This window comes from Ruegeria sp. G2, from assembly GCF_056533505.1.
This window is the reverse complement of record NZ_JBQFON010000007.1, coordinates 53,595-162,457: the sequence shown is the minus strand read 5'-3', so window position 1 is coordinate 162,457 and position 108,863 is coordinate 53,595. Positions and strand designations below refer to the sequence as shown.

Annotated in this window: 120 protein-coding genes, 1 tRNA gene and 1 riboswitch (1 of these 122 only partly in view); of the genes, 49 read left to right on the top strand and 72 right to left on the bottom strand. The window is 57.5% G+C overall.

Annotated features, from left to right (window positions below; genetic code table 11):
- Positions 1-437: 437 nt before the first annotated feature.
- The 9 genes from ureG to ACR0DU_RS14360 form a co-directional block, all read right to left on the bottom strand.
- Positions 438-1,067, bottom strand: coding sequence for an urease accessory protein UreG (gene ureG, locus ACR0DU_RS14400; RefSeq protein WP_480875478.1), 630 nt, complete (start codon positions 1,065-1,067; stop codon positions 438-440).
- Positions 1,064-1,717, bottom strand: coding sequence for an urease accessory protein UreF (locus ACR0DU_RS14395; protein ID WP_480875477.1), 654 nt, complete (start codon positions 1,715-1,717; stop codon positions 1,064-1,066). The genes ureG and ACR0DU_RS14395 overlap by 4 nt, the downstream gene beginning before the upstream one ends.
- Positions 1,701-2,153: an urease accessory protein UreE gene (gene ureE / locus ACR0DU_RS14390; protein WP_480875475.1), complete on the bottom strand. Its 453-nt coding sequence runs from the start codon at positions 2,151-2,153 to the stop codon at positions 1,701-1,703. The genes ACR0DU_RS14395 and ureE overlap by 17 nt, the downstream gene beginning before the upstream one ends.
- Positions 2,154-2,181: 28 nt before the next feature.
- The gene (locus tag ACR0DU_RS14385) at positions 2,182-2,406 is read right to left on the bottom strand and encodes a hypothetical protein (RefSeq protein ID WP_170475573.1); all 225 of its coding nucleotides are present in this window, start codon (positions 2,404-2,406) and stop codon (positions 2,182-2,184) included.
- Positions 2,407-2,527: 121 nt separating this feature from the next.
- On the bottom strand, positions 2,528-4,288 hold the full coding sequence (gene ureC, locus ACR0DU_RS14380) for an urease subunit alpha (protein WP_480875473.1): 1,761 nt from the start codon (positions 4,286-4,288) through the stop codon (positions 2,528-2,530).
- Positions 4,263-4,595 carry an urease subunit beta gene (locus ACR0DU_RS14375; protein WP_480875471.1) on the bottom strand — a complete coding sequence of 111 codons (333 nt, stop codon included), beginning with the start codon at positions 4,593-4,595 and terminating at the stop codon, positions 4,263-4,265. The genes ureC and ACR0DU_RS14375 overlap by 26 nt, the downstream gene beginning before the upstream one ends.
- Positions 4,592-4,753 (bottom strand): hypothetical protein, encoded by a 162-nt coding sequence (locus tag ACR0DU_RS14370; RefSeq protein ID WP_480717570.1) that lies wholly within the window; start codon positions 4,751-4,753, stop codon positions 4,592-4,594. The genes ACR0DU_RS14375 and ACR0DU_RS14370 overlap by 4 nt, the downstream gene beginning before the upstream one ends.
- 18 nt (positions 4,754-4,771) lie before the next feature.
- Positions 4,772-5,074 (bottom strand): urease subunit gamma, encoded by a 303-nt coding sequence (locus ACR0DU_RS14365; RefSeq protein ID WP_010437457.1) that lies wholly within the window; start codon positions 5,072-5,074, stop codon positions 4,772-4,774.
- A 1-nt stretch (position 5,075) separates the two neighbouring features.
- Complete coding sequence (locus ACR0DU_RS14360) at positions 5,076-5,873, bottom strand: urease accessory protein UreD (RefSeq protein WP_480875470.1); 798 nt, start codon at positions 5,871-5,873, stop codon at positions 5,076-5,078.
- Positions 5,874-6,287: 414 nt separating this feature from the next.
- On the opposite strand from ACR0DU_RS14360, the gene urtA reads away from it, so the two are divergent.
- The 5 genes from urtA (at position 6,288) to urtE (ending at position 12,251) form a co-directional block, all read left to right on the top strand.
- Positions 6,288-7,568, top strand: a complete 1,281-nt coding sequence (urtA, locus tag ACR0DU_RS14355) for an urea ABC transporter substrate-binding protein (RefSeq protein ID WP_480717568.1) — start codon at positions 6,288-6,290, stop codon at positions 7,566-7,568.
- 61 nt (positions 7,569-7,629) lie between these two features.
- Positions 7,630-9,582: an urea ABC transporter permease subunit UrtB gene (urtB, locus tag ACR0DU_RS14350; RefSeq protein ID WP_480875468.1), complete on the top strand. Its 1,953-nt coding sequence runs from the start codon at positions 7,630-7,632 to the stop codon at positions 9,580-9,582.
- A gap of 3 nt (positions 9,583-9,585) precedes the next feature.
- Positions 9,586-10,815, top strand: a complete 1,230-nt coding sequence (gene urtC / locus ACR0DU_RS14345) for an urea ABC transporter permease subunit UrtC (protein WP_480875466.1) — start codon at positions 9,586-9,588, stop codon at positions 10,813-10,815.
- The gene (urtD, locus tag ACR0DU_RS14340; protein ID WP_480875465.1) at positions 10,812-11,552 is read left to right on the top strand and encodes an urea ABC transporter ATP-binding protein UrtD; all 741 of its coding nucleotides are present in this window, start codon (positions 10,812-10,814) and stop codon (positions 11,550-11,552) included. Before urtC ends, urtD begins: the two co-directional genes overlap by 4 nt.
- Positions 11,553-11,555: 3 nt before the next feature.
- On the top strand, positions 11,556-12,251 hold the full coding sequence (gene urtE, locus ACR0DU_RS14335; RefSeq protein WP_480875464.1) for an urea ABC transporter ATP-binding subunit UrtE: 696 nt from the start codon (positions 11,556-11,558) through the stop codon (positions 12,249-12,251).
- A gap of 514 nt (positions 12,252-12,765) precedes the next feature.
- On the opposite strand, the gene ACR0DU_RS14330 is transcribed toward urtE, so the two are convergent.
- Entirely contained in the window at positions 12,766-13,179 is a 414-nt protein-coding gene (locus tag ACR0DU_RS14330) for a MerR family transcriptional regulator (protein ID WP_170394715.1), read from the bottom strand.
- A 76-nt stretch (positions 13,180-13,255) separates the two neighbouring features.
- Here ACR0DU_RS14330 and ACR0DU_RS14325 point away from each other — a divergent pair, with 76 nt between their 5' ends.
- From ACR0DU_RS14325 to ACR0DU_RS14295, 7 genes are read left to right on the top strand one after another with little or no spacing between them, the layout of a single operon-like run.
- Entirely contained in the window at positions 13,256-13,663 is a 408-nt protein-coding gene (locus ACR0DU_RS14325; protein WP_174821699.1) for a mercuric transporter MerT family protein, read from the top strand.
- A gap of 15 nt (positions 13,664-13,678) precedes the next feature.
- Complete coding sequence (locus tag ACR0DU_RS14320; protein WP_170394718.1) at positions 13,679-13,981, top strand: heavy-metal-associated domain-containing protein; 303 nt, start codon at positions 13,679-13,681, stop codon at positions 13,979-13,981.
- Positions 13,982-13,991: 10 nt separating this feature from the next.
- On the top strand, positions 13,992-14,243 hold the full coding sequence (locus ACR0DU_RS14315) for a hypothetical protein (protein ID WP_072629817.1): 252 nt from the start codon (positions 13,992-13,994) through the stop codon (positions 14,241-14,243).
- Positions 14,240-14,626 carry a mercury resistance system transport protein MerF gene (gene merF / locus ACR0DU_RS14310; protein ID WP_057821980.1) on the top strand — a complete coding sequence of 129 codons (387 nt, stop codon included), beginning with the start codon at positions 14,240-14,242 and terminating at the stop codon, positions 14,624-14,626. Before ACR0DU_RS14315 ends, merF begins: the two co-directional genes overlap by 4 nt.
- Positions 14,623-14,760, top strand: a complete 138-nt coding sequence (locus ACR0DU_RS14305) for a hypothetical protein (RefSeq protein ID WP_160325920.1) — start codon at positions 14,623-14,625, stop codon at positions 14,758-14,760. The genes merF and ACR0DU_RS14305 overlap by 4 nt, the downstream gene beginning before the upstream one ends.
- Position 14,761: 1 nt before the next feature.
- Complete coding sequence (merA, locus tag ACR0DU_RS14300; protein WP_217354368.1) at positions 14,762-16,192, top strand: mercury(II) reductase; 1,431 nt, start codon at positions 14,762-14,764, stop codon at positions 16,190-16,192.
- Between the two features lie 21 nt (positions 16,193-16,213).
- Complete coding sequence (locus tag ACR0DU_RS14295) at positions 16,214-17,566, top strand: dihydrolipoyl dehydrogenase family protein (protein WP_170394724.1); 1,353 nt, start codon at positions 16,214-16,216, stop codon at positions 17,564-17,566.
- 12 nt (positions 17,567-17,578) lie between these two features.
- Here the strand turns inward: ACR0DU_RS14295 and ACR0DU_RS14290 are convergent, their stop codons facing one another.
- Positions 17,579-18,427, bottom strand: a complete 849-nt coding sequence (locus tag ACR0DU_RS14290; RefSeq protein WP_480875460.1) for a cation diffusion facilitator family transporter — start codon at positions 18,425-18,427, stop codon at positions 17,579-17,581.
- Positions 18,428-18,489: 62 nt separating this feature from the next.
- Here ACR0DU_RS14290 and ACR0DU_RS14285 point away from each other — a divergent pair, with 62 nt between their 5' ends.
- Positions 18,490-18,840 carry an ArsR/SmtB family transcription factor gene (locus ACR0DU_RS14285; protein WP_170394730.1) on the top strand — a complete coding sequence of 117 codons (351 nt, stop codon included), beginning with the start codon at positions 18,490-18,492 and terminating at the stop codon, positions 18,838-18,840.
- On the opposite strand, the gene ACR0DU_RS14280 is transcribed toward ACR0DU_RS14285, so the two are convergent.
- On the bottom strand, positions 18,828-19,421 hold the full coding sequence (locus tag ACR0DU_RS14280; RefSeq protein ID WP_217354369.1) for a methyltransferase family protein: 594 nt from the start codon (positions 19,419-19,421) through the stop codon (positions 18,828-18,830). The two genes, ACR0DU_RS14285 and ACR0DU_RS14280, sit on opposite strands and share 13 nt — an antisense overlap.
- Positions 19,418-20,353 (bottom strand): cation diffusion facilitator family transporter, encoded by a 936-nt coding sequence (locus tag ACR0DU_RS14275; RefSeq protein WP_170394733.1) that lies wholly within the window; start codon positions 20,351-20,353, stop codon positions 19,418-19,420. The genes ACR0DU_RS14280 and ACR0DU_RS14275 overlap by 4 nt, the downstream gene beginning before the upstream one ends.
- 71 nt (positions 20,354-20,424) lie before the next feature.
- Between ACR0DU_RS14275 and ACR0DU_RS14270 the strand changes: the two genes are divergently transcribed.
- Positions 20,425-20,880 (top strand): MerR family transcriptional regulator, encoded by a 456-nt coding sequence (locus ACR0DU_RS14270; protein ID WP_170394736.1) that lies wholly within the window; start codon positions 20,425-20,427, stop codon positions 20,878-20,880.
- Between the two features lie 330 nt (positions 20,881-21,210).
- Here ACR0DU_RS14270 and ACR0DU_RS14265 read toward each other — a convergent pair whose 3' ends face one another.
- Positions 21,211-21,852, bottom strand: coding sequence for a TetR family transcriptional regulator C-terminal domain-containing protein (locus ACR0DU_RS14265; RefSeq protein ID WP_170542780.1), 642 nt, complete (start codon positions 21,850-21,852; stop codon positions 21,211-21,213).
- 189 nt (positions 21,853-22,041) lie between these two features.
- Here ACR0DU_RS14265 and ACR0DU_RS14260 point away from each other — a divergent pair, with 189 nt between their 5' ends.
- The 7 genes from ACR0DU_RS14260 (at position 22,042) to ACR0DU_RS14230 (ending at position 30,846) form a co-directional block, all read left to right on the top strand.
- Positions 22,042-22,905 carry an ABC transporter permease gene (locus tag ACR0DU_RS14260; RefSeq protein WP_170542782.1) on the top strand — a complete coding sequence of 288 codons (864 nt, stop codon included), beginning with the start codon at positions 22,042-22,044 and terminating at the stop codon, positions 22,903-22,905.
- Positions 22,902-23,696, top strand: a complete 795-nt coding sequence (locus tag ACR0DU_RS14255; RefSeq protein WP_010437472.1) for an ABC transporter permease — start codon at positions 22,902-22,904, stop codon at positions 23,694-23,696. Before ACR0DU_RS14260 ends, ACR0DU_RS14255 begins: the two co-directional genes overlap by 4 nt.
- A 20-nt stretch (positions 23,697-23,716) precedes the next feature.
- Positions 23,717-24,832, top strand: a complete 1,116-nt coding sequence (locus tag ACR0DU_RS14250) for an ABC transporter ATP-binding protein (RefSeq protein WP_480875457.1) — start codon at positions 23,717-23,719, stop codon at positions 24,830-24,832.
- Positions 24,829-25,884: an ABC transporter substrate-binding protein gene (locus ACR0DU_RS14245; RefSeq protein WP_480875456.1), complete on the top strand. Its 1,056-nt coding sequence runs from the start codon at positions 24,829-24,831 to the stop codon at positions 25,882-25,884. Before ACR0DU_RS14250 ends, ACR0DU_RS14245 begins: the two co-directional genes overlap by 4 nt.
- Before the next feature lie 93 nt (positions 25,885-25,977).
- Positions 25,978-28,044, top strand: coding sequence for an oxidoreductase (locus ACR0DU_RS14240; RefSeq protein WP_480875455.1), 2,067 nt, complete (start codon positions 25,978-25,980; stop codon positions 28,042-28,044).
- 8 nt (positions 28,045-28,052) lie between these two features.
- A complete protein-coding gene (locus ACR0DU_RS14235; RefSeq protein ID WP_480875454.1) occupies positions 28,053-29,252 on the top strand; it encodes an aromatic ring-hydroxylating oxygenase subunit alpha in 1,200 nt (399 codons plus the stop codon).
- Positions 29,253-29,277: 25 nt separating this feature from the next.
- Positions 29,278-30,846, top strand: a complete 1,569-nt coding sequence (locus tag ACR0DU_RS14230) for a trimethylamine methyltransferase family protein (RefSeq protein WP_480875451.1) — start codon at positions 29,278-29,280, stop codon at positions 30,844-30,846.
- Positions 30,847-30,882: 36 nt separating this feature from the next.
- On the opposite strand, the gene ACR0DU_RS14225 is transcribed toward ACR0DU_RS14230, so the two are convergent.
- Positions 30,883-32,277 (bottom strand): aminotransferase, encoded by a 1,395-nt coding sequence (locus tag ACR0DU_RS14225; protein ID WP_480875449.1) that lies wholly within the window; start codon positions 32,275-32,277, stop codon positions 30,883-30,885.
- Between the two features lie 172 nt (positions 32,278-32,449).
- Between ACR0DU_RS14225 and ACR0DU_RS14220 the strand changes: the two genes are divergently transcribed.
- A complete protein-coding gene (locus ACR0DU_RS14220; protein WP_480875447.1) occupies positions 32,450-33,037 on the top strand; it encodes a TetR/AcrR family transcriptional regulator in 588 nt (195 codons plus the stop codon).
- Positions 33,038-33,088: 51 nt separating this feature from the next.
- Here ACR0DU_RS14220 and ACR0DU_RS14215 read toward each other — a convergent pair whose 3' ends face one another.
- Both ACR0DU_RS14215 and ACR0DU_RS14210 read right to left on the bottom strand, forming a co-directional pair.
- On the bottom strand, positions 33,089-34,900 hold the full coding sequence (locus ACR0DU_RS14215; protein WP_480875444.1) for a BCCT family transporter: 1,812 nt from the start codon (positions 34,898-34,900) through the stop codon (positions 33,089-33,091).
- Positions 34,901-35,200: 300 nt separating this feature from the next.
- A complete protein-coding gene (locus tag ACR0DU_RS14210) occupies positions 35,201-36,796 on the bottom strand; it encodes a GMC family oxidoreductase (protein WP_480875442.1) in 1,596 nt (531 codons plus the stop codon).
- Positions 36,797-36,905: 109 nt separating this feature from the next.
- On the opposite strand from ACR0DU_RS14210, the gene ACR0DU_RS14205 reads away from it, so the two are divergent.
- From ACR0DU_RS14205 to ACR0DU_RS14190, 4 genes are all read left to right on the top strand, one after another.
- Positions 36,906-38,144: a TRAP transporter substrate-binding protein gene (locus ACR0DU_RS14205; protein ID WP_480875440.1), complete on the top strand. Its 1,239-nt coding sequence runs from the start codon at positions 36,906-36,908 to the stop codon at positions 38,142-38,144.
- Between the two features lie 65 nt (positions 38,145-38,209).
- Entirely contained in the window at positions 38,210-38,875 is a 666-nt protein-coding gene (locus ACR0DU_RS14200; protein ID WP_319546399.1) for a TRAP transporter small permease, read from the top strand.
- Positions 38,875-40,233: a TRAP transporter large permease gene (locus ACR0DU_RS14195; protein ID WP_480875438.1), complete on the top strand. Its 1,359-nt coding sequence runs from the start codon at positions 38,875-38,877 to the stop codon at positions 40,231-40,233. The genes ACR0DU_RS14200 and ACR0DU_RS14195 overlap by 1 nt, the downstream gene beginning before the upstream one ends.
- An 11-nt stretch (positions 40,234-40,244) precedes the next feature.
- The gene (locus ACR0DU_RS14190; RefSeq protein WP_010437487.1) at positions 40,245-41,024 is read left to right on the top strand and encodes an IclR family transcriptional regulator; all 780 of its coding nucleotides are present in this window, start codon (positions 40,245-40,247) and stop codon (positions 41,022-41,024) included.
- A gap of 421 nt (positions 41,025-41,445) precedes the next feature.
- Here ACR0DU_RS14190 and ACR0DU_RS14185 read toward each other — a convergent pair.
- From ACR0DU_RS14185 to ACR0DU_RS14145, 9 genes are all read right to left on the bottom strand, one after another.
- A tRNA-Phe gene (locus ACR0DU_RS14185) sits at positions 41,446-41,520 on the bottom strand.
- A 79-nt stretch (positions 41,521-41,599) separates the two neighbouring features.
- On the bottom strand, positions 41,600-41,782 hold the full coding sequence (locus tag ACR0DU_RS14180) for a DNA gyrase inhibitor YacG (RefSeq protein ID WP_170475659.1): 183 nt from the start codon (positions 41,780-41,782) through the stop codon (positions 41,600-41,602).
- Positions 41,779-42,801, bottom strand: coding sequence for a ribonuclease E/G (locus ACR0DU_RS14175; protein ID WP_480875437.1), 1,023 nt, complete (start codon positions 42,799-42,801; stop codon positions 41,779-41,781). The genes ACR0DU_RS14180 and ACR0DU_RS14175 overlap by 4 nt, the downstream gene beginning before the upstream one ends.
- Entirely contained in the window at positions 42,798-43,376 is a 579-nt protein-coding gene (locus ACR0DU_RS14170; RefSeq protein ID WP_260024565.1) for a Maf family protein, read from the bottom strand. The genes ACR0DU_RS14175 and ACR0DU_RS14170 overlap by 4 nt, the downstream gene beginning before the upstream one ends.
- A 10-nt stretch (positions 43,377-43,386) precedes the next feature.
- Positions 43,387-43,605 carry a translation initiation factor IF-1 gene (gene infA, locus ACR0DU_RS14165; RefSeq protein ID WP_005978431.1) on the bottom strand — a complete coding sequence of 73 codons (219 nt, stop codon included), beginning with the start codon at positions 43,603-43,605 and terminating at the stop codon, positions 43,387-43,389.
- Between the two features lie 90 nt (positions 43,606-43,695).
- Positions 43,696-44,571 (bottom strand): carbon-nitrogen hydrolase family protein, encoded by an 876-nt coding sequence (locus tag ACR0DU_RS14160; protein ID WP_260024567.1) that lies wholly within the window; start codon positions 44,569-44,571, stop codon positions 43,696-43,698.
- 292 nt (positions 44,572-44,863) lie between these two features.
- A complete protein-coding gene (locus ACR0DU_RS14155) occupies positions 44,864-45,208 on the bottom strand; it encodes a DUF427 domain-containing protein (protein ID WP_010437523.1) in 345 nt (114 codons plus the stop codon).
- Positions 45,209-45,271: 63 nt separating this feature from the next.
- A complete protein-coding gene (locus ACR0DU_RS14150; RefSeq protein WP_480875434.1) occupies positions 45,272-47,062 on the bottom strand; it encodes an aminopeptidase P family protein in 1,791 nt (596 codons plus the stop codon).
- A 71-nt stretch (positions 47,063-47,133) separates the two neighbouring features.
- The gene (locus ACR0DU_RS14145) at positions 47,134-48,306 is read right to left on the bottom strand and encodes an alpha/beta hydrolase (RefSeq protein WP_170724658.1); all 1,173 of its coding nucleotides are present in this window, start codon (positions 48,304-48,306) and stop codon (positions 47,134-47,136) included.
- A 139-nt stretch (positions 48,307-48,445) separates the two neighbouring features.
- Here ACR0DU_RS14145 and ACR0DU_RS14140 point away from each other — a divergent pair, with 139 nt between their 5' ends.
- Complete coding sequence (locus ACR0DU_RS14140; RefSeq protein WP_480875433.1) at positions 48,446-48,607, top strand: hypothetical protein; 162 nt, start codon at positions 48,446-48,448, stop codon at positions 48,605-48,607.
- Here ACR0DU_RS14140 and cobT read toward each other — a convergent pair.
- The 16 genes from cobT to ACR0DU_RS14060 form a co-directional block, all read right to left on the bottom strand.
- Positions 48,604-50,481, bottom strand: coding sequence for a cobaltochelatase subunit CobT (cobT, locus tag ACR0DU_RS14135; protein WP_480875431.1), 1,878 nt, complete (start codon positions 50,479-50,481; stop codon positions 48,604-48,606). The two genes, ACR0DU_RS14140 and cobT, sit on opposite strands and share 4 nt — an antisense overlap.
- Positions 50,478-51,179, bottom strand: coding sequence for an aspartate/glutamate racemase family protein (locus tag ACR0DU_RS14130; protein WP_480875429.1), 702 nt, complete (start codon positions 51,177-51,179; stop codon positions 50,478-50,480). The genes cobT and ACR0DU_RS14130 overlap by 4 nt, the downstream gene beginning before the upstream one ends.
- A 13-nt stretch (positions 51,180-51,192) precedes the next feature.
- Entirely contained in the window at positions 51,193-52,179 is a 987-nt protein-coding gene (gene cobS / locus ACR0DU_RS14125; protein ID WP_010437533.1) for a cobaltochelatase subunit CobS, read from the bottom strand.
- 145 nt (positions 52,180-52,324) lie between these two features.
- On the bottom strand, positions 52,325-55,672 hold the full coding sequence (locus ACR0DU_RS14120; protein ID WP_480875428.1) for an error-prone DNA polymerase: 3,348 nt from the start codon (positions 55,670-55,672) through the stop codon (positions 52,325-52,327).
- A complete protein-coding gene (locus ACR0DU_RS14115; RefSeq protein ID WP_010437536.1) occupies positions 55,669-57,144 on the bottom strand; it encodes a Y-family DNA polymerase in 1,476 nt (491 codons plus the stop codon). Before ACR0DU_RS14115 ends, ACR0DU_RS14120 begins: the two co-directional genes overlap by 4 nt.
- 101 nt (positions 57,145-57,245) lie before the next feature.
- Positions 57,246-57,977, bottom strand: a complete 732-nt coding sequence (locus ACR0DU_RS14110) for an amino acid ABC transporter ATP-binding protein (RefSeq protein WP_010437537.1) — start codon at positions 57,975-57,977, stop codon at positions 57,246-57,248.
- A complete protein-coding gene (locus ACR0DU_RS14105) occupies positions 57,977-58,810 on the bottom strand; it encodes an amino acid ABC transporter permease (protein WP_010437538.1) in 834 nt (277 codons plus the stop codon). Before ACR0DU_RS14105 ends, ACR0DU_RS14110 begins: the two co-directional genes overlap by 1 nt.
- Before the next feature lies 1 nt (position 58,811).
- Positions 58,812-59,627, bottom strand: coding sequence for an ABC transporter substrate-binding protein (locus ACR0DU_RS14100; RefSeq protein ID WP_480875424.1), 816 nt, complete (start codon positions 59,625-59,627; stop codon positions 58,812-58,814).
- A gap of 229 nt (positions 59,628-59,856) precedes the next feature.
- Complete coding sequence (thiD, locus tag ACR0DU_RS14095) at positions 59,857-60,588, bottom strand: bifunctional hydroxymethylpyrimidine kinase/phosphomethylpyrimidine kinase (protein WP_480875421.1); 732 nt, start codon at positions 60,586-60,588, stop codon at positions 59,857-59,859.
- On the bottom strand, positions 60,585-61,550 hold the full coding sequence (locus tag ACR0DU_RS14090; RefSeq protein ID WP_480875419.1) for a ThiF family adenylyltransferase: 966 nt from the start codon (positions 61,548-61,550) through the stop codon (positions 60,585-60,587). The genes thiD and ACR0DU_RS14090 overlap by 4 nt, the downstream gene beginning before the upstream one ends.
- Positions 61,547-62,140, bottom strand: a complete 594-nt coding sequence (locus ACR0DU_RS14085) for a thiamine phosphate synthase (protein WP_480875418.1) — start codon at positions 62,138-62,140, stop codon at positions 61,547-61,549. The genes ACR0DU_RS14090 and ACR0DU_RS14085 overlap by 4 nt, the downstream gene beginning before the upstream one ends.
- Positions 62,140-62,907, bottom strand: a complete 768-nt coding sequence (locus ACR0DU_RS14080; RefSeq protein ID WP_480875416.1) for a thiazole synthase — start codon at positions 62,905-62,907, stop codon at positions 62,140-62,142. The genes ACR0DU_RS14085 and ACR0DU_RS14080 overlap by 1 nt, the downstream gene beginning before the upstream one ends.
- A gap of 1 nt (position 62,908) precedes the next feature.
- Entirely contained in the window at positions 62,909-63,106 is a 198-nt protein-coding gene (gene thiS / locus ACR0DU_RS14075) for a sulfur carrier protein ThiS (RefSeq protein ID WP_010437546.1), read from the bottom strand.
- Positions 63,075-64,043: an FAD-dependent oxidoreductase gene (locus ACR0DU_RS14070; RefSeq protein WP_480875413.1), complete on the bottom strand. Its 969-nt coding sequence runs from the start codon at positions 64,041-64,043 to the stop codon at positions 63,075-63,077. The genes thiS and ACR0DU_RS14070 overlap by 32 nt, the downstream gene beginning before the upstream one ends.
- Positions 64,040-65,839, bottom strand: a complete 1,800-nt coding sequence (thiC, locus tag ACR0DU_RS14065; protein ID WP_480875412.1) for a phosphomethylpyrimidine synthase ThiC — start codon at positions 65,837-65,839, stop codon at positions 64,040-64,042. Before thiC ends, ACR0DU_RS14070 begins: the two co-directional genes overlap by 4 nt.
- A gap of 101 nt (positions 65,840-65,940) precedes the next feature.
- Positions 65,941-66,061: riboswitch (TPP riboswitch) on the bottom strand.
- 294 nt (positions 66,062-66,355) lie between these two features.
- The gene (locus ACR0DU_RS14060; protein ID WP_319546420.1) at positions 66,356-67,747 is read right to left on the bottom strand and encodes an aminotransferase family protein; all 1,392 of its coding nucleotides are present in this window, start codon (positions 67,745-67,747) and stop codon (positions 66,356-66,358) included.
- A gap of 219 nt (positions 67,748-67,966) precedes the next feature.
- Between ACR0DU_RS14060 and ACR0DU_RS14055 the strand changes: the two genes are divergently transcribed.
- Positions 67,967-69,595 (top strand): acyl-CoA synthetase, encoded by a 1,629-nt coding sequence (locus tag ACR0DU_RS14055; RefSeq protein ID WP_480875411.1) that lies wholly within the window; start codon positions 67,967-67,969, stop codon positions 69,593-69,595.
- On the opposite strand, the gene ACR0DU_RS14050 is transcribed toward ACR0DU_RS14055, so the two are convergent.
- The 9 genes from ACR0DU_RS14050 to hmgA all read right to left on the bottom strand — a co-directional run bounded on the left by ACR0DU_RS14050 (position 69,592) and on the right by hmgA (position 77,147).
- Positions 69,592-69,924 carry a DOPA 4,5-dioxygenase family protein gene (locus tag ACR0DU_RS14050; protein ID WP_480875410.1) on the bottom strand — a complete coding sequence of 111 codons (333 nt, stop codon included), beginning with the start codon at positions 69,922-69,924 and terminating at the stop codon, positions 69,592-69,594. The two genes, ACR0DU_RS14055 and ACR0DU_RS14050, sit on opposite strands and share 4 nt — an antisense overlap.
- An 88-nt stretch (positions 69,925-70,012) precedes the next feature.
- Positions 70,013-70,651 (bottom strand): maleylacetoacetate isomerase, encoded by a 639-nt coding sequence (maiA, locus tag ACR0DU_RS14045; protein WP_480875409.1) that lies wholly within the window; start codon positions 70,649-70,651, stop codon positions 70,013-70,015.
- Positions 70,652-70,658: 7 nt separating this feature from the next.
- On the bottom strand, positions 70,659-71,201 hold the full coding sequence (locus tag ACR0DU_RS14040) for a VOC family protein (RefSeq protein WP_010437557.1): 543 nt from the start codon (positions 71,199-71,201) through the stop codon (positions 70,659-70,661).
- A 5-nt stretch (positions 71,202-71,206) separates the two neighbouring features.
- Entirely contained in the window at positions 71,207-71,404 is a 198-nt protein-coding gene (locus ACR0DU_RS14035) for a DUF2783 domain-containing protein (protein WP_010437558.1), read from the bottom strand.
- Positions 71,405-71,409: 5 nt separating this feature from the next.
- Positions 71,410-73,020 (bottom strand): FAD-dependent oxidoreductase, encoded by a 1,611-nt coding sequence (locus ACR0DU_RS14030; protein WP_480875408.1) that lies wholly within the window; start codon positions 73,018-73,020, stop codon positions 71,410-71,412.
- Positions 73,021-73,154: 134 nt separating this feature from the next.
- Entirely contained in the window at positions 73,155-74,105 is a 951-nt protein-coding gene (locus ACR0DU_RS14025; RefSeq protein ID WP_480875406.1) for an MBL fold metallo-hydrolase, read from the bottom strand.
- A 3-nt stretch (positions 74,106-74,108) separates the two neighbouring features.
- Entirely contained in the window at positions 74,109-74,465 is a 357-nt protein-coding gene (locus ACR0DU_RS14020) for a VOC family protein (protein ID WP_480875405.1), read from the bottom strand.
- A gap of 3 nt (positions 74,466-74,468) precedes the next feature.
- Positions 74,469-75,725 carry a fumarylacetoacetase gene (gene fahA, locus ACR0DU_RS14015; protein ID WP_480875402.1) on the bottom strand — a complete coding sequence of 419 codons (1,257 nt, stop codon included), beginning with the start codon at positions 75,723-75,725 and terminating at the stop codon, positions 74,469-74,471.
- Positions 75,726-75,791: 66 nt separating this feature from the next.
- Positions 75,792-77,147, bottom strand: coding sequence for a homogentisate 1,2-dioxygenase (gene hmgA, locus ACR0DU_RS14010; RefSeq protein WP_480875401.1), 1,356 nt, complete (start codon positions 77,145-77,147; stop codon positions 75,792-75,794).
- A 58-nt stretch (positions 77,148-77,205) separates the two neighbouring features.
- On the opposite strand from hmgA, the gene ACR0DU_RS14005 reads away from it, so the two are divergent.
- The 3 genes from ACR0DU_RS14005 to ACR0DU_RS13995 all read left to right on the top strand — a co-directional run bounded on the left by ACR0DU_RS14005 (position 77,206) and on the right by ACR0DU_RS13995 (position 79,864).
- Positions 77,206-77,658: a MarR family winged helix-turn-helix transcriptional regulator gene (locus tag ACR0DU_RS14005; protein ID WP_480875399.1), complete on the top strand. Its 453-nt coding sequence runs from the start codon at positions 77,206-77,208 to the stop codon at positions 77,656-77,658.
- 62 nt (positions 77,659-77,720) lie between these two features.
- A complete protein-coding gene (locus tag ACR0DU_RS14000) occupies positions 77,721-78,956 on the top strand; it encodes an adenylate/guanylate cyclase domain-containing protein (protein ID WP_480875398.1) in 1,236 nt (411 codons plus the stop codon).
- A gap of 194 nt (positions 78,957-79,150) precedes the next feature.
- Positions 79,151-79,864, top strand: a complete 714-nt coding sequence (locus ACR0DU_RS13995; protein WP_170475731.1) for a DNA/RNA non-specific endonuclease — start codon at positions 79,151-79,153, stop codon at positions 79,862-79,864.
- On the opposite strand, the gene ACR0DU_RS13990 is transcribed toward ACR0DU_RS13995, so the two are convergent.
- The gene (locus ACR0DU_RS13990) at positions 79,861-80,670 is read right to left on the bottom strand and encodes a division plane positioning ATPase MipZ (protein ID WP_010437571.1); all 810 of its coding nucleotides are present in this window, start codon (positions 80,668-80,670) and stop codon (positions 79,861-79,863) included. The two genes, ACR0DU_RS13995 and ACR0DU_RS13990, sit on opposite strands and share 4 nt — an antisense overlap.
- A gap of 217 nt (positions 80,671-80,887) precedes the next feature.
- Between ACR0DU_RS13990 and ACR0DU_RS13985 the strand changes: the two genes are divergently transcribed.
- The 3 genes from ACR0DU_RS13985 (at position 80,888) to ACR0DU_RS13975 (ending at position 85,674) form a co-directional block, all read left to right on the top strand.
- On the top strand, positions 80,888-81,775 hold the full coding sequence (locus tag ACR0DU_RS13985) for an AEC family transporter (protein WP_480875396.1): 888 nt from the start codon (positions 80,888-80,890) through the stop codon (positions 81,773-81,775).
- 129 nt (positions 81,776-81,904) lie between these two features.
- On the top strand, positions 81,905-83,491 hold the full coding sequence (locus ACR0DU_RS13980) for an MFS transporter (protein ID WP_480875394.1): 1,587 nt from the start codon (positions 81,905-81,907) through the stop codon (positions 83,489-83,491).
- Between the two features lie 230 nt (positions 83,492-83,721).
- Positions 83,722-85,674 carry a cellulase family glycosylhydrolase gene (locus tag ACR0DU_RS13975; protein ID WP_480875391.1) on the top strand — a complete coding sequence of 651 codons (1,953 nt, stop codon included), beginning with the start codon at positions 83,722-83,724 and terminating at the stop codon, positions 85,672-85,674.
- Between the two features lie 47 nt (positions 85,675-85,721).
- Here the strand turns inward: ACR0DU_RS13975 and rpmE are convergent, their stop codons facing one another.
- The 3 genes from rpmE to ACR0DU_RS13960 form a co-directional block, all read right to left on the bottom strand.
- Positions 85,722-85,943, bottom strand: a complete 222-nt coding sequence (rpmE, locus tag ACR0DU_RS13970; RefSeq protein WP_480875389.1) for a 50S ribosomal protein L31 — start codon at positions 85,941-85,943, stop codon at positions 85,722-85,724.
- Between the two features lie 11 nt (positions 85,944-85,954).
- A complete protein-coding gene (rplS, locus tag ACR0DU_RS13965) occupies positions 85,955-86,338 on the bottom strand; it encodes a 50S ribosomal protein L19 (protein WP_039541573.1) in 384 nt (127 codons plus the stop codon).
- A 162-nt stretch (positions 86,339-86,500) separates the two neighbouring features.
- Complete coding sequence (locus ACR0DU_RS13960) at positions 86,501-86,674, bottom strand: hypothetical protein (protein ID WP_319546435.1); 174 nt, start codon at positions 86,672-86,674, stop codon at positions 86,501-86,503.
- Positions 86,675-86,719: 45 nt separating this feature from the next.
- Here ACR0DU_RS13960 and ACR0DU_RS13955 point away from each other — a divergent pair, with 45 nt between their 5' ends.
- Positions 86,720-87,520, top strand: coding sequence for a glycoside hydrolase family 25 protein (locus ACR0DU_RS13955; RefSeq protein WP_480875386.1), 801 nt, complete (start codon positions 86,720-86,722; stop codon positions 87,518-87,520).
- A 2-nt stretch (positions 87,521-87,522) separates the two neighbouring features.
- On the opposite strand, the gene trmD is transcribed toward ACR0DU_RS13955, so the two are convergent.
- The 12 genes from trmD to ACR0DU_RS13895 form a co-directional block, all read right to left on the bottom strand.
- Entirely contained in the window at positions 87,523-88,326 is an 804-nt protein-coding gene (gene trmD, locus ACR0DU_RS13950; RefSeq protein ID WP_480717337.1) for a tRNA (guanosine(37)-N1)-methyltransferase TrmD, read from the bottom strand.
- On the bottom strand, positions 88,323-89,138 hold the full coding sequence (locus tag ACR0DU_RS13945) for a hypothetical protein (protein ID WP_480875383.1): 816 nt from the start codon (positions 89,136-89,138) through the stop codon (positions 88,323-88,325). The genes trmD and ACR0DU_RS13945 overlap by 4 nt, the downstream gene beginning before the upstream one ends.
- Complete coding sequence (rimM, locus tag ACR0DU_RS13940) at positions 89,138-89,641, bottom strand: ribosome maturation factor RimM (protein ID WP_010437587.1); 504 nt, start codon at positions 89,639-89,641, stop codon at positions 89,138-89,140. Before rimM ends, ACR0DU_RS13945 begins: the two co-directional genes overlap by 1 nt.
- Entirely contained in the window at positions 89,634-89,780 is a 147-nt protein-coding gene (locus ACR0DU_RS13935; protein ID WP_170392664.1) for a hypothetical protein, read from the bottom strand. The genes rimM and ACR0DU_RS13935 overlap by 8 nt, the downstream gene beginning before the upstream one ends.
- A gap of 2 nt (positions 89,781-89,782) precedes the next feature.
- Entirely contained in the window at positions 89,783-90,418 is a 636-nt protein-coding gene (gene bluB, locus ACR0DU_RS13930) for a 5,6-dimethylbenzimidazole synthase (protein WP_480875380.1), read from the bottom strand.
- A gap of 12 nt (positions 90,419-90,430) precedes the next feature.
- Positions 90,431-90,820: a 30S ribosomal protein S16 gene (gene rpsP, locus ACR0DU_RS13925; protein ID WP_010437590.1), complete on the bottom strand. Its 390-nt coding sequence runs from the start codon at positions 90,818-90,820 to the stop codon at positions 90,431-90,433.
- Between the two features lie 42 nt (positions 90,821-90,862).
- Positions 90,863-91,159, bottom strand: a complete 297-nt coding sequence (locus ACR0DU_RS13920; RefSeq protein WP_170392662.1) for a chorismate mutase — start codon at positions 91,157-91,159, stop codon at positions 90,863-90,865.
- Positions 91,156-91,695 (bottom strand): GNAT family N-acetyltransferase, encoded by a 540-nt coding sequence (locus ACR0DU_RS13915; protein ID WP_480875378.1) that lies wholly within the window; start codon positions 91,693-91,695, stop codon positions 91,156-91,158. The genes ACR0DU_RS13920 and ACR0DU_RS13915 overlap by 4 nt, the downstream gene beginning before the upstream one ends.
- Positions 91,692-92,243, bottom strand: a complete 552-nt coding sequence (locus ACR0DU_RS13910) for a GNAT family N-acetyltransferase (protein ID WP_480875375.1) — start codon at positions 92,241-92,243, stop codon at positions 91,692-91,694. The genes ACR0DU_RS13915 and ACR0DU_RS13910 overlap by 4 nt, the downstream gene beginning before the upstream one ends.
- Positions 92,240-92,752, bottom strand: a complete 513-nt coding sequence (locus ACR0DU_RS13905) for a GNAT family N-acetyltransferase (protein WP_480875373.1) — start codon at positions 92,750-92,752, stop codon at positions 92,240-92,242. The genes ACR0DU_RS13910 and ACR0DU_RS13905 overlap by 4 nt, the downstream gene beginning before the upstream one ends.
- A 41-nt stretch (positions 92,753-92,793) precedes the next feature.
- Positions 92,794-94,302 carry a signal recognition particle protein gene (gene ffh, locus ACR0DU_RS13900; protein ID WP_480875371.1) on the bottom strand — a complete coding sequence of 503 codons (1,509 nt, stop codon included), beginning with the start codon at positions 94,300-94,302 and terminating at the stop codon, positions 92,794-92,796.
- 160 nt (positions 94,303-94,462) lie between these two features.
- The gene (locus tag ACR0DU_RS13895; protein WP_480875368.1) at positions 94,463-94,981 is read right to left on the bottom strand and encodes a hypothetical protein; all 519 of its coding nucleotides are present in this window, start codon (positions 94,979-94,981) and stop codon (positions 94,463-94,465) included.
- Between the two features lie 89 nt (positions 94,982-95,070).
- Between ACR0DU_RS13895 and ACR0DU_RS13890 the strand changes: the two genes are divergently transcribed.
- Positions 95,071-95,601 carry a prolyl-tRNA synthetase associated domain-containing protein gene (locus ACR0DU_RS13890; RefSeq protein WP_480875367.1) on the top strand — a complete coding sequence of 177 codons (531 nt, stop codon included), beginning with the start codon at positions 95,071-95,073 and terminating at the stop codon, positions 95,599-95,601.
- Here the strand turns inward: ACR0DU_RS13890 and ACR0DU_RS13885 are convergent, their stop codons facing one another.
- Both ACR0DU_RS13885 and ACR0DU_RS13880 read right to left on the bottom strand, forming a co-directional pair.
- The gene (locus ACR0DU_RS13885) at positions 95,602-96,342 is read right to left on the bottom strand and encodes an aspartate/glutamate racemase family protein (protein WP_480875365.1); all 741 of its coding nucleotides are present in this window, start codon (positions 96,340-96,342) and stop codon (positions 95,602-95,604) included.
- Positions 96,343-96,406: 64 nt separating this feature from the next.
- Complete coding sequence (locus tag ACR0DU_RS13880) at positions 96,407-96,988, bottom strand: FMN-dependent NADH-azoreductase (RefSeq protein WP_480457301.1); 582 nt, start codon at positions 96,986-96,988, stop codon at positions 96,407-96,409.
- Positions 96,989-97,107: 119 nt separating this feature from the next.
- Here ACR0DU_RS13880 and ACR0DU_RS13875 point away from each other — a divergent pair, with 119 nt between their 5' ends.
- From ACR0DU_RS13875 to ACR0DU_RS13860, 4 genes are all read left to right on the top strand, one after another.
- Positions 97,108-97,986, top strand: a complete 879-nt coding sequence (locus tag ACR0DU_RS13875) for a LysR family transcriptional regulator (RefSeq protein ID WP_480875362.1) — start codon at positions 97,108-97,110, stop codon at positions 97,984-97,986.
- Positions 97,983-98,894, top strand: a complete 912-nt coding sequence (locus tag ACR0DU_RS13870) for a DMT family transporter (RefSeq protein ID WP_480875361.1) — start codon at positions 97,983-97,985, stop codon at positions 98,892-98,894. The genes ACR0DU_RS13875 and ACR0DU_RS13870 overlap by 4 nt, the downstream gene beginning before the upstream one ends.
- Positions 98,895-98,963: 69 nt before the next feature.
- Positions 98,964-99,242: a hypothetical protein gene (locus tag ACR0DU_RS13865; RefSeq protein ID WP_170475771.1), complete on the top strand. Its 279-nt coding sequence runs from the start codon at positions 98,964-98,966 to the stop codon at positions 99,240-99,242.
- An 84-nt stretch (positions 99,243-99,326) separates the two neighbouring features.
- Complete coding sequence (locus ACR0DU_RS13860) at positions 99,327-99,740, top strand: universal stress protein (RefSeq protein WP_260024633.1); 414 nt, start codon at positions 99,327-99,329, stop codon at positions 99,738-99,740.
- A gap of 3 nt (positions 99,741-99,743) precedes the next feature.
- Here ACR0DU_RS13860 and ACR0DU_RS13855 read toward each other — a convergent pair whose 3' ends face one another.
- The gene (locus ACR0DU_RS13855) at positions 99,744-100,076 is read right to left on the bottom strand and encodes an ArsR/SmtB family transcription factor (protein ID WP_010437612.1); all 333 of its coding nucleotides are present in this window, start codon (positions 100,074-100,076) and stop codon (positions 99,744-99,746) included.
- Between the two features lie 81 nt (positions 100,077-100,157).
- On the opposite strand from ACR0DU_RS13855, the gene ACR0DU_RS13850 reads away from it, so the two are divergent.
- The 6 genes from ACR0DU_RS13850 to ACR0DU_RS13825 all read left to right on the top strand — a co-directional run bounded on the left by ACR0DU_RS13850 (position 100,158) and on the right by ACR0DU_RS13825 (position 103,824).
- Positions 100,158-101,069, top strand: a complete 912-nt coding sequence (locus tag ACR0DU_RS13850) for a DMT family transporter (protein WP_170771061.1) — start codon at positions 100,158-100,160, stop codon at positions 101,067-101,069.
- Between the two features lie 184 nt (positions 101,070-101,253).
- A complete protein-coding gene (locus ACR0DU_RS13845) occupies positions 101,254-101,586 on the top strand; it encodes an AtpZ/AtpI family protein (protein ID WP_170543010.1) in 333 nt (110 codons plus the stop codon).
- Between the two features lie 2 nt (positions 101,587-101,588).
- The gene (locus ACR0DU_RS13840) at positions 101,589-102,347 is read left to right on the top strand and encodes a F0F1 ATP synthase subunit A (protein WP_010437618.1); all 759 of its coding nucleotides are present in this window, start codon (positions 101,589-101,591) and stop codon (positions 102,345-102,347) included.
- A gap of 48 nt (positions 102,348-102,395) precedes the next feature.
- Positions 102,396-102,620, top strand: coding sequence for a F0F1 ATP synthase subunit C (locus ACR0DU_RS13835; protein WP_005981269.1), 225 nt, complete (start codon positions 102,396-102,398; stop codon positions 102,618-102,620).
- 86 nt (positions 102,621-102,706) lie between these two features.
- Positions 102,707-103,258: a F0F1 ATP synthase subunit B' gene (locus ACR0DU_RS13830; RefSeq protein ID WP_480875358.1), complete on the top strand. Its 552-nt coding sequence runs from the start codon at positions 102,707-102,709 to the stop codon at positions 103,256-103,258.
- Between the two features lie 5 nt (positions 103,259-103,263).
- Positions 103,264-103,824 (top strand): F0F1 ATP synthase subunit B, encoded by a 561-nt coding sequence (locus ACR0DU_RS13825; protein ID WP_170475783.1) that lies wholly within the window; start codon positions 103,264-103,266, stop codon positions 103,822-103,824.
- A 62-nt stretch (positions 103,825-103,886) separates the two neighbouring features.
- Here ACR0DU_RS13825 and ACR0DU_RS13820 read toward each other — a convergent pair whose 3' ends face one another.
- Complete coding sequence (locus tag ACR0DU_RS13820) at positions 103,887-104,375, bottom strand: metal-dependent hydrolase (protein ID WP_480875355.1); 489 nt, start codon at positions 104,373-104,375, stop codon at positions 103,887-103,889.
- Entirely contained in the window at positions 104,375-105,145 is a 771-nt protein-coding gene (locus tag ACR0DU_RS13815) for an FCD domain-containing protein (protein ID WP_170781058.1), read from the bottom strand. Before ACR0DU_RS13815 ends, ACR0DU_RS13820 begins: the two co-directional genes overlap by 1 nt.
- A gap of 151 nt (positions 105,146-105,296) precedes the next feature.
- On the opposite strand from ACR0DU_RS13815, the gene ACR0DU_RS13810 reads away from it, so the two are divergent.
- The 3 genes from ACR0DU_RS13810 to ACR0DU_RS13800 form a co-directional block, all read left to right on the top strand.
- On the top strand, positions 105,297-106,490 hold the full coding sequence (locus tag ACR0DU_RS13810) for an aminotransferase-like domain-containing protein (RefSeq protein ID WP_480875354.1): 1,194 nt from the start codon (positions 105,297-105,299) through the stop codon (positions 106,488-106,490).
- A gap of 44 nt (positions 106,491-106,534) precedes the next feature.
- Positions 106,535-106,930, top strand: coding sequence for a hypothetical protein (locus ACR0DU_RS13805; RefSeq protein ID WP_170781062.1), 396 nt, complete (start codon positions 106,535-106,537; stop codon positions 106,928-106,930).
- A 141-nt stretch (positions 106,931-107,071) separates the two neighbouring features.
- On the top strand, positions 107,072-108,863 hold the 5' portion of the coding sequence (locus ACR0DU_RS13800) for a chromosome segregation SMC family protein (RefSeq protein ID WP_480875351.1). The gene runs 1,664 nt beyond the window's last position; only the first 1,792 of its 3,456 coding nucleotides appear in the window; its start codon is at positions 107,072-107,074; its stop codon lies beyond the right edge, outside the window.

Sequence of the window (108,863 nt, the reverse complement as noted above, 5' to 3'; positions counted from 1 at the left end):
TTCTCGATCCAATTGTACTCTCGCTGCCAACCCGAAGCACCTAGAGCACCCAGTAATTGCAGGAATCAAGCAGGATTTGTCTGCGAGACAGCCACCATTTGCGAAGATCACAATGATCGACCAGCACTCAATCAGAAGGCGGTTCACATAACACCCATTCAAAGATGACCACAGTTTATTGTGGCGCCGCCAGTCATCCAATGGTTGCGAAAACCTGCCAATTGATGCGCTGGTTATTGATAACTGGGATACGCAACAAGAGGGGCAAGGAAAAGATTTTGCTTACCAATTTTGTCAAAAAATGCCGTGGTGAATTTTGTTTGCAGTTTGCCTTCAAACAAAAAATAACATCCAGACAAATACGAAAATGATGATCGTGCTTTCGGTTTCTCCAATCGGGTTTGGGCATCGATAACTTGGCATCTTCGTCCCAGGGACTAACTCGCTTTCGAAACCTCTAAACCTCCACCTTTCACGAGCAGATCCACAATTGCGTCGACCCCGCTTCTGTGACGAAGTGACGAGAACAAGAAGGGCCGTCCTTTACGCATTCTTTGCGCATCACGTTCCATAACCTGCAGCGAAGCGCCAACATGCGGCGCAAGGTCGGTCTTGTTGATTACAAGGATGTCCGATTTCGTAATCGCCGGCCCGCCTTTCCTGGGGATTTCTTCGCCTGCGGCGACATCAATCACGTAGATGGTCAGATCCGCCAGTTCCGGGCTGAACGTGGCCGATAGATTGTCGCCTCCGCTTTCAATCAAAACAACGTCGAGATCCGGATGACGTGTCTGCATTTCCGCGACAGCGGCCAAATTGATCGAGGCGTCTTCGCGAATTGCTGTATGCGGGCAACCACCCGTTTCGACGCCGATGATCCTGTCCTGCGGCAGGACCTGCATGCGCATTAGCGCTTCGGCATCTTCCTGCGTATAAATGTCGTTGGTAATAACGCCCACCGAGCAGACATCGCGCAACGCCTCAGACAAGGCGGCGGTTAAAGTGGTTTTTCCGGCGCCTACCGGACCACCAATACCTACGCGAAGCGGGCCGTTCATACTCGTCATGTGCGGAATATCCTCGAATATTGTGTTTCGTGTTTCATGGACGCGATGTCCGCCAAAAACGTGGTAGAGCTTAACTCGTCCAAACTTGCCTTTTGTGCTCTTTCAGCAATCTGGGAACACAGCGGCGTCAGCTGGCGGATCAGCCTTTGAGCATCAGTCTGTCCCAGTGGCACAAGGCGCGTCGCACATGCGACAAGGTTGCTTGCGAATGCTTGCAGAAACATCTTGGTCGTCAACAGCAAGGGAAGGTTTTGTAGTCTTGCGGCCCGTCCAATCGAGACAGGGTAGGTGAACTGTCCAAGGTCCAATTCCCAGACACCTTTGGTGACATTTCCGAAGGCCTGTCCCAGCAAATCGGTTTCCATGAGCCTTTCGGATGTCGCGCAAAAGGCCCGTGCCGTGACATCGACGTTGATCAGTTCTTCTTTGTCCCGCGCATTGAAGGCGGCCACGACGAACAGAACATCATTCCACCCAGAGCCATATTCCAGCACATCTGAAATCCAGGCTTCGGTATCATGAGAATTCGCGACAGTTCCCCGGTCAATCGCTGCCTCAAGCCCGTGAGAGTAGGCAAACCCCCCCACAGGATAGGCGGGTGACAACCATTGGGTCAGTGTCAGGACATCGGCGTCAGTGGGTGTGGCCATGGGTCCTGCCGTGGCCATAGGCCCCGCCTTCGGGGGTAAACGGCTCGTGCACCTTTCGCACGGTAGCCCCGATTTTGAGAAGCATATCTCGGATAACGTGATCGACCTGGATTAACAGGCGATCCATTTCGATCTGACAAGGCGTATGGCGATTGCCGATATGCCATGCGATGCGCGTCAGGTCCGGGGCTTTTACTTCCAGCAACGCTTCGGGTGCAGCCTGTATTTCCACTTCGCGACCGTCATCCAAGACTAACGCGCCGCCGTGGTTCAATGAGGTCGTTTGTGCCAGATCGATGAGGATCTGCTCGCCACTTTCACAGGTAAGAACCTTGCGGCGCAAAAAGCGGTCATCATAAGTTAAAGACAAGCAGTCTTTCGGATCGCCGTGTGTGTGATCCGAGTATTGGCGGGCGGTGCAGAGCAGGGCGGTCATACCATCGCCTCCTCTGCATTGGGAACGATCAGAGCCAGATCGAATCCGCAAAGACCCGGTGCACGATCCGTTCGCGCGTCAGACCACGGTTTTTCAGCTCTTCGTCGCTGAGCGATTGCAGAAATTCGACTTGCCTGACACGCGATTGGGCTTGGGCCAAGCTGATCAAAGCCGAGTAGATGGATGACCCGATGGATGCGATAAGACCGGGCAGCGAAAAGCGTGAGTTTGTCTGTGTTGCTGAGTGTGCCATTTGAACCCTCGTAAACGGTGGTCCTCCCATGGGGTTTAATATTTGTCATGTCGGCCTCACTTAGTAGAGCGTGTTTGGTCATTTCTGCCTTGCATGTGCCGCAACGCAGCACACTTTTTGATCAGAATAAAAAGTATCGCTGTGCCATGGGCAGCGTTTCGGCGGGTTGGCAGGTTAGCAGTTCGCCATCTGCCCGGACCTCGTAGGTTTCCGGGTCAACTTCGACTTTCGGCGTCGCGTTGTTCAGCAGAAGATCCTGCTTGCCGATCACCCGTGTGTTTTGGACGGCGACGGTTTGCTTTGCCAATCCCAGTGTATCACCGATCCCATCCGCATAAGCGGCCCGCGAGACAAAAGTAATCGCCGAGTTTTCCACCGACCGTCCGTAAGCGCCAAACATTGTGCGACTATAAACCGGTTGCGGTGTAGGGATCGACGCGTTGGGATCGCCCATTTGCGCGCAGGCTATGGTGCCGCCCAGCAGAACCATCTCGGGCTTCACACCGAAAAAGGCCGGGTTCCAAAGGACAAGGTCAGCGCGTTTGCCTTCTTCGATACTACCAATCTCGTGGCTCAGGCCATGTGCAATGGCTGGGTTGATGGTGTATTTCGCAATATAGCGGCGGACGCGAAAGTTGTCGTTCTCACCGGTTTCTTCGGGCAGACGCCCGCGCTGTTTCTTCATCTTGTCCGCGGTTTGCCACGTGCGGATCAAAACCTCTCCGACCCGACCCATGGCCTGACTGTCTGACGCGATAATACTGAATGCGCCCATGTCATGCAGGATATCCTCGGCCGCAATCGTCTCGCGCCGGATACGGCTTTCGGCAAAGGCCACGTCCTCGGGGATGGATTTGTCGAGGTGGTGACAGACCATCAGCATATCCAAATGTTCTTCGACCGTGTTCACGGTGAAGGGCCGCGTCGGGTTCGTCGAAGACGGCAGAACGTGGTTCTCGCCGCAGATCTTGATGATATCCGGGGCGTGGCCACCGCCCGCACCTTCGGTGTGGAAGGCGTGGATTGTGCGACCCTTTATGGCCGCCACGGTGTTTTCGACAAAGCCTGATTCATTGAGTGTGTCGGTGTGGATCATAACCTGTACATCCATCGCGTCTGCCACCGACAGGCAGCAGTCGATGGCGGCAGGGGTGGTGCCCCAATCCTCGTGCAGCTTCAGAGCGCAGGCACCGGCTTTGACCTGCTCTTCAAGAGCTGCGGGCAGCGAGGCATTGCCCTTGCCTGCAAACGCTAGATTCATCGGAAAAGCATCAGCCGCTTGCATCATCCGCCCGATATGCCATGGGCCAGGGGTGCAGGTGGTCGCCAACGTTCCATGCGCCGGACCGGTGCCGCCACCCAGCATAGTGGTCAAGCCGGAATGCAACGCGTCTTCGATCTGTTGCGGGCAAATGAAGTGGATATGACTGTCGAACCCACCTGCGGTCAGAATGCGACCTTCGCCTGCAATGATCTCGGTACCGGGACCGATGATGATGTCCACGCCGGGTTGAGTGTCGGGGTTCCCGGCCTTGCCGATCCTGGCGATACGCCCGTCTTTCAACCCCACATCCGCTTTGTAGATGCCGGAGTGATCGACGATCAGCGCGTTGGTGATCACCGTATCCACCGCCCCTTCGGCTCGCGTGAACTGAGATTGCCCCATCCCATCACGAATGACTTTGCCACCGCCGAACTTGACCTCTTCCCCGTACACGTCTTCGCGGTGGCCGGTTTCGCTGAAACGGGCTGCCGTTGCGCGCTCAACAATCAGATCTTTCTCGACCTCGATTATCAGATTCGTATCTGCCAATCGTACTTTGTCGCCGACCGTGGGGCCGAACATCGAGGCATAGTCACTCCGGCTGATCTTGCCCGGCATCTTTCAAAGCCCCCATGATGTGCATATTGAAACCGTAGATGTGACGGCGCCCGTCATATGGCACCAGAATAATCTCGCGAGTCTGACCCGGCTCAAATCGCACGGCAGTACCTGCAGGGATGTCTAATCGCATCCCCAAGGCTGCATAGCGATCGAAATCCAAGGCGGAGTTCGCTTCGGCGAAATGGTAATGGCTACCGACCTGCACGGGTCGATCACCGGTATTGGCGACAACAACAAGACGACTGCTGCGTCCTGCGTTGAGCGTCAGTGAACCCTCGGCGGGTATGATCTCACCGGGGGTCATTTTGGCAGCTTCATTATCACCGTGATGGCGATGACCGCGATCAATGCTAGCCCTGCTGCAAGCAGGGCATAATCACTGCCATGGGCGTGAACATGGGTGTCCGAATGGGCCATGGCCGGACTAGCCAGAATAAGAGCGGGAAACAGCATGCGGTACATGGGAAACTCCTCTGAAGTTTAACGAATAGGGTTATGAACAGTCACAAGCTTGGTGCCGTCCGGGAAAGTGGCTTCGACCTGCACCTCGTGGATCATCTCGGGCACGCCTTCCATGCATTGGTCGCGGGTGATCACTTCAGCCCCGGACTGCATCATGTCGGCGACTGAACGGCCGTCGCGCGCGCCCTCGACCACGGCGTCGGTGATCAGGGCGATAGCCTCGGGGTGGTTCAGTTTGACGCCGCGGTCCAGCCGTTTGCGGGCGACCTCGGCGGCCATGGCGACCAGCAGTTTGTCTTTTTCACGAGGTGTCAGGTTCATGTCAGAGCATCCAGCATCGAGGGAGGGTGTCTTTGTTCAGTTTGTGAAGAACCGGAATTAACGTCCGGCGAAGGGTAAAGCTGTTTTCGGCCAGAACCCGCGTGACGAGCAGGTCACTGCCGAGCAGGGTCGCCCCGGCGTCCTCGGGCAGCATTTGGCGAACAGAATCCAGATGACCCTCGGCTGCCTTCGATGCAAAGACGATCAGCGCCATCGCTCCCGCGCCGTTCGCAATATGCGGCCGGGACAAATGCTTGTGCCAGTCACCAGAGAATCGAATCGCATCCAAAAACACTGGCATCCCTGCGCGCCGAATCTCAATCCGGTCGCGCAAACGAATGTTGGTCAGCGTTTCACCCATGGCGGCGCGACCGAAGATCAGCGGCTCGACTATCAGCATCTCGGCATCCGGCGCCATATCGATCCTGAGGCGTCGATTCAATGCGCTGCCATTGAACAGAATGGTCTCTTGCGGCAACCAGTTCAGACGAGCCCCAGCGCCGGTTGTCAAAAGATTGGTTATCTGGCCGCATTCGGCGGGTTGGGCCTTATAGGCCCGCTCGCAGGCTTGGGTTGTCAAGGTCAGCGCCGTACCTTCCGCTGCCTTGCCAGAAAATCGGAACGAATCCCCTCCGGTTACGCCGCCTGCAGTATTTAGGAGAACCGCATCAAGATCAGATGTCGTGGCTCTGGGAAACAGGCATTTAAATGACCCGGACTGGTGAAACGTGTCCAGCACCGTCTTATTGCCCAGTTTCTTGGTGCTCAGGCTGACGGCACCTGCAGCACGTGGCGGCACCGCGCTGTGCGTGGGCAATATGACTGCAGCTTGTGTAATAGGGCACCTTTAGAGCGTCGGATCGTGCCACTTGTTTCTCTGTTGAGGCGCCGGAACTCTAATCTACAGTGTCGAAATCTGTATATTTCCATGTCGTGTGGCTAAATTTTAGACAGTGGTGTCAGCGCGAGATCAAAAAATGGGCACATCTCACTGATTTACAGAATCGAGGCAAACGTACGTTGCCAAGCATGCTGCAATGCAGAAACCGTATGGGTGCCACCGCGGAAAGAATTCGTAGGGTGTGTGACGGCTGCGCGAATTGGACCTCGATCACAACCGCCACACGGAACGCAACAACAGTTGCGGGGATCAGGTAGATGAAGAATGCGCAATTGCGCAAGCCTTCTCTGCTGGCCTCGCCAGGAGAATTAGATGAAATCGCTCAAATCCACGCTCGCCGGATCAGTAGTATTTGCTGCCATGGCCACCGCTGCGCTGTCGGCCGAAGACACTATTAAGGTCGGAGTACTGCATTCGCTCTCGGGTACGATGGCAATCTCGGAAACGACGCTGAAAGACACGATGCTAATGCTGATCGATCAACAAAATGCCAAGGGCGGTTTGTTGGGCAAGCAGCTTGAGGCCGTTGTAGTGGATCCCGCATCGGACTGGCCTTTGTTCGCGGAAAAAGCGCGTGAGCTTCTCACTGTGCATGAAGTTGATGTGATTTTTGGCAACTGGACTTCGGTCAGTCGTAAGTCAGTCCTGCCGGTGATCGAAGAACTGAACGGCCTTCTATTCTATCCGGTACAGTATGAGGGTGAAGAAAGCTCGAAAAACGTCTTCTACACCGGAGCGGCCCCGAACCAGCAGGCGATCCCTGCGACCGACTATTTCCTGGAGGAACTGGGAGTCGAGAAATTCGCTCTGCTCGGTACGGACTATGTCTACCCCAGGACTACCAACAATATCCTTGAAAGCTATCTGAAGCAGAAGGGTATTGCTGATGACGATATCTTCGTCAACTACACGCCTTTCGGCCATTCCGACTGGTCCAAGATCGTGGCTGACGTGGTCGCGCTGGGCGCGGATGGCAAGAAAGTCGGTGTGATCTCGACCATCAATGGTGACGCCAATATCGGCTTCTACAAGGAACTGGCAGCGGCTGGTGTGTCGGCAGATGACATTCCGGTCGTGGCCTTCTCGGTCGGTGAGGAAGAACTGTCCGGTCTGGATACCACGAACCTCGTCGGTCACCTTGCCGCTTGGAACTACTTCCAGTCGGCCGACACTGACGTCAACGCAGAGTTCGTTGAGACATGGAAAGCCACCATGGGTGATGAACGCGTGACCAACGATCCGATGGAAGCGCATTACATCGGCTTCAACATGTGGGTAAACGCCGCGACCGAGGCCGGTTCGACCGAAGTTGATGCTGTACGCGCGGCGATGTACGGGCAGGAATTCCAGAACTTGACTGGTGGCACTGCGGTCATGTTGCCGAACCACCACCTGGCGAAACCTGTTTTGATCGGTGAAATTCAGGAAGACGGTCAGTTCGATATAATCAGCGAAACCGACGTCGTGCCTGGTGACGCCTGGACCGACTTCCTGCCGGAGTCGGCCGTGCTGGTCTCGGATTGGAAAGAGCTGGGTTGCGGTATGTACAACACCGAGACCAAAACCTGCGTTCAGACCCTGTCGAACTACTAACCGACACGCAAGGCGGGTTTGTTCGCCCGCCTTGCCACAAGAGACATTCGGGTTTCACCACATGGTACGACTATTCCTTGCGGGCCTCGCAATTCTGTGCGCCTGCCTGACCGCCAACGCGCAAGAGGCCGGTCTGCAACCGATCCTGCAAGAACATCAGGAGATCATCGCCAAAAGCGCGCGCAAGACGATCAAACCAGCGATCGATGCAATTGCATCGAGCGGCTTGCCTCAGGCGCAAGTGATGCTTGAGACGTGGGCCGCCAAGAATATGTGGATGCGCAAGTCGGACGGTCTGTTCTTTTCTGGCCAGAAAGGTGAGGGGCGGTCGTATGAATTGACCGACTTCGACACCGGAGAAGTCGTCGGCACGTTCGAGAAAACCGAGCTTAAGCAGTTGAAACCCAACAGCGGTATCCGCGCGATGATCGGAACGGCTTTGGTGCAGTTCCAGTTGACCGATCCAGATCGCGCTCGGCGACAGGCTGCGTTGCAATCCATCCAACGCGATCCCGAGGGGGTATTGTTGGAACCACTTCGCACGTCAATTGACGACGAACCCGATGCGGATTTGAAGGCGCAGAAGCAGCGGTTGGAACGGTTGTTGACCATTGGGTATGACACCGATACCGGCGCGCGCGTGGCTGCGATTGAAGAGATGTCCGACGATCTGGGCGTCGATGTTCGCGCGGCCCTCAACCCTTTGGTAGTGACCAACCGACAGACCGCTGCCACGCTGCCCTCGGACATGAATATCGCCGCCGTGCTGCAACCCGACTCGGATGACCTGTCGCGCGACGCGGCTTATGATCTGCTGGTTGCAAGCGATCTGGCCGCACCGCGTGTTTCGGCAGACGACATTCGCGCCGCTCTGGCCGCCAATATCGACCGAGGTCGCGTGGGGGGTGTTCCGGTTGCGCAACTGAGCTCCGCCGCTACCCGCGCGCAGGCGTATGAAGCATTGGCTGAGGCCGGGGCCGTCCCGGCCTTGATCACGCAAGCCGACATCGATGCAGCACTTGCCGCGCATGTGTTCTTTGATACCTACGCGGAGCCTTCGCCCGACGTGACCGCCGCCGCCGCGCATGCATTGGAGCAGATTGAGTTGAAGGTCGGCCTGAACCAGACCCTCGACCTGACGCTGGACGCGATTTCTCTGGCGTCGATCTATTTCCTCGCCGCCATCGGCCTGGCGATCACCTTCGGCGTGATGGGCGTCATCAACATGGCCCATGGTGAGTTCATCATGATGGGCGCATATACCGGCTACGTGGTGCAGCAGTTCATTCCCAACCATACGCTGTCGGTCATCGTCGCCATTCCGATGGCCTTTGCCGTAACCTTCGCCATGGGCGTCGCGATGGAGCGGCTGGTGATCCGCTGGCTTTATGCCCGTCCTCTCGAGACGCTGCTGGCGACGTTCGGTATCTCGATTGCGCTGCAACAACTGGCCAAGAACATCTTTGGAACGCAGGCCCGCCCGCTGACCGCGCCCGGCTGGCTGGACGGGGCGTGGGTGCTGAACGATGTGGTCGCGATCAGCTATATCCGCATCGCGATCTTTGTGCTGGCGATGATCTTTCTGGGGCTATTCCTCTACATCATGAAATGGACCCGGCTGGGTCTTGAGATGCGGGCAGTGACGCAGAACCCACGCATGGCGGGGTCGATGGGGATCAATCCGGGGCGGGTGAATATGCTTACCTTTGGCCTTGGTTCGGGCATTGCCGGGATTGCGGGGGTTGCGATTGGTCTGTTCGCTAAGGTCACCTCGGATTTGGGCAGCGACTATATCGTTCAAAGCTTCATGACCGTGGTTGTCGGCGGCGTCGGCAATATTTGGGGTGCGCTGGCGGGTGCCGGAATGATCGGCTTTCTGCAAAAAGGGATCGAGTGGATGAACCCGTCGAACACTCTCGCGGCCCAAACCTACATGATCATCTTCATCATCATTTTCATCCAATTCCGGCCGCGGGGCATCATCGCCCTCAAAGGCCGCGCCGCGGGGGATTGAGCCATGGATCGTAGCTTTGTCGCCAAGAACCCCTCGGTGCTGGTCTTTCTGGCGATCCTGTCTCTGTTTACCCTGGGCGTGACGATCCTGTCCGAAGGGTTCGGGATCGGCGTAATTTCGACCAGCTTCGTCAAAACGCTGGGCAAGACCCTGTGCCTCTGCCTGATCGCAGTGGCGATGGATCTGGTCTGGGGTTTCACCGGTATTTTGTCGCTGGGTCACTTCGCCTTCTTCGGGCTGGGGGGCTACATGATCGGCATGTGGTTGATGTACGAACGCACCCGCCTGATCGTGGTCGACTCGCTGGCACAGGCCGAAATTCCACCGACTTCAGCCGAGGTGGTGGACGCCATCGGCACACAAATCTTTGGCGTTGTCGGGTCGTCGGAATTTCCGTTGATCTGGGCGTTTTCCCATAGCCTGACACTGCAACTGATCCTGATTGTTCTAGTCCCCAGTCTTCTGGCGCTGATCTTCGGATGGTTGGCTTTCCGGAGCCGTGTCACCGGTGTGTACCTATCGATCCTGACACAAGCGATGACGTTGGCACTGGCTCTGTATCTGTTTCAGAACGACAGCGGATTACGTGGCAATAACGGCTTGTCCGGCCTGCAGAACCTGCCCGGTGTCTCCGCCTCGCAGGACGTGGTGTCGATCTGGTTCCTCTGGGCTTCGTCACTGGCACTGGGGTTAGGTTATTTGCTCGCTGCGTGGATCGTGTCGGGCAAATTCGGCTCGGTCATTCGCGGCATCCGCGATAACGAGGTGCGGGTGCGGTTCCTTGGATACTCGGTCGAAGTCTACAAACTGGCCGTCTTCACCCTGACTGCTTGTATCGCGGCCATTGCTGGCGCGCTTTATTACCCGCAAGCGGGCATCATCAACCCCGAGGAGATCGCCCCAATCGCCTCGATTTATTTGGCCGTCTGGGTCGCAATCGGTGGACGAGGTCGCTTGTACGGCGCGGTAATTGGCGCAGCTTTTGTCAGTCTTCTGAGTACGTGGTTCACGGGCGGGCAGGCCCCGGATATTTCGCTTGGGTTTTACACGATCAAATGGGTCGACTGGTGGCAGGTGCTACTGGGCGTAACTTTCGTGTTGGTTACGTTGTTCGCCCCGCAGGGCGTCGGAGGATTGTTCGACTTGTGGACCGACCGCCGCCACCCGGACAGGCACGGGGCAAATCTGGGACCGGATGTCGGAGCCCTGCGAGAGAAGGAGGCCATCGAATGAGCACTTTGCTTGAGGTTAGCGGCGTTTCGGTCACTTTCGACGGTTTTCGTGCTATCAACAACTTGTCGTTCCAGATCGGCGAGGCCGAGCTTCGCGCCGTGATCGGCCCGAACGGGGCAGGCAAGACCACATTCATGGATATCATCACAGGAAAAACTCGGCCCGATAATGGACGCGTCATCTGGGGCAAGAAATCCGTATCTTTGCTGAGAATGTCCGAAGCAAAAATCGCGCAGGCTGGCATCGGGCGGAAGTTTCAGAAGCCGACGGTTTTCGAAGACCAGACCGTACACGGAAATCTGCTTATGGCGCTTCAGAACAAACGCGGCTGGCTTCGCGTTCTCTTCTATCGACCCTCCAAAGACGATTTGCGGAAAGTTGACGATCTGAGCGTTGAGATCGGTCTGCACCAACACCTAAGTCGCAAAGCTGGCGAACTGAGCCACGGTCAAAAGCAGTGGCTGGAAATCGGCATGCTTCTGGCTCAGGAGCCGCGGCTTTTGCTGGTGGACGAACCTGCCGCTGGTATGACACCGCAGGAGCGCGAACACACGACCAATTTGCTGGTTCAGGCCGCCAGAACCCGCGCCGTGGTCGTGGTGGAACATGATATGGAGTTTGTCCGACGTCTGAATTGCAAGGTCACGGTTTTGCACGAAGGGTCTGTCTTGGCTGAAGGCAGTCTTGATCACGTGACTTCCAATCAGGACGTCATCGACGTTTATCTGGGGCGCTAAGCAATGTTGAAACTGACCGATCTGACTTTGCACTATGGGCATTCTCAAATCCTCAATGGGATTTCAATGGAAGCCAGACAAGGTGAAGTGACTTGCGTCATGGGTACCAATGGTGTCGGGAAAACCAGCCTGATGAATGCAATCTCGGGGACGCATCCGCGCTCGGGCGGCAATCTGGAGCTGGACGGGGAACCTTTGGGTGTCCTGCCTGCGCATCAAATGGCGTGGAAAGGTGTGGCCTATGTTCCACAAGGTCGTGAGATATTTCCTTTGCTCACAGTTCGCGAAAATCTTGAAACGGGGTACTCCTGTCTGCCTGCCAGCGAACATTTTATCCCTTGTGAAATTTTTGATATGTTTCCGGTTCTTAAGCAAATGCAATGCCGGCGCGGAGGTGACCTTTCTGGCGGTCAGCAACAACAATTGGCAATCGCGCGGGCACTGATAACGCGACCACGCCTACTGCTGTTGGACGAGCCGACCGAAGGTATTCAGCCCAACATCATCCAACAGATAGGCGAAGTCATCCGGCACCTCAGAACCAAGAGCGGAATGGCAATTATTCTAGTGGAGCAATACTTTGACTTTGCCTATGACCTTGCCGACAGATTTATCGCGTTGCGACGCGGAGAAGTCCTAATCAACGGCACCAGGGAAAACGTGACACGCGATAGGTTGTTGCAAGCGGTAACAGTCTAGCGCTGATACCCGAAATTTGTTTCAGGGTTGAAGAATGAAACGCAAAACTTGGCTTAATTTAGGCTCGGGATATGGTTTGATCCTTTGAACACGTTCAATTGAAACTATATTTTCTTCTGAAATCCCGTCGTTCGATGTCTCCTGCCTTGAAGGGCAAGTACTCACGATCAGATGAACCCCGCTGATCCGAGAAAGGAGAAAGACTATGAAACCAATCAAGTCACTCGCAGTAGCGGCAGTCACAATCGCGTCGCCTAGTTTTTACGAAATTGGACGCTGGAGTGATGAGGACCCAGATGGGTGACGAAGCAACCAGAAAGTTGTTCACGTAACAACCGTTCAGCAATGTCCAATGGCTTTTAGCTGAGGCCTTCCCTCTGAGAACTCAAAACCTGACATTTAGCCGGGACGCCGCGAATGTCTCGAAAGAGCCCATCTTTCCGATTTTCTGCGTTGCGGCCAATGGCAGCTTCATTTTCGGGCCGCAGCGGTCGCAAATCAAATGCTGATCTGCTCACGCATCAAGTAACGCGTCGATCACCGCACATTCTGGGACAGCATCGCCGGTGCATCGCGCAACTGTGTCCGACAAGACATGCTCGATGCGCTGCAGGTCCGCGATCTTGGCTCGAACGTCAGTCAGATGATCTTCCGCGATGATCTGAACCTCGGCGCAGGTCCGGGATTGCTCATCGACCAGCCCGAGCAGCCCGCGAACCTCTTCGAGAGAAAAACCGAGATCTCGGGACCGCATGACGAATTTCAGCCGTCTGACATGGGCGTTATCGTAGCTGCGATAGCCTTTCGTGCTGCGCGGCGGGTCCGGCATGATGCCGATCTTTTCGTAATAGCGGATGGTTTCAAGATTGCAGCCCGTTGCTCGTGCCAAATCACCCCGCCGAATTGATCTCACGCTTGTGTTACTCATTTCGCAAAAAAACCCCTTGAGCCTGTATCAACTACAGACCCTAGAACGGTGGAAATAACTGTTCAAGGAAGATTCGATGGAACAAAATTTGGCGGAACTTCCGCAATCTCGGTCGCAGAAAATTGGCGACGAAACCACCAAGGGATGGGGCGTGACCGGCCTCGGCGTCCTCGGTGCGCTGGCGATGACCTCGTGCTGCATTCTGCCGCTTGTTCTGGTCAGCTTTGGCGTGACGGGCGTGTTCATCGCGCAGCTCGGGGCCCTCTATGCCTACAAGTGGTACACCTTCGCGCTGAGCGCCGCGTTTTTGGGATACGGCTTCTACAAGGCTTACAAGCCTGTAGATGCCGAGTCCTGTGCCGATGGCACCTGCGCCCGCCCCATCGACCGCCGCATCATGCGGGCGACCCTCTGGGCCGCTTCCGCGATTGTCGCTGTCGCCATGATCTTTCCCTACATCACCCCCTTCATCCTGAAATTCTGAACGAGGACAACGACCATGAAGCACCTCCTGCTACCCGCCCTGACCATCGCCGCACTCTCGACTCCGGCCCTCGCCGAAGAGCGCCAGGTCGAGATTGCCGTCAGCGAACTGACATGCCCGTCCTGTTCGTTCATTGTTGCCAGTTCGATGCGTGGTGTGCCATCGGTCGAGATCGTTGCATTCCAGGACGGCCCCGAATACGGGCAGGGTGTTTACAGCGTGACCTACGATGACGCCGAAACTTCCATCGAAAGCATCATCGGCGCGGTGACGGCCAATGGCTATCCGGCGCAGGTGCTGCCCGACACAGCCTCCTGAGCCGCCTGCAATGCGTGACAATCTGATGGGTGGCCTGCTGGCCTTCGGAATAGCAGCTCCGGTCGTGGTCGTCTGCTGCGGCGGCGGAACTGCCGTGCTTGCAGCGTTGTTCGGCGGCGTTGGGGCTTGGCTCTCTGGAATGAGTGGCATTGCCGTGCTGGTTTTGGCGGGTCTGACCTACCTGATCGTCCGTGCACTGCGTCGTTCGCAAATGAAACGCGCCTCCGGCCCCGACCCATCACAGAGAAAGACGGCTCCTTGACTGACACACCTGAAAATTCCGACCGTCTGCTGAAATGGGGGCTTGGCGGTGCGCTCTTCGCCGCGCTCTGCTGCTTTACACCGCTTCTGGTCGTCATCGTCGCTGGCGTCGGATTGTCGGCCCTCACGGGCTGGCTCGATTACGCCCTGTTCCCGCTGTTGTTTTTCAGCCTCGCCGTGGTGGCACAGGCCCTTTGGCTGCGCGCTGGCAAACCGGGACCGGCCCCGAAACTCTGGGCCACCGGCCTCGCGGCAGCTCTGTCGATCCTGATCATTCTCCTCGAGTTCAGGTTCGCGATACGGATCACAATCGGCGTTTTCGCCGCCACGGCACTCTACGCGGTTCTCGTGAACCGTGCGCAAAAGAAAGGAACGCTCTCATGATGATGGGATGTTGCACCGCCACCGGTATGTTCTTCGGTCTTCTCGGCATGCTCACACCGCTGATCGCCATCGGCGCGGTCATATATCTGTTCGCCGCCAGACCAAAAGACCCCGAGTATGGTGAGGCGCGCTGAGATGAAAGACCTGAACAAAAACGACGATGAACAGGGCGGCTATGACCTGATCGTTCTTGGGGCCGGATCGGCGGGGTTCTCCGCCGCAATTACCGGCGCGGATGCCGGAAAGCGCGTCGCCCTCGTGGGACACGGCACCATCGGCGGAACTTGCGTCAACGTGGGATGTGTGCCCTCCAAAACGATGATCCGCGCGGCAGAGGCCGTGCACGGTGCGGGGGCTGCCAAGCGGTTCCCCGGCCTGTCGGGACGGGCACAAGTGGATGATTGGCAGACGCTCGTTCAGTCCAAAGACGATCTGGTCGCGACCCTGCGCCAGAAGAAATACGCGGACCTTCTGCCGGAATATGAGGGTGTCGATTACATCGACGCCGGTCCCGCGCGGCTGATCGAAGGTGGCGTGACAGTCGGTGAGCGAACCCTGAAAGCACCGAGGACCATCATCGCCACGGGCGGGCGTCCCGTCCTGCCGACCATCGACGGCATCGAGGACATCGGCGCGCTCGACAGCACCAGTCTTCTGGAACTCGAAGTACTGCCGAAAAGCCTGATCTTCATCGGCGCGGGTTACATCGGCGCGGAACTGGCCCAGATGATGAGCCGCATGGGCGTGAAGGTCACGCTTGTCGCCCGTTCGCATCTGTTGCCCGGCGCGGAACCGGAGGTCTCGGAGGCATTGGCGGCGGCGTTCGAGGCCGAAGGCATCTCCCTTCTGACCGGGTTAAGCTACGACACTGTGCGCCGCGACGACGCGGGCGTGACACTGCGCGTGATCCAGGACGGAAAGCCTGTCGAAGTGACGGCGGATCAGCTCGTTTCGACCGCTGGCAGGCGGGCCAATACCGAAGATATGGGCGTGGACGCAATCGGCGTGGAAACCGACGCGCGTGGGTCCATCGTCGTCGGCGAGGACATGCAGACATCGGTGCGTGGCATCTATGCCGCAGGCGATGTGACCGACCGCGACCAGTTCGTCTATATGGCGGCCTATGGTGCAAAGCTCGCGGCCAAAAATGCGGTTCTCGGCGAAGACCATCGCTACGACAACGCCGTGATGCCCTGGGTGGTGTTTTCCGACCCGCAGGTCGCGGGCGTCGGTCTCGGTGAAGCCCAGGCGCGGGACGCGGGCCTCGACGTCAAGACGTCCATCGTACCGCTCGATCAGGTGCCGCGCGCACTGGCCGCACGCGACACGCGCGGATTGATTAAGCTGGTGGCGGACAGAAAGTCCGACCGGCTGCTTGGCGGCCAGATCGTCGCGCCCGAGGGGTCCGATACGATCCAGACCCTCGTTATGGCCCTGAAGTTTGGCATGACCACCAAGGCACTTGGCGAGACGGTCTTCCCGTATCTGACCACGGTAGAAGGGCTGAAGCTGGCGGCGCAAACCTTCGATATGGACGTGGCAAAGTTGAGCTGCTGCGCCGGATAGACCCAAGACAAGGACCGGATAATGAGCGAAGACTGCGACCTGATCGTCATCGGGGCTGGCATGGCAGGCGTGGCCGCGGCGAACAAGTGTGGCGCAGCAGGATGGCGTGTGGCCATTGTCGATGCGCTGCCCTACGGCGGCACCTGCGCATTGCGCGGCTGCGATCCAAAGAAAATCCTGCGGCGCGGTGCGGAAATCATGGACGCGGCACGGCTCATGCAGGGCAAGGGGATCGATCCCGGTGATCTGTCGATCAACTGGGCCGATCTGATGGCACACAAGCGTGGCTTCACCGATCCCGTGCCGGACAAGATGGAAAAGGGCCTGTCGGGCAACGGCGTCGAAACCCTGCATGGAGCTGCCCGCTTCACGGGAGACAACACGCTGGAGGTCGATGGAACGGCATATCAGTCGGAACGGTTCCTCGTGGCCGCCGGTGCCATGCCCAGGCCGCTGAGCTTCACAGGGGCCGATCTCGTGATCGACAGCACGAATTTCCTCAACCTGGAGGCCCTTCCCAAACGGGTTCTTTTTATCGGCGGCGGCTTCGTGTCCTTCGAGTTTGCGCATATCGCCGCACGGGCCGGAGCCAACCCGATCATCGTGGATCGTGGCGCCCGGCCCTTACGCGGCTTCGATCCCGATCTGGTCGAAATGCTGATCGAGCGCGGCGCCGGTATCGGCGTGGACCTGATGCGCGAGACCGAAATCGTCTCGGTCGCGGAAACCAGTGGAGCATTCACTGTCGAGGTTGCGTCGGGCGATCAGACCCGGACAATCGAAACCGATTTGGTCGTGCATGGCGCGGGCCGGATTGCAGCCCTGGCCGACCTGAATCTTGAGGCGGCTGGTGTTGACTACAGTGACAAGGGCATCGTTGTAGCCCCCCATCTGCAAAGCACGACAAACAGCGCGGTCTATGCCGCAGGAGATTCCGCCGACACCGATGGCATGCCGCTGACGCCGGTCGCAGTGATCGAAGGGAAGGTCGCGGCCTCCAACATGCTCAAAGACGCGCAAACCGCACCGGATTATGCCGGTATTCCGACGGCCGTCTTCACCGTTCCGGAAGTGGCGCGTGTCGGCATGTTGGAAGACGAGGCAAGGGACGCCGGGCATGACATAGATGTCCGGTTCACCGACACTGGCGGTTGGTATTCGAACTATCGGATCGGCGAAACCTCCGCCGCCGCGAAGATCCTCGTCGATAGGTCGAATGGCAAGATTCTCGGCGCGCACCTGTTCGGCCCGGAATACGGCGAGCTGATCAATTTCTTCGGGTTGGCGATCAAGCTGGGCCTGACGGCCAAGCAGCTTCAGTCGATGACGGCGGCCTATCCAAGTGTCGGATCGGACTTGGGGTCACTTCTTTAACGCAAGCGCCCCCTACTCGTCATTCAGATCATTCCGCGCGTCGCGGATGATCATCCACGACGAATGCAGGAACAGCCCTGCGATGGCGAACGCGACGATCAGGTCGGGCCAGGCGCTGCCAAGCCATGCGACCAGCCCGGCCGCGATGACCACGGCAAGGTTGCCGATGGCGTCGTTGCGCGAAAACAGCCAGACGGCCCGCATGTTGGCATCGCCCTTGCGGTGCTTCAGCAGCGGCAGGACCGCGAGGACGTTCACGATCAGCGCACCCACCGCGAAGGCTCCCATCAACCCGGCTTCGGGTGTCGTTTGGTTGAGGACACGCCAGAGCGTGCTGCCGACGACGCCGAGGCCCAGAAGCCCCAGAAACACGCCCTGGATCATCGCTGACCGCGCACGCCATGTCAGGCTCCAACCGATGGCGAGCAGGCCCAGAAACGTGATCGCGCCGTCGCCGAGGAAATCGAGCGCGTCCGCCTTCAAAGCCTGCGACCCGGACAGGAACCCGCCGAACATCTCGACCACGCCGTAGCCGAGATTGAGCAGGACCACGATCCAGAGGGCGCGGCGATAACTCGGGTCCTTGTAGGCCGGATCGGAGGATGTATCGCCGTCCTCGATCTTCTCAAAGCCGTAGCCGGTCGCATCGAGCGCGGGCCGCACCTTCGACAAGTCACCCTCCGCGATCCGTAATGTCATGACGTGGGTTGCGGCAGACACCTTCACATCGCCTTCGGCCACGCCCGCAGACCGGGCCGCGCGCTCGATCTCGGCCGCGTCCTTGGCGCAGTCCATGCCCTGCACCCGCATTCGGATCGGCGTGGAGGCCGTCGGCAACGTGCTGTTCTCGGCCTGGTTCATGTGCGATCCTCTTCAAAGTGGCGGGCAAAAGTGCCGCCGCTAACGTATCAGTGGATAATGATATGACGACGCAAGACGTTCAAGACGATCTTTTGGCACCCGACGCCCTAGAACTGCGGGCAAAGCTCTTTCGGGGCCTCGGCGATCCCAGCCGTCTGGCGATCCTCGATGCGCTGGTGGCGGGCGAACGCAGCGTTCAGGAGATTGTCGCTCATACTGGGTTGGGGCAACCCAATGTCTCGAACCATCTGCGCTGCCTTCTGCATTGCGGGCTGGTCAGCCGCCGCAGCGAAGGTCGATTTGTCCGGTATCGCCTGGCGGACAGGCGGGTTGCCGAGCTGATCCGTGCCGCGGATCGGCTCCTTGCCTCAACCGCGACCGGGCTCGGCGACTGCGAACGCTACACAGAGTAGTCAGCGTTCTGTCGGCTTGGAAACCCGAAAAACCGCGGCGTCCGTTTCCGATACGTGCGGTAGGGCGCGCCATAGATCTCTTCCAGCCATGGCTCTTCGGCAAAAGGGGCGAGAGCAAAGGCGACCACACCGCCCGTCGCGATGATCAACGCAGCGGGATTGGCGGACAGGATTGCCCATCCGACCAGGATGCCCATGTCTGCCACGTATTGCGGGTTGCGCGACCAACGATAGAAACCATCGGTTTTCAGCTCGGCTTCCGCGCCGCTGGTCGCGTCGAGGCCGATGCCCAAGGCAGCAGGCCAGACCACGGCATTGCCCGCCATGATCAGCGGCAGGCCTACGCTCCAACGAAGCCAGAGCGGCCAATCCAGAGCATTCCATCCGGCGGAGCCCACAAGGATCGCGCTACTGAAGACCGCGAGGGTCGGGAGCCAGACCATGAGTTGGCTGAGCCAGTTCACCCGTTGCGGGGGCCAGAGACGGCGGGATGGGACAAGGATCGACCAAAGCAGCATCGCAATAAGAACTGTTTCACAGACAAGCGCGACGGTCAGCGCGACGGAAGCAAAGTCGGTCATCCGTGCCGCTCCTCGCCATGCCCGCGCCCGCCGAACTCGGACGGGTCGTCGCAGGCGTGGCGCGCGCATTCCAGCTCCAGCGTTGTGTGCTCGATGTCGAAGCGGTCTGCCAGCGCTGTTTTGATCCGCTCCTTCACCGCGTCTGCGTCGGACCAACGGCCCTCGGTTATTACGATATGTGCGTCGAGGGCCGCTCGGTGTTCGTCCATCTGCCAGAAATGCGCGTGGTGGATGCCGGTCACCCCGTCGGTTCCGCGCACGGTCTCCAGCACCGCTTGCGTCTCGATTTCCGGTGGTGAGCCGAGCATCAGGATACGGATCACCGGGCCAATTTCCCGGAACGACTGCCAAAGTATGTAGCCTGCGATCAGCACCGTCACGAGCGGGTCGATCAGCCGCCAGTCGTAAAGCAGGATCAGCGTGCCAGCGACAATCACCGCGACGGAGCCGAGCGCGTCGGCGACGTTGTGCAGGAACGCCGCGCGGATGTTCACACTGGATTTGGACATGGCGTAGGTCAGCGCAGCCGTCACGGCGTCCACGATAAGCGCAATTCCGGCGATGATGACGATCAGCCAGCCCTCGACCGGCTGCGGATCGGCAAAGCGCATTGCGGCTTCGTAGAGCAGGTAGAGGCCGATCACGATCAGCGTGGTGTAGTTGATGAGCGCGGCCACGACCTCGACCCGACCGTAGCCGAACGTCATGTCGGCATCGCGAGGTCGCCGCGCGATTTTCCGGGCGGCGAAAGCGATGATGAGCGAGATTGCATCGGAAAAGTTGTGCAGCGCATCGGCGATCAGCGCCAGCGAACCGGAAACGATGCCGCCGACGATCTGAGCAACCGTCAGGCCCATATTGACTGCGATGGCGGCGAAGACCCGGCGGTCGCCCGCTTCCGGATCGACGTGATGATGATGGCCGTGCCCCATAGTAGCTCCTTTCGATTCGTATCACTTCAGTGTAGATACGATCTACAGCGACTGGAGGTTCAAGAGGCGACATGAAAGAATATTCCATCGGGCAGATGTCGCGCCGGACGGGTGTGAAGGTGACGACGATCCGCTACTACGAAAGCCGGGGCCTGATACCGGCACCGGCGCGGACGACAGGCGGGCAGAGGCGCTATGATGCAGCGGCGTTCGAACGCCTCGCTTTCCTCCGTCACGCGCGGGAACTGGGCTTCGGGCTCGATGACATCGCCGATCTGATGGCCTTGGCAGAAGCCCCGTCAGAGGATTGCGCACCTGCCCATGAGATCGCACGCAAGCAGCTCGCGGCGGTGGACCGGCGCATGACCATTCTCGCGCAGCTTCGGGAAGAACTGGTGCGGATGGCCAGTGCGGACGATCCAGGCCACGCCGGAGAGTGTCGCGTCATCGAGGTTCTGGGGGATCACCGGCTCTGTATCGGTGCGCATGATCTGCCGGACGGTAGCGCAGACTTATCCGGACGCTAGGCGAAATTCAGTTGCTTGTGACAACATCGACGGTTTCGTCGAAGGACCGAAAGCCGCCGTTGGCGCAGCCGCAGCGAATGCACGCTTTGTCCGCGAGGCAGCCTTTCGCACTCGTTCCAATGAACGGCCATCACTCAACCGGAGATAGCTTCACATAAAACCGCTACTGCGATGTTCGCGGATTGCTATGGCACATTCGTCAGCTTTGGGTTGCGGATAGCAGGTGGTTCAATTGAACTTTTTGCGTCCGTACTGTGCTTCAATCATGTTGACTGAAAGATGAGGATTGTCCACTTCTAAAGCAGTCAGATAGGAAACCTGTCGCAAGCTCTACTCAAACAACAAAGCGCCGTTTAGGTCAAAATGCATCGGGAACATTGCGCGCAGAAATCGAAAAACAATTCTCATTGCTTCGTCGCGATCAAATGAATCCGGGTGGAGTAGGTAATCGGTCCACATGCCTTCCAGCATTGCGAGTGTGCCGTGCGTGGCATCCCTAGCAACTTGATTAGGGTGTTCGGTTCCAGCTTCTTTCGCAATTCGAGCGAAAGCGTTGAAAACCAGATTACGAAGCTTGGCATCGCGGGTATCTGAAAACGCAGCGATTGCTGCTCTGTTTCGGGCCTCGCCACGAAACGCGTACCAAATGGAAACGTTTTTCTTATTGAGAATGGTCTCACTCAAGTCGCCCCGAACAATCATCTCGATATGCTCCTGCCCGGTTTGCCCGGTCGTTTCCAACAAGTCATAAATGCCATTGTAGTATTGTTCGGAAGAGTGGCGGGCGGCTTCGTCAACCAAGTTATCCTTGCCACCAAAATGAAGGTGAATCATGCCACGGGATAGCTCGGCGCGTTGAATGATTTCGCTGACTGAGGTCTCGGAAATCCCTTTCTCTGCGACCGAGTCGAGTACTGCCTCGATCAGGGAAAGGCGATTTCGTTCGCGTATTTCTTGTCGTCTTCCAGTCATTTGATCAGGCGTCTCTGTTTGTTTTCAGTCTCTTGCGGTGTCCTTTAGTGGCCGGTGTGAAATTGGCCAGCCCCGGTGGCGAAATTATTAGTTGACACAACTAGTCCAAAAATTCCAGATTTAAATGGACGATTGTCCATTTTGTTATCGACATGTCGCGCCACCGAAAACGAAGTTCAGAAGGGAAGCATGGCCGGAGTACTAAGAAGTGAAACGGGCAAGGGCCTGGCACTGAGCGCGCCTGCGACGCTTTATGTCGGCCTGCTTGTGGCTGTTCCGCTTTGCATTCTTGTCGCCTACAGCTTTTGGACCCAGACCTATGTCGAGATTGACCGCACACTGACGTGGGCGAATTACCAAGAGGCGTTCACCGACCCGCTGGTTCGGCATCTTATGATCCGCTCGGTTGCGATTGCGGGTGCGGTGACATTGGCAACGGTTTGTCTGGCCTATCCGATTGCCTACTTCATCGCGTTTCGGACACAGAAGAAGACCCTCTGGCTGTTGCTGATCACTATTCCCTTTTGGAGCAGCTACCTTCTGCGCGTGTTCAGCTGGAAGCTAATTCTTGGCTTCAACGGAGTGCTGAACTCAGCGCTGATTTCACTTGGTTTGATACAAGAGCCACTGACATTCCTGCTCTACAACGAGTTCGCCGTCGTCCTGACTCTCGCCCACGCTTGGGCGCCATTTGCGATCCTGCCGATTTATGTGTCGCTGCAAAAGATCGATCGCAGCCTGTTGGAGGCTGCAACGGATCTAGGTTGCAGCAAACTCGAAAGGTTTGTCCGCGTGACTCTGCCCCTCACAGTTCCGGGTATCATCGCGGCCTGCCTGATCATTTTCATTCCCACGGTGGGTGATTACGTCACTCCAGCCTTGGTCGGAGGTTCGCAGGGCAAAATGGTAGCGAACTTGATCCAGGTGCAGTTTGGCGCCGCCAACAACTGGCCGTTGGGTGCAACCCTCTCTCTGCTTGCCATGCTTTCGGTTGGCTGCGTTGCAATCGTGTTCGTGGTGGCCGTCACCGCATTGGGCCGGAGGATCAGATGACCAAGGTCATTCGTATCCCATGGTTGGCTGTTTACGCGATCGCCTATCTGGTGTTTCTGTATCTGCCAGTTCTGCTCTTGCCGCTGTTTTCGTTCAATGACGGAACCATCGTGGCTTTCCCTCTGAAGGGTTTTACGCTGAAATGGTACGCGCAGTTGGGTCAGCAGGACACGCTGCTACAGGCTATGGTGAATTCTCTGATCGTCGGCAGCGTGACTGCCCTGATGGCAACATCTCTGGGCCTCTTCGCAGCTCGCGCCTATGTTCGGTATCGTTTCGCGGGGCGTGAGTTGTCTGAGGGACTGGTCATGCTTCCACTGGTCATTCCCGGCATCATCGTGGCCAGTTCGATGTTGGTTCTGTTCATCAGCATCGGCTTGAAACCATCGCTGACCACCGTGATCCTCGGGCATGTGTTCGTGGCGTTGCCCTTTTCCGTATCGATCATGAAGTCTGCATTTGACGATTTCGACCAATCCTTGGAGGAGGCTGCATTCGATCTTGGTGAAAGCGTCGTGGGAACGTTTCGGCGCGTCACTCTGCCAATCGTCGCACCGGGCATCATCGCCAGCCTTTTGGTCACGTTTACCGTGTCATTTGACGAGTTCGTCCTGGCCTTTTTCTTATCTGGGAACAGCCCGACATTGCCGGTCTATATCTGGAGCCAGATTCGCTTTCCGGCAAAGCTGCCCAACACGTTGGCGCTGGGATCGCTGCTTTTGCTGTCTTCCGTTCTGCTGTTGTTGATTGCCGAATACTTCCGCCGCCGTTCCATCCAATCCTCCGATTGAAGCCAAAGGAAACAAGTAAGATGAGCGAACAGAACATCATCGAGATCAAGGGCGTCGAAAAACGCTTTGGTTCCTTTGTGGCTGTGTCCGATCTGAACCTGACCTTGAAAGAGGGAGAGTTCTTTTCGCTGCTCGGCCCTTCGGGCTGCGGAAAAACAACAGCCTTGCGCATCATCGCGGGTTTTCAAGATCACGAAGAAGGTGAGATCCGGATCGATGGTCGAACGATGGGAGAGGTGCCTGCCAACAAGCGTCCCACTAATATGGTGTTCCAAAGCTATGCGATCTTTCCGCACCTGAATGTCGGCGACAATGTTGGCTTCGGATTACGCAAGACAAAGCTCTCGCGAAACGAAATCAAGGAACGCGTTGCCGAGGCGCTTGAGATGGTTGAACTTGGCGGTTTGCAGGACCGCAAGGCCAATGAATTGTCGGGCGGTCAGCGGCAACGAGTGGCGCTCGCCCGGGCACTCGTCATGCGGCCCAAGGTGTTATTACTGGATGAGCCTTTATCCGCGTTGGACAAGAACCTGCGGGAAGCGATGCAATTGGAAATGCGCCGTCTGCAGCAAAAGCTTGGAATTACTTTCGTCATGGTCACGCATGACCAGTACGAGGCGATGACCATGTCCGACCGGATCGGTGTCATGTTTGCGGGGCAGCTCAAGCAGGTCGACAAGCCCGAGGTCCTTTATTCCCAGCCTTGCAACCGTGAAGTGGCCTCTTTCATCGGCGGAATGAACTTTCTGGATGCCGAGGTGAAAGCTGAGAACTCTGAATCGCTGGAGGTTAATGTTCAAGGATTTGGGCAGATGACAATCGGGGTGAACCCCAACGTTCAGGTGCACGCTAAAGAGCTTCTGGTCGGCGTCCGGCCTGAGCAATTGGAGATCAGCGCCGAAAAACCGGATGGTTACGATGCTATTGTTCAGGGCGAGGTGTCGGACGTCGCCTTCTATGGTGAAAGCGTCCACTATTATGTGCGGGTCGATGGTTTGAAGGACAGCATAGCCGTTGCCGTACCGAACTACTTTCACACAGTCGATCACAGCAGGGGCGATACCGTCTGGCTGGGCGTTCAAAGCGCCTCGGTGATCGACTTGGGTAAACGTGAATCTTTGGGAGGAGAGAAATGAGTAAAATAGCATCACTTACGGCAGCATTGGTTGCCACCTTTACGGCCAGTCAAGCTCTCGCCAATGCCGCTGATCTGACCGTGTTTGACTGGTCCGGATATGAGGATCAGGGATTCTACGGCGACTATGTCGAAAAGTACGGCGGCGCGCCCAGCTACACCTATTTTGGCAGCGTGGAAGAAGCGTTCACCAAGCTTCAGTCTGGGTTTGAAGCCGATTTGGCACACCCCTGCACAGACGCCCTGAGAAAATGGGTAGCGGCAGACATGATCAAGCCAATCGACACCAGTAAGCTGGAGAATTGGGACAAACTGATGCCCAAGATCAAAGAGGTCGACGGCATCACCATCGACGGGCAGACCTACATGGTGCCTTTCGAATGGGGCAACACCGGCCTTATCTATCGAACCGATATGATTTCGGCTGACGATGTTTCGCTGCAATTGCTTGCCGATCCCGCCTATCAGGGCAAAGTCGCCATTCCGGACGCCGCTTCCAGTGCCTTTGCAATGGCGGCATTAGCAACTGGCGCTTCCAGCTATACCGATATGAGTGACGAGGAGTTTCAAAAAGCAGGGGACTATCTGCGGGCGATTCATCCGAATGTGCGCTTTTATTGGTCTGACGCCGGCCAACTGGATCAGGCAATTGCCAGCGGGGAGGTCACGCTGGGTTGGGGATGGAACCAATCGGAACTGAACCTGATCTGGAACGAAACCCCAGCGGTCATGATGCGTGATGTGGACAAAGGCATCGCAACTTGGGTCTGCGGTTATGTGCATCTGAAATCTGCCAAGCAGTCGGATGAGCAAGTCTATGACATGCTGAACGCGCTTAGCTCTGCCGCAAGCGGTAAATACATTATCGAAAGCTGGGGATACGCCCACGCCAACGAGGACGCGTTTGCCCAAGCTGACCCGGAACTGATCGAAACCTACGGGTTCTCGGATGTGGACAGCTTCTTTGAAGGCAGCCTGTTTTTTGACGCGGTAAACCCTGAGCTGGAAGCCAAGATGTTGAAGGAGTTCGAGCGCATCAAAGCTGGCTTCTAAGGACGCCTATACAACATAGCGGGAATGGTGGGGACGTAGGAACCCTTCCATTCCCACCAAACTATTTCCGAATTTCTTGGAGGAAGCGCGGCAATGTCAGGCGCTGAAGGATACTCTGTACTCTTCGAACCGGTTCAAATTGGGCCAGTGACGGCTCGAAACCGGTTCTATCAGGTGCCCCACTGCAACGGCATGGGGCACCTGCGACCGCAGGCCGAAGCCGCCATGCGGGCAATGAAGGCCGAGGGTGGTTGGGCTGTTGTTTCTAATCAAGAGACGGAAATTCACCCGACTTCCGACCTGTCCCCCTTTGCCGAAAACCGACTTTGGGATGAACGGGATATCCCGGCGCTACGTCTTATGACCGATGCGGTGCATGGAAAGGGCTCCTTGGCGGCCATTGAATTGGCTCACAATGGCCATCATGCGCAAAACCATTTGAGCCGGGCACCTTTGTTGGCGCCGTCAGAACTAGCCTTGCAAACCGCCTATCCCAAGCAGGCTAGGGCGATGGACAAAGCGGACATTCGCGAATTCCGCAAGTGGCATCGCGCTGCGGCTCGTCGTTCGCGCGAAGCAGGATTCGATATTGTGTATGTTTATGCCGGGCATCACATGACCCTGCCGCATCATTTTCTGCTGCCACAGTTCAATGATCGGACGGATGAATATGGAGGTTCGTTGGAGAACCGGGTGCGTCTGACCCGGGAGATTCTGGAAGAAACCAAGGAAGAGGTTGGAGATGATTGCGCCATTGCCCTTCGGTTTGCGGTTGATGAAATGCTCGGGTCAGAGGGGATGCAAGCGCAGGAAGAAGGCCGTGCTGTAGTCGAAATGTTGGCCGAGCTTCCAGACCTTTGGGATGTTAACGTGGCGGATTGGAGCAACGATTCCGCGACGACCCGGTTCGAGCCCCGCGACGGCTTTCAGACCTCATATATCGAGTTCGTGAAACAGGTGACCTCCAAGCCTGTTGTGGGCGTCGGGCGTCTTACGTCTCCGGACTTGATGGCGTCACTGGTCAAGAAGGGCGTCCTTGATTTTATCGGCGCGGCGCGACCGTCCATCGCTGATCCGTTTCTGCCCAACAAGATCAAGGAAGGTCGCATCGAAGAAATCCGCGAATGCATTGGTTGTAACATCTGTGTTTCATCTGACTCTCTCGGCGTCCCCATACGCTGTACTCAAAACCCTACTATGGGCGAAGAGTGGCGGAGGAAATGGCATCCTGAGATCATTGAGCGTCGGGTGAAAGAAGAAGCTGCTCTTGTTGTCGGCAGCGGACCAGCCGGACTTGAATGCGCCATGCAATTGGCGCGGCGAGGCTACGAGGTAACTCTGGCTGAGGCAAAGCAAGAGCTTGGCGGCCGTGTGCTGCAGGAAGCTGGCCTGACCGGGCTGTCCGCTTGGAAGCGCGTGACAGATCACAGAATCTACGACCTGCAACAACGCGGAAACGTTCAGCTGTTCACCGACAGCCCTTTGTCAGCCAGTGAAGTCGTCGAGCTGGGTATTCCGAACGTTTTTGTTTCAACTGGCGCAAAATGGCGACGAGACGGGCGCGGGAAATCTGCATTTCACGGTGTATCAATCGGTTTAGGTTCTCGGGTTTTTACTCCAGATGACATTATGACCGGGGTCGTGCCGGAGGACGGCCCGGTTGTGGTCTACGATGATGATCAAGCCTATCTCGGTGGAGTCTTGGCCGATCATTTGGCTCAAGCTGGGCGAGAGCTTTTCTTTGTAACACCGGCCTCACTAGTTTCGCCGTTTACCGAATTGACGTTGGAGCAGACTAAAGTGCAACGAAGTCTGTTGGAAAAAGGCGTTCACCTGAACCTGTCCCAGACCTTGGCCAATGTCGCGCCGGGTCAGGTGACATTGCAGTGCGTCTACACGGGACGAGAGAATTCCATTGAATGCAGCTCCGTCGTGCTGGTGACGCAGCGAATGCGAGAGACCACCCTTTACGACGAGCTTTGCGGTACGAATGCGGGTTTGCTGAATACGTTGGAATTAATCGGAGATGCCGCCAACCCTGGCTTGATCGCGGATGCTGTATATTCGGGTCACATGGCTGCCCGAAATTTCGAACGTAACGCAGACGACATCGACCGCGAATTTTTCCGCCGGGAACTCGTTTCCCTTGAACCTGTGTGAGGTGCGCCATGCCAAAAGACGACTTGCAAGTAATGCGCGACTTGATGGACGCGCAGCGGGAAGGCTTCGCCTTGCCACGTCACTTCTATACGTCTCAGGCAGTATACGAGAACGATATCAGTACGTTCTGGAATCGTAACTGGATCTGGGTCGGTCATGTTAGTCAGGTCGCTGAACCGGGCGACTATTTCCTGTTCGACTATGGGCCCGAGTCCATCATTGTCGTTCGGGATCGCGAGGGGGAGGTGCGCGCGCATCTGAACGTTTGCCGCCACCGGGGATCGCGGGTTTGCATTGAACGGAAAGGCAAGGCACGCAATTTCATCTGCCCCTATCATGCGTGGACTTTTGACCTGAACGGCAAGCTACGAAACGGACGATCAATGGGGTCGGATTTCGACCCGGGCCAATACGGATTATTCCCGGTTCAGGTGAAGATATTCCAGGGCCTGATATTTGTCTGCGTAGCTGAAGACGCCCCGCCGTTAGATGCTGCGTTGGAGCGGTTGGCCCCACTGTCAAAACCGTTCGACTTTGAAAACCTGAAGGTCGCTCATGAAGCCTCATACCCGGTTCCAGCAAATTGGAAACTGGCGTTGGAGAATTACCTGGAATGCTATCACTGCGCCCCGTCTCATCAGGACTATTCGCGCAGTCATTCGTTGAAGGATCCTGCTCAGGTTCTGGAGTTCGGCGGGGCTCTTCATGAGCGGATGGGAGAAGTCGGAGTTCCCTTGGAGGAGCTAGACCTGACCGGAGAAAACGCGCTCGCGCCGGGTGCAGATGTCTATTGGCGCCGCTATCCGCTGTTTCCCGGCTATGTGACCGGCAGCAAAGATGGAGCGCCGCTGGCGCCGCCTTTGGGTGAACTGAAAGGTCACGATGGCGGTGCCACCGATCTGGGGATCGGGACACTGAACTATTTCCTTGTTTATGCAGATCACGTTGTTGGCTACCGGTTCGTCCCGCGCGCCCTGCAGGAAACGGATATTCAGATCGTCTGGTATGTGCGCGGCGACGCTCAAGAGGGTCGTGATTACGATAAGGACGCGTTGACATGGCTCTGGCATGTCACTTCGCTCGATGATGAGCGGATCATACGGCACAATCAGGAAGGCGTGAACTCCCACCACTTCGTGCCAGGACCGCTGTCCGAGATGGAATGGAGCATTCCAGGCTTCTATCGCAATTACTTCAGCATGATCTGACACGCTCAGAATTCGGAGAAATACCATGACAGAGTTAACGAAGCGCAGATCAAGACGGCGCGCGGGTGGACGTGAAGCACGAGCCGCCGTGCGAACCAGCAACGTCGCTTCGCAAGCGATCTGGCCGGGCATTTCGGGTGGGCGCTACAAGCCCCTTTCAGACGCTGACATGTCGCGCATTCATGAAGCCGCCCTCGGCATTCTGGAGCGTACGGGTGTCGGCGATCCAACGCAGGAAGTTCTTGATCTCGTGCTGCCTAAAGGGGCGGTGGTGAACGAGCATGGTAGGCTGTGCTTCCCTCGCGCGTTGATGGAAGACCTTCTGGCCAGGGCGGCCAGCGAGTTTTATGTCCATGCGCGCGGATCTCGGGCCGGTAAGGACGATATGCACTGCACCAAGGACAAGGTGTATTACGCAAACTCCGGGACTGCCGTTACAACTTTCGACGCGGAGACTCGCAGTTACCGGCCGTCAACGCTCAAGGACATTTACGACTTTACCCGATTGGTTGACCGGCTCGACAACATCCACATGACTGGTGATACGGTTCTGGCAACGGATGTGCCGCAGGACTACGAGCACGATATGAGCATGCTCTACGCCATCTTGGCGGGTAGCGAGAAGCCATCTTGCCTTACGTTCCGTACGCGCGAGCATATTCAGGACGCGATCCATCTGTTCGATCTGGCGTCTGGCGGGGAGGGCAAATTCCTTGAAAAACCCTCGGTGATTTTTGGTGGGTGTCCTATCGTTTCACCACTCAGATTCGGGCGGGAAAATCTGGAAATACTGATTGATACGGCGAAGATGGGGCTTGTCTGCGATCTTGCGGTCCCGCCGCAAGCTGGGGCTACGTCTCCTGCACCTTTGGCTGGCACGCTGGCACAGGCGGTGGCAGAGACCTTGTCATGTGTGGCCATCGCCAATTTGATCAATCCGGGGACCCCGGTGGTCTTTGCAGCCTGGCCGTTTATCACTGATCTGCGCACTGGATCGTTTACAGGCGGCAGTGGCGAACAGGCGTTGATTTCAGCCGCTGCTATTCAGATGGGCAATTTCTACAACCTGCCGACCAGCGTCGGATGTGGTATGACCGATTCCAAGATCCCCGATGCACAATACGGTCTAGAAAAAGCGCTGACCTTCGCTTTGGCGGCCCATGCCGGGGCGAACCGGCTCTGCGAATTTGGCGGAATGCTCGGTAGCTTGATGGGCTGTAGCTTTGAGTCGATGGTAATCGACAACGAAGCTGCGGGCATGATCTCACGAACACTTCGCGGGATCGAGGTGAGCGACGACACGCTTTCGGTCGACGTCATCCATGAATGTGCAATCGACCCCGGGCATTTCCTCGGCAACGCTCAAACCTTACAGTACATGGAAACCGAGTATGTCTACCCGTCCCTGTTGGACCGAGAGCTGACTGATACCTGGGAGAAAGCCGGTCGTCAGGACATGTTCGAACGTAGCCGATCCGTTGTGGATGACATTCTGTCCAATCACTACCCGAATTACTTTGGTAGCAAGGCGGATGAAGAGGTTCGGTCTAGGTTCCCGATCAAATTGCCACGTGAGGTAATGCACGCTGGGTAAGCGCTGCTAAAGGACGGGCAGGCTTCGCGGTTGTGCCTAAGCTTTGAATACGCCTTGGCGCGTCAGGTCGTCGGTTGCCAGCCGAATTCCTTTTTCAAGGATGTCAAACATCTCGTTTAACTCGCCCTCCGTGATGATCAGCGGAGGGGAGAACACACACATGTTTACGATGGGCCGCAGGATCAGCCCGTTTTCCTGGCAATGGTGATCAATCATCGCACCAACCGACTTATCTAAATCCAATAAATTTTCGGCTTCTGCATCCGCAACGCACTCAACGCAGCCAACCAGACCCATTCCACGGGCATCACCGACCAGCGGCAAATCGGCCAGAGCCTGCAGGCGCTCTTCGAACAACGGAGTGATCGCGCGGACATGTTCCAGAATGCCGTCGCGTTCCATGATCTCGATGGTTTTCAAACCTGCTGCTGCACTCACTGGATGGCCGGAATAGGTGAAGCCGTTTGAAAACGTAGCGTTCTGTGCGTTGTCTCCGCTCACATCTGCAATCAACCGTTCGGAGATGATGCAGGCTCCCATGGGTATATACCCAGACGTCATGCCCTTGGCGCAGGTGATGATATCAGGTTGAATTCCAAAGACGTCTTCGGAGGCAAACCAATGTCCAAGCCTCCCGAATCCGGTCACGACTTCGTCTGAAATATAAAGGACATCGTATTTCCGGCAGATTTCCAGACAGCGCTGATGATATCCTAGCGGAGGCACAATGACGCCACCTGAGCACAATATCGGTTCGGCGATAAAAGCAGCGACCTTGTCTGCGCCGGCCTGTAGGATCATGTTTTCCAGATCCGCTATTTTTTCGTCCAGAAAGTCGTCGACCGTCTGATCGGTGCGACGCGAATACGGATTCACATTCGGTAGGAAGCGCGTCAGGTGACTTGCCTGGTCCAACCACCCCTTGTCGCGCTCTTTTCCGGAAACTGAGGCCGCCAAATAAGTCGATCCGTGATAAGCTTTCTGTCGCGATATCACGATTTTCTTTTCGGGTTTTGCCAGCAGGTTATTGCGAAACTGTACAAACCGCAGTGCGCTGTCTACGGCCGTTGAACCACCTGTCGTGAAGAATACATGGTTCAAGTCACCAGGCGTTCTCTTGGCGATTTCATGTGCCAACCGAGCCGGAGTTGAGTTGGCGTTGTTGAAGGGCGAAAAATACGCCATCTCTTTCGCTTGCTGAGCCATCGCATCGGCGATCTCGGTGTTTCCATAGCCTAATTGAATGCACCACATGCCAGCGGGGCCGTCTATCAGGCGCTTTCCGTCCTCTGTCACGACGTGAACGCCAAGCCCACTTTCGGCGAAGGTCCGTTCGTTTTGGCCAAGATATGCCATGCCTTCCCACGGGTGCAGAAAGTTCTCGTTGTCCCAATTGCGTATGGATTGAAAGTCGGAGTTCGAAAGGGTCATAGGGCACCGTTATGTAACATATATCACAAAATGAACAAACATTCATTCAATGTCAATCCTTGAACCTCTGCTCTGTTAAGTGCGAAAAGGTCAAGAAAGAGCACCCCAGCGAAGGACAAGCAAAATTACTCTCGATCCCGATACCCCAGCCAACGCACGGGAACTCAGCAGGTTGCAGAACCGAAATCAGCTGATCCAATCGGCTGCGGACGCCATCTATAAATACGGAATTCGCGGCACAACCGCGGCAAGAATCCAGGAGTTGTCGGGATTGTCGCAAGGGATGGTAAACCTACACTTTGGTTCCAAGGAAAAGCTGCTGCTTGCGGTGGCTGAGGATCTATCAGTCCGCTACGCGGGGCAGTGGAAGGCCATTGCATTCAATCCAGAGTTAGCCCCCGCAGACAAACTAATCGCTATCATAAAGGCAGATTTCGACCCCTTGGTCCTTAATGCAAGGGACGTCTCGATCTGGTTTTCCTTTCGGGCTGAGGCGCTCTCGAACCCACACATATTTCCTTTCATCGACTCGCGAGACAAAGGTTTCCGCGCGGTGATCCTGGAGCTGTTGGAGCAAATAAAGGTCGAAGGCGAGTACGATGACGTAGACGCCAAACTTGCAACAGACGCGTTGGTTGCTTTGTTGGAAGGACTTTGGACCGATTACCATTTGCACTCAGAGATCTTCGAACCCTCGGAGGCTTTGAAGATTTGCCTGTTTGTGCTGCAGTCAGTGTTTCCTAGACACTTTTGTACTTAGTCGATCCGCGGGTGAAGGTGACCTAAGTGAATAGGAACTAACCATGGGCAATCACGAACCCGTCCGTGTTTCATGGTTCAATCGGCGCAAGTCGTTGATCATTGCTTTGGCTAAAGAGATGCACATGAGCAGCAAAACGACGCTAAACGGCAATGCCCCGATGATCATCGAATTGGTCAATGCCTCTAATCCGCCGCCGCCAGCGATAAGCAGAGCTCCAATTACAAGGGTCAGAAGAACGCCCCAGAGGATGCGATGAAGCAGGCCGGTGTCTTCAGACCCACCGGACATGATCGTGTTCATCACAAGGATGCCTGAGTCGGCAGATGTAACAAGAAATGTCATGGTTAACAGCACACACATGATGCTCACGATTGTTAGAAAGTTGCCCGATACCATTTCCCCCAAAGTGGCGAACAGGGTTGCCGTCGTTGATGCGTCGAGGATAGATCCATTTGCATTCCCATTTAGTTCCAAATCGATGGCGGTCCCGCCCAGAAGGGCCATCCATGCGAAACAAACGAGGGACGGTGCAATGACCGCCCCAAGTATGAATTCTCGCACGGTTCGCCCCCTGGAGATACGCGCTAAGAAGAGACCCACAAAAGGTGAAAACGCGATCCACCAGGCCCAATAAAATGTAGTCCATCCGGCCTGCCATCCAAACAACCTACCTCGTGTGCCCGCGTCATAAACTGCAGTCTTGGTCGCATCAGAAAGACCGGCTGTATCGCTGGTCAAACCCTCAAGAAAGGTTGCTTTTGTTCCCCATGGATCAGTTGCACCCGCAAAAAGCTCGCCGACAAAGGGCGCCGCCTCTGCAGGCAATACGGAGGCAAAATCGACTTCGGAAACCGGTCGAAAAGCTTGGAAACTCAGAGGGACAAAGTTTTTGATATAGTCAACCAGCGCTGTAGCATAGGTTTTCGCTGCAAACGCGAATGAGCCAAAAACAATGAATACCGCCAGCAATACTAGTGAAAAGAGAAGATTAACATTTGACAAGTATTTGACACCACGCCCCACGCCAGAGACGGCAGACAGTGTCGACATCATCATAACAACGATCAACGCCGCAATCAGGCCGGCGGTCGACGGGAACACTTTGGTTGCTTCTTTTTCCACAAGCCACTTCGCACCGGTAATTAGAAACGCACCATCCACCAATTGAGAAACGCCATAACCGATCGTTACCGCCACGCCGAGTATTGTCGCAACGACGCCGAGTATATCGATCACATGGCCTGCAATACCGTTTGAGTATTCTCCGAGCAATGGGGTCAGTGCGGTGCGGATTGTTAGCGGCATGCCTCTTGTAAACGCGTAATAGGCAAGGCTAAGGCCAGTGACGACGTAAATTGCCCAGGCGTGAAATCCGGTGTGCAAAAAAGTATAGCGGTAGGCTCCTTCAATCGCGTCCTCGCTTTTGGGTGTGACTTCCCCGGAAACAGTCAATGGATTGGTTTCCCAAAGGCCAAGTGGTTCAGCGGTTGCGTAGACCATTAAGCCCACGCCTAGACCCGCCCCAAACATCATCGAAAACCAAGAGAAGTTCGAAAATTCGGGTTTCTCATCTTCTAAACCCAGCTTCACTCGGCCAGTTGAAGGAATGAGCGCGATAAGGAAAAGGAAAAGCACAAATAATCCAACGGAAAGGTTGTAGAATGTATTGAACTCAGACAGCACTCCTGACTTCCAAGATCGCAGTGTATCGTTTGCTGATAGTGGCCAAACCAGCGCCCAGAGAACGAGCAGCGAAACCGAGAGTTTGCTTACCAGCGCAATCGGCAGGCTATACCCTTTGTAAAAGCCAGTCCGCTGAGTCCTTATTTTGAGGTCTGTGAAAGGTTCTTCAAGCGCCATGTTTTCCTGGTCTTACATAAATAGACAGCTTTGCACGCCGCGCTGCCAGTCGCTGGGTTCCAGACTAGTTTACTTTCTGCCAGAATAGGACTGAAGCTGCGGAAGCGATAGCTGAGTGGAAAATCTTTGGGTCGCAACTGGCAAAACCTGTGCGGTTATGAAAAATTGAATGACTCAATATCGAAGGCTTAGCCATCGTTCAAAGTCGACCAATTCAAGCCCGGTATTGCGTGCGCACCGGAATATGGTTGGCAGTAGAATTCGCAGATCTAATTGGCGTTCAGACCGCGGCGCAATGTGTCAAGCATCCGAGATTATTAGATCGCTTGCCTTTTCGCCGATCATGATCGCAGGCGCATTGGTGTTGCCACTGACGATTTCCGGCATGATCGAACAATCTGCCACCCGTAGGTTAGCTATGCCGTGGACTTTCAGTTTCGCGTCCACTACAGATTTCTCTGATTGTCCCATCGCGCAGGTGCCGGTGGGGTGATAGATTGAGGTGGAGTTTGATCTGGCCCAATCCAGTGTGCCTTCGTAATCGTCGATGCTAAGTTCTGCCGTAGGTCGAAACTCCTCTGAAATCTTCGAGGCGAGAGGATTCTGTTTAGCAATTCTGCGCGCGATGTTCACACCGTCGACGATGGTTCGGCAATCTGTTTCCGTAGAAAGGTAGTTCGGAATGATTTTAACATGTTTGGACGGATCCGGACCGTTCAGGCGCAGCTCACCTCGACTTTCCGGGCGCAGCTGACAGACCGACATCGTGAAGGCAGAAAACGGATGCACACCTTCACCAGGGCTGTCGGCGGACCAGGGTTGCACGTGGAACTGAATGTCCGGCGTTTCAACATCGGGCCGGGTTTTCATGAATCCTGTGGCTAGGCTTGCAGCCATGGTCATTGGACCTGCGCGGAACAACGCATATTTCAACGCGATGCGGGCTTGATTGAGCAGGCTGCGGACTTCATCATTCAGTGTTGGTTCATTGCATTTGAACACAAGTCGTGCCTGCAAGTGATCCTGCAAACCCTTGCCGACGCCAGGCAGGACATGAAGCGGTTCTATTCCATTTTCTTTGAGATGGTCCGCGTCTCCGATCCCCGACAACATCAGGATCTGGGGCGAATTGATCGCGCCGCCAGACAGGATGATCTCACGCCGGACCTTCAGAGTTTGCTCAACCCCCGACCTGTCCCGGTAAACCAACCCAGTCGCCTTTTTCCCGTCCAAAACCACGCGTGTCACCAAAGCTTTGGTGATGATGTTCAAATTCTGACGATTTCGAATAGGTTTGAGATATGCCACAGCCGCGCTGCAGCGACGGCCGTTGCGGGTGGTTAATTGAAAATAACCCACGCCTTCTTGTTCAGCGCCATTATAGTCGGGGTTGTACGGGTAGCCTGCGGCCTGTGCTGCCGCTACCCAAGCGTCGCAGATTGGGCGTTGAATGCGCATGTTTGACACCGACAAAGGCCCACCAACGCCGTGAAACTCATCTTCACCGCGTTCTTGATCTTCGCAGCGTTTGAACAGGGGCAAGACATCGTCCCACCCCCAACCTTCGTTGCCCATTTGCCGCCAGCGGTCGTAATCTTCTTTCTGGCCACGTACATAAAGCAACCCGTTCAGCGAGGAGGAGCCGCCCAGCACTTTGCCTCGTGGCCAGTCGATGGACCGGCCATTCAGGCCTGGGTCGGGCTCGGTCCGATAACACCAATCGACCGACGGATTATGCATCGTTTTGAAATAACCGACAGGGATGTGAATCCACGGGTTCGTATCGCGACCGCCGGCTTCAAGAAGTGCGACCGATGTATTGGGATCAGCACTTAGTCGATTAGCAATGACACAGCCCGAAGACCCCGCGCCGACAACCGCATAATCCACCTCCATGACCGCCTCCTTCCAACGTCGCTGAAAAAAACTCTATGCAAGATGTAAGAATTATACTAGTCTTTTTTGATACAAAACGTCTCAATAATTGCGATCAGGGAGGTAAGCAATGGAGATTGGTAAGAAACTAAGTGGCATTTCCCGGCGAGATTTTTTTCGCGTGGCCGGGCGTTATGGCATGAGTTCGACACTGCTGGCAGCAGGCGGGTTTGGTGGTGCGATGAGCTTGGCGAATCTCGCGCAAGCTGCCGAATCCACCTATGAAAAGCGCTTTTCGAAGGAGCCGAAGCACACGTTGAAATTTGGTGCTTCAGGTTTCAACACCCGCAATCTGCTAATCGAGCGCGCCGGCGCGATCGAATTCGCTCGGGATCTGGAAGAACGCACTGATGGTGAGATTCGGATCGAGTTCATCGGCGACAATCAGATCTGTGGTCAGCTGAGCTGCGTGGAAAAAACCCAACAGGGTATCGTCGACATTTACGCGGCCTCGACCCAGAACTCAGCAGGTGGCGCACCCTACCTGAACGTGCTGGACTATGCTTACATGTTCCCTAGCCGGGCAGCGCAATATCACTTCTTTTATAGTCCCGCGAGTCAGCGCATCCTGCGTGATCCGTTGGAGAAACGTCATGGTCTGAAGTTCCTGTTCACGCACTGCGAATTGCGCGGCCTGCAAATGGGATCGACCTTTGCCGACAAGCCGACCGTCACCAAACTGGAAGAGTTGTTTGGTACCAAGAACCGCGTGACGGGTACGCAGTTGGGCCGGATTGCAATGCAATTGCTGAATCTGAACCCAGTCCCGGTGGCTTGGGAAGAGACGCTGGATGCGCTTAAGACAGGTCTGATCGATGGGGCGGAAACCTGGGCCTCGGCCGTGGCTTACGCCAACATGGCGCCTGTGGTTTCGCAGTCGGTCAATCTGAAATTTTTCTGCGGCACTGAACATACGTCCATGTCGGCCGAGGTCTTTGACGGTCTGAGTGGAGAATTGCAAGACGCAGTTATGGAGTCTTCCTACTTCACTCAAGCGTTGATCCAGGGTGCGAATGAAGCCGCATTGCTGAATACGGTAGGCTTCTCGGAGCCGCAATTGCCGGACACTATCTTCGCCGAAAATGGCGTGCGCCCGGCATTCCTGGCTGACGATCAGATCAAGCTGGCAGAAGAGATGTGCGCCCCGAACTACAACCCAGAACCTTGGGCCCAGTGGCGCGAACGTCTGAACAAATGGGCGGGCGGTATCGATACCTATCAGGAAATCTACGACATCGCGCGCGAGATTCCGGCTGACACCCTGCCAGAAAACGTCGAACCGCGCCGTTGGTGGAAAGGCGAAGCCTGATACAAAAGACGAACCGGCCCCAAGCGGGCCGGTTCTAATACACACCGACTGGGAGGACGGAGTTCATGTCGTTTTGGGCAGACATCGGCGCGATTTTCAGCGCCTTTCTCAGCCAGGATTCGTTCGAGATTCAATCTGCACTCGAATCCGACGCCACTTGGGTGTTGGGCGCAGTAGTTTCGGCAATTGGCGGGTTCGTGATCATGCTGATTTATCGGGCAGTGCCCTTTGTCGAACGCCATCTGGAACGGTCGGTGATGGTGTATTCCTACCTCGCGATTGCGTTGATCATCTTCTGGGGCGTGATCGACCGGTTTGTGTTCAACGACCAAGAGCCGTGGTCCACCACTATTCCGCCCCTTTTGTTCATGGTGATGGCGTGGTTCGGAGCGTCCTACAACGTCCGCCTGCGCACACATCTGAGCTTTAGCGAGTTTCGCACCGCAATGCCGCGCGGTGGGCAATTGGCCTGCCTGATCCTCGATGCGGTGCTATGGTTCATCTTCGCGGTTATCGTAATCGTGACGACAACGCGACTGGTCGCGCTTTCGGCGTCCAATTTCCAGATCGTACTCGGTACTGACAATATCATGCAGTGGTGGTTCCTTCTGGCCGCGCCGCTGTCTTTCTTTCTGATGGTCGGACGCGTGTTTCAGAACCTCGCTGACGATCTGCACAACTGGAAAACAGGCGAGCCGCTGATCAAGCAGGCCGTGATCGGAGCAGACTGATGGCAGATGGAACTTTGGTTACACTGATCTCGCTTGGGGTCACGTTTCTTTTCATGCTGGGCGTACCTGTTTTTTTGGTCATCGGATATTGGGTGATCGGTTGCTCGTTCGTCCTTGGTTTGACGCTGGATAACATGGGTGCCGAACTGTTGAATGTGTTCAATAAAGGCTTTGCCCTGCTGGCGATGCCGCTCTTTATCCTGACCGGAGATTTGATCAACAAGTCCGGCATTGCCCGGAGGCTCAGCGATTTCGCCTATGCCTGTTTGGGCTGGATACGCGGGGGGTTGGCCATGGCGTCTCTGGGCGCTTGTGGACTTTTCGCCGCAATCTCTGGTTCGAACTCCGCAACGACTGCAACCATCGGGTCGATGCTTCATCCCGAGATGGTCAAAGGTGGTTATGACGAACGCTTCAGCGCGGCGACCGCTGCCGCGGGCGGAACGGTGGGGATTATCATCCCTCCGTCGATTATCTTCATCGTCTATGGCTTCCTGATGAACCTGCCGATTTCCGAGCTGTTCGTCGCGGGTATCCTTCCGGGCGCGCTGATGGTCTTTGGTATGCAATTTGCGTGCTGGATCATCTGCCGCATGAACGGTTGGGGTCATCTGATACCGCTGCAATTGAACCGGGTGCTGAAGACCGCATTTGGAGCATGGCTTGGGTTTTTCGCCATCGGCTTGGTTCTGTGGGGCATCTACACCGGCAAGTTCTCCCCGACCGAGGCAGCAGGCGTGACGGTTGGCTTTTGCGTGATCGCAGGGTTGGTTAGCTATCCGATCAACCGGATCATGGGCGCACGGAACGACATACTGCCAACCGAAAAGAGCTTTGCTGAGATGTTCGTCGTCGAAGGTTTTACGATACCTGAAATACCCTCCATCGTGATCCGCTCGGCCCAGATCACCGGCATCCTCGCGCCATTGATTGCCATTTCGGTGGTGATGCAGCAGATCTTGTCTCTGCTAGGGGCCCAGCAAACCATCGGGGATTTTGTAACCTCGATGGGCGGGTACTACGCGGTGTTGTTCACATCGATGGTGATCGTATTCTTCTCGGGCATGGTGCTGGAAAGCCTGCCTGTCACGATAATCCTGGCTCCGATCCTTGCGCCGATAGCGGCCTCTGTTGGGATTGATCCAATCCATTTCTCAGTGATTTTCCTTGTGGGGGCGTCCATTGGGTTCATCACGCCACCCTATGGGCTGAACCTCTATGTGGCTTCGGGAGTGACAGGTGTGCCCTATTTCCGGTTGCTTAGGTATACAGTACCCTATCTGGCAGCGCTTCTTTCGGTCTGGATACTAGTGTCGCTTGTGCCCGATCTGGCCTTGATCCTGCTGCCAAATAGCTAGACTGTTGCGGGATGGCTGAGACAGAAACACAAGACAAAGAAACTCAAATCCCGACCAACCTGCGCCTCCTTCTGATCCTCGAGGAGGTGGCGCGACGTGGTGTTGCGGTCAAACCCTCAGACTTGGTTGAGGCACTTGGGTTGGCCAAGCCGACCGTCCACCGCCTCCTGCATACCGCAGAAACCGAAGGCTTCCTGCAACGCGATCTTGATGGGCGTTCTTATGGCCCAGGGCGCCGGTTACGACTGCTTTCGGTCAATACCATGTCTTCAGAGCACCTGCGTACGGCCCGATTGGCAATCTTACGCAGCGTTGCAGAGGAAGTTGGTGAGACCTGCAATCTCGCCATCCCTGACCGAGAAGGTATGATCTATCTGGACCGGGTGGAAACGAAGTGGCCGCTAAGAATTCAGCTGCCTGTCGGTACACAAGTACCTTTTCACTGTACCGCAAGTGGCAAGATGTACCTGTCCACACTGCGGCAGAAAACGTTGGATGGTGTCCTTTCAGCAGGAAACCTGCAACCAAATACTGAACGTTCTCTGACTGATCCCAAAGTCTTGCGAGCAGAGATCCAAAACATCGCCGTGAATCGTTTTTCGACGGATGATGAGGAATTTATGGCTGGAATGACGGCACTTGCTGTGCCCGTTCTGGACGGGCAGGGCAGGTTGGTTGGCACACTCTCAGTTCACGCCCCAACCCAACGTCATGACGTCAACAGCCTAATGTCGTTTCTTGGAATTCTGCAAAAAGGGGCGGATGAACTTTCGGCGCTATTGAACGAGTGATTAGGGTCTGAGTTGGCACCCAAATCGCGACCAATTCTGAGCAGCAAAAACTTCAATTATCGGCTGGTTTCGGGGGATTTTGATCGAAAGCCGATGCGTGCGTGATCAAAATCCAGTGTGGACGTTTACTCAGCTTGAAAAGTTAAATTCCAGCACAATACGATCTACGCAAAAACAAGCCCGCGGCAAAATTATAGATGCCGTTCTTGGTGAACGAAAAATAACCCCGATGGGAGCGAGGTAAGAAGGATATTTTTCCGGTGGTATAGTGGTGATCGAGGTCCTTCGGGACCCGTCGTGTGAAGTAGAAGACCCCTGCTTTCACAAATGAGAAGGGAACGGTTTTGTTCTCCAGCATGTACTACGCCCTTGGTCAGCTCCAGTTAAAGCTGAAGGGAAACAGTGGCTTACCTGCTGGGAATGGTGCCCGGGGGCGGAATCGAACCACCGACACGAGGATTTTCAATCCACTGCTCTACCCCTGAGCTACCCGGGCACGGGAATGGCGTTTGCCATTGGGTGGAGGCCTTCTATGACTTGCCACAGGCAGTGTCCAGAGGCTTTTTGACATTTTTTCAATGCGGGCGTGGCGTGGGGCTTTCGGTTGGTTCCGAAGTCGTCTCGGCGTCTTCTTCACGTTGCGATGGCACCGCATAGGAGCCGTTCAGCCACTTTGCCAAATCGATATCCGCGCAGCGTTTCGAGCAGAATGGGCGAAAGGCTTGCAGCGTGTTTTCTCCGCAGATCGGGCAGCTCATTTCAGGATCTCCGTCAAAGGGATACGACCACGTTTGCGCTGAAGTTCGAAATGGCCCAGCGGTGTCCAACCGGCCAGGATTGTCTCGTCAGGATCGGACTTGAAAGCCGACCGTAAGACAGATTCGAAACCTCTCCGGTCTTTCTTGGGCATCGGTGCGAGGTCCAGGGTGATTTGACCTCCTAACCCGCGTACGCGTAGGGCGCGCGGCAGGGTTTTGGCGCAGGCGAAGTTAGCCTTGGTCCCAGCGGCCAGAGACGTGTCGGCACCGGTGTTTACATCAACCGCAACCAGGGCGCGGGTCGGTTGGATATAGAGGCGTCCCCCACCGGGCAGCGCTTCGGAAATCCCCTGTGCGGTGTCAAGCGCGTCCAGCACGCCATGGTCTTCGAAACCACCAGATGCGGTCACGACCTCGGCCGAATCCGTCCAATCGCGCCAAGCCAGGATATGTGGGCCATCGCCCTCACTGAGCAATTCGGGTTCTGTGCCTGAGTCACTTAGCACCTGCTCGGCCAGCGCAAGCATGGCCGAGATATCCTCGGCGATCTCTTCGGCCTCGGCTCCTTGGCAGCAGGAACGTAATATCAGGCCATGCGGGCAGTCGCCCATCTGTTCATGAGCAATTTCGAGCAGTTGGTCGCGCACATCTTCATCCCGAATACGGCGCGAGATGTTCAAACCGGGAGCGTCGGGTGTCACGATTGCATAGCGGCTTTTGAACAGGATGCGGTTTGTGACGGGGATGGCTTTGCCGGGTTCGGCATACCCAGTCACCTGCACCAAAAGCAGCGCGCCGGGCGCCAAACCTTTGATCTGTCTCAGAAACGCGGGACCCTCAGGGGTGGTCAGAAACATGCCGCTTTGACCTTTGACCGGGCGATCCGCACGGGCGCGGTAGATCGTGCCGGGTGCCGGGGCATCTGCGGCGATCAGAAAATCGTCGAGGACGCCGTCCACCATCAGGGCAGCAGCTTCGCGTCCCTGAATGTGATCCAGAATGATGGTACGGCCCTTCATGATGCCTCGCGATATAGGGGATAGCCGATGCCTTGCAGCAGTGCGGCAGTTTCGGACAAGGGCAGGCCGACGATACCGGTGAATGAGCCTGAAATCCATGGGATGAAAGCACCAGCAGGGCCTTGGATCGCATAGGCTCCGGCCTTGCCCTGCCAGTCATCCGTCGCAAGATAGGCATTGATTTCGGTATCTGACAGCCGCTTCACCTTGACCTGAGAAACCACGTCGCGCTGGAGAATTTTGTCGCCGCGCCGCACCGCAACCGAGGTGATCACCCGATGGCGTCGGCCGGACAGGGCGTGCAGAAATTCGGCAGCTTGGCCAGCGCCTTCGGGTTTGCCAAGAATTCGGCGGCCCAGTGCGACCGTTGTGTCGGCGCATAGGGTGATATCATCGCTATCTGCCTGAATAGCCTGCACTTTTTGCCGCGTGATGCGGCTGCAATAGGGGGCTGGCAGTTCGCCTTTCAGCGGCGTTTCATCGATATCTGGCGCACGGATCGCATCGGGTTGAACGCCAAGCTGCGCCAGCAGGTCCAACCGCCTTGGGCTGCCCGATCCGAGGATAAACGCCATGTGTCGGGCGTTACTTGAAGCGATAGTTGATCCGACCCTTGGTCAGATCATAGGGGGTCATTTCGACCTGAACTTTGTCGCCGGCCAGAACACGGATGCGGTTCTTGCGCATCTTGCCTGCCGTATGTGCGATGATCTCATGGCCGTTTTCCAGCTCGACCCGAAACGTCGCATTAGGCAGGAGTTCCTTCACGACACCGGGAAATTCGAGCGTATCTTCCTTGGCCATGTTGTCTCCATCATTACGTTGCACCTGCAGAATCTGCAGTTCGTGCGCTTAAATGAGCCTATTCCGGCCTTATTTCAAGGGCGAAGTCACCTAAAGAGGTGATATTGTGACTGAATCGACTCGGGCATCTTGCTCGGCCCAATGGGTGCGGTTCAACACACGACCGTCTGCACGGACGTTTGCGATTGCGGACAGGTCGACCTCGGCATAGGTCCAGCCGGCTGTATTCAGAGTGCCTTCGGCAAGCACACCCGTCGGCGGGAACCCGATATCGGGCGGGCCAAATACGCCACCCACGCCGGTATTCATGTCGACCGCCTCGGACCATTCATTGCCGCCAACCAATGATGACATTACCGTAACGCATTGATTCTCAAGGGCTCGGGACATGGCGCCGATCCGCACGCGCCAGTAACCGGACAGGGCTTCGGTACAGGATGGAACGAGGATTAGATCGGCCTCGCTCAGCGCGCGACCCAAGAGCGGGAACTCACTGTCATAGCAGATGAGAACGCCGATTTTACCCAAAGCGGTATCGAACAGTTTCAACGGACCACCTGGGGCGATGTCCCAGACCTCGCGTTCAAACCGTGTCATGATCTGCTTGTCCTGATGGTCGCGGCGACCATCAGGCGCGTAGAGGACTGCGCGGTTCACTGGACGGCCTGATCCGTCGATCACCGAGGCTGACGCACCCAGAATGTATGCATTGTACGTCATCGCCAAGCGGGAATGTATGTCTTGTACATCTTCCATCCGGTCGGAAACGGCGTGAATAGAACGTTCAAGATCACCTGCCACCTTGGGACCATCGAGTGTCGACAACTCCATCGCACCATACTCGGGGAACACGAGAAGATTGGAACCATGACTTACGGCTTCGGAAACCCACGCCTCAACTTTGTCTTCATATTGCGCCCAACTGTCGAGCCAATTCAGGTTGTAAGCAGCAGTTGCGATTTTCATTCATTTTCCCCGTTTCGCAGCGTGTCGGATCTCTGGGCCGCAAATTACGGCGGACCAATACAAGCATTATGTTGCTCGTTACTGATCATCAAACCTCAGGAGCCTCGAGGCCAGACCCGGACCCAAACATTCCCTACTAGATCGTTGAACCGGCCGCCAACATCCCACGAGTTGGAATATCGATACTCTGGCTATCTTTGAGTACGCCCGATCTTGGCACCAAGATAGAGTGGACAGTCAGCTTTGGTGGGCATCGAACACATCAATTGTAAAGTAGAGGCAAATTTTGAACCTAAATTCGTTCAACTTTGACCGAGTCTTCGGGATAAAACGCCAGATGGTTCTTAACTTCGGCGATGGTATCGAGTGGGTTCTCATAGCTCCACGCTGCGTTTTTAGTGACTGATGATTTGTTCACGATCGAGAAATGCGTGGCCTCCCCCTTGCCTTCGCATTGGGTCACTTTGTCGGTGCGATCCAAAAAAGCCATTGCGATATCCGCGCGCGGGAAATAGATGACCGGGTCTTTGTCACCTTCAAGCAATTCCAGCGCTGCTGTGGTTTCACCTAGAATCGCGCCGCCTGAACGCACGCTCCATTTACCCGGCGCTTTGCGAATTGTGATGGTGTCTGTCATTCCTGTTCCTTCCCTTGTCGGTTCGGGGCTTCTCCTCTGCCCAATCTATGTAACATGCTGGTGTCAAACCGGCGCAGTTGCGGCATCCAACCACAGTTGAGCGGCGTCGCCCAGCCTTGGCCGGACTTTTTCTACGACTTCGCCGTGATAGGCGTTCAGCCAGGCGCGTTCCTCGCGTGTCAGCATGTCGACCAGGATCAGACGCCGGTCGATCGGTACAAATGTCAGCGTCCGCCAGTTCAGCATGGCCCGTTCGTCATCGCCACCGGGCAGGGCGGGGGCATCCTCCACGACGACGAGGTTTTCCAGACGGATGCCAAAGGCGCCCTCGCGGTAATATCCCGGCTCGTTCGACAGGATCATTCCTGGCTCAAGCGGGATGTGGCTGACCCGTGACAGGCGTTGAGGGCCCTCGTGCACGCTGAGATAGGTGCCGACCCCATGTCCGACACCGTGGTTGAAATCCTGCCCGGCCAGCCAAAGCGGCAGCCGTGCGACGCATTCGATATCACGCCCGGCCAGACCAACAGGCCAGCGTAGCATCGACATGGCGATCATGCCTTTTAGGACACGGGTGAAGCAGGTTTTTTCCTCATCCCCCACATCACCGATCGCAATCGTGCGGGTGATATCGGTGGTGCCGTCCAGATATTGACCGCCGCTGTCCAGCACCAGCAGGTGACCATTTTCCAACCGACTGTCGGTTTCTTCGGTCACGCGGTAATGCATGATGGCCCCGTTCGGGCCGGTGCCCGCAATGGTGTCGAACGAGATATCCTGCAGGGCGTTGTCGCGGCGGCGGCTTTCTTCCAGCTTGGTGACCACTTGGGTCTCGGTCAGGGTGCCGGGTGCCTGCGCATCGAGCCAGCAGAGCAGTTCGACCACGGCTGCCGCATCGCGTAGATGCGCCTCGGCCGTGCCAGCGATTTCGGCCGGATTCTTGCACGCCTTAGGCAGGGCGCAGGGATCGCCGCCACCCACCATCCTGTCCCCCAGCGCATCCGCCACGATCTGCGGAACCGTTCCCGGATCGACCTGCACCTTGCCCTCAAGTGCCCTGACGGCTTCCAGAAACGCATCGGGTTCGTGTTGGGCTACCTGATCGCCCAGGTGCTCCTGCAACCCGGTCAGCTTGGCGGCGGCCATGAACAGATCAACGCGGCCATCGCTGTGCAGTATGGCGAACCCATGCGCCACCGGATTATACGCGATGTCCGAGCCCCGAATGTTCAGCAGCCACATGATCGAATCCGGGAGGGTGATCACAGCTGCCGCGTGCCCCGCATTCTGCAATTCGGCGGCGAGGCGTTTGATCTTGTCTTCGGCGCTTTCACCCGCAAATTCAATTGGATGCACCCTGACCGGATTCATGGGAGGGGCGGGTTGATCCGCCCAAACCCGATCCACGAGGTTATCGCAGCGCAGCAGCTCGACCCCGCTGCCCTCAAGCTCTTTCTGTGCAGATGAAATCTGGCCAGCCGCGTGAAGCCATGGGTCAAACCCGACCTTGCCGCCATTTGGTAGCTGTTCTTTCAACCATGCGCTCAGGCTGACATCGGGCCACGGGACCGGCGTGTAGTCTTCAGCGACCTGCGCTTTCACTTGCGTGCGATAGCGTCCATCAATGAAGACCCCTGCAATATCCGTGAGTGCCACACAAAATCCGGCAGACCCCGTGAATCCGGTGAGCCAGGACAGACGTTCATCCCGAGGGGCCACATATTCCCCCTGATGCGCATCTGCGCGGGGGATCAGAAAACCCTGCAAACCTTCGCGCGCCAATTCTTCGCGCAGGGCCGCCAGTCGCGGGGGGCCTTGTTCCGGGCGGGCGGTCACTTCGAAACTTTGGAACATGGGCGGCCTCTTCGGGTGGATTTGAATGCGGTGAAACCTGAGGGCTGCGCCAAAGAATGTCCAGCGCCAGATCAGCTATCCGAGGGCGTTCCAAGAAATTCGATGAGGCTTTGCATGTAGATCTCGTAGGCGGGGTTTCCGGGCAGCGGAATTTGATTGGCGGTTTCAAGGATAACAAGCGAGGCATTTGGAATACCTGCAGCCAGTTTTCGTGCCTCGGTCAGAGGGTGAACTTCGGTGTGGCGTCCGTGCAGGATCAGGGTTGGGCAAGTGATCTCGGACAGCAAATGCAGGGCGGAGGTGCTGTTTCCGATGTCGCGATACAAAAGCTTTTGCTCACGCGAATAAAGCGCCTGCATCTCTTGCACCATGTGCCGGACATCATCGAGCGGACCATCGGGAAAGTAACTGAGCGTTGAGCCCATCGCGTATCCGCCGCCCGGCGTTTGCCAACCTTCTGCAATCAGTGTTCGGATCGAATCGGGTTGTTTCGTATCGCCCCGGTGGTCTCGCCCTTCGGCCCAGCCGCCAGCGATCACCAGCTTATCAACGCGATCCGGATGCCGCGCTGCGAAATGCAGGGCTGGGAAGGTTCCTCCAAACTCGCCGATGATCGAGAAACGCTCGAACCCGGCGGCCTTGGTTACGGCCAGAATTTCCTGGATCCTGAGGTCAAAGACGGCTTGATGGTCCGAGTTGGAGCTTACTCCGTGATCCTTGTTGTAGCGCAGCAGGCGGAATTGCTTGGCCATATCCATCAACCGGGTGCGTTCAGAAGACAGGCGCCATTCGGCTTCCAGATCGTGAATGACCGAGCCGATGCGAAGAACGGGGTGACCACTGCCCGAGAGCGCGTAGGGGATTGGTCGTCCATCGCTGCCTTGGGCATAACGCAATTTTTGGGTCTGGCTGTTCTCGTCCGAGATTGAACCAGCGTCGCTTTTGACCTCGGCTGTCATCTGCAATCCGCGCCGAACGATTGTTCGGATGATCCGTTGTGACTTGCCATCATCACCAACGGCCCGACGGGCTGCCGCAATGCGTGCACTGATCGTTGAATCCGAGACAAACCGGCCGTTCCAGACCCGATCGATGATCTCTTCTCGGACAACCAGTTTACCGGGGCTTTCAGCCAGCAATTCCAGTAGATCAAAGACCTGGGGTTCGACCCGCACGGTCTCGCCGCCCCGCAGCAATACGTGGCGGTCCACATCAAGAACACAGTCTGCAAACTCATATCGCATGGGCTGAATACACTCTGTTTCGGCGCAGGCCTCAAGTTTCAATGATTATCCCAAGGAATTCTCGGGGGTTTCTCAGGATCGCCTTCAAGCGGGCGCGCGGCATAGTGACCACATTGGAAGCAACAGACAGGAGATCAAGATGATGCTTCCCTTTGACACCGCGTTATTGCACCACCCGGCTGCTCGCCATCGGCCAAGCCTATCCCGCCCGCGCGCTGAACACTCGTGCAGTGCGATAACCATGCCCAATTGGCTGGTCATTCTGGTGCTTCGTTTGACGGCGCAGGGCGGGCGGGCTTAGCTGGCCCGCTTCATCCCCATGACCCGTGCCCGTGCGCGGGGATCACTGTCGAAGAGCGCCGCCAATTGCTCGGTCATTGCCCCGGCCAGTTGTTCCACATCGGTGATGGTCACGGCGCGGTCGTAATACCGTGTCACGTCGTGGCCGATGCCGATGGCCAGCAGTTCCACCATCTTACGCTTTTCGACCATGGCGATCACGTCGCGCAGATGCTTTTCCAGATAGTTCGCGGGGTTAACGCTAAGCGTTGAATCATCGACCGGCGCTCCGTCCGAAATCACCATCAGGATTTTGCGGGCCTCACGCCGTGCCAGCATCCGGCGATGCGCCCATTCCAGCGCCTCGCCGTCGATGTTTTCCTTCAGCAGGCCCTCTTTCATCATCAGACCCAGATTGGGCCGCGCGCGACGCCATGGGGCGTCGGCACCCTTGTAGATGATGTGGCGTAGGTCGTTCAGACGCCCCGGTTGCTGCGGGCGGCCATCGTTCAGCCATGCCTCACGCGCCTGGCCGCCTTTCCACGCGCGGGTGGTGAAGCCCAGAATTTCAACCTTCACGTTGCAACGCTCCAACGTGCGCGCCAGAACATCGGCACAAATTGCGGCGATCGAAATCGGACGCCCGCGCATCGAGCCCGAATTGTCCAGCAACAGCGTCACCACGGTATCTCGGAACTCGGTATCTTTTTCGACTTTGAAGCTCAGCGGAGTGGTCGGGTTGGCCACGACACGCGCTAGACGTCCGGCATCCAGAATGCCTTCCTCGCGGTCGAACTCCCAGGACCGGTTCTGCTGTGCCTGCAAGCGGCGTTGCAACTTGTTGGCCAGACGGCTCACCGCGCCCTTCAGCGGTTCCAGTTGCTGGTCCAGATAGGCGCGCAACCGTTCCAGTTCGGCGGGTTCCGCCAAATCTTCAGCCGCGATTTCTTCATCATGGGTGTTCAGATAGACCTTGTAGTCCGGATCCGCCTCGGACGCAGGTGGCGGGGCAGGCGGCTCCAGCGGAGCCTCACCCTCGGGCATCTCGGCCTCATCGCCCATCTCATCCTCGGCCATCTCGTCCATCGAGACCTGGGCCTGAGACTGGTCTTGCTGCTCTTCCTGAGTTTGCTCAGGCGTCGCGTCGGCGTCCTGTTCGTCCTGATCATCCTGACCGGTGCTATCGGGATCGGGCTGTTCTTCGGCCTCTTCTTCGGCCTGATCTTCCTGCTCGTCGTCCAGCTCATCAGGGTCCTCGCCCAGCTGGTCGCCATAGCCCAGATCCTTGATCATCTGGCGGGCAAACTTGGCAAATTCGGCCTGATCCGAAAGCACCTCATCAAGGTTTTCAAGCACGCCGCCGGCCTGTTCCTCGATAAACCCGCGCCACAGGTTCATGACATTCTCAGCCGCAGGCGGCATATCGCGCCCGGTGGCCAGATGTCGGATCAGATAGCCCGCCGCCACAGCCAAAGGCGCATCCGCAGGCTGCTTGCATTGGTCATAGCCACGCCGGATCGCCTCATGCCCGATCTTGACGTCGATATTTGACGCGGTTCCGGGCATGTCCCGTGCGCCCATCGCCTCGCAGCGGGCCGTTTCCATCGCCTCATAAAGATCCCGCGCCATATCTCCTGGAGGCGCATAGCGCGCGTGCGTCGCGTCGTCATGGTACTTGCGCTGCAGGGCCAGAGCATCTGCCGTGCCGCGCGCCAACAACACCTCTTCGCGCGTCATCCGGCGTGAGACCTGCGGCAGCCGCATGGACTCGCCCGACAGACCTGAGGGGTCGACGGTATAGCTTACCGAAAGCTCAGGGTCATCGGCCATGACCTTGGTGGCTTCGGCCAGCGCCTTTTTAAAAGGATCAGCAGGGTTGTCGTTTGGTTTACTCATCTGTCCGCCCCTGCTTCTTCAAGCGTCATTTCATCACTTGCCAGACGCGCCAGCATATCCACATGCACATCCAGCGCATCAACAACCTTATATCCGGGATCTCGCTCGTCAAAGGCAAGGTTCAGGTCGGTCCCAGCCAAAACGACGGCATCAGCATTCAAATCATTCACCATACGGCGACCCGCGTCCAGAAACAGTGCGCGATCCTGATCGGAGCAAACCCCGGCAACGGCCATATCCTGGTAAGTTTGTCCCAGCATTTCGATCTCATCTTCCAACGCAACCGCCCGGGTTTGCCCAAGCTGACCATAAAGTTTGGTCTGCATCACAACACGCGTTCCAAGCAACCCGACAGTGCCAAACCCCTGTGAGGCGAAATACGCATCCAGAGGCTTTACGGCCGAAATAAGCGGCAGCGGAGACAACGGCACGGTTTCATCATAGCAGAAATGCCCACCCAGCGACGTGATTGCCACACAATCCACGCCAGCCGCCTTCAGGCGATCAATGAGCCTTGCGTAGACCCGCGCCTGTGCATCCCGTTTGTCCGCCAGATTGTTGTGGATCAATTCCTGCACATCCGCATGCACGATGGTCAGTTCCATCGGCTTTCCACGCGCCGCCATCGCCGCACTCAGCCGCTGATAATAAACCACCGTTGCAGCAACACCGATCCCGCCAATCAATCCGATATGCATGGCGGCCCCCCTGTCACCCCAGGCTGGCGCTCGCCGCGCTTTCCGGCAGTTCCTCATCAAAACAACGCTGATAGAACTCAGCTACGGTCTGGCGTTCCAGTTCGTCGCATTTGTTCAGGAAGGATAGGCGGAAGGCATAGCCGATGTTGCGGAAAATCTCGGCGTTTTGGGCCCAGTTGATCACGGTCCGCGGGCTCATGACGGTGGACAGATCGCCATTCATGAAGGCGGTCCGGGTCAGGTCGGCGACGGTGACCATCTGGCTGACGGTCTTGCGGCCTTCGGCAGTGTTGTAATGGGGGGCTTTGGACAGCACGATCATCGTCTCGGCATCGTGGCTGAGGTAGTTTAGCGTCGAGACCAGAGACCAGCGGTCCATTTGCGCCTGGTTGATCTGCTGCGTGCCGTGATAGAGGCCGGTGGTGTCGCCCAGACCCACGGTGTTTGCAGTCGCAAACAGGCGGAAGTTCGGGTTCGGCGTAATGATTTCGTTCTGGTCCAGCAAGGTCAGCTTGCCGTCATGCTCCAGCACTCGTTGAATCACGAACATCACATCCGCACGGCCCGCGTCGTATTCGTCGAATACGATTGCAACCGGGTTGCGCAGAGCCCAGGGCAGGATGCCTTCGTGGAATTCGGTGACCTGCTTGCCGTCGCGCAGTTTGATCGCGTCCTTACCGATCAGGTCGATCCGGCTGATATGGCTGTCGAGGTTCACACGAACGGCGGGCCAGTTCAGACGGGCAGCGACCTGTTCGATATGGGTCGATTTCCCGGTGCCGTGATAGCCCTGAATCATCACCCGGCGGTTATGGGTAAAGCCGGCAAGAATCGCCAATGTGGTTTCGGGGTCGAACTTGTAGGTCGGGTCGATGACCGGCACGCGGTCGCTGCGCTCGGCAAAGCCTTTGACTGCCATATCGCTGTCAATGCCAAACACCTCGCGAACCGAAATGTCCTCGGTGGGTTTTGCGTTGATGTCGATCGATCCGTCAGCCATGCGCCTTGTCCTTATCCTTTGGCCCGTTCACCGGGTTTGAACCCGTGTGTGGTGCAACATATTGCGGGCAAGGGCAAGGGAAAGAGGTGACCGGATCACGCTAGCCGGATGTTTCTTTGAAACTGGCCTTATGATGGCGCGGGTTCTAGTGAAAATCCCGGCTTGGGAACAGACGCTTGGCCTGTTCGCGCGGATGGCGGGCGCTTGGGCCGTTCTGCCGGGGGCGCGGGGTGTCATCCGCTTGCGGTTGGGTGATGCCGATGGCCTCATCCAGCGGATGCCCAAGCTCGGACAGTTTATGCGACATATCGGTGATTTCCTGCGCGATCAGATGCACGACGATCCCCTCGCGCTGCAGATACCCGCGGACCTGCAGCAACCGCCCGCCCATCACGATGCGGCGAAACCGTTCATAGACCTTGGGCCAGACAACCACATTGCTGACCCCGGTTTCATCTTCAAGCGTCAGAAAGATCACGCCCGAGGCGGTTCCCGGCCGCTGGCGCGTAATCACCAGCCCGCAGACGCTGTAACGGCCCAACGGGATGTCCTGCAGCGTGGCATGCGGCACAAGGCCGGGGATGGATGGGCGCAACAGCTCCATCGGGTGCGAGCGCAGGGTCAGACGGGTCGAGACGTAATCCTCGACCACTTCCTCGCCCAGATGCATGACCGGCAGGTTCACCGGTGGCTCGTTGATGCTTTCGCCATCGATGGGGTCATTGAACAGCGGCAGAGCGGTTCGGCTGCGGATGGCTTTGACATGCCACAGGGCGTCGCGCCGGGTCAGGTCCATGCCGGAAAACGCATCCGCCTCGGCCAGACGCGTCAGAACATCGGGACGCAGCCCGGCCCGCAACCACAGCGTTTCGGGGTCCGGATACCCATTACCCCGCGCGGCCACGATCCAATCCGCATCCTCCTGCTTGAACCCTTTGATCTGGCGAAAACCCAGCCGCAGGGCCAGCGCCCCGTCGGCGCGGCGTTCCAGCAGATTGTCCCAGGTCGAGGTGTTAACGCAGACCGGGCGGATCTCGACCCCATGCTCGCGCGCGTCCCGCGCGATCTGGGCCGGGGCGTAAAACCCCATGGGTTGCGAATTCAACAGCGCGCAGGCAAAGATCGCCGGGTGGTGGCATTTCATCCAGGCCGAGACATAGGCGAGCATCGCAAAAGCCGCCGCGTGGCTTTCGGGAAAGCCGTAATCGGCAAAGCCTTCGATCTGGCCAAAGCAGCGGTCGGCGACCTCGGGCGTATAGCCATTGTTCAGCATCCCCGCGATGAACTTGTCACGATATGTGCCAATCGTCCCCATGCGCCGGAACGAGGCCAAGGAGCGGCGCAGGTGGTCGGCCTCTTCCGCCGAAAAACCTGCGCCTACCACGGCGATTTGCAGGGCCTGTTCCTGAAACAGCGGCACGCCCAGCGTGCGCCGTGTCACCTCTTCCAAGGCAGGGCCGAAGGGCTCGGATTTTTCCAGCCCGTTGCGCCGCCGGATATAGGGCTGCACCATATCGCCCTGAATGGGGCCGGGGCGGACGATGGCAACCTCAATCACCAGATCGTAGAATTCACGCGGTCGCATCCGGGGCAGGAAATTCATCTGCGCCCGGCTTTCGACCTGAAACACGCCCACCGCATCAGCGGCGCACAGCATGTCATAGGTCGCCGTGTCCTCTTGCGGGACGGTGGCGATGCTGAGGGTTTCGCTGTTGTGTTGCTGCATCAGGTCAAACGCCTTGCGGATGCAGCTGAGCATCCCCAGCCCCAATATATCCACCTTCAGAATGCCAAGCGCATCGATGTCATCCTTGTCCCACTCGATCACGGTGCGGTCTTCCATAGCGGCGTTTTCGATCGGGCATAGCTCATCCAGCCGTCCTTTGGTGATGACGAACCCGCCTACATGCTGCGACAGATGGCGGGGGAAGCCGATGATCTCGCCAATCAGTCGAACCGTCTGCATCAGGCGCCGGTCTTTGAGGTCGAGGCCGAGTTCCTGCAGCCTCTCGGCGTCAACGCCGCCATTGCTCATCCCCCAGATCTGGCCGGACAGACCTGCGGTGACGTCCTGAGACAGGCCCATCACCTTGCCCACCTCGCGGATTGCCGCGCGGGATCGGAAATGGATGACCGTGGCACAGAGGCCCGCGCGGTGGCGGCCATATTTCTCATAAATCCACTGGATCACCTCTTCGCGCCGCTCGTGTTCGAAATCCACATCGATATCCGGCGGCTCGCCTCGGTATTTCGAGACAAAACGCTCGAACACCATGGCGATCATGTCGGGGCTGACATCGGTGATGCCCAGCAGATAACACAGGATCGAATTGGCGGCTGATCCGCGCCCCTGGCACAGAATGCCCTGCGAGCGGGCGAATTGCACAATGTCATGCACGGTCAGGAAATAGGCCGGGAAATCCAGATCGGCGACCAGGGCCAGTTCCTTTTTCATCAGACTGATGGCCTTCTCGGTCGGGCCATCGGGATAGCGCCGTTTCAACCCCTCGCGCGCCAGACGTTCTAGCCGCGCCAGCGGGGTTTCAGTGCTGGCGATCTCGTCTGGGTATTCGTAAGACAGCTCGCTCAGGTCAAAGCTGCAGCGGTCGGCGATTTCCAACGTGCGGCGCAGCGCGCCGGGGTGGTCCTGAAACAGCCGGGCCATATCCACATAGCCTTTCAGCCGCCGCTCGGCATTGGGCAGGGCGCGGGTGCCGATCTGGTCAATCGTGATGTGTTCGCGCATGCAGGTCAGCACATCGGCCAGTTGGCGGCGGTTGCCACGGTGCATCAGCACATCGCCTACCGCCACCATGGGGGCCGAGGCTCGCAGCGCCGCCTGCGCACAGGCCGCCAGATAGGCCCGATCACTGCCGTCATAACGCGGCACCGCCCCCAGAAAGACCGCATTGGGGAATTGCCGCCGGACGGTCTGAATGTCGGGGATGGCCTGTTTCAACCCTGACTGAGGCAGCGCGATCAGGATCATCCCCTGACAGGCCGCCAGCATGTCCTGCAGATCCAGATGGCACTCCCCTTTCTCGGCCCGTCGTTTGCCCAGTGTCAGCAGGCGGGTCAGTCGCTGATAGGCGGCGCGGTCGCGGGGCAGGGCCAGCCAGTGCACCGCGCTGTCGCGCAGAACCAGACGGCAGCCGACGATCAGCTTGGGCAGAGCGGGCACATCCGGTTTGTCGATCGGCTGCACATGCCCGACCTCTTGCCGGGATGAGGAATCAAGGCGGTGTTGCGAGCGGATTTGAACCGCGCCTTCCGCCTCGCGCCGCAGCTCTTTCAATGCGCTCCAGCCCCGGACCACCCCGGCCAGAGAGTTCCGGTCGGTGATCGCGATGGCCTTCAGGCCCAGCTCTGCCGCGCGGGTCACCAGCTCTTCTGGGTGTGAGGCTCCGGTCAGGAAGGTGAAATTGGTGGTTACGCCCAGCTCGGCATAGCCGGGTTCCTGCGCGTGTGAGCTGGGCGGGTTCGGTTTGGTCATGCGAATTCCCCATGCACGAACCATCCCGGATTTTGCGGCGTGTAATACAGCCACAACCGTCGCCCCTGCCGGGTTTCAACCTGCCAGTAATCGCGCAAACCCGTGCGCCAGTTCTCATCTTCCAGCCACCATTCGGGGCAGATGCGTTCGGGGCCGGTTGAGCGGCCTGTGGTCAGCGACATGCGTCGCCAGCGAAAGCGGCGCGGCGGGTGCGGGCCTGATCCGGCGATAGGTTCTGGCGGAAACAGTTGCAGGGGGCGGGGGCGCAGGGCGACCCAACCGCCTGCAGGATCGGAATAGGCGGCGGGCGAGATGATGAAGCTGCGTTCGGGGATATGGCTTTGCGCGGGCAGCAAGCGGTGGATCTGATCCAACCCGATCCGGGTACCGATGCGGGTGATCAGGTCATCCAGTTGGTCTTTGCCCCGGCTTGCGGCGCGGCTGATCTGGCGCACCGGCAGGGGTTCCACCAGCGTGGCCTCCAGCCGCAGCTGATCGACGCCAAAGCCTGCATCCACCTCGGTCAATCCACGCTCGAACAGGGGCAGGATGCGATATGGATCACGCAGAGGGCGGGCCAGCCGCAGTTCGACCTGCTGGTGATCCTGATCCACCCGGCGCAAGGTGATGCATAGCTTGCGCGCGCCCATCTCCTGCGCTTTCAGCTTGTCGCAGAGCCGTTCCAGCAGCCGTTCGGCCCCGGCCATCATATCGGACAGTAGCCCAATGGGCTCGGGCAGGGTCATGCGCACGCCGTAATGGGGCGGGTCGGCCAGCGGGGTGATCTGTTCGGGCTGATCCCCCAAGGCCTGATCCAGCCGCATCAGAACCTCGGGGCCAAACCGGCGCGTCAATGGCGCGCGCGGGGTTTGTGCCAGCTCACTAATCCGACGCAGGCCCAGCCGTTGCAGCGCGACCGAGGTATCCTCATCCAGCCGCAGCGCCGCCACCGGTAGGGCGCGGATGGCCTTCAGCGTATCCTGGGTCGCAACCCCTTCGCCATAATGCGCCAGGGCCCAGGCCGCGCCGCGTGTCGGGGCCAGACCGATCTGCACCGCCAGCCCGGCGCGGGCCAGACGCCTGCGCATATCGGTCAGCATCATCTCTTCCCCGCCAGCCAGATGAGCCGATCCGGTGATGTCCAGAACCAGCCCATCCTCACCCTCGAGCCCGACCCAGGGGCAATAGCGTGTGGCCCAGCGGCGCAGGGCGTGCAGAAACCGCTGATCTCCTTGCGGGTCGGCAGGATGGCTTTGCAAATCGGGGCAAAAGGCGCGGGCATCGGAATAGGGCATACCGCAATGCAGGCCTTGCCGCTGGGCCTGCGTGTTCAGGCAATACACTCGGTTTGCATTATTCTGTTTCAGCGTCAGAACAAACGGCCCATCGACCGGGCGCAGGCGCAAAGCCCGGTCGCTTGCCAGCCGGGGAAACCAGAGTGAAACGATGCGGCGCTGCATCCCGCCGAACATATAAAACCCCCAAATGTTCTATATTTGTTCTTATATGTTCTTGACCCTCAAAGAGTCGAGTCCTTGAGGGTCAGATCGTCAGGGATTCAGAGCCCGGGCGCTTACTTCAACGCCCGCGCCAGAAAGGCCTGCGTGGTCTGGTGCGAAGGGTGGTCAAACACCGCCTCGGGCGGGCCTTCTTCAATGATCCGTCCGCTGTCGAGGAAACAGATCTTGTCGGCGGCCTCGCGGGCAAAGCCCATTTCATGCGTGGCCATCACCATCGTCATGCCCTGTTTCTTGAGCATCAGCAGAACATCCAGCACCTCGCCCACCAGTTGGGGATCGAGGGCCGAGGTGATTTCATCAAACAGCATGACCTCGGGCTGCATGGCCAAGGCGCGCACGATGGCGACGCGTTGCTGCTGACCGCCCGACAACTGGTCGGGATAATTATGCATCCGGTCGGCCAGTCCGAACCGGGCGAACAGCGCCTCGACCTCGGGCTGCAGTTCGGCGCGGGTCAGCCCACGCACCCGGCGGGGGGCGAGCATGACATTCTCAAGCGCGGTCATATGCGGAAACAGGTTGAAGCTTTGAAAAACGATCCCGATGCGGGCGCGAACCGATTGCGGGTTGAGACCGGGGATCGAGATATCCTCGCCATCCAGAAAGATCGCACCGTCTTCGATGGGTTCCAGCAGGTTGATGCAGCGCAGCAGGGTGGACTTGCCCGACCCGGATGCGCCGATCAGGCAGACCATTTGGCCCTCATCAACGGTCAGGTTGATCCCGTCACAGACCGTGCGGTCGCCAAAGCGTTTCACTACGCCCTGAAGTTCCAGTTTTGGCATCAGCGCCTCTCTCGCATTTGGCGGGCCATCAGGTGATCGGCATAGCGGGTGGCCGGAATGGTGACGATCAGGAAGATAATCGCGGCCCCCACATAAGGGGTGAAATTCGCCAGCAGTGATTTGAACACCCCGGCCTGACGGAAGATTTCGACCGGACCGATGAAGCTGAGCAGCGAGACGTCCTTTTGCAGTGCAATCAGCATGTTCATCTGTGATGGCACCACGTTGCGGATGGCCTGCGGCAACACCACGTCGCGCATCACCTGCCGTTCCGACAGACCCAGCGACAGGGCGGCGGCGCGCTGGCTGTGGTGAACGCTGTCGATGCCGGAACGGAAGATCTCGGCCACATAGGCCGAATAGGTCAGGATCAGCGCCAGCGAGCCCCAGATGTAAGGCGAATTCCATGGACGCGGCAGGCCCAGCCCCGGGATACCGAAGCCGATCAGATAGACCGTCAGGATCACTGGCACGCCGCGGAAAATGTCGGTGAACGCCGCGCCAAAGATGCGCAGCGGAAACAGGGCAGGTGATTTGGCATCCCGCGCCAAGGCAATCAACAGGCCAAGCACGGCGATCGCCGGTGCGGACCATAAAAAGATCATCACGTTGATCCGAAACGCCTCAAGCAATTTCGGGAAGGTTTTGACTAGTGTCTCGCCGTTGAAAAAGCTCTGCTGAACCTTCGACCAGCCCGGAGCGAGCGGCACCAGAAAGTAAATCGCGGCCACAACAGTGACCGTGCTTATTGTGGCGATCACCAACGAGCGTCGTCGTTGGTGCGCCTCGTACCGTTCGCGGCGGGTCATCCCCGCCGCCTTGTGATCTGCCATGTTACTTGATCAGAGGGACACCGGTGGTGTCCTGCAGCCATTTGGCCTCGATGTCGGCCAATTTGCCGTTCGCCATCAGCGCTGCCAGCGCCTCGTCCACGCATGCCTTCAGCGGGTTGCCTTCTTCCATCAGCATGCCGAAATGATCGGGATTGTCATTTTCATCCGCCGGGAACTGGCCGATGACTTTTGAGCCTTCGATCATCACCGCGCTCAGGAACAGGGCAGTGGGCAGATCGAATAGGGCCGCATCGATCTGGTTGGCCGACATGGCGGCGTTGACGTCCGCATTGTCGCCATAAAGCAGCGGATCGCTGTCGGGTTGGATGATGCTTGCCAGTTTTGGCACCGCCGTGGTCGAGCCAACGGCCCCCCATTGCAGGCCTTTCAACGCTTCAAGCGTTGGGGCTGTCTCGGTTGAGTTAGGGCTCACCAGAACCGCCATCGGAGCGGTGTAGTAGGGGGTAGAGAAATCAACCACCTGATCGCGCTCAGGCGTGATCGAGTATTGCTGCATATTGACGTCAAATTCCTTGGCGCCGGGTTGGATCGCCTCGTCGAATGAAGATCGGACCCAGACGACATCATCAGCCGCGAACCCCATCTCTTCGGCGACCGCATAGCCCACTGCGGCCTCGAACCCTTCGCCGCTTTCGGGCGCGTCATCAAGTACCCAAGGGTAATAGGCAGGGTTACCTGTTGCGATGGTGAATTTGCCGTCTGTCAGTGTCTTGCCAGCGGCGCATTGGTCCTGCGCATATGCTGCCGTCGAGAGAAACAGAACCGTACTTGCCGCGATCGTGAGTGTCTTGGACATCCGAGTGAATCCTCCTGTTGGATCATTTTGCCGCTACGGTAGTTCTGCCGGTCGGGCCTGTCCAGCAGATGCGTAGCTATTGGGCTTCGACTGGATTCGATTTCTATCTTATTTCAGATGATCGAAAGCCCGCCTAAATAGCAGCAACAAAATTCGGGAATGAGCTCCAAAGTGACTGGTGCAGTGTCGACGCCGAATGTCAGTTTTGGCAAAACCGGTATCGACGATATCAGATGTTGATTGCCTCGCGGAGGTAGTTATGGACGAAAGATTTTGCCCTCTTGCATGCTAAAATAAGATCGTTCCACTGGATCAGGCCGCACGCGATCGCCGTGGCCATTGCGCAGCCTGTGCCGCGCATCGTTGCTACTTCTAGCCTCGGTGCCGTCAGTATATTCTGCTCTGTAAGTGTGTACAGATGATCGTCGGAGGTTTCACCCGATGCATGGCCTCCCTTGATCAACACGGCCTGTGCTCCATAGGACAAAAGCCAATCTGCCTGTGCCGCGATCTGGTCGTCGGTCTCCGCCACGGGATATCCCGAGAGCGCTGCCGCTTCGAGTAGGTTCGGGGTGACAAGCTGGGCCTGCGACAGCAACGTTCTGGGAAACTGCCCTGACATGAGTTGACGTCCCGAGCTGGCTTTTAGCACCGGGTCCAGGACAATGGGGCACGATTGCCTATGGATGGCGTTGCCAACCGCATTAGCAATTTCTTCATTACCAAGCATGCCGATTTTGATGGCAGCAGGAGCGGTTGTGGCCAATGCGGCTTTGATCTGGCTGGCGATCATTTCCGTCGATATGAGTTGGGTATTGAATACCATATCATCTGATTGAGCGGTCACCGCCGTGACAATGGGAAGGACCTGACATCCAAGTTTTTGGGCCACCCAGGCATCTCGGATCAGGCCTGCGCCCCCGCTACTGTCGGTTCCGCCGATTATCATGATCGGCTTCATTTACAGGCCCTCGCAGCCAACAAAGCGAGGTTGGTTTCACCCTGCGCCTGCAAGCCCTTTGCCGCCCGCCAAGCTCGTAATCCGCTTAGGCAGCACAAGACTACCCTTTGCCTTGAAAACAGAAACTGATCGCGCAACTCGGCTTCGGAAATGCGCTCAGCTTCTGGGCGGATTTTTTTAGGTGCTTCGTGATGGCTCCTCAGTTCAATGATCAGGTCAGAGCATTGCAACATCGTTTCTGCGATGAAAGGGATTGCGGTTTCGGGTTCTGGGTTGCCCAGAAAGCTGAACCCGCCAAAATGCATTCCAGAAAGATCTGCTGTTATCATCTGCCCTAATGCTGGCTGTGCACCCAAAAGGACTTTGATCGCGATCTGTGCCTGCAATGCGCCGATGACGCCTACCACGGGCCCCAGCACACCTGCAGTTGCGCAAGTCGCTCCGGTTGCGGGCAATTCAGGGAACACGGCACGTAGAGACGGTGCGCCCCCGCAAAACCCGCCGATATATCCGGTTTGCCCCAGAACGCTTGCTGAGACGAGCGGCGTATCTTCAGCCAGACAGGCATCTGACAAGATATATGAGGCCGCGAAACTGTCCGCCGCGTCGATCACCAGATCCGCCTTGGCTGCGATCTCTGGTGCTCTAGTTGGGCCGATCGACTCTACATTTGCTGAAACTTCCACCTGTGGATTGAGCGCGCGCAGAGCATCGCGCGCGGCAAGTGCTTTAGGCTTGCCGATATCCGGCATGCGATAAAGAGGTTGGCGGTGCAGGTTGCTTTCCTCGACCTCATCCGGATCAAAGATCGAGATATTCCCAATGCCTGCGCCCACCAGGTATTGCAGGACAGGGCAGCCTAACCCGCCGGCCCCGACGACCGCGACATGGGCTTTGCCCAATCTGGACTGACCGGCCTCGCCGATTTCAGGCAACTGCATCTGGCGGGCATACCTGCTCATGTGTTGCACACCCGCAACCATTCGCGCGTGCGGGCTTCGGGGTCGGCGGACTGTTGAATGTCTGTCACCACGGCGGCACTATCCGCACCAGCGGCAAAAACACCGGGCGCACGCTCTGGGGTCAGACCGCCAATTGCGACTAACGGGACGGTTCCGGCCCTTATTTTCCATCGGGTCACACGGCCCAATCCCTGCGGCTTCCATTTCATTTTTTTCAGTAGGGTCGAATAGACCGGGCCAAGCGCCACATAGGCCGGATCAGAGGATAAGGCACGGTCAAGTTCGGCTTCGTCATGAGTTGAGAGTCCAATACGCACGCCCGCACGACGAAGGGCTGCAAAATCGGCAGTGTCCATATCCTCCTGCCCTAGATGGACAAAGTTACAATTGAGATCCAACGCCAACTGCCAGTAGTCATTCACCACAAGTTGGGCTTGATGGACGGCACAGATGTCGCGGGCTCGGGCGATCTGACGACGAACTTCGGGCTCCGGCATATCCTTAATGCGCAATTGCACAAGCTTCACACCCTGAGGCACCAACAGTTCCAACCGCCCCACATGGCCCGTGATCAGATAGAACCGTTCCATCACATCAACTCCGCGAGGCCGAGTACGGGAGTGGAAGGCACCGCCACATCTCTCCGATCAATTGGATCAGAGGTAAAACCCGCACGCCCGGCCTCGACCGCCAGGGCCATGGCTCGTGCCATGCCGACGGGATCGCCCGCCTTGGCCACCGCGGTATTGAGCAGGATCGCATCCATACCCAATTCCATGGCCTGTACCGCATCAGAGGGCCGTCCGATTCCGGCATCGACGATCAGAGGAACATCCGGAAAATGCGAACGCATCGTCCGCAAAGCATCAGGCGTGCGCAACCCTTGGCCCGAACCGATGGGCGCTCCCCAAGGCATCAGGACTTGGCATCCCGCTTCCAGCAGCTTCTCACCTACAATCAGGTCATCCGTCATGTATGGGAAAACTTTGAAACCATCGGCCGTCAGAATACGTGCGGCTTCAACCAAGGCGAAGACATCCGGCTGAAGGTTATCCGCGTGGCCAATCACCTCCAGCTTGATCCAATCGGTTGCAAAAAGCTCACGAGCCATTTGTGCGGTGGTCACAGCCTCTTGTACCGAATGGCACCCTGCAGTGTTGGGCAGGATGTGGGCGCCCGTTGCGCGTAGCATATCCCAGAACCCTGCACCTGTCCCATCCGCTGTTTCGCGACGCAGGCTGACAGTGACCACCTCGCAACCGCTGGCGCGGATCGCTTGGTGCAAAATCGCGGGTGACGGGTATTGCGCTGTGCCTAGAAACATAGGCACCGAAATATCGACATCGTAGATTTTCATGTCAGCCCCCTTGCATCGGGGCCAGAACTTCCAGCCGGTCGCCTATGTTCAACACGGTTACGCTGCGCGCAGACGCCGGTACAAACTGGCCATTTAGCGCCGTTGCGATGGCGGGACTGATAAAGCCAAGCTCGACAAGCGCAGCGTCCAGCGTTTCGGCAGATACTTCATGCGCTTTGGCATTCACTGTGATGTGCATGTTTCGTCTCCGGAATGAGATGTTGGACCACCCTGGCCGCCATTGCCGGGGCCAGAAGGAAGCCGTGACGATAAAGACCGTTCAGATGCAGAGTGTCGCCACACTGAACAAGGCGAGGAAGGTTGTCGGGAAAGGCCGGGCGTAACCCGCTACCGGTCTCTATGACGCTGGCTTCGGCGAAACCAGGGTGGATGGCAAATGCCGCAGCAAGTAGTTCGGAAAGCGAACGCAGGGTTACCGGACGCTCGGACGAGCTTTCGATCATTGTGCCGCCGATCATATAGTGGTTGTCTCTACGCGGGACGAGGTAGAGCGGAATGCGCGGATGCAATAGGCGGATGGTTCGGCTGATCGTGACCTCCGGGCAATGCAGTATCGCCATCTCACCGCGCACAGGGCGCAGATTGGTCAGAGCGGCTTGAATACCTGTGCAATCCAGATCGACATGCCCCTGTGCTTTGGTTCCAAGAAGGATCTCAACACCCAGAGCCTGCGCTGCCTTGGCCAGATCCCGCAGGGCGCGTCGCGGATCCAGGTGGGCCTCAGATTTATAAAACAACCCGTGCGAAAACCGGCCTGCTAAAGACGGTTCCAAGGCGCTGATGTCAGCGACGTCCATCTCACGATACCCGAAGGTGCGCCGGGCAAAGCGCGTCAACTCTGCCCTGTCGCGGGCCGGGGCGACCACCAACGTACCAAGACGGGTGACGGGTGTGATGTCCGCCCACCAATCAGCCGCCCCCGCACCAAGAGTGATTACTTCTTCCTCGGCATTTTCACGTTCGCAGCACGGAGCCAACATGCCACCGGCGAACCGAGAAACGCTCCCATCTCCGATCTCGGTTCGGGCTTCGTACACACGTACCCGGACCCCCGCCCGCGCAAGCTCCAAGGCTGAGGTGAGGCCGGCGAGACCGGCACCCGCGATCGTAATCATTCGCTCGGTTCCTCGACGGGTATATAAAGATCGCCCCCCTCGCGGTATTTTGCAGCCATGGCCTCCATCCCCTCTTTCTGCGCTTCGGCACGGATGTCATGGGAAATCCGCATCGAGCAGAACTTAGGCCCGCACATGGAGCAGAAATGCGCTACTTTATGGGCCTGTTTGGGTAAGGTCTGGTCATGAAAATCCCGTGCAGTGTCAGGATCAAGCGACAGGTTGAACTGGTCCTCCCAGCGGAATTCGAACCGCGCCCGGCTTAGCGCATCATCGCGTCGCTGTGCGCCAGGCAGCCCTTTGGCCAGATCGGCAGCATGCGCGGCGATTTTGTATGTGATCACTCCAGTTTTGACGTCATCGCGGTCTGGTAGGCCCAGATGCTCTTTGGGCGTGACGTAGCATAGCATGGCGCAACCGAACCAACCGATCATCGCAGCGCCAATACCGCTCGTGATGTGATCATAACCCGGCGCGATATCGGTGGTAAGCGGCCCAAGCGTATAGAAAGGCGCTTCGTGGCAGCATTCCAACTGCTTATCCATGTTCTCCTTGATCTTGTGCATGGCCACATGGCCCGGCCCTTCGATCATCACCTGGCAGTCTTTGGCCCAGGCGATTTTCGTCAGCTCACCCAAGGTCTCTAGCTCAGCAAATTGCGCCTCATCATTGGCGTCGGCGATCGAGCCAGGGCGCAACCCGTCACCCAAGCTGAAGGCAACATCATACTGACGGCAGATGTCGCAAATCTCTTCGAAGTGTTCATAAAGAAACGACTCCTTGTGGTGATGCAGGCACCACTTGGCCATGATAGAGCCGCCGCGCGAGACAATGCCAGTCACACGGTTGACTGTCATGGGGACCATATGCAGGCGTACACCCGCGTGGATGGTGAAATAGTCCACGCCCTGTTCGGCCTGCTCGATCAGAGTATCGCGAAAGACTTCCCAGGTCAGATCCTCGGCAATACCGTTCACCTTTTCCAGCGCCTGATACATCGGGACAGTCCCGATCGGCACTGGGGAATTGCGAATGATCCATTCGCGGGTGTTATGGATGTTGCGCCCGGTTGAGAGATCCATAACCGTATCGGCACCCCAGCGGATGGCCCAGACCATCTTGTCGACCTCTTCCTCCATGCTGGAGGTCACGGCGGAGGTTCCCATATTGGCATTCACCTTTACCAGAAAGTTTCGACCGATGATCATCGGTTCGCTTTCTGGGTGGTTGATGTTGGCCGGGATGATCGCACGCCCTGCGGCAATTTCAGAGCGGACAAATTCCGGCGTCACATAGTCGGGGATATTGGCCCCAAAGTCGTTCCCGTCCCGATGGCAAGGTGACGTTTCGCGCAGCTGGTTTTCGCGGATCGCTGCAAACTCCATTTCCGGGGTGACGATCCCGGCCCGTGCGTAGGCCAACTGTGTTGGAGCCAACCCATCCTTACCACGCAGCGGTCGTGGCTTGATTGGAAATTCAGGTGTCAGCTTGTCCCCGTGAACAAACCCGTTATCGGCATCAGTGATCTCGCGTCCCTCATAGGTTTCGACATCACCGCGTGCCTTGATCCATTCGGCGCGCACTGGTGCCAGACCCTGCCTAATGTCCGTCAGCACTTTCGGATCGGTGTAAGGGCCTGAACTGTCATAGACAGGTAGCGGAGCTTCACCGGCTGTCGGATGTGTCGAAATTTCGCGCATCGGCACGCGGATGTCGGAATGCAACTCGCCAGCGACATAGATTTTGCGCGATGCCGGCAATTCATCGGTGGTAATTTTTGGGTTTGGTACGTTCACTTTGGCGCTCCTCAAGCTCAGGTCTCAAAAAGACACCAGAAGAGTTTGGGAGGAGGCAAAGGCAAAACGTGCCTTGTGTTCCGGTTGCGCAAGCCAGAATGGGCTGTGCGACCTTAGCTTCCTACGCCAGTGTCAACTGGGTCAGGTTCAAAGGGTCGCATCACCGGGTTCTCACCCAATCAGCCTCTCAGTCCCATGGGCGGGACTCCCCTGCGTAGGTTTGCGATAGGATGGAACAGCCGGTTTGTAAAGTCTCAAGAAACAACCTTTCGCGCAATCGCGGTGAAAACACACTTTGTCCGCATAGCGGGCAATCAGGCGGGTTGGTCTGACGACAGTTTCAGTTGGGATTGAAGCGCTCAATCAACACTACCGGAAACCGTATTGGCTAAATCGAGAATAGTGTCGATGCTCTACACCGACCCGAGCGGCCTTTACCCATGGAGATGTCCGAAAAAGAAACCCGCCAAAATTTGGCGGGTTTCGGTGCTATAGTGGATAGCCTGTATTGTAGGATCAGCCGAAGACACGCCCCAACGCGCCGTCTACGGCATCGGTGATATGGTCGATATCGTCCGCTGTTGCGATCAGCGCTGGCGAGAAGCACAGCGTGTTGTTGCGGCTGGGGATCGAACGGTTGGTAACACCGATGATAACGCCCTGCGCCATACAGTCAGCCACGACGGCCTGTGCCTGCTTTTCGTCCACCGGCTCTTTGGAACCGCGATCCGCGACCAGTTCGGCACCCAGGAACAGGCCTTTGCCACGCACGTCGCCGATAACCTTGTGCTTTTCCATCAGTGCCTGCAGGTTGCCCATCATGCGATCACCCATGTCGATGCAGTTCTGCAGCAGGTTTTCGTCTTGAATGATGCGCATGTTCTCAACCGCCGCAGCCGGACCGGCGGTGCAGCCGCCAAAGGTCGAGATATCGCGGAAATAGCTCATCGGGTCTGACGCGTCGTCCTTGAACATGTCAAAGACTTCCTCGGTGGTTACCATGCAGGCAATCGCGGCATAACCCGAGGCAACGCCCTTGGCCATGGTCACGAAGTCCGGCTTGATGCCGTATTGCTGGTATCCGAACCAAGTGCCGGTCCGGCCAACGCCGCAGACAACCTCGTCAATGTGCAGCAGCACGTCGTATTTCTTGCAGATTTCCTGCACGCGGGGCCAATAGCCTTCGGGCGCTTCGATGACGCCACCGCCTGCGGTCACCGGCTCAAGGCACAGGGCGCCAACGGTGTCGGGGCCTTCGCGCAGGATGACCTCTTCGATCTGATTGGCAGCCCATTCGCCAAAGTTCTCTTCCGGCGCGCCATCCAACTCGTGCTTGCGGTATTCCATGCAATGCGGAACGCGCACAAAATCGGGTGCGAAGGGGCCGTATTGCGCGGTGCGCTCGTCCTGACCACCTGCCGACATGGTTGCCAGGGTCGAGCCGTGGTAGTCGCGGTCGCGATACAGGATTTTGGTCTTCTTGCCGCCGTACTTCTTGTGCGCGATCTGGCGGATCATTTTGAACGCCTTCTCGTTCGCCTCGGAGCCCGAATTCGTGTAGTACACGCGGCTCATGCCCGGCATCTTGTCGATCAGCATTTCCGCGAAATTCGAACCGGGGATCGAGCCTGCGGTATTGGCGAAATAGCACAGCTTCATCAACTGGTCATAAACCGCCTTACAGATGGATTCGCGGCCATAGCCAACGTTGACAGTCCAGACCCCGCCAGAGACAGCATCCAGATGCTCCTTGCCCTTCTGGTCCCAAACGCGCATCCCCTTGCCTTCGACAATGATACGGGGGTCATTGGTCTCAAATGGCTTATGCTGGATCAGGTGATGCCAGATGTGGGCGCGGTCAGCTTCGACAACGCGGGAAAGATCGTTTTCGTTGAACGTGCCGTCCATGACATGTCCTTTCAAAATAGGGCGCACGGGAATCAGAGCATCCCTGTGGGCGCAAAGTGACGTGATACTGCAGATCAACGCGAATGGGACGCGTGAAGTAGGGCCAGATTAGCCCATAGAATATCTCCAGTGTACCAGAATCGCGTATTAATACGGGTTTGTTCTGGCGCAAACTTTGTGCTCAATACGCCAATCTGTCGAGTTTGGGAGGATCGCCGGATGACAGCCACGCCAATCTACCAGCAACATCTGGATAAAACCCCTGCGAATTTCACGCCCCTGTCTCCGCTCAGCTATCTTGAGCGGACGGCGGAAGTGTATCCGGATTACCCATCCGTGGTGTATGGCGAGCGCCGGTATCGCTGGGCTGATACCTATGAGCGCAGCCGGCGACTGGCCAGCGCGCTGACAGCGCGTGGCGTGGGTGTGGGAGACTCGGTGTCGATCATCGCGGCCAATATTCCCGAGCTTTACGAGGCGCATTTTGGCGTGCCCATGGCGGGCGCAGTGCTGAACGCGATCAACACGCGGCTCGATGCGCCGATCATCGCCTTTATTCTGAACCATGCCGAAGCCAAGGTTCTGCTGGTTGATCCCGAGTTCTCAGGCTTTGTGAAGCAGGCGTTAGGGCAGGTGGATCATGACATTCTGGTGATCGATATCGAAGATGCCAGCTTTGACGGTGGTGAACGGTTGGGCGATTTGACCTATGAGGGGCTGCTGGCCGAGGGCGATCCGGAGTTCGATTGGTCTTTGCCCGCAGATGAATGGGACGCGATCACGCTGAACTATACGTCCGGTACAACCGGAAACCCTAAGGGTGTGGTTTATCACCACCGAGGCGCGGCACTGAACGCGACGTCGAATATTCTAACCTGGGGTATGCCGCAGCATTCGGTCTATTTGTGGACCCTTCCGATGTTTCACTGCAACGGCTGGTGCTTCCCGTGGACGATGGCAGCCAACGCCGGCACGTCCGTTTGCTTGCGCGCCGTGCGCGACGAACCCATCTATCGCGCGTTCCGAGAAGAGGGCGTAACCCACTTTTGCGGCGCGCCGATTGTGCTGAACATGCTGGCCAACGCGCCGGATCACCTCAAGGATTTCACGCAGCAGATCAGGGCGATGACAGCTGGTGCTCCGCCGCCTGCCAGAGTGATCGAAGCGATGGAAGGGATGGGGGTCGAGGTTACCCATGTCTATGGCCTGACTGAGACCTATGGCCCGTCTGTCGTCTGTGCATGGAAGGACGAATGGAACGAGAAGGGCGCAGAAGACCGCGCTGCGCTGAAGGTGCGTCAGGGGGTGAAATACGTCGCCCTGTCCGGCCTGATGGTGGCTGACCCCGAGACGATGGAGCCCGTGCCTTCGGATGGCGAAACCATGGGTGAGATCTTCATGCAGGGCAATATTGTCATGAAGGGCTATCTCAAGAACGCTGAGGCGACGGACAAGGCCTTCAAAGGTGGGTGGTTTGCCTCGGGCGATCTGGGGGTGATGCATCCGGATGGCTACATCGCGCTGAAGGATCGGTCCAAGGACATCATCATCTCAGGCGGCGAGAACATCTCGTCGGTTGAGGTTGAAGACACGCTTTACAAACATCCCGCCGTAATGGAGGCGGCGGTGGTGGCCCGCCCGGATGAAAAATGGGGTGAAACGCCTTGCGCATTTGTTGAATTGAAACCGCAGGCAGAGGCGAATGAGGCGGATATCATCACTTTCTGCCGGGATCATATGGCCCACTTCAAAGCGCCCAAGACGGTTGTTTTCGGGGTGTTGCCGAAAACGTCGACGGGGAAAATTCAGAAGTTCATCTTGCGCGACCGGGCGCGGGAGCTGGGTTAATCGAAGATCGACAGATCAAGATCCAGCATTTCGCCCATCCAAATGGCGCGATCCCGGTGATCGGCCAAGTGATCGCCGGTTTCTGGATGGGTAAAGATGGTCAGCCCTTTCCGGTTCAGGATCAGCCAGGGAAAGACCTGATCAAAGGCTTCGGCGGGAAAGCCCAGCTGGCAACTCCATCGCGGATGCGGGCCAACATTGCGCGCATGCATGCGGCCCATCTGCACAGTGGGAAACAGACGCGCAGCCTCCTCGCAGACCTGCTGCGCCGTGTCCTGCGTGTCGGCGTCGAAATAGATATGGGCGTGGTAGCCGGTGATCTTGGGCATGGGGGTCTCCATCTGTCGTTGCACAGAAACCTAAGGACGGCGCGAGGATTTGTGCACCCGCATCGCCACACCGACCCTGTGCGCCGGATCAGAGCGGAGCGTGAAGGTCGGGATGGGCTGCGGCAAAGGCAGAATGCTCGGCGCAGACGGCCTCGACTGCTGTCAGGCGTGGCATATCGGATAGATCAACTTCCCACCGGCGCGCATTATAAAGCTGTGGGATCAGGCAGATATCGGCCAGACCGGGGATGTCTCCGGCGCAGAACGGGGATTGATCAAAGCCGCTCAGCAGCGATTCAAACGCCAGCAGACCCGGTCGGATGAAGTGGCGCATCCAGTCGCCGGGCATGTCGCCAGCGCCATTGCTAAGCGCGGTGGCATGTTTGGCAACCGACAGGTTGCAGACCGGATGGATGTCCACCGCGATACTGTGTGCCAATGCCCGCGCGGCTGCTCGTTGGGCCGGATCGGTTGGCAGTAGCCCCAGGTCGCGGGTCTCATCCAGATAATCGATGATCGCCAGCGATTGGGTCAACCGAACCCCATCGATATCCAGCACCGGGACCAGACCCTGCGGGTTTCGTTCCAAATGATCCGGGGCGCGATGCGCCCCGTTCACCAGATCCACGACGACCGGGTGGTAGGTGATCCCAGCCAGGTTCAGTGCAATCCGCACCCTGTAACTGGCGGAGGACCGCCAGTAATCAAACAGAACCACTTCGGACATATGATGGTCAGCCTTTGCTTAGTTCCTTGGCATGCAGCCAGTCGGCATGCTGAGGGGCTCGTTTGGTGCGCGACCATTCTTCGAGCATATCCCATTTCACCGAATCCAGCCGGGCCAGCATGGCCTCTTCCTCAGGGTCGGGGCAAGCTAGTTCAACCCGATGGCCGTTTGGATCGAAGAAATAGATCGAATGGAAGATCGAATGATCCGTGACACCCAGAACCTCGACGCCGTTGGCTTCGAGATGATCCTTGAACGCGATCAGCTCATCGCGGTCCTTCACCTTGAACGCGATGTGTTGCACCCAAATTGGCGTGTTTGGATCGCGCCCCATCTCCGGCTTGGTGGGCAGTTCAAAAAACGCCAGCACGTTGCCGTTTCCAGCATCCAGAAACAGGTGCATGTAAGGATCGGGCTCGTGGGTCGAGGGCACATGGTCTTCGGCAATCGCCAGAATGAAGTCCATGTTCAGCATCTTGCCGTACCATTCCACCGTCTCTTTAGCATCCTTGCAGCGATAGGCGACGTGGTGAATTTGATCGATTTTCATGAGGCTTACTCCTGTTTTAGCGCTGCGGCCTCAAGCGCCTGCTTCAAGATTGCATTGTCGCCAATGTGGTTCGCCAGTACCAGCACGAGGCGTGCGTTGAACGCATCGCTTTCGGATTTCTCAAGCCCTTCATGGGCCGCCACCAGATCGGCATAGAAATCGTCGGCCTGGGTCAGGTTGGGTGAGAGGATCAGTTCGGCCATGTCGCTTACTCCTTGCCTGTGGCGCGGCGCACCGCGTGCCGGAATGCGTTTTCTTCGTAAGTGTCGCGGCGGGCGGCCACGTGCTGATCGGGTCGGATCAGATAGACCGCTCCGGTAGCATCGCCCAGATAGCGGCGCTTTAGCGTCAGGGTCGGGTCGTCTTTGACCGAGAGTGCCAGGCGTTTGACGGTGATCCCGTCGACCTCGATCTCATCCGGTGCATCGGCGTCGATGGTCAACAGCGTGAACTGTCCGGCCAGTTTCGGCAGCAGGAAGTCATCACCCAAAGGCGCATCGGGACAGGACGCTCCGGGGCGCGTCTGCGATGGTCCGTTCAGCGCATCCGCCGAATTCAGTGGCGAGCCATCATAGACGCAAGGCACGCTGAGCCGACCTGAATTCACCATCGGTCGGGCAAAATCATAATGTTCACTCAGGTCCAATACCGCATCGCGCAGGATGCGGGACATCTGCGATTTCGGGGTGATGAAATCGGTCGAACGGGTCGAGTTCAGGATGTTTTCGTCCGCACCGTGAATGCGTTCCTGATCGTAGCTGTCCAGCAGCGACTCTGGCGCTTTGCCGTCAATCACCAGTTTCAGCTTCCAGCACAGGTTGTCGGTGTCCTGAACGCCAGAGTTTGCACCCCGTGCCCCAAACGGGCTGACCTGATGCGCGCTGTCGCCTGCAAAGATCACGCGGCCGTGGCGGAATTGCTCCATCCGGCGGCACTGGAAGGTGTAGATGCTGACCCATTCCAGTTCGAAATTTACATCCTCGCCCAGCATGGCCTTGAGGCGTGGGATCACGTTCTCCGGGCGTTTTTCGCGTTCCTTGTCGATGTCCCAGCCCAGCTGCAGGTCGATGCGCCAGACGCCATCGGGTTGCTTGTGCAGCAGCGCCGATTGGCCTTTGTTGAAGGGCGGGTCGAACCAGAACCAGCGTTCCGAAGGGAAATCGGCCTCCATAATCACATCGGCGATCAGGAAGTTGTCCTCGAACACGCGGCCCACGAAATCCTTGCCCATCATGGCGCGCATCGGAGACCCCGCGCCGTCGCAGGCGATCACCCAATCCGCCTCGATGGTGTACGAACCCTCGGGCGTTTCGACCTCAAGCTTGACGTGATCGGGATGGGTGCCCACCGCCTCGACTTTGTTGCGGCCGCGGATTTCGATCGGAGCGCCCTGCGCTTGCAATTCGCGCACGCGGTCGACCAGAAACTGCTCGAAATAGTATTGCTGAAGGTTGATGAAGGCAGGGCGCTGATCGCCGCTGTCGGGCTGCAGGTCGAACTCATAGACCTGACGTTCGTCGAAGAACACTTTGCCCTTGTTCCAAAGAACGCCCTTGTCCACCATCGGCTGCCCGCAGCCCAGGCGGTCGAGGATTTCCAGCGGGCGTTTGGCAAAGCAAATGGCGCGGCTGCCGAAGCTGACTTTGTCATTGTCGTCCAGCACCAGCACCTCGACGCCTTGCTGGGCCAGATCAATGGCGGCGGCCAGACCCACCGGACCGGCCCCGACAACGATGACCTTGTGGTGCACGGGCGCGGGCGCGGATTGGTCCGGGCTGGCCTCATAAGCATAAAGTGGAACTTCAAAGATCTTGTTCACTCTCTCTCTCCCATTTCTGGCGCATCGGGCGCACCTCGTCCGTTCTCCTGCACAGTTGCGCCGGAGGTCTCGCGTTAGAGTTTCACCGTCAAATCCGGGCCGCCACGATCTGGATCAAATCCGGCCCGGAATTCTTAGCTCTGCAGGGCCTCCCACATCTCCAGATCGCGCTGGGCGGTCCAGATACGGGGTGTGTCGATGCCGCGTGCCTCGTCATAGGCGCGGGCGACGTTGAAGGGCAGGCAGTGTTCGTAGATCGCGTAGTCGGCGAATTTCGGATCGCATTCGGCGCGCACGGCGTCCCATGCTTCTTTCAGGCTGCCACCCCGTGCGGCCACTTTGGCCGCCGGTCGATAGGTGCTTTCGACGAAATCGCGGGTGTTTTCGATGGCCGCATTGACCATGTCCTTACCGACCAGAGCGTCCCCACGCCCCGGAGCGATGGCGTCCACGTCAAACCACTTGATCTCATCCAGCGTGTCGCCCCAATCGCCAAAATGCCCGTCGCCGCAATAGCAGGCCGAGTGGTATTCGACGATATCACCGGTGAACATGACATTCTGATCGGGCACGTGGATGACGATATCGCCAGCGGTATGCGCACGGCCCAGATGCATCAGGTCGATCCGGCGGTTGCCCAGATAAACCGTCATTGTGTCGCTGAAGGTGGTGGTGGGCCACGTGAGGCCGGGGATGCTCTCATGCCCTTCAAACAGGCGGGGGAAGCGTTGGAATTCGCTGTCCCAGTCTTCCTGACCGCGTTCAACAACCATGGCGCGTGCCATATCCGACATCAGGATCTGTTGCGCACCAAACGCGCTGGCGCCGAGCACACGAACTGCGTGGTAATGCGTCAGCGCCACATGGGTGATCGGCTTGTCCGTGACCGAGCGCACGCATTCGATCACCTTGTTGGCCAGACGCGGGGTGGCCTGCGCCTCGACAATCATCACGCTGTCATCGCCGATGATCACGCCAGAATTGGGATCGCCTTCAGCGGTGAAGGCATACAGCCCTTCGCCCACCTCGGTGAAGCTGATTTTCTTTTCCGACATGTCCCCCTGGGACGCGAATGCCTTGGCCATTTCTCAATCCTTTTGCAAAAACTCGAGCCGGTTTCCGAAAGGGTCTTCGGTGAAAAACCGGCGGCGGTCATTTAGTGTTGTGTCCCAGCGCAATTTCTGACCGTAACTTTCGATCTGAGCGGCGATCGCCTCCAGATCATCGACGGCGAAACCCGGATGGGCTTTGCGGGCTGGTGAGAAGTCTTTCTCGACACCCAAGTGAAGTTCGCACTGACCCAGCGCCAGCCAGAGGCCACCACGCGCGCGCAGGGCTTCGGGCTTTTGCAATTCGTTCAACCCCAATGCATCACGCAAGAAAATCTGCGCGGTGGATTCGCCACCTTCGGGGATCGCAATCTGGATATGGTCGAGTCGAGACATCAATCAGCGCGCATAAGGGTCGCTTAACGCAGGCAGCACAGTGCCCACGCAATCGCCGAAGCCGATGGTGTAGCCGTCGCCCTTGGCCGCGCCGGTCAGAGTCATGGTGTCACCATCTTCGATAAAACTGCGGGTTTCACCGGTGTCCAGTGTCAGCGGTTCTTTTCCACCCCAGCTGAGTTCCAGCAATGAGCCGCGTTCCGGTTTGGTCGGGCCCGAGATGGTGCCGGATCCCAGTAGGTCGCCTGTGTTCATAGGGCAGCCAGACGTCGAGTGATGCGCCAACTGCTGCGCTGCTGAGTAATACATCTCGCGGTAATTGGTCCGCGCGATGGTCGTGGCATCTTTGCCTTCGGGGGCCATGGTCACGGCCAGATCAATGTCATACAGCATCGGACCGCAATCTTTCAGGTGATCCAACAGGGCAAACTCACGATCCGGGGTGTCGCAGCGGAACGGTTCCAGCGCCGCTTTGGTCACGATCCACGGGCTGATCGAGGTCGCCGTCGCCTTGGCCTGAAACGGCCCCAGCGGCTGGTATTCCCAAGCCTGTATATCGCGCGCGGACCAGTCATTCAGCAGGACGTATCCAAAGATGTTGTCGTCGGCCTCCTGCACCGAGATCGGGCTGTCAGAGGGTGTGCCGACGATAGCGCCCATCTCAAGCTCGATATCAAAGCGGCGGCAGGGCAGGAAGGCGGGCAGGTCCTGATCGGGGGATTTCAGTTGACCCCAAGGGCGACGGATATCGGTGCCCGAAACAACCACCGAAGAGGCGCGACCATTATAGCCGATGGGGATGTGTAGCCAGTTCGGTGGCAGCGCATTTTCAGCGCCGCGGAACATGGTGCCAACGTTCTGGGCGTGATGGCGTCCCGCGTAGAAGTCGGTGTATTCACTGACGGCAAAGGGCATATGCATATCGGCCTCGTCCTGCGGGATCAGCATGCCTTCGATCTTGTGCTGCGCGTCTGAGCCTTCGGCCAGCAGAGCGATCAGGCGGTCGCGCAAGGCGGCCCATACGGCAGGGCCTTCCTCCATCAGCGGATTCCAAAACGGAAGATCAAAGAGCGGCTCGTCCGAGAGTGCGATCAGCCCATCGACCTCGGCGGCGGTGACGTCGAAGATCATATCACCGATAGCCACCCCACAGCGGGGCTCGGTACTTTCTGTCGAGAACACGCCATAGGGCAGGTTGTTCAGTGGAAATGGGTGATCGGCGGAATTCGCCGATGAGACCCAGGATTTAACTAAAGGCATCTTGTCTCCAAACCTTTGTTCGCGGCCAAGATTTTTCGACGAAAAATCTTAGGTCTTGAGCGGTACTTACTTCTTGCCCGGCGTCCCATCGAATTTCTTTTCGATGTCGCTCCAGCAATCGATGTAATCGTCCTGCAGCGGGGCCTCGGTTGCGGCAAAACCGGTCAGGTGCTGTGGGAAGCGGGTTTCGAACATGAAAGACATGGTGTTTTCCAACTTATCCGGGCCGAGGTTCGAATTCGACGCCTTTTCAAAAGCTTCCTTGTCGGGCCCGTGTGGGATCATCATGTTATGCAGGCTCATGCCGCCCGGGATGAACCCTTGCGGTTTGGCGTCGTACTGACCGTAGATGTTGCCCATCAGTTCGGACATGATGTTTTTATGATACCAGGGTGGGCGGAACGTGTCTTCCATAACCATCCAGCGCTCGCGGAACAGAACAAAGTCGATATTGGCCGTGCCCGGCTGACCTGAGGGTGCGGTGAGGACGGTAAAGATCGACGGATCGGGATGGTCGAACAGGATCGCGCCGACCGGGCAATAGGTGCTCAGATCGTATTTGTAAGGCGTGTAATTGCCATGCCATGCAACCACATCCAGCGGGCTGTGACCGATCTTGGTGGTGTGGAACTGCCCGCACCATTTGATCGTCACGGTCGAAGGCACCTCGCGATCCTCAAACGCTGCCACCGGAGCTTTGAAGTCGCGTGGGTTCGCCATGCAGTTGGCCCCGATCGGTCCGCGCCCGGGTAGTTCGAACTTCTGTCCGTAATTCTCGCAAACGAAACCGCGCGCGGGGCCTTCCAGCACTTCGACGCGATAGAGCAGCCCACGTGGGATAATCGCGATCTCCTTCGGCTCCAGATCGATGATACCCATTTCGGTGGCAAATCGAAGCCGACCCTCCTGCGGGACGACTAGCAATTCTGAATCTGCCGAGAAAAAGTACTCGTCCACCATCGATTCTGTGACCAGATATATGTGGCTCGCCATTCCGACTTGGGTATTCACGTCCCCGGCCGTGGTCATGGTGCGCATGCCGGTCAGCCAGGTCAGGCCTTCATCCGAATGTGGCACTGGATCCCAGCGGTATTGGCCCAGAGAGATCACGTCCGGATCAACGCAGGGCGCTGATTTCCAGAAAGGCAGGTCGATTTTCACATATCGATGCGAATGCTTCACCGAAGGCCGGATGCGATAGCACCACGTGCGTTCAGGCGGGTTGGCAGTGAAGGCGGTGCCGCTCAGTTGTTCACCATATAACCCATAGTTACATTTCTGCGGGCTGTTCATGCCCTGCGGCAGCGCGCCGGGCAGGGCCTCGGTCTCAAAGTCATTGCCAAAGCCGGGCATATAGCCGGGATGGGTCCCGACAGGGGTGCTGGCCTGGGTCATCTTATGCGGATCGGTGGGGCGATTCATCGGGCGCTCCTTCAAGTTGCTGCTTGTCGGATAATAGTTGATTTTGTAACTAACAAGGATGAGACAACAGAATAATGACGAAAAAGATGAGTTTGATTTGCGAAATTTCCTGCCATTCCTGTTGAATCAGGCAGCGGAGGAGAGCTCGCTCGAATTTCAGCGCGTCTACAAGAATCGATATGGGATGTTGCGTACCGAATGGCGGGTGCTGTTTCACCTTGGGAATTATGGTGAGATGACGGCCAAGGAAATCGGCTTGCGCGCGAAGATCCATAAGACCAAAGTCAGCCGCGCTGTGCGCAAGCTTGAACAGCGCCGATATCTGAAACGGACGCGGGACGAAAACGACCGCAGAGTTGAAAGACTGACGCTGACAACCTCTGGCCAGAGTGTGTATCGTGAGCTACGCGGAATTGCGCGCGATTATGACGCTAAGCTTGCAGCCCATTTTACGACCGGCGAAGCCGCACTGCTGCGCATGATGCTGCGACGCCTAGCTGGAATGGAATAGCACTCTGGTAATCTGGGATCATGATCCCCAGATCAACGTCATAACAAACACAGGACTGTGAAATGACCAAGCCGGAGTCCCCAACGGCAAAATCCCATGATTTGATCAATTGGCTTGTTGCTCGCGGTCTGGAAGGGGCCGACAAAGAAGAGCTGCTGGACGGTTACTGCAACCAGCTGCTCGAACTTGGCGTGCCTTTGATGCGGTTCCACGCGGCGCAACCGGCATTGCATCCGGTCTACGGTGGCACTGGATACAGCTGGTATCAGGATCGGGGCGGTGATTTCCAAACTTTCGAATACTCCGAGGAGCCCAGCGAGGTTTGGACCAAAAGCCCGCTCTACGTCATTCTGAACGAGGACGTCGATGCGATCCGCGAACGTCTGATCGATCAGAATGAGCCCAGTAGATTTCCATTGCTGAATGAATTGCGGGAAAACGGTGCCACGGACTATTACGCGACTGGTATTAGCTTTGACGTGCCCAGCCAAACCAACCCGCACGATGCAAAAATGTCTATTGATGGCGTGCTGATGTCCTGGGCCAGCAACGCGCCCGAAGGGTTCGGGGACGATGATCTGGAAGTGATCGAAACTGCGCTGCCGCACTTGGGTTTGGCCTTGAAGTCGGCCTCGAATGCGCGGGTGTCTAAGGACTTGATGCGGGTTTACCTGGGACGTGATGCCGGGCGGCGGGTCCTGTCCGGCGAAATCCGACGGGGGTCTTTGCAGCAAATCGATGCAGTGATCTGGAATTTCGATCTCGAAGGTTTCACCAGCCTGTCGGAAGAACTTCCGGGGATTGAAGTCATTGACATGTTGAATGACTACCTCGCTGCGGTGGTGGATGTGGTTCATCAATGTGATGGCAATATCCTGAAATTTATGGGCGACGGGGTTATGGCGATGTTTGATGTGGGCGAAATTGATGCCGACGCCCGTGCCGCTCTGGCTGCCGCGACAATGCTTCAGGAGCGTATGGCCGAGCTGAACACCCTGCGCAAAGAGCGTGGGCAGCCCGTTTCGAACTATACGCTGGCCCTGCATGCGGGTGAGATTCTTTATGGCAATATCGGTGCCGACAGCCGTCTTGATTTTACTGTCATCGGCCCGACCGTGAACCAGACATCCCGTATCGCCGGGATGCATCGTTCGTTGGGGCAACGAATATTGATCTCGGATGATGTGGCCCGTGCGGCTCAGCCTTGCGATCAGGAACTGATCTCAGTTGGGCGCTATATGCTGCGAGGCGTGGCAGAGCCGAAAGAGCTGTTTACGGTCTACCATGCAGCGAACTAGATCGTGATAGGCGATAAAATATCCCGGGTGTAGGCGTCCGATGCGGAGTTGGTTGACGTAGGGGCAACCGAAAATCTATCATTGTACCGGAACGGAGCTTTTCTTCAGTTCTTGATACAACATTGAACTATTGCAATTTAGAAAAATGCAACTCTTTAGTTTTGGTATTGATCAGTTGGGAACCTGTACGAGTGATGGCACTAAAAATTCCAAAATTCTCAGTGGATTATGCCCCGAGCGATAAGGTTTATGGTGGCAGAGCCGCGACCGCTACTCTTACATCGACCTGCCTAAATCGAGGGCAGAGTGCAAGCAAAAGCGATTGTGTGATCGTTGATGAATTCAATACAAACTGGAATGTGCGCGACTTCATCAAGATTTCAGATGTTACCGCCGCTGTTTCCAGCCTTGATGTCAAAAAGATCGAACGAATGCGATCGGTCGATTCCATACTCAAAGAGCTCAAGCTCACCGGTATACTTGAACTTGCGGATTACGCGGAACTGAACTCGCAGCGGTGGGTTCGTGGCCACTTATTAGCGCAAAAACTGGGTGGGTCTGGAAAATCCGAAAACTTGGTGCCGCTGGATCGCAACAAAAATGCTGTTATGGAGAAGTTTGAAACCTCTTTATACAATTTTTTCAAAGCCGCAAAAAACGCTGAGAAAATGTCGGCTAGTAAACACTATGTTCGTGTTGAGCTGAAAATCAAAGCCGAAGGCAATATGTCACCCTGGTTCAGCAATTGTTCTGATAGAGTAAAAAGAAAGTTAAGAAAACTCCCAGAGAAAATCACCTACAAGATTAAGACAGAGTACGTTGAAGCGAGCACGGGCAAAGCTCAATCAGCCCCGCCCAACAAGAACTACCCTAGACCTTTGAAGGCTCCACCACCGTTGAGCCTCTAAAAATCGATCTCAACCCCCGGCAGGTTCAATTCTTTCATCATGTCGCGCAATTCCTGCCGCGCGGCGATGTTCGAGATATTGAGCTGTTTGACGCCAATATCCTTGAGGTCCAGCAGGGTCAGCCCGCGCGGAAAAAGTTCGCGAAAGATAACCCGTTCAGAGAAACCAGATGCCACCCGGAAACCGATGCGCTGCGACAGCATCTCGATGGCGCGTTGCATCTTTTCCTTATTGACCATGCGCTGCGTCCCGACCCGGTTACGCACCACCACCCAGTCGATCGGTTTCAAGCCGGCCTGAGCACGCAATTGGCGCGCGTTCCAAACCATTTCGGAATAGACCGACGGGCCAAGGATTTTCTCACCCTTGGAATCGATCCGCGCCAGCAGGTCGAAATCGATGAAACTGTCGTTCAGCGGCGTAACCAGCGTATCGGCCAGCGAATGGGCCACCTGGCTGAGGCGCGTATGCGATCCGGGGCAATCGATCAGGATAAAATCGCTGTCACTTTCCAGCTCTGCGACGGCAGCCGACAGGCGGTGGTCATATATATTCTCGCCGGGTTTCAGCGCGCTGGCGTCAATCTCGGGCAGGTCGTGATGGCGCGGACTGGGCAGAGACAGGTCCGAGCCGTTGAGAAAGTTCAGGCGATTCTCGAAATACCGGCCCAGACTGCGCTGCCGCAAGTCGAGATCAAGCGTGCTGACTTTATGCCCCAGTCGGGCCAGGGCAGTGGCAACATGCATTGACACGGTCGATTTACCTGCGCCGCCTTTTTCGTTCCCGACCACGATGATATGTGCCATGCCTGTATTCCCAAGTCCCGCCGTGTTTATCTACACGTTGTGGCAGCCACTATATGTTGTGTGAGCTTGGAAGGGAAGAACCTCGGGCCGTCCCGAGTAGCTTTATCAGGCTCTATTTTGGAAAAACGCGTGATGGGTTGGGTTTAGGGTAACTCCTTGCCAAACAGACGCCCGTATTTCACTGTCGGGATCGAGGAATTGTGATTAAGGACAGCAATTGGACCATCTGTTTTTGAACGTCCTGAACGTGGTTCTGCCCGTCCTGATTTGTGCTGGAATCGGTTATTGTTTGGCACTAATCCGTGCTCCGTTCGACAATAAGGTCATTGGTGGAATCGTATCGAGGGTCGGGTATCCAACCCTGATCATCTCGCACTTGTCGACCACCAAAATCGCGGTCGGCACGTTTCTTGACGTGATGACAGCCGCCGCTTTGGCGATCGCAGGATTTGGAGTGTTGGGGTTTGTCGCGCTCAAGCTGATGCGGTTGCCAGCGCGGGCGTTTTTAACGCCGCTTATGCACGGCAATGTCGGCAATATCGGTCTTCCCATAACCTTACTGGCGTTGGGGGATGCCGGCATGGCTTATACGATGGGATTTGTGGTTGTTGTGCTGATCAGTATTTTCACGATCGGTATGTGGATTCCGGCTGGGGAGTTCTCACCCAGAAAACTTGCTACATCTCCGATCATCTACGCGGTAGCGCTGTCTCTGGTGCTGATGGCCACGGGCTATAGCCTTCCGCAACCGGTTGCCAAATCCTTTGACATACTGGGAGGCCTCTCGATTCCGCTGATGCTGCTGACGTTGGGGCACACGCTTGCGACGCTGCGGATCATAAGCCTTGGGCGCGCTGTATTGCTGACTGCGTTGCACCTGGTGATGGCCGTGGTGATTGCAAGCGCGCTGGTCTGGGCTTTCGGCTTTACGGAGGCCGAGCGGGGGGCGGTGATCCTGTGCTGCCTGATGCCGTCTTCCGTCGCAACCTACCTATTCATTGATCAACATGTACCGGAATACGGGCCCGACGTGGCTGGGTTCATTCTGGTTTCAACCCTGACCACGATTTTGGTGTTGCCGGTGGCACTGTCTTACTGGGTCTGAAGTGGGCAAAGCTCGCCTTGCGGAAAAACTATACGCACCAACGAAAAATCGTTTAATAATAGGAACAACACAGCGCTAAGCTATGCGCCACGAAGACCAGCAGGCTATTCCTGAACGAGGAGTACACAGATGCCAGCAAGCGTCACTGATGACAATTCAGGCTCGGGTGGGGTGCGCCTGGTTCTCATAATGACGGCGCTGTGCATGATGGTAGTTGGGTTCAATTCGACCGCCGTTGCGACGATCCTGCCCAACCTGAAAACCGAATTTGATCTGTCACCATCCAGCCTGCAATGGGTGATGGCAATCTATACGGTGGTGAGCGCCACACTTGTTACCATCGTTAGCCGGCTGGGTGATATTACCGGCAAGCTCGGCGTATTCTTTGCCGGGATGATTGTGTTTGCCCTTGGCTCTGCCCTCGTGCTGCTTTCGCAGGATGCTGCCATGTTGTTGATAGGCCGAGGGGCTCAGGGCGCAGGGGCTGCGGCGTTGTTTGGCACCTCTCTGTCATTGTTGACGGCGGCGACGCCAGAAGATCAGCGGGCCAGCGTAACCGGCGCCTGGGGTGCGATCGTTGGGTTGGCGATCGGTGTGGGTCCGATCTTGGGCGGCGCGTTCGCGCATTACCTCAGTTGGCGGGGCGTGTTTGCCACCGATCTGGCGCTGCTGCTGGTTGCATTTCTGGTCGGGTTACGGGTGAGCAAGGAACATTATGTACCTGACACGCGCCTTGCTGGTGCGAAGTTTGATATGGCTGGTGCCGTTGCTTTGGTCCTTCTGCTCGGTCCGCTGTCCTTCGCTCTTAGCAATGGCGAAAGCCAGGGCTGGACCTCCAGTTCGACACTTATCCCGCTCTGCGTTTCAGCGATTGCGGTGATTGCGTTGATTATCACCTCGCGCCGAAGCGCAGACCCTCTGATCGAGCTACGTTATTTCCGTCATCCCCGCTATTTCATGGCAGCGGCGGGGATGTTCATCACCGGCTTCGCGCTGTTTAGCTTCTTTGTCTATTTCAACGTGTTTGTGCAGTCGCCCGATGCATTTGGCTTATCGGCCGTCGGTGCAGGTGTGGCGATCCTGCCGTTGAGCCTCAGCATGTTCGTTGTGTCCGTGATCGCGCCGCGCTTTCTGGCACCCTATAGCTTCCAATGGCCCGTGATACTTGGCATGGGTTTCATGGCCTGTGGTTTCCTGCTGTTGACCACGACGACGAACACAACCGGCATGGGCGGGATCTGGTGGAAGCTGCTGATCATAGGGACCGGGCTTGGCATCGGGTTTTCATTGCTGCCTCGTCTCGGGCTGCGTTTGTTGCCAGAAGAGCATATGGGGCAGGGCTCGGGTGTGGTGAACGCGTTCCTCTATTTTGGTGCGACCCTTGGTGCCGTGGTCGGTGGGCTGGCCGAGGCGATCACCACCCGTCGGGGTCTGTCCGAAGTGATCGCCACATTACCCGCTGGATCAGAGCAACGGGCAGATCTGGCTCATGCGTTGACCCATGGTACAGCCAGTCAGGTACAGCAGCTTATCGCTGGGCTTGATCCGGATACTGGCGCGACACTGGCACGTGCTCTGCGTGATCTTCAGGATGATGCTTTTGACAGTGTGATGCTGATCGCTGCCGGTGTCGCACTGGCTGGGATGCTGCTGGCATTGCTGCTGCTCAGAGGGCCCGTTCCGCCTGTGCATAGCGCGGTGAACCTGACCCGATAGCGCACGGTTTCAAGTGCGATTCTGGGTTTGGGGCTTACTTCATGCTCTGAGTTGAGCATAGCGAAAACACAACTGGTACGTCCGGGAGCACAACTTTTGTGAATAGCGGCTACCGGAACTGAGGTTATGATGTGGTTGTATTGGTATTGGAAAAGTTAATGAGTCTATTTGGTATCACGAAACGGTTTCTGTATGTCCTTTTATCACTGTGTACCTTGCCCGTATGCACTTTGGCACAAGAATCCTCGGCTTCGGACAAATGGCCAATAGATAGGGTGCTGTCCTATGCACCGACTCCTGACCTGAGTTGGCTCAATCATAAACCTGCCGGGTTTCACGGAAAAATTCTAGCGCAAGACGGTGCATTGGTGTTTGAGGATGGGACGCCAGTCCGTTTTTGGGGCGTTAATCTACAGGCATATGCGTTATTTCACACCAACCTGAATTCAGTCGAACTGCATGCCCAAAGGATGGCGCGGTTGGGGGTTAACCTTGTCAGAATTCACCACCACGATTCTCATTGGGTGGGTCCTAACGTCTTCGGATCAGATCCCTCTGATACGCTTAACCTCGACCCAGCGTCGATGCAAAAGCTTGACGCTTGGATTGCAGCGCTAAAGCGGCAAGGAATTTACGTATGGCTTGATCTCCATGTAGGTCGAAGGTTTACGCCGCAGGACGGAATTTCCGGGTTCGATGAGATTGCTGGGGATGACGATATCGCCGATGTCAGAGGCTTTAACTACATCTCGCCCAGCATTGAGGCGCGAATGGTCGAATTCCAGAACGCCTATTTGCGTCACGAAAATTCTTTGACGGGTCTTACGTATGCCGAGGACCCGGCAGTCGTCGCTGTGATGTTGACGAACGAAAACGACCTTACACATCACTTCGGCAACGCTCTCCTCCCGAATAAGAATGTACCTATGCATAGTGAACTATTCATCGCTCTGGCAGATGAATTTGCGCGCGGCAACGGGCTTGATCCCAATGAAACCTGGCGGACATGGGAGTACGGCGACTCGAAGATTTTTCTGAACGATCTTGAACGCCGTTTTAACGAACAACTGATCCCCGCTGTTCGCGACACTGGATTTGAAGGTCTGATCTCGACAACGAGCCTTTGGGGCGGGATGACAATCGCGGGTCTGCCATCGCTGACCGTTGGGTCCATAATCGACGCGCATAGTTATGGAGCAGTTGGTGAAATCGGTTTTGACCCGCGCCAACAGAGTGGTTTTTTGGAATGGATCGCGATCGCGCAGGTCGAAGGTATGCCGCTTAGCGTTTCAGAGTGGAACATTGGGGAATTTCCCGCAGAAGATAGGTTCATCACGCCGCTCCGTGTTGCGACGAGCGCAGCGCATCAAGGCTGGGATGCCATGATGATTTATGGCTACTCACAGCAATCTCTGAACCGATCAACATCGCCAAACAATTGGAGTATGGCCGAAGATCCCGGGATGATATGGATGATGCCCGCCGCAGCCCTTCTGTTCCGGGAAGGCCATGTCAAGCAAGCCGAGAATACGTACGCGATTTGCTTGGATGAGGACACGTTCTTTGGCCGTCCTGTGTCTCCGGAAACATCAGTTGCCATACGGACAGTGTTTGAACAAAGCAGGTTGGTAACATGTATGCCCGAGACTCGTGCATTGCCGTGGCTCGCGGCGACCAAATTGAACCGCGACGAATACGGCCCGCTTGATCTCGACAGATCATATTTGGCAGAGGATGCCACTGTTGTTGCCGCAGATACGGGCGAGTTTCAGCGCGACTTTGGCAATGCCCGGTTCACGGTGGACACGGGAAAGAGTCAGATCGCGGCAGGCTTTTTCCATGACGAGGTAATTACGACCAGAAATGTTGTATTCGACATCACGACACCCATGGCGGCGGTGGCAGTTCAAAGTCTGGATGGCAATGACATTGCACAATCGCGTCAGATTTTGATTTCGATTTCAGGGCGAAGTGTTCCTTTCGAACCTCAATCAGCTGCCTTCCGGGTCGAACCGGTCACGGGTATTTTGCAGATTACCGCCTCCGCTGACCTCAAACTGAGGTCCGTTGATCCGGGTCGGGTTCTTCCTCCAAAGGCGCATCATTATGAAAATGGCAGGCACATAGTTGACCTGACAGAGCTAAATGGTGCGCGCTGGCTTTATCTTGATCTGTTGCAATAAAAAAGACCGCCCCAAGGGACGGTCTTTTGAATTCGAGCGGTTTGGGATTAGAAGCCCAGACCTTCGTATTTCTTCTTGAACTTCGACACGCGGCCGCCAGCGTCCAACAGGCGCGACGAGCCACCAGTCCATGCGGGGTGCACGGAGGGGTCGATTTCCAAGGCCAGCTGGTCGCCTTTGGCACCCCAGGTGGATTTCATCTGGACCACGGTGCCATCGGTCATTTTGACGTCGATGACGTGATAATCGGGATGGATGTCTTTTTTCATCTTTCCGTTCCTTACGCTTCGGCGCCAGCCTTGGGCTTGTAGTTGGTGACCTCTGCGATACGTGCGGATTTACCGCGACGGGTGCGCAGATAGTACAGTTTGGCGCGACGGACGCGGCCACGGCGGACAACGGTGATGCTGTCGATGTTGGTCGAATGCAGCGGGAACACACGCTCCACGCCTTCGCCAAACGAAATCTTACGGACGGTGAACGAACCGGCGATGCCGCTGCCACCTTTGCGCGCGATGCAGACGCCTTCGTAATTCTGCACACGGGTACGCGACCCTTCGGTCACTTTAAAGCCGACACGGATGGTGTCACCGGCTTTGAAATCGGGGATGTCTTTCCCCAGGGCGGCAATTTGTTCCGCCTCAAGCTGTGCGATTAGGTCCATCGCAGTTACTCCTATCTGCTCGTGGTTGGTCCACGAAGTTTGGGCACGGGCTGAGAGCTCTTGGTCTTCACCGGGTCCTGCGTACAGCCCGCCAGAGGTCAGATCGAATGTTCCTTTTGGTCCGGTCCGCCCTGTCGCGCCGGGGCCGAAGAAAGCCGGGCGTCACGTCAGGATGCAAACCAAAACACCGGAGTCGCGTAACGCGGCACCGGATTGCGCTGCTTTAAGGGCTTTGTGTGCAGGGATCAAGCCTAAACTGACACGATTCACTGCGGACGCCGGTGTGTTTTCGCCATCGGTCAAATACATCGTTGCCTTGGCGGCCAGATCAGGCATTCTGGGTTCAATTATCAGAGCAGAAATTTGATACAGGACCAAAAGATGCGCAAAGCACTCCTGCTGGCCGTCATAGCGCTTGCACTCGTCTCATGTGGCCGCCGCGGCCCCCAGCCTCAGGCGGTTGAACCACAGGCCTTTGCGGACACGACTCCGCCTTCGATCATCTATCCCGCGTTTGGTGACGCCGACCCGCATGAATGGGAGGGCCGCCATCCCGGCCATTACCCGGTGCACGGGCTTGATGTATCGCGCTGGCAGGGACCGATTGACTGGCGTACCGCCCAGAAATCCGGTGTCAGTTTCGCATTCATCAAAGCCACCGAGGGCGGAGATTTCACCGACCCGATGTTTGACGAACACCGGCGCGGTGCGCAGGGTGCCGGGGTGCCCTGGGGCGCTTACCACTATTACTATTTCTGCCGCCCGGCTCATGAGCAGGCCCGTTGGTTCATCCAGAACGTGCCCAAAGGGGCCGATCTGCCGCATGTACTGGACATGGAATGGACGCCGCATTCCAAAACCTGCACCCTGCGCCCAGATGGGCGAACCGTCCGGGCCGAGGCAAAAAAATTCCTGGATATTCTGGAACGCCATTATGGGCGCCGCCCGATTGTCTATACAACGGTCGACTTTTACCGCGACACCGACATTGGCCGGTTGCCCAAGACCGAGTTCTGGCTGCGTTCGGTCGCCGGACATCCTCGCAATGTCTACCCACGCGCGATCTGGCGGTTCTGGCAGTATACCGGCACAGGTCTGGTACCGGGGGTTCAGGGCAAGGTCGACATCAACACCTTTAATGGTACGCCCGAGACTTGGGCGCTCTGGAAAGCGACCCGCTAGTCTTAGTCGTTGTCCTTGGATTTCTGATATGCGTCCCAAAGATCGGGCCGCCGTTCGCGGGTGATCTCTTCCGACATCTCATGACGCCAGTCCGCGATGCGACCGTGGTGGCCCGACATCAGAATGTCCGGGATCGGACGGCCTTTCCAGTCGGCAGGGCGGGTGTATTGCGGATGCTCCAACAGGCCGGAGGAGAAGCTTTCCTCCTCAGCCGAAGCCTGATTACCCAGAACGCCAGGGATCAGCCTCACCGTAGCGTCGATCAGGGCTTGCGCCGCGATCTCGCCTCCGGTCATGACGAAATCGCCCAAGGAAACTTCTTGCACGCCGTAATGCTCAAGCACCCGCTCATCGACGCCTTCGAACCGCCCGCACAGCAGGGTCATGCCATCGCAGCGCGCCAGATTCTGCATCATCTGCTGGTCCATCCGTCGCCCGCGTGGGCTTAGGTAGATCAGTGGCCAGTTGCCCCGGATGCCTGCCATTGTGTGCTCGATGGCATTGCCCAGCACATCGGCACGCAGGACCATGCCCGCACCGCCACCTGCAGGGGTGTCATCCACATTGCGATGCTTGCCAACCCCGAACTGGCGCAGGTCGACGGTTTCCAATTGCCACAGACCTTCCTGCAGGGCCTTGCCAGTTAGGCTTTCACCCAGCACTCCCGGAAAGGCCGAAGGGAAAAGGGTGATGATCTTGGCCTTCCACACCCCGTGCAGATCGGGGGTTGGCGTCATCAACTCGCGCGGCTTCAGCGTCGGGCGGATGGCTTTGCGGCCATGGGACTTTCCGGGTTTATCTGTCATTTCGAGCCGATCAGATTATTTTGGACGCGTTGAAACAGAGCTGCCTTTTGTTCGATCAGCGCAGCGTCGTCCAGCTCGGATCGGTTCATCTCTAACATCTGCTGCAAGATATCCTCGGGCAGGCGTGGGTTCGAGCGCGTCGGGCCCACCAGTTCGGCGGCCTTGTCCGGGGGCAAGTCAAGGAATTCGGCAAATGTATTTCCAAGCCCATAGCGCAAGCCCTGCAGGTCCTCCAGCCATTCGGTTCGGACCGAGACCGAAGGCAGGCGATCACGCACTGCTTCAGCCGCGATCTGGGGGGAGGGCACGGGTTCAAGCCGGGCGCGAAACGTCTCAAAATCCTGGATCAGGCGCGATCGTTGCAGATCATGCGCCCAGAGGCTGCGCAGCCAGCTTCCGCGTTGGCGCAACGAGTAGTAGATCGTGATATGCACTTCTTCTCCGGCAAACCGGTCGCGGATCAGGCCGACAAGGCACGAGGCGAGCTCGGGCGCGGCCTCATAGCCCACCGCGACATTGCGGCTGGGGCGCAGGCCAGAGAAATTCTCTTCGCTCAGAACCAGTCCGCGCTTCTGGCCGAATTCCAGTGAATTCAGGAAGTGCCGCATCTGATCCTTGAAATCGCTCATCGCGCCGGGGGTGCCGTAGACGGAATAGCGTGTGGCTGCTTCGGACAGGCCGGTTTTGCGGGTCCGATAGGGCAGGACCAACGCATGGTGCGGCCAGATCAGTGACCGGTTTTCGAACAGAAAGGACTGTGCCGCCGTTGTCCCGGTCTTGTGCAGACCCAGATGCAGCAACACGCGGCGCATTACAGCAGGCCCTCAGGCGGATCGGCGATGATGCGGCCCTTGTCGAGATCAACGGTCGGAACGGATTCGAGTGTAAACGGCAGCAGCACGGTGGCCTTTAAGCCCGGCCCGTGTAGTTCCAACAGATCCGCCGCGCCGTGATTTTGAACCGATTTCACCCGGCCCAGCAGGGTGCCGCCGGTATCATAAACCTCAAGCCCGATTAGATCGGTGTGGTAAAACTCATCATCCGGCAGCGAGGGCAATTGATCGCGCCGCGCATAAAGGCGCAGGCCATTCAGCGCATCCGCTTCTTCCTTGGTCTCAACCCCACCCAACCGGGCGGCAAAACCGTTCTTGATCGCGCGGGTCAGGACCACGGGATAGCGGTCTTTGCCGGTCTCGTCGGTCAGCGGCGAATAGCCCTCGATATCTTCGGGGACGGCGCAGAAGCTTTTCAGCCGCACCTCGCCGCGCACACCGTACGAGCCCGCAATGCTGCCCACGCAGATCAGATCACTCATTTCGACCATCCGTCACACATAGCCCGTCCCGCCATTGCCCGATCACTTCGCACGCCTCGCGCTGGTTCGAGCGCTCGAAGAACACGCCCACAATAAATGCGATCGCCAGCAGGATGGGAAGCCGTAACAATCCGAACATGTCTAGCGTACCTCGATGGGCAAAGTATCATTGCGGCCTTCCCAGCCGACCTGTTCTAATTCAGGCGTATCCGAAAAGCTTTCGGGCAGGCCTATACAAAAATAACCGATCAGCCGCCAATCCGCGGGCACATCCAGATCGCGCGCCATCTGGTCCGGGTCGAGGATCGAGACCCAGCCCAGCCCCAACCCTTCTGCCCGTAAGGCCAGCCAGAACAGGGTGATGGCTGAGACCACAGAATAGCGCCGCATCTCGGGCATAGTACCCGCGCCCAGACCTTGACCTTTGTCGGTGGCATCGTCGCAGAATACGGCCAGCTGCACCGGGGCTTCTTTCATCCCGGACAGTTTCAACTGGCTATACAGTTGCGCCTTTTCGCCGGAATATCCGGTCAGCGCCTGTTCGTTTGCGGTTTGGAAATTCTTCAGCGCCGCGTCACGCGCCGCCTGAGTTTCGACGCGGATCACGCGCCAGGGTTCGCTCAGCCCCACCGAAGGGGCCAGTCGAAACGCGTCGAGGCAGCGCGCAAGCACTGCCTCGTCAATCGCGTCAGTGCGGAACCGGCGCACATCGCGCCGGAGCCGCATCAACAGATCGAACTGCGTGCGAAAATCGTCGGTAAAAGCCTGATCCCGCACGCGCCCGCCTGCTTATTCTTCTGCCGCAGCTTCTTCAGCCGGTGCAGCAGCAGCTTCAGCCGCCTCAGCAGCTTTGGCCGCTTTTTCTTCTGCGCGTTCCTGAGCTTTCTTGCCCGGAGTACCCTTGTTGGGGTTGTTGCGCTCGGCCTTGTCGCGTGCGCCAGCAGCTTCCAGCATGCGTGCGATCCGGTCGGTGGGCTGTGCGCCCTGATCTAGCCAGTACTGGATGCGCTCCATGTTCATTTTCACGCGCTCTTCGCTGTCTTTCGGCAGCAGCGGGTTGTAGGTGCCCAGTTTTTCGATGAAACGGCCATCGCGCGGCATACGGCTGTCAGCCGCAACAATGCGATAGAAGGGACGTTTTTTCGAGCCGCCGCGGGCGAGACGAATTTTCATTGCCATGGTGGTATCTCCTTTGAATGGCGTATCCGGCGTAGGTGCCGGTTAGTTCTGATGTTTCTTGTGGTGTCGGATGACTTCCTGAATGATGAAATTCAGGAAAGCCTTGGCAAAATCGGGGTCCAGATCGGCCTCTTTCGCCAGGTCTTCTAACCGTGCGATCTGCGCAGCCTCGCGCGAAGGATCGGACGGGGGAAGGTCGTGTGCGGCCTTGAGCTTGCCCACAGCCTGCGTGTGCTTGAACCGCTCACCAAGCGTATAGACAAGGATCGCATCCAGCCGGTCGATGCTTTCGCGGTGATCCTTCAACAGCGCGGCAGCTTGTGTCACGGGGTTGTTCATTGGCCGGTCCTCTCGGTGGTCAAATCAATCTGCGGATGGCGCCAGATCTGGGCGTGCTTGCCCAAAAGCTCGGCTCTCTCAATTTCCAGCATTGCGCCCAGCCGTTCGGCTAAAGCGCGCGAGCGGTCATTGGCATGGGCGATGTAGGAAATCACACCGTTCAGGCCTTGATGCCGGGCGGCGTAGTCGCGTGCAGCGGCTGCGGCCTCAAAGCCCAGACCTTTGCCTTCTGCCTCTGCCATCAGCGTCCAACCCAGCTCGGGCTCGGCCCAGCCGGGGACGTAGATCATGCCGGCCCAGCCGACAAATGCGCTGCTGGCCTTTTCGGTCAGATGCCATAGGCCATAACCACGAAGCGCCCAATGACCCAACCGGTTCGACAGAGAGCTCCAGCTTTCCAGCGCGTCCTTGGGACCACCGACCATATGACTGCGTTCGGTCGCGAAGAATTCGGACATCGCAGGCAGATCGTCCAGATGCGGCGCGCGCAGGATCAGTTGTTCGGTCTCGACGGTGGGGATGGTAAACGTGGTCATGCGTATGCCTCCACGCCGCCATTGACCAGATCACCTGGCGAAGGATGCCGCCAGATTTCCGAAGTACCATATTTAGGGTGCTCATAATGATATTCGAACTGTGCACCCATCCGCTTGGCCACGGCCTTGCTGGCGGTATTGTCCAGATCGATCAGAGAGATCGAGGTCGCCCACCCTAGAACATCATAGGCATAGGATCGGGCAGTCAAAGCGGCCTCGGTCGCATATCCTTTGCCGGTGGCGTGGTTCAGCAGGGTCCAGCCGACCTCGGGCTCGGGCCAGCCTTCGGGGAACCACAGTCCAATACGGCCAACATAGGTACCGGTGTCTTTCTCATCGACGCTCCAATAGCCATAGCCGCGCACGGCCCAATGGCCCAGAAGCGAGGCGAACACCCGCCACACTTCATCCCGGCGCAAAGGTCCGCCGACGAACCGCGCGGCGTCGGTGGCAAAGAACGCCGTATCCGCGTCCAGGTCAGCCTCGGACGGTGCGCGCATGATTAGGCGCTCGGTTTCGAGCGTCGGGATCGGCAGAGCGAACTTCATGCCTGCACCTCACCGTACCGCCAGACATGCTGTGTTGGACCAATGGCGCTTTCGGCAACGGCGTCGCGAGTCGCACCCAGACGCTGCGCCAATGCGTTCGAACGTGTGTTGGACTGCGAAACATAGCTTACGAACCGGCCGGTCCCCAGCAGATCGAAGCCAAAATCGCGAACAGCGCTGCACGCTTCAGTCGCGTAACCTTGCATGCGGAACTTGCTTCCGAACATATAGCCAAGCTCGGGCTCGTGGTCGTCCCATTCGAGGCCCAGAATGACGAAGCCAATGACCTGATCGTCGTCCTTTAGCGAGACCGTGAACAGGCCATGCCCATGCAAAAGCCAGCCCGATGTGTAGTAGGAAAACTCAGTCCAGGCGTCCTGTTCGGTATCGCCAAAGCTGTCCTTGCAGATCGACGTCCATACCGGCAGGTCGTCCAGAGTAGGCGCGCGCAGAACCAGCCGCCGGGTCTGAATGACCGGCAGGGCTGCGCGATACTGCGCTGCTGCCATCTCCGCCTTTCCGGACGGGGGCTGGGTGCAGCGTGCTGACGTCACTTTTTCTTACCAAAACCACTTAGCCCCGGGGGCAGACCCATGCCGCCACCTAGTCCGGGCAAACCGCCGGGCATCTTGCCGCCCATCGCTTTGGCGGCCTGTTCCAGCGCCTTGGGGTCCATGCCCGCAGCCATTTCCTCAGGCGAGGGGCCGCCTTTGCCAAACATGCCTTTCATGGCCTGTTTCAGCATCTTGCCTTTGCCCATCTTGCCCATTTTCTTCATCATGTCCGACATCTGCCGGTGCATCTTGAGCAGTTTGTTGAGGTCGCTGACTTCCATCCCCGAACCCGCCGCGATGCGTTTCTTGCGGCTTGCCTGCAGCAGTTGCGGGTTCGCGCGTTCGCGTTTGGTCATGGATTGGATCATGGCGATCTGCTGGCGCAGGATCTTGTCATCCAGACCGGCCTGATCCAACTGCTTGGCCATCTTGTTCATGCCCGGCATCATGCCCATCATGCCCTGCATACCACCCATCTGGATCATCTGTTCCAGCTGCATTTTTAGGTCGTTCATGTTGAACTGACCTTTGACCATGCGCTTCATCATGCGCTCGGTCTGTTCCATCTCCATCGTTTCCTGGGCTTTTTCGACCAGGGCAACGATGTCGCCCATACCCAGAATACGTCCCGCGATCCGGTCCGGTTCGAATGTTTCGAGCGCGTCCATCTTCTCGCCCAGACCGACAAAGCGGATCGGCTTGCCGGTGACCGCGCGCATCGACAGCGCCGCACCACCGCGCCCGTCACCGTCCATCCGGGTCAGGACCACGCCCGAGATGCCGACCTTGGCGTCGAACTCTTCGGCTACCTCAACGGCGACCTGACCGGTCAGACCGTCAACCACCAGCAGGGTCTCGCGCGGGTCAACCGCGTTGCGGACCTGCTCGACCTCGTCCATCAGGACTTCGTCGATATGCAGACGGCCCGCGGTGTCGAGCATGTAGACGTCATAGCCGCCCAGCGTTGCCTGTTGCTTGGCACGCTTGGCAATATCGACGGGCTTTTGCCCCGGCACGATCGGCAGCGTATCGACGCCAACCTGCGTGCCCAGAACGGCCAACTGATCCATCGCAGCCGGGCGATAGACGTCCAGCGAGGCCATCAGGACCTTCTTGCCCTCTTTCTCTTTCAAGCGTTTCGCCAGCTTACCGGTGGTCGTCGTCTTACCCGAGCCTTGCAGGCCGACCATCAGGATCGGCGCGGGCGGGTTGTCGATCTTCAGCGCGCCGGGGTCTTCCTCGCCGCGCAGGGTATCTACCAGAGCGTCGTGCACGATCTTGACGACCTGCTGACCAGGGGTGATCGACTTGGTGACTGCCTGACCGGTCGCTTGCTCCTGTACTTTCTTGACGAATTCGCGGGCCACCGGCAGCGAAACGTCAGCCTCAAGCAGGGCAACGCGGACTTCGCGCAGGGCGGTTTTGACGTCTTCTTCGGACAGGGCGCCTTGTTTTGTCAGCCGATCAAAGACGCCGGAAAGGCGTTCGGATAGATTTTCAAACATGCCTTCGGCCTCCTTAGCCGGTTATCTGGTGGCACCACCTAATTAGGAGGCACCGGTTAAATGCACAATTGCCCCCACGGGCGAAACTCGCTGGTGGGGGGCGATCCCTGAACGACTCAAGGGACCGGAAGATCAAACGCTTCCGGATGTTGGCGGCGATTTAGGCCGATTGGCTGGCAGAGTCAACCTTGCGTGCCGGAAGCCAGTCATTGACCGCATCCACCAACCGATGCGCACCGCGCCCGCTGGAATAGGCCTCAACAATGGGATGGCGTCCGGCGCTCATGCCTTCATCCAGTATCAGGACAGGGCGATAAAGGGTCGATGTGCCATTGTCGCTACGTGAGGTCGTGCTTTCGGTTTCCGCGTGCGAAAGGTTTGAAAGAACGTGTTCCACTTGTTCGTACCCAAAGACCGACTGCCTGCGAATAGTGATGCTGTTCTTATCGCGGTCCAGAATGACCTGCGCACGCCGGACGAAAGCGCAGAAGGCGCCAAAGCCCATGCCTCCACCGAATAGTGCGAAGAAAATGCCGAAGAAGATACCCTCGCCGCCTTCACTGGCCATGAAGACGCCCGCGCCGACAAAGGCCAGAATGAAGAGAACCAGCGTGATGCCGATGAACCATGGGGTATTGGACAGGATCAACTGGTTCGGAGTGTTGCGAGTGACTTTCATGGCGGCACGCTAGCACCAAATACCGTGCCTGTCGTGGCTTGAATTTACCTGTCGGTTGAGCGATGAGCGCGTCATACGAGGAGGTTTCCATGGACGCATCATCCGCATTTCAGGATACATTACCGCTTAGCTCGGATGCGCTGTTGGCGCAGCTGGATGAATGGGGACTGAACTATCGGTTGCATACTCATATCCCACTGCGCACGGTCGAGGACGCCAAAGGGGTCGAGGGCCAGTTCATGGTGCCGGGCGAAAACACGCTGCGGCTTAAGAACCTGTATCTGCGCGACAAGAAAAAGCGGAACTATCTGGTGACGCTGGAACAGAGCCGCGAGATCGACCTTAAAGCGCTGGGCGCGGAACTGGGGATTGGTAACCTGTCCTTCGGCTCGGCGGATCGGTTGTTTCAGAATCTGGGCATTCGCCCCGGCGCGGTCAGCCCGCTGGCGATGATAAACGGGGTTGAGAACAACGTTAAATTCTTCATGGACGAAGCCGCACAACAGGCCGATGTCATCAACATGCACCCTTTGGTCAACGACCGAACCGTTGTTTTGTCGCGCGAAGATCTGATGGCGTTCTTTGATAAGATCGGGTGCGAGGTGACTTGGCTGCCTTGATCACCCCTCAAGCGCTTCGTTCAAAGCGGCAGCGACATGGGCGGCAGACGGGTTGATGAACAAGTGGCCATCCGCCTCGAACACCGGATCGTCCAGATGATCAGGGAAGGCCAGAGGCAACTCGGTACACGCCAGCAAGATTGCCGTTCCGGGTGCGGCATGCTTGTTGCAGAACGCCAGCAGGCGCGCATGTGCGGTGTCAGATGCGCCACCGTAGAAATCACTGTCGATCATCGCCTGCATCTCGGCGATTTCGGACTCGGGCAGACGGGCGTTTGCGGTGATGCTCTCGGCGGCTAGTCGGTCGGCGTAGTTACGGGCTTGCATGGTGACTGTCGTGCCAAGGACCAACGCTTTGGTCGCACCTGTCGAGGCGGTCGCGTCGGCGGTTGCGTCAAAAATGCTGAGAATGGGCATCGAGACGCCCTGTCGGATCGCATGAAGACGCGCATGGGGTGTGTTTGAGGCGATGATGCCGAAATCGCAACCTGCGTTTTGCAGTGTCATCAGGGCCTCTCGGAACACCGCGTCGAAGGCGGCCCAGCTTTCCTCGTCACCTGCCACGCCGCGCAAGGCGCGGGTTTTGGCTTGGGTGACAGATTCGATGGTCATTGGCGGGATCGGCAGTGGTGATCCGTGGCCGCGTTCAGCGAAATATCGACCCGCGCCTTCAGCAATCGCCCGGTAGTAGTCGACGGTTGAGGCCCAGCCAACACCGCCCAGTATTCCAATCTTCTTCATGTGAAACGCCCAGCCTGCTGATTTGCCTCGGCGCAGACTGGACGGTTCAGGGGGGTCAGGTCAATCAGGCCGCCAGTTCAGTGACAGCTTTCTGCGCATTGGACAGGGTTGTTTCGGGGTCCAGTGCCATGCGATCAGCGGCGATGACCTCCACATCATGGATGCCGATGAAGCCCAGAACATGGCGCGCATAGGTGGTGGCAAAGTCAATCTCGGACCCGACAGCGGTACCACCCGAGGCTACGGCGAGGATGGCGCGTTTGCCATCCAGCAGGCCTTTCGGACCTTCCTCGGAATAGGCGAATGTCAGACCCGCGCGGGCGACCAGATCAATCCAGGCTTTGAAGGCTGCCGGGACCGAGAAGTTGTAGATCGGCAGGCCGATGACGATGGTATCCGCCTTTTGCAGTTCCGACACCAGCTCGTCCGACAAGGACAGAACGTCCTGCTGGACAACGTCGCGCTGATCGGCGGGGGTGAAATTGGCAGCGATCCAGTCTTCGGTGATAAGGGGCAGGGGAGAGGCGAGATCGCGGCGGATAATACGCCCGGCGTTCAGGTGGCGAACCACGCGTTCGGACAGATCGCGGGTGGCTGAACCGGTGCGGCGGGCTGAGGCGTCGATGTGCAGGATGGTTTTGGTCATTTCGGAGGTCCTAAACTGTGGAATTAGCTTCTGCCGCCCCAATATGGCTGTTGCGAATGTGAACAAAACTCGGATATATCAACAAGCATTGTTAGAATTTGCACAGTGGAACGGATGCAATGGACAATTGGGATGAAGTAAGAACCGCCTATCAGGTGGCGCGCATGGGAACGGTCAGCGGCGCGGCGGATGTATTGGGCGTACACCACGCCACCGTGATCCGCCATATCGACGCGATCGAGGCACGGCTGGGCGTCAAATTGTTTCAGCGTCATGCGCGCGGCTATACCCCGACCGAAGCAGGTAAGGATCTGTTGCGTGTAGCGCAGGCGACCGAAGATCAGTTCAACCAGTTGGTTGGCCGCATGAAGGGGCGCGGAGATGATGTCTCGGGCGAACTGGTGGTGACCTCGCTGGCCTCGCTTGCGCCTTTGATCGTGCCGACCTTGAGCGAATTTCAGCAAACCCATCCGGGTCTGATTGTGCGCTATCTGACAGGCGACCGCCTGTTTCGACTGGAATATGGCGAAGCGCATGTGGCTATTCGCGCAGGGGCCGCGCCGGATCAGCCGGACAATGTGGTGCAGCCTTTCATTGCGCAAGAAGTCGGGCTGTTCGCGAGCAAAGGCTATATCGCGCGCCACGGTAAACCTTCGAGCGTCGAGGATTTCGCCAATCACCACTTCGTCGGCAATGATGACGAAAACAGCCGCGCGCCGTTTTCCCGCTGGCTGCGTGCCAATGCACCGGAACCGGCAATCACCTTCCGCTGCACCAACAATTTCTGCATGCGCGAGGCGGTTCTGGCCGGGGCTGGCATCGGCTTTATGGCCCGTTGGGAGGCCGCGCGCGATCCCGATCTGGTTGAGGTTATGGAGCCTCTACCCGAGTGGTCCGGCAAGCTGTGGCTGGTGACCCATGTGGATCTGCACCGGACGACCAAGGTGCAGGCGTTTCTGTCATTCCTGAAAGATCAATCCAAAGGCTGGCTGCCGTGACACCACAAGCACACGGCCATCTGGCCATGCTGACATTCTCGGCCTTGGTGGCGGGCAGCTTCTCGCTTGGCTCAATGGTGGCAAACGAGATCGCACCGTCGGCGATCACTGCAGCGCGCTTTGCCATTGCGGCAGTGGTGATCGGCATCGCCGCCCTTGCCACAACAGGCATATCGCGCAGCGCTGCCCAAGCGCCCTGGCGCTATCTGGTACTGGGCGGGTTGTTTGGGTCGTATTTCGTCTTGATGTTCTACGGCCTCAAAACCGCGCCACCCGTCAGTGCGGCTGCGGTATTTACCTTGACGCCGGTCATTTCGGCTCTGGCTGGCTGGGTGCTGCTGCGTCAGATCACTACCGCGCGCATGGCGCTGGCCCTGACCGTTGGCGCGGTCGGCGCGCTTTGGGTAATCTTCCGGGCTGATTGGCAGGCCTTTCAAACCTTCGAAATCGGAGGCGGAGAGATCATCTATTTCTGGGGATGCGCTGCCCACGCCGTCTATACCCCGATGGTGCGTCGCCTGAACCGGGGAGAGCCTGCGGTAGTGTTTACCTTCGGAACACTGGTGGCCGGGTGCCTTATCCTAACGCTGTGGGGCTGGTCCGATATCCGCGCGACCGATTGGGCGAACCTACCCAGGATTGTCTGGGTAACGCTGCTCTACATTTCGCTATTCGCGACGGCGGCCAGCTTTGTACTTGTTCAGTTTGCGGCGCTGCGTCTGCCTGCAGCCAAGGTCATGGCTTATACGTATCTGATTCCCAGCTGGGTCATCTTGTGGGAGATCGGGCTCGGGCGTCCTGCACCAACGGCCTTGGTATTGGTTGGGGCGGCTTTGACAGCCGTTGCGTTGCTGATGCTGCTGAAAGGAGAAGACACTTCTTCCAAACCTGTTCTGACACTGGATTGAATCTTGCCTTCTGAATCGGGTCTGGCAAGTTGGCCGGTACTAAGAGCTATTTGAGTGCGGAGTTTCGCTATGAAATCAACCCTCCTTGTTCCTGTGCTGTTTGCCTTGTCCGCTTGTGCAACCGGAGGAGCGAACGACGCCGCGCAGGCTGACCTGCAGGCAAGCTGCGAGGCTCTGGTAGGTGCTGAAACCGGGACCGGGCCAAGTGGTGTCAAAGCAATCTCGACGCAATCCGGACCGACTGGCTCGGTCACCAGTGTTTTCGTGGCAGGGGCAGAGGCGCCATGGCTTTGTCGGGCCGATGCGACCGGCGTCGTGACCGGGGTCGAATATAGCCGAGAAGGTTAGGCTAACGGCTCCCAGCACCTTTGAGGCAGGTCAAAGTGGTTATATGCGAATTTCTCTATGCTTTTTGGCGAGGAGGAAGATGAAATGTTCAAACATATTATGGTCCCAGTCGACCTGCACCTGCCACCCGAGGTCAAGAAGGCGACTGAAGTTGCAGCACAATTGGCCAGCTGGCAAGCCGCCAAAGTGACCGTCGTAAGTGTCACGGGCACTCAGCTCGGGGATGTTAATCTTTCGAAAGACGCAATTGAGCAAAAGCTGAAGGACTGTGCTAGTGAGATTGCAGAACAAAGCGGCGCTCCGGTTGCCACACGCAATATACACTCGGTCGATGTCGCTGCCGAAGTCGATGGCGATCTGACCCGCGCGGCAGAAGATATTGGTGCTGATCTGATTGTGGTCGGGACTCACGCCCCAAGGATCACAGACTATATCTTTTCCAGTCATGCTGGTTATTTGGCCAAACACGCCAGCATGTCAGTTTTTGTGGTGCGTTGAAACTCAGGCCTCGTCCGAGGGTAGTTCGACCTCGAGGAACCGCTCGAACGCATCCAGATTGACCGGTTCGAACTGTCCGAAACCCTGCATCCAGACCGACGCCGCACGCAGGGCGTCAGGCTCTAGCTTGCACCACTTAACCCGCCCTCGTTTTTCCTGAGAAATCAGCCCGGCCTTGGTCAGGATCACCAAGTGTTTCGAGATCGCAGCCAATGACATGTCGAACGGTTCAGCCACGTCGGTGACGGCCATATCGTCCTCCAGCAGCATCGCAAGGATGGTGCGGCGGGTTGGGTCGCCGAGGGCCGCAAAAACAGTGTCGAGGTCGTTGGACATGGCTCATTCCTAAAGCGCAAGAACCGGTTTGACAATTTTCGCTGCAACGACAAGGTGCCAGCAAACAAAAAAGGTTTGGGAATGGCACTGAAATACTGGTTAGTGATTTGCATACTTGGCATCGGCTGGGGCATGTCATTCATGTTCAATGCCATTCTGCTGCGCGAGCTTGGGCCACTGTCGGTATCGATGGGGAGGGTGGGTTTTGGTGCGTTGGGGTGCTGGGTCTATGTGTTGGGCGCCCGTTTGCAAGTCAATCTGACCTTCGGTCGTGCAGCCGGGTTGCTGGGATTTGGCGTGCTCAGCTATGCAGCTCCATTTGCCTTTTATGCCCTGGGTCAACAGCATATTGGCGCGGGTGTCGCAGGGATCGTGAATGCCACGACGCCTGCTTTTGCGGTTGTTGTATCGCATTTCTGGCCCGGAGGAGAGCGGGCGACGCTATTGAAATCCCTGGGCGTGGTCTGTGGTTTTGCGGGTATCGTAGTATTGTCGTTGCCGGTGCTAAACTCAGGCGCAAAATCCGAGTTCTGGGCAATTCTTCTCACCTTGTGCGCCCCTGTCTGCTATGCCTTTTCGGTCAACATCGCGCGCGCCTTCCGGGAAATGCCGCCGGTTGTTCTGGTCGCGCTGGCCCTGACGGGCGCGACACTGGCAATAGCTCCGCTAGCCTTGTGGCGCGAAGGCGTGCCCCATATCACCCGGATCGAAACCTGGGCTTCGCTGGCCATGATCGGCTTTGTACTGACCTCCGCAGCCTTTATCGCATTCTACTGGCTTCTTCCCAAAGTGGGACCAACGAATATATCGACGGTCACCCTGATCGCTCCGGTCTCTGCGCTGGTGCTGGGAACATGGGTGCTGAATGAGACGCTTCGGCCCGAGCACCTGTTGGGCATGGGGGCAATTCTTGTCGGGCTTTTGCTTATCGACGGGCGGATCGTCAGGCGCAGGCAGCGGGATGCAGTTGGAAAAGATCAACCGAAAGGTTGAATATGCAGAATTCGCCCAATTCGCCCGTTTGGCCTGTTTTAACGAATGGGATGATTTGAGTGAAGTCGTACTTCTAATATAAAAATCAAATTGTTAGAGGTATTTTGGGCGGACAGTTAACAGCGTTGACTCTGCGCCCTCAGCCCCTTAGCACCCTACCCAAGACTGTGCGAGGGAAACGCCCGTGACCGATGATGACCAAAAGCAGCGTATGGCGCAGCTGGAGGCCAAGATCGACGCGGCAAAAAAGGCCAAAGCGCCCAAGCCTCGCGCAGATGCTGACGTGTCCGGGGGTGAGCTTGCCTGGAGGATGGTCATCGAAATGGTATCCGGTCTGGGGATCGGATTTGGCATCGGATACGGGCTGGATAGCCTGCTCGGGACGATCCCGATCTTTCTGGTGCTATTTACATTGCTGGGCCTTGTCGCGGGCGTGAAGGTTATGCTCCGCAGCGCGAAAGAGGTTCAAGAGAAACAAACGGCTGCAAATGCGGCCGAAAAGGACGAGAGGGACTGAACGTGGCGACCGAGACCACCGCAGCAGAAGGCAGCAGCCTGGTATTCCACCCGATGGACCAGTTCATCGTCAAGCCGTTGTTCGGCGACGGTGCGGTTGGCATGTTCACGGTCACCAATGTGACACTGTGGCTGTTCTTTGCCGTATTGGCCGTGGTGGCTCTGTTGGTTCTGCCAACGTCCAAGCGCGCGATCGTCCCAAGCCGCATGCAGTCGATTGCAGAACTGGCCTATGGCTTCATCTACAAGATGCTTGAAGACATTTGCGGCAAGGAAGGCGTCAAGTTCTTCCCCTATGTCATGACCTTGTTCATGTTCATCGTAACCGCGAACTTCTTGGGCCTGATCCCGACCTCGTTCACCACCACATCGCATTTTGCAGTTACCATCCCGCTGGCTTTGGCCGTGTTCCTGACCGTGACCATTCTGGGTTTTGTCAAGAACGGTGCAGGGTTCCTGGGTCTGTTCTGGGTCTCCAGCGCGCCTTTGGCGCTGCGCCCGATCCTGGCGATCATCGAGCTGATTTCGTACTTTGTACGCCCCGTCAGCCACTCTATTCGTCTTGCTGGTAACGTCATGGCTGGCCACGCGGTTATCAAGGTTTTCGCAGGCTTCGCCGCGATTGCCGTGATCTCGCCCGTGTCGGTTCTTGCGATCACCGCAATGTATGGTCTTGAGGTCCTGGTGGCCTTCATTCAGGCCTACGTATTCACCATTCTGACCTGTGTTTATCTGAAAGATGCACTGCATCCGTCGCACTAAGGTCCGAACACCCAACATCGAAACTTCCAATTCGTAAGGAGACACATCATGGAAGGCGATCTCGCACACATCGGCGCAGGCCTGGCAGCAATCGGTTCCGGCGCAGCCGCAATCGGGGTGGGCAACGTTGCAGGCAACTTCCTGGCCGGCGCCCTGCGCAATCCTTCGGCAGCCGCATCGCAGACTGCAACCCTGTTCATCGGTATCGCGTTCGCAGAAGCCCTGGGGATCTTCGCATTCCTGGTCTCGCTGCTGCTGATGTTCGCCGTATAATCTGCGGAACCTGATCCTTACGCGCAGATGGGCCCAAGCCATAGCGGCCCATCTGTTGTAAAGACTACGTTCCGACGGAGGATATCATGGCGACAGAACCTATTGCCGAAGAAGTAGCCGGCTCGTGCGTCGACTCCTATGGCTCTGCCATCGGGATGCCGCAGCTCTGCTTCGATTGGTTCCCCAACCAGATTTTCTGGCTGGTCATTACGCTGGTCGTCATCTTTCTGGTCCTGTCCCGCGTGGCGCTGCCGCGCATCGCGGCAATCCTGGCGGAACGTCAGGGGACCATTACAAATGACCTGGCTGCGGCCGAAGATCTGAAAGCCAAGGCGGTCGAGGCCGAAGAGGCCTATAACAAGGCGCTGGCCGATGCCCGTTCTGAGGCACAGCGTATCGCAGCGGAAGCCCGCGCGGAAATCCAGTCTGGTCTGGATGATGCGATTGCCAAGGCGGACGCGGAAATCGCTGCAAAGGCGGCTGAATCGGAAAAGGCGATTGCCGAAATCCGTGCCGGTGCGCAGGAAAGCATTCAAGTGGTTGCCAAGGATACGGCGGCTGAACTGGTCACCGCACTGGGCGGCGAGGCGGATGCCAAAGCCATCAACGGTGCAGTAGACGCACAGACGAAAGGATAAGTGACATGCGGAACACTCTTGCCCTTATCCTGACCGTTGGTGCCGCCAGCCCTGCGCTGGCTGCAAGCGGACCGTTCTTTTCGCTTGGTAACACCGATTTTGTGGTCCTTCTGGGCTTCATCGTTTTCATCGCGGTCCTGTTCTACTTCAAGGTCCCCGGCATGATCGGTGGTGCATTGGACAAACGTGCCGAAGGCATCCAGTCCGAACTGGACGAAGCACGTGCCCTGCATGAAGAAGCGCGTAGCCTGCTAGCCTCGTATGAGCGCAAGCAACGCGAGGTGCAGACACAGGCCGACGCCATCGTCGAAGCGGCGAAGCAGGACGCGGCATTGGCCGCTGAGCAAGCCAAGGTCGATTTGGAGAAATCCATTGCACGCCGTCTAGCGGCTGCACAGGATCAGATCGCATCGGCTGAGGCCTCAGCAGTCAAGGAAGTTCGCGATCAGGCCGTCACCGTTGCGGTTTCCGCAGCGAAAGCCGTTCTAGCCAAGCAAATGACCGCCACGCAGGCGAACAAGCTGATCGACGCATCCATCGCGGATGTCGGTGAAAAGCTCCACTGATCGCCCGGATTATATGAATTGAAAAACCCGAGGGCCGCGTAGCGCTCGGGTTTTTTTTGTTGCTAGGGACTGCGCTTTGATCTGCGCCAGGTCACGACAAAAACAATTAGAGCGATCACGGTAATCAGGATCTCAACCTTGAAAGTCCAATGGTTGAGAAAAGACAATATCCAATGAGAGTGTGTCGCTTGCACTACGACCAGCGGATGCGTTGCGTCGGAGAACGGCCAGAACCACGCAACCTCACCCGTGATCGAATCCAATAACATGTGAACTAACCCGCCCGCGCCCAGGAAGGTCAGAAAGGTTCCGATTTGTAGACGCCATTGCCGGATCAGGAGACCTAAAAGCAGAATGCTCGCCCAGATGATTGGTTGGTGCGTCAGGTAGGAATGATGATGGTGCCCGCGATCATCGATAAGATAAAACCAGAATATGTCTATATCTGGCGCCACGGCTCCGATCATCGCAGCTGTAAATGCAAGCTTGCCCAGGTTCGGCGCAGTCGTTCGGAAGATCAAGTAGGCGCCCGGTAAATGTCCTATAAACATTAGATCTCGCCGGTCTCGTGCTTCAGTCGCTGCTGCGCGATTTCTTCATTGTGCAGGGCCTTCTGCTTATCGGCCATGCAACCTTTGACAAAATTCAGATGGTCCTCGACCGCACGGCGCGCTCCCTTTGGGTCGCGATCTTGTAGCGCTGTGTTGATGGCGCGGTGCTGATCCAGAATGGCATCGCGGGTGGTGCGCTGCTGGAACATGATCCGACGGTTGTAGAAGACGCCTTGTCGCAGCAGATCGAACATCGACCGCATCATGTGCAGCATCACCACGTTATGGCTGGCCTCGATGATGGCCATATGGAACTGGGCGTCCAGATGCGCCTCTTCTTCGGCAGCGTTACGCGCGTAGGCGGCTTCCATCTTGTCCAGTATGGTCTGCACCACTTTCAGATCGCTGTCCGATCCCATCCGCGCGGCGCGCTCGGCGGCCAGCCCCTCCATATCGCGCCGGAACGAGAGATAGTCGAACACCGCCTCGTCGTGATTGCCGAACAACCGGATCAAAGCGGGCGAGAAGGCCGAGCCCAGAACCTCGGCCACATAGATGCCTGACCCGGCCTTGGCGGTCAGCAATCCCTGATCCTGCAGATCAGCGATCGCCTCGCGCAGCGAGGGGCGCGACACGCCCATCCGCTCGGCCAGTTCCCTTTCCGAGGGTAGGCGTTCGCCGGGGCGCAGGATGCCGCGCAAGATCAACAACTCAATCTGGCGCACCACGGCCAGAGATAGTTTTTCGGTCTGAACTTTTTGAAAAGGCATCCGGCTAACATCTGAAATTGGTCAACTCACTTGACCACGATTGCGAGGCGCGTTCAAGCCGCTCACAGAGGTTGAAACATTGGGTCAGTATTATTGACATAAGAGGTGCATTGCCTAGTCTGCGACCTAAGGGCGGAGGAGGCCCGCAACGATGGATCAGCTCTACGCCACCCGCGCATCCCGAATGAAAGCATCCGAAATCCGCGAATTGCTGAAGCTTCTGGGCGAGCCCGGTATCATTTCGTTCGCAGGTGGTATCCCTGACCCGAACCTGTTCCCGGCTGAGGCCTTTGCCGAGGCGTTCCAGAACGCGCTAGGCCCGGATCAACAGGCTCAGGCCTTGCAATACTCTGTCAGCGAGGGCTATGCGCCCTTGCGCCATTGGCTGGTTGGCTACATGCGCGGGATAGTTGTGGAGTGCGACATCGACAACATCCTGATCACCTCCGGTTCTCAGCAGGCGCTGGATTATCTGGGTAAGCTGTTTCTATCGCCGGGCGATACCGCGCTGGTCGGCTGGCCCACCTATCTGGGCGCGCTGAATGCCTTTCACGCTTATGAGCCGCGCTTCGATCAGCTCAGTGTCAACGGCAATCGTGGCGCGGCTGAGTACCGAGAAGCGGCGGATGGCAGTCCGATCAAGTTCGCTTATCTCTCCGCTGATTTCGCCAACCCGACGGGTGAGACCGTCGACCTGCGGGGCAGGGAAGCGCTGTTGGATCTGGCCGAGGAATTGGACTGTGCTGTGATCGAGGATGGGGCCTATCAGGCGCTGCGCTATGATGGCGACCCGATCCCCCCAATCATGGCGCTGGAACAGGCCCGCAAGGGATCAATCGAAAACTGCCGCACGATCTATTGTGGTAGTTTCTCGAAAACCCTGTCACCCGGTCTGCGTGTTGGCTGGGTGGTAGGTGCGAAACCTGTAATCTCGCAAATGGTGCTGCTCAAGCAGGCCGCAGACCTGCATTCCTCGACTATCAACCAGATGGCTGTGTATCAGGTGGCGCGGGATTGTTTCGAAAGCCACGTTCCGATGTTGCGCCGCACCTATGCCGCCCGCCGCGATGCGATGTTGGAGGCGTTGGCCCAGCATATGCCCGATGGTGTGGAGTGGACCCGGCCCGAGGGCGGCATGTTCATCTGGGTCACCTTGCCCAAAGGGGTGAACGGGGCTGACCTGCTGGCCCGGGCGCTTGAAACCGTCAAGTTGGCCTTTGTCCCGGGTCAGGCGTTCTACCCTGATGACACCGGGGCCAACACGATCCGGCTGAGCTTTTCCAATTCCGATGAGGATACGATCCGCGAAGGTATTCGCCGGTTGGGAGAGGTGCTGCGCGCCTGATCTGGGAAAGGATTCATTAACCATATTGCCGCAAGAACGGCGGTATGATCCGTCTGCTTGCCTTACTGCTGCTGGCTGCCTGTTCGGGCGGCACGCCTTATTTTCGCGAGTTGCCCGCGACGCGCATCTCGGTGAATGGCAGCGTGTTTGACGTCCGCGTCCGCAACGAACTGGCCGAAGCCGTCCGCATAAACCCGCAATACGCCCCGCGCCTTGGTCCAATCCGCGACCGCGCCGCGCTGGCGATGGCACAGGTCTCGGGCTGTCCGCTTCTGGACGTTCTGGGCGACGCGGCCGTAACTGTGGGCGTGCTGGGCTGCGACAAGGAACTGGGGGAAAAGCTGATTTTCGGAGCGCTCCTACGCCGCCCTTATGAATGCGTCGATTATGGCTATTACGAAGACTATGGATATCAGGTCTTCGAATGTTCGCCGTATTAAGATACGCGAAACCCTGCGTAGTCTTGCCAAGATATTGTGGATAACTCGGCCAATCATCCCATATCCTGCGCAATCACGTTGACACCTCCCCCATCCGTTGCGCAGACTTCCTAACCATAGGAATCACACCAAGAGCAGCCATTGCGCTTTAGCAAACTCAAACTGACCGGCTTCAAAAGCTTCGTGGACCCGACCGATCTGATCATCGCGGACGGGTTGACCGGAGTCGTCGGTCCCAATGGCTGTGGCAAATCCAACCTTCTGGAAGCGTTGCGCTGGGTGATGGGTGAAAACCGTCCCAAATCCATGCGCGGTGGCGCGATGGAGGATGTGATCTTTGCGGGCGCTGCCACTCGGCCTGCGCGTAACTTTGCCGAGGTGGTCCTGACGATGGACAACTCGGAACGTTTGGCGCCATCCGGCTTCAACGACAGCGACCAGTTGGAGATCGTCCGCCGCATCACCCGCGATGTGGGCAGTGCCTACAAGACCAACGGCAAGGACGTGCGCGCCCGCGACGTGCAGATGCTGTTCGCCGACGCTTCGACCGGTGCGCATTCGCCTGCGCTGGTGGGGCAGAACCGCATTGCTGAGTTGATCAACGCCAAGCCCCGCGCGCGCCGCCGCATTCTGGAAGAGGCTGCGGGCATCTCAGGCCTCTATCAACGCCGCCACGAGGCCGAACTGAAACTGAAAGGCACCGAGGCCAACCTGACCCGCGTGGATGACGTGCTGGAACAATTGGGCGGGCAGTTGGCGCAACTCGCCCGTCAGGCCCGTCAGGCTGCGCGTTATCGTGAGATCGGCGAGCTGTTGCGTCAGGCCGAAGGGATGCTGCTCTATCGCCGTTGGAAAGAGGCCGACATGGCCCGTCAGGCGGCCGAGGAAAAGCTACGCGACCGGATCACCGAAGCCTCCCGCGCCGAGGCATCCGCGCGCGAATCCGCTGCCAAACGCGCTGAGATCGAGGAAACCCTGCCCCCCCTGCGCGAGGAAGAGGCCATCGCCGCCGCCGTCCTGCAACGTCAGCAAGTGCAGCGCGATCAGCTCTCGGATCAGGAAACCCGCGCGCGCCAGACGATCGAGACTCTGACCAACCGAATCCAGCAGTTGGGGAACGACATCGAACGCGAATCCGGCCTGAACCGGGATGCGGGTGAGATGATCGAACGGCTGGAATGGGAGGCCCGCGAGCTTGCCAAAGCCGCCGAGGGTTATGACGAGAAGGTCGCCGGAGCTGCGGAAATTGCCCGCGAAGCCGCTTTGGTTTTGCAAGATCGCGAAGATCGCCTGTCGCAGGAAACCGAAGACATGGCGCGCCTGGTGGCGCGACACCAATCGGCGCAGCGATTGGTTGAAGACAGCCGCAAGACACTGACCCGCTCCGAAGGCGAAGAGGAAAAGGCCCGGGCCGCCGTGGACGAGGCGCGCAATGCTCTGTCCCGCGCCAGCGAGGCGTTCGAGACCGCGCAGGAGGGCGAAGAAGAGGCCCGTGAAGCTGCTGAGTCCGCCGAAGAAGCTCTCGCCGCTGCCGATGAGCTGCGCAACGACACGCAGGCGCGTGAGGCAGAGGCCCGCGCCAAGCGCTCCGAGGCTGAAGGCGAACTGGGTGCGATCCGGGCCGAAACCACCGCACTGGCGAAACTGGTCGAACGCGACACGGCTGAAGGTGGGCAGGTGCTCGACCTGCTGCGCGTGGCTTCGGGATATGAAAAAGCGCTAGGGGCAGCACTGGCTGACGATCTGCGTGCTCCGTTGGTCGAAGGTGACGGGCCTTCAGGCTGGGTGCAGGTGGCGGGCTATGACAGCGATCAAACCTTGCCAGACGGAGCAGAGCCTCTGGCCTTGCATGTGTCCGGTCCCGACCGGCTCAGCCGCCGGATCGCGCAGATCGGTCTGGTCGATGCGGATCAGGGCGCACGGTTGCAGGCGT

Excerpts from the sequence above, each read along its gene's own strand:
- ureG (WP_480875478.1), bottom strand. The coding sequence starts at position 1,067 with ATGACGAGTATGAACGGCCCGCTTCGCGTAGGTATTGGTGGTCCGGTA.
- ACR0DU_RS14395 (WP_480875477.1), bottom strand. The coding sequence starts at position 1,717 with ATGGCCACACCCACTGACGCCGATGTCCTGACACTGACCCAATGGTTG.
- ureE (WP_480875475.1), bottom strand. The coding sequence starts at position 2,153 with ATGACCGCCCTGCTCTGCACCGCCCGCCAATACTCGGATCACACACAC.
- ACR0DU_RS14385 (WP_170475573.1), bottom strand. The coding sequence starts at position 2,406 with ATGGCACACTCAGCAACACAGACAAACTCACGCTTTTCGCTGCCCGGT.
- ureC (WP_480875473.1), bottom strand. The coding sequence starts at position 4,288 with ATGCCGGGCAAGATCAGCCGGAGTGACTATGCCTCGATGTTCGGCCCC.
- ACR0DU_RS14375 (WP_480875471.1), bottom strand. The coding sequence starts at position 4,595 with ATGACCCCCGGTGAGATCATACCCGCCGAGGGTTCACTGACGCTCAAC.
- ACR0DU_RS14370 (WP_480717570.1), bottom strand. The coding sequence starts at position 4,753 with ATGTACCGCATGCTGTTTCCCGCTCTTATTCTGGCTAGTCCGGCCATG.
- ACR0DU_RS14365 (WP_010437457.1), bottom strand. The coding sequence starts at position 5,074 with ATGAACCTGACACCTCGTGAAAAAGACAAACTGCTGGTCGCCATGGCC.
- urtA (WP_480717568.1), top strand. The coding sequence starts at position 6,288 with ATGAAATCGCTCAAATCCACGCTCGCCGGATCAGTAGTATTTGCTGCC.
- urtB (WP_480875468.1), top strand. The coding sequence starts at position 7,630 with ATGGTACGACTATTCCTTGCGGGCCTCGCAATTCTGTGCGCCTGCCTG.
- urtC (WP_480875466.1), top strand. The coding sequence starts at position 9,586 with ATGGATCGTAGCTTTGTCGCCAAGAACCCCTCGGTGCTGGTCTTTCTG.
- urtD (WP_480875465.1), top strand. The coding sequence starts at position 10,812 with ATGAGCACTTTGCTTGAGGTTAGCGGCGTTTCGGTCACTTTCGACGGT.
- urtE (WP_480875464.1), top strand. The coding sequence starts at position 11,556 with ATGTTGAAACTGACCGATCTGACTTTGCACTATGGGCATTCTCAAATC.
- ACR0DU_RS14330 (WP_170394715.1), bottom strand. The coding sequence starts at position 13,179 with ATGAGTAACACAAGCGTGAGATCAATTCGGCGGGGTGATTTGGCACGA.
- ACR0DU_RS14325 (WP_174821699.1), top strand. The coding sequence starts at position 13,256 with ATGGAACAAAATTTGGCGGAACTTCCGCAATCTCGGTCGCAGAAAATT.
- ACR0DU_RS14320 (WP_170394718.1), top strand. The coding sequence starts at position 13,679 with ATGAAGCACCTCCTGCTACCCGCCCTGACCATCGCCGCACTCTCGACT.
- ACR0DU_RS14315 (WP_072629817.1), top strand. The coding sequence starts at position 13,992 with ATGCGTGACAATCTGATGGGTGGCCTGCTGGCCTTCGGAATAGCAGCT.
- ACR0DU_RS14305 (WP_160325920.1), top strand. The coding sequence starts at position 14,623 with ATGATGATGGGATGTTGCACCGCCACCGGTATGTTCTTCGGTCTTCTC.
- merA (WP_217354368.1), top strand. The coding sequence starts at position 14,762 with ATGAAAGACCTGAACAAAAACGACGATGAACAGGGCGGCTATGACCTG.
- ACR0DU_RS14295 (WP_170394724.1), top strand. The coding sequence starts at position 16,214 with ATGAGCGAAGACTGCGACCTGATCGTCATCGGGGCTGGCATGGCAGGC.
- ACR0DU_RS14290 (WP_480875460.1), bottom strand. The coding sequence starts at position 18,427 with ATGAACCAGGCCGAGAACAGCACGTTGCCGACGGCCTCCACGCCGATC.
- ACR0DU_RS14285 (WP_170394730.1), top strand. The coding sequence starts at position 18,490 with ATGACGACGCAAGACGTTCAAGACGATCTTTTGGCACCCGACGCCCTA.
- ACR0DU_RS14280 (WP_217354369.1), bottom strand. The coding sequence starts at position 19,421 with ATGACCGACTTTGCTTCCGTCGCGCTGACCGTCGCGCTTGTCTGTGAA.
- ACR0DU_RS14275 (WP_170394733.1), bottom strand. The coding sequence starts at position 20,353 with ATGGGGCACGGCCATCATCATCACGTCGATCCGGAAGCGGGCGACCGC.
- ACR0DU_RS14270 (WP_170394736.1), top strand. The coding sequence starts at position 20,425 with ATGAAAGAATATTCCATCGGGCAGATGTCGCGCCGGACGGGTGTGAAG.
- ACR0DU_RS14265 (WP_170542780.1), bottom strand. The coding sequence starts at position 21,852 with ATGACTGGAAGACGACAAGAAATACGCGAACGAAATCGCCTTTCCCTG.
- ACR0DU_RS14260 (WP_170542782.1), top strand. The coding sequence starts at position 22,042 with ATGGCCGGAGTACTAAGAAGTGAAACGGGCAAGGGCCTGGCACTGAGC.
- ACR0DU_RS14255 (WP_010437472.1), top strand. The coding sequence starts at position 22,902 with ATGACCAAGGTCATTCGTATCCCATGGTTGGCTGTTTACGCGATCGCC.
- ACR0DU_RS14250 (WP_480875457.1), top strand. The coding sequence starts at position 23,717 with ATGAGCGAACAGAACATCATCGAGATCAAGGGCGTCGAAAAACGCTTT.
- ACR0DU_RS14245 (WP_480875456.1), top strand. The coding sequence starts at position 24,829 with ATGAGTAAAATAGCATCACTTACGGCAGCATTGGTTGCCACCTTTACG.
- ACR0DU_RS14240 (WP_480875455.1), top strand. The coding sequence starts at position 25,978 with ATGTCAGGCGCTGAAGGATACTCTGTACTCTTCGAACCGGTTCAAATT.
- ACR0DU_RS14235 (WP_480875454.1), top strand. The coding sequence starts at position 28,053 with ATGCCAAAAGACGACTTGCAAGTAATGCGCGACTTGATGGACGCGCAG.
- ACR0DU_RS14230 (WP_480875451.1), top strand. The coding sequence starts at position 29,278 with ATGACAGAGTTAACGAAGCGCAGATCAAGACGGCGCGCGGGTGGACGT.
- ACR0DU_RS14225 (WP_480875449.1), bottom strand. The coding sequence starts at position 32,277 with ATGACCCTTTCGAACTCCGACTTTCAATCCATACGCAATTGGGACAAC.
- ACR0DU_RS14215 (WP_480875444.1), bottom strand. The coding sequence starts at position 34,900 with ATGGCGCTTGAAGAACCTTTCACAGACCTCAAAATAAGGACTCAGCGG.
- ACR0DU_RS14210 (WP_480875442.1), bottom strand. The coding sequence starts at position 36,796 with ATGGAGGTGGATTATGCGGTTGTCGGCGCGGGGTCTTCGGGCTGTGTC.
- ACR0DU_RS14205 (WP_480875440.1), top strand. The coding sequence starts at position 36,906 with ATGGAGATTGGTAAGAAACTAAGTGGCATTTCCCGGCGAGATTTTTTT.
- ACR0DU_RS14200 (WP_319546399.1), top strand. The coding sequence starts at position 38,210 with ATGTCGTTTTGGGCAGACATCGGCGCGATTTTCAGCGCCTTTCTCAGC.
- ACR0DU_RS14195 (WP_480875438.1), top strand. The coding sequence starts at position 38,875 with ATGGCAGATGGAACTTTGGTTACACTGATCTCGCTTGGGGTCACGTTT.
- ACR0DU_RS14190 (WP_010437487.1), top strand. The coding sequence starts at position 40,245 with ATGGCTGAGACAGAAACACAAGACAAAGAAACTCAAATCCCGACCAAC.
- ACR0DU_RS14180 (WP_170475659.1), bottom strand. The coding sequence starts at position 41,782 with ATGAGCTGCCCGATCTGCGGAGAAAACACGCTGCAAGCCTTTCGCCCA.
- ACR0DU_RS14175 (WP_480875437.1), bottom strand. The coding sequence starts at position 42,801 with ATGAAGGGCCGTACCATCATTCTGGATCACATTCAGGGACGCGAAGCT.
- ACR0DU_RS14170 (WP_260024565.1), bottom strand. The coding sequence starts at position 43,376 with ATGGCGTTTATCCTCGGATCGGGCAGCCCAAGGCGGTTGGACCTGCTG.
- infA (WP_005978431.1), bottom strand. The coding sequence starts at position 43,605 with ATGGCCAAGGAAGATACGCTCGAATTTCCCGGTGTCGTGAAGGAACTC.
- ACR0DU_RS14160 (WP_260024567.1), bottom strand. The coding sequence starts at position 44,571 with ATGAAAATCGCAACTGCTGCTTACAACCTGAATTGGCTCGACAGTTGG.
- ACR0DU_RS14155 (WP_010437523.1), bottom strand. The coding sequence starts at position 45,208 with ATGACAGACACCATCACAATTCGCAAAGCGCCGGGTAAATGGAGCGTG.
- ACR0DU_RS14150 (WP_480875434.1), bottom strand. The coding sequence starts at position 47,062 with ATGTTCCAAAGTTTCGAAGTGACCGCCCGCCCGGAACAAGGCCCCCCG.
- ACR0DU_RS14145 (WP_170724658.1), bottom strand. The coding sequence starts at position 48,306 with ATGCGATATGAGTTTGCAGACTGTGTTCTTGATGTGGACCGCCACGTA.
- ACR0DU_RS14140 (WP_480875433.1), top strand. The coding sequence starts at position 48,446 with ATGATGCTTCCCTTTGACACCGCGTTATTGCACCACCCGGCTGCTCGC.
- cobT (WP_480875431.1), bottom strand. The coding sequence starts at position 50,481 with ATGAGTAAACCAAACGACAACCCTGCTGATCCTTTTAAAAAGGCGCTG.
- ACR0DU_RS14130 (WP_480875429.1), bottom strand. The coding sequence starts at position 51,179 with ATGCATATCGGATTGATTGGCGGGATCGGTGTTGCTGCAACGGTGGTT.
- cobS (WP_010437533.1), bottom strand. The coding sequence starts at position 52,179 with ATGGCTGACGGATCGATCGACATCAACGCAAAACCCACCGAGGACATT.
- ACR0DU_RS14120 (WP_480875428.1), bottom strand. The coding sequence starts at position 55,672 with ATGACCAAACCGAACCCGCCCAGCTCACACGCGCAGGAACCCGGCTAT.
- ACR0DU_RS14115 (WP_010437536.1), bottom strand. The coding sequence starts at position 57,144 with ATGTTCGGCGGGATGCAGCGCCGCATCGTTTCACTCTGGTTTCCCCGG.
- ACR0DU_RS14110 (WP_010437537.1), bottom strand. The coding sequence starts at position 57,977 with ATGCCAAAACTGGAACTTCAGGGCGTAGTGAAACGCTTTGGCGACCGC.
- ACR0DU_RS14105 (WP_010437538.1), bottom strand. The coding sequence starts at position 58,810 with ATGGCAGATCACAAGGCGGCGGGGATGACCCGCCGCGAACGGTACGAG.
- ACR0DU_RS14100 (WP_480875424.1), bottom strand. The coding sequence starts at position 59,627 with ATGTCCAAGACACTCACGATCGCGGCAAGTACGGTTCTGTTTCTCTCG.
- thiD (WP_480875421.1), bottom strand. The coding sequence starts at position 60,588 with ATGAAGCCGATCATGATAATCGGCGGAACCGACAGTAGCGGGGGCGCA.
- ACR0DU_RS14090 (WP_480875419.1), bottom strand. The coding sequence starts at position 61,550 with ATGAGCAGGTATGCCCGCCAGATGCAGTTGCCTGAAATCGGCGAGGCC.
- ACR0DU_RS14085 (WP_480875418.1), bottom strand. The coding sequence starts at position 62,140 with ATGGAACGGTTCTATCTGATCACGGGCCATGTGGGGCGGTTGGAACTG.
- ACR0DU_RS14080 (WP_480875416.1), bottom strand. The coding sequence starts at position 62,907 with ATGAAAATCTACGATGTCGATATTTCGGTGCCTATGTTTCTAGGCACA.
- thiS (WP_010437546.1), bottom strand. The coding sequence starts at position 63,106 with ATGCACATCACAGTGAATGCCAAAGCGCATGAAGTATCTGCCGAAACG.
- ACR0DU_RS14070 (WP_480875413.1), bottom strand. The coding sequence starts at position 64,043 with ATGATTACGATCGCGGGTGCCGGTCTCGCCGGCCTCACCTCAGCCTTG.
- ACR0DU_RS14060 (WP_319546420.1), bottom strand. The coding sequence starts at position 67,747 with ATGGACGGCACGTTCAACGAAAACGATCTTTCCCGCGTTGTCGAAGCT.
- ACR0DU_RS14055 (WP_480875411.1), top strand. The coding sequence starts at position 67,967 with ATGACAGCCACGCCAATCTACCAGCAACATCTGGATAAAACCCCTGCG.
- ACR0DU_RS14050 (WP_480875410.1), bottom strand. The coding sequence starts at position 69,924 with ATGCCCAAGATCACCGGCTACCACGCCCATATCTATTTCGACGCCGAC.
- maiA (WP_480875409.1), bottom strand. The coding sequence starts at position 70,651 with ATGTCCGAAGTGGTTCTGTTTGATTACTGGCGGTCCTCCGCCAGTTAC.
- ACR0DU_RS14040 (WP_010437557.1), bottom strand. The coding sequence starts at position 71,201 with ATGAAAATCGATCAAATTCACCACGTCGCCTATCGCTGCAAGGATGCT.
- ACR0DU_RS14035 (WP_010437558.1), bottom strand. The coding sequence starts at position 71,404 with ATGGCCGAACTGATCCTCTCACCCAACCTGACCCAGGCCGACGATTTC.
- ACR0DU_RS14025 (WP_480875406.1), bottom strand. The coding sequence starts at position 74,105 with ATGGCCAAGGCATTCGCGTCCCAGGGGGACATGTCGGAAAAGAAAATC.
- ACR0DU_RS14020 (WP_480875405.1), bottom strand. The coding sequence starts at position 74,465 with ATGTCTCGACTCGACCATATCCAGATTGCGATCCCCGAAGGTGGCGAA.
- fahA (WP_480875402.1), bottom strand. The coding sequence starts at position 75,725 with ATGCCTTTAGTTAAATCCTGGGTCTCATCGGCGAATTCCGCCGATCAC.
- hmgA (WP_480875401.1), bottom strand. The coding sequence starts at position 77,147 with ATGAATCGCCCCACCGATCCGCATAAGATGACCCAGGCCAGCACCCCT.
- ACR0DU_RS14005 (WP_480875399.1), top strand. The coding sequence starts at position 77,206 with ATGAGACAACAGAATAATGACGAAAAAGATGAGTTTGATTTGCGAAAT.
- ACR0DU_RS14000 (WP_480875398.1), top strand. The coding sequence starts at position 77,721 with ATGACCAAGCCGGAGTCCCCAACGGCAAAATCCCATGATTTGATCAAT.
- ACR0DU_RS13995 (WP_170475731.1), top strand. The coding sequence starts at position 79,151 with ATGGCACTAAAAATTCCAAAATTCTCAGTGGATTATGCCCCGAGCGAT.
- ACR0DU_RS13990 (WP_010437571.1), bottom strand. The coding sequence starts at position 80,670 with ATGGCACATATCATCGTGGTCGGGAACGAAAAAGGCGGCGCAGGTAAA.
- ACR0DU_RS13980 (WP_480875394.1), top strand. The coding sequence starts at position 81,905 with ATGCCAGCAAGCGTCACTGATGACAATTCAGGCTCGGGTGGGGTGCGC.
- rpmE (WP_480875389.1), bottom strand. The coding sequence starts at position 85,943 with ATGAAAAAAGACATCCATCCCGATTATCACGTCATCGACGTCAAAATG.
- rplS (WP_039541573.1), bottom strand. The coding sequence starts at position 86,338 with ATGGACCTAATCGCACAGCTTGAGGCGGAACAAATTGCCGCCCTGGGG.
- ACR0DU_RS13960 (WP_319546435.1), bottom strand. The coding sequence starts at position 86,674 with ATGCCTGATCTGGCCGCCAAGGCAACGATGTATTTGACCGATGGCGAA.
- ACR0DU_RS13955 (WP_480875386.1), top strand. The coding sequence starts at position 86,720 with ATGCGCAAAGCACTCCTGCTGGCCGTCATAGCGCTTGCACTCGTCTCA.
- trmD (WP_480717337.1), bottom strand. The coding sequence starts at position 88,326 with ATGACAGATAAACCCGGAAAGTCCCATGGCCGCAAAGCCATCCGCCCG.
- ACR0DU_RS13945 (WP_480875383.1), bottom strand. The coding sequence starts at position 89,138 with ATGCGCCGCGTGTTGCTGCATCTGGGTCTGCACAAGACCGGGACAACG.
- rimM (WP_010437587.1), bottom strand. The coding sequence starts at position 89,641 with ATGAGTGATCTGATCTGCGTGGGCAGCATTGCGGGCTCGTACGGTGTG.
- ACR0DU_RS13935 (WP_170392664.1), bottom strand. The coding sequence starts at position 89,780 with ATGTTCGGATTGTTACGGCTTCCCATCCTGCTGGCGATCGCATTTATT.
- rpsP (WP_010437590.1), bottom strand. The coding sequence starts at position 90,820 with ATGGCAATGAAAATTCGTCTCGCCCGCGGCGGCTCGAAAAAACGTCCC.
- ACR0DU_RS13920 (WP_170392662.1), bottom strand. The coding sequence starts at position 91,159 with ATGAACAACCCCGTGACACAAGCTGCCGCGCTGTTGAAGGATCACCGC.
- ACR0DU_RS13915 (WP_480875378.1), bottom strand. The coding sequence starts at position 91,695 with ATGACCACGTTTACCATCCCCACCGTCGAGACCGAACAACTGATCCTG.
- ACR0DU_RS13910 (WP_480875375.1), bottom strand. The coding sequence starts at position 92,243 with ATGAAGTTCGCTCTGCCGATCCCGACGCTCGAAACCGAGCGCCTAATC.
- ACR0DU_RS13905 (WP_480875373.1), bottom strand. The coding sequence starts at position 92,752 with ATGGCAGCAGCGCAGTATCGCGCAGCCCTGCCGGTCATTCAGACCCGG.
- ffh (WP_480875371.1), bottom strand. The coding sequence starts at position 94,302 with ATGTTTGAAAATCTATCCGAACGCCTTTCCGGCGTCTTTGATCGGCTG.
- ACR0DU_RS13895 (WP_480875368.1), bottom strand. The coding sequence starts at position 94,981 with ATGAAAGTCACTCGCAACACTCCGAACCAGTTGATCCTGTCCAATACC.
- ACR0DU_RS13890 (WP_480875367.1), top strand. The coding sequence starts at position 95,071 with ATGGACGCATCATCCGCATTTCAGGATACATTACCGCTTAGCTCGGAT.
- ACR0DU_RS13885 (WP_480875365.1), bottom strand. The coding sequence starts at position 96,342 with ATGAAGAAGATTGGAATACTGGGCGGTGTTGGCTGGGCCTCAACCGTC.
- ACR0DU_RS13880 (WP_480457301.1), bottom strand. The coding sequence starts at position 96,988 with ATGACCAAAACCATCCTGCACATCGACGCCTCAGCCCGCCGCACCGGT.
- ACR0DU_RS13875 (WP_480875362.1), top strand. The coding sequence starts at position 97,108 with ATGGACAATTGGGATGAAGTAAGAACCGCCTATCAGGTGGCGCGCATG.
- ACR0DU_RS13865 (WP_170475771.1), top strand. The coding sequence starts at position 98,964 with ATGAAATCAACCCTCCTTGTTCCTGTGCTGTTTGCCTTGTCCGCTTGT.
- ACR0DU_RS13860 (WP_260024633.1), top strand. The coding sequence starts at position 99,327 with ATGTTCAAACATATTATGGTCCCAGTCGACCTGCACCTGCCACCCGAG.
- ACR0DU_RS13855 (WP_010437612.1), bottom strand. The coding sequence starts at position 100,076 with ATGTCCAACGACCTCGACACTGTTTTTGCGGCCCTCGGCGACCCAACC.
- ACR0DU_RS13850 (WP_170771061.1), top strand. The coding sequence starts at position 100,158 with ATGGCACTGAAATACTGGTTAGTGATTTGCATACTTGGCATCGGCTGG.
- ACR0DU_RS13835 (WP_005981269.1), top strand. The coding sequence starts at position 102,396 with ATGGAAGGCGATCTCGCACACATCGGCGCAGGCCTGGCAGCAATCGGT.
- ACR0DU_RS13830 (WP_480875358.1), top strand. The coding sequence starts at position 102,707 with ATGGCGACAGAACCTATTGCCGAAGAAGTAGCCGGCTCGTGCGTCGAC.
- ACR0DU_RS13825 (WP_170475783.1), top strand. The coding sequence starts at position 103,264 with ATGCGGAACACTCTTGCCCTTATCCTGACCGTTGGTGCCGCCAGCCCT.
- ACR0DU_RS13820 (WP_480875355.1), bottom strand. The coding sequence starts at position 104,375 with ATGTTTATAGGACATTTACCGGGCGCCTACTTGATCTTCCGAACGACT.
- ACR0DU_RS13815 (WP_170781058.1), bottom strand. The coding sequence starts at position 105,145 with ATGCCTTTTCAAAAAGTTCAGACCGAAAAACTATCTCTGGCCGTGGTG.
- ACR0DU_RS13810 (WP_480875354.1), top strand. The coding sequence starts at position 105,297 with ATGGATCAGCTCTACGCCACCCGCGCATCCCGAATGAAAGCATCCGAA.
- ACR0DU_RS13805 (WP_170781062.1), top strand. The coding sequence starts at position 106,535 with ATGATCCGTCTGCTTGCCTTACTGCTGCTGGCTGCCTGTTCGGGCGGC.